The organism is Candidatus Agathobaculum pullicola, assembly GCF_052117205.1.
GTDB lineage: Bacteria > Bacillota > Clostridia > Oscillospirales > Butyricicoccaceae > Agathobaculum > Agathobaculum pullicola.
The window spans coordinates 1-98,871 of record NZ_JBQKJP010000006.1 but is presented as its reverse complement, the minus strand read 5'-3'; the positions used below and the strand labels follow the sequence as shown (position 1 = coordinate 98,871).

At 56.3% G+C, this 98,871-nt stretch carries 100 protein-coding genes and 1 pseudogene; 39 read left to right on the top strand and 62 right to left on the bottom strand.

The annotated features are described in order from the left end of the window. Positions 1–122: 122 nt before the first annotated feature. Genes prmA through ACTQ3V_RS04170 form a run of 7 tightly spaced genes read right to left on the bottom strand, consistent with a single transcriptional unit; the run spans position 123 to position 7,794 of the window. On the bottom strand, positions 123–1,085 hold the full coding sequence (gene prmA / locus ACTQ3V_RS04200; RefSeq protein ID WP_441466411.1) for a 50S ribosomal protein L11 methyltransferase: 963 nt from the start codon (positions 1,083–1,085) through the stop codon (positions 123–125). A 55-nt stretch (positions 1,086–1,140) separates the two neighbouring features. Beyond that, the gene (locus tag ACTQ3V_RS04195) at positions 1,141–2,181 is read right to left on the bottom strand and encodes a hypothetical protein (RefSeq protein WP_441466410.1); all 1,041 of its coding nucleotides are present in this window, start codon (positions 2,179–2,181) and stop codon (positions 1,141–1,143) included. A gap of 33 nt (positions 2,182–2,214) precedes the next feature. Beyond that, positions 2,215–3,699, bottom strand: a complete 1,485-nt coding sequence (locus ACTQ3V_RS04190) for a S41 family peptidase (protein ID WP_441466409.1) — start codon at positions 3,697–3,699, stop codon at positions 2,215–2,217. Positions 3,700–3,748: 49 nt separating this feature from the next. Continuing rightward, positions 3,749–5,446: an arginine--tRNA ligase gene (gene argS, locus ACTQ3V_RS04185; protein WP_441466408.1), complete on the bottom strand. Its 1,698-nt coding sequence runs from the start codon at positions 5,444–5,446 to the stop codon at positions 3,749–3,751. Positions 5,447–5,470: 24 nt separating this feature from the next. Next, the gene (locus ACTQ3V_RS04180; RefSeq protein ID WP_441466407.1) at positions 5,471–5,908 is read right to left on the bottom strand and encodes a YwiB family protein; all 438 of its coding nucleotides are present in this window, start codon (positions 5,906–5,908) and stop codon (positions 5,471–5,473) included. Between the two features lie 25 nt (positions 5,909–5,933). Then, positions 5,934–6,731, bottom strand: a complete 798-nt coding sequence (murI, locus tag ACTQ3V_RS04175; protein WP_441466406.1) for a glutamate racemase — start codon at positions 6,729–6,731, stop codon at positions 5,934–5,936. Next, positions 6,724–7,794: a D-alanine--D-alanine ligase family protein gene (locus ACTQ3V_RS04170; protein ID WP_441466405.1), complete on the bottom strand. Its 1,071-nt coding sequence runs from the start codon at positions 7,792–7,794 to the stop codon at positions 6,724–6,726. Before ACTQ3V_RS04170 ends, murI begins: the two co-directional genes overlap by 8 nt. A 216-nt stretch (positions 7,795–8,010) precedes the next feature. Between ACTQ3V_RS04170 and ACTQ3V_RS04165 the strand changes: the two genes are divergently transcribed. The 7 genes from ACTQ3V_RS04165 (at position 8,011) to ACTQ3V_RS04135 (ending at position 11,431) form a co-directional block, all read left to right on the top strand. Beyond that, complete coding sequence (locus ACTQ3V_RS04165; RefSeq protein ID WP_441466404.1) at positions 8,011–8,328, top strand: PadR family transcriptional regulator; 318 nt, start codon at positions 8,011–8,013, stop codon at positions 8,326–8,328. After that, complete coding sequence (locus ACTQ3V_RS04160; RefSeq protein ID WP_441466403.1) at positions 8,325–8,984, top strand: DUF1700 domain-containing protein; 660 nt, start codon at positions 8,325–8,327, stop codon at positions 8,982–8,984. The genes ACTQ3V_RS04165 and ACTQ3V_RS04160 overlap by 4 nt, the downstream gene beginning before the upstream one ends. Beyond that, complete coding sequence (locus ACTQ3V_RS04155) at positions 8,981–9,289, top strand: hypothetical protein (RefSeq protein ID WP_441466402.1); 309 nt, start codon at positions 8,981–8,983, stop codon at positions 9,287–9,289. The genes ACTQ3V_RS04160 and ACTQ3V_RS04155 overlap by 4 nt, the downstream gene beginning before the upstream one ends. Before the next feature lie 143 nt (positions 9,290–9,432). Further along, positions 9,433–9,630, top strand: coding sequence for a PspC domain-containing protein (locus ACTQ3V_RS04150; protein WP_441466401.1), 198 nt, complete (start codon positions 9,433–9,435; stop codon positions 9,628–9,630). A 32-nt stretch (positions 9,631–9,662) separates the two neighbouring features. Further along, positions 9,663–10,073 carry a DUF2273 domain-containing protein gene (locus tag ACTQ3V_RS04145; protein ID WP_441466400.1) on the top strand — a complete coding sequence of 137 codons (411 nt, stop codon included), beginning with the start codon at positions 9,663–9,665 and terminating at the stop codon, positions 10,071–10,073. A 102-nt stretch (positions 10,074–10,175) separates the two neighbouring features. Next, positions 10,176–10,592, top strand: a complete 417-nt coding sequence (locus ACTQ3V_RS04140; RefSeq protein ID WP_441466399.1) for a flavodoxin family protein — start codon at positions 10,176–10,178, stop codon at positions 10,590–10,592. Beyond that, positions 10,589–11,431: a GIY-YIG nuclease family protein gene (locus tag ACTQ3V_RS04135; protein ID WP_441466398.1), complete on the top strand. Its 843-nt coding sequence runs from the start codon at positions 10,589–10,591 to the stop codon at positions 11,429–11,431. The genes ACTQ3V_RS04140 and ACTQ3V_RS04135 overlap by 4 nt, the downstream gene beginning before the upstream one ends. A 54-nt stretch (positions 11,432–11,485) precedes the next feature. On the opposite strand, the gene ACTQ3V_RS04130 is transcribed toward ACTQ3V_RS04135, so the two are convergent. The 9 genes from ACTQ3V_RS04130 to ACTQ3V_RS04090 form a co-directional block, all read right to left on the bottom strand. Then, positions 11,486–11,953 carry a DUF3021 domain-containing protein gene (locus tag ACTQ3V_RS04130; RefSeq protein ID WP_441466397.1) on the bottom strand — a complete coding sequence of 156 codons (468 nt, stop codon included), beginning with the start codon at positions 11,951–11,953 and terminating at the stop codon, positions 11,486–11,488. A 10-nt stretch (positions 11,954–11,963) separates the two neighbouring features. Continuing rightward, positions 11,964–12,404 carry a LytTR family DNA-binding domain-containing protein gene (locus ACTQ3V_RS04125; RefSeq protein WP_441466396.1) on the bottom strand — a complete coding sequence of 147 codons (441 nt, stop codon included), beginning with the start codon at positions 12,402–12,404 and terminating at the stop codon, positions 11,964–11,966. 320 nt (positions 12,405–12,724) lie between these two features. Next, positions 12,725–13,282: an ECF transporter S component gene (locus ACTQ3V_RS04120; RefSeq protein WP_441466395.1), complete on the bottom strand. Its 558-nt coding sequence runs from the start codon at positions 13,280–13,282 to the stop codon at positions 12,725–12,727. A gap of 119 nt (positions 13,283–13,401) precedes the next feature. Beyond that, positions 13,402–14,478 (bottom strand): uridine kinase family protein, encoded by a 1,077-nt coding sequence (locus ACTQ3V_RS04115; RefSeq protein WP_441466394.1) that lies wholly within the window; start codon positions 14,476–14,478, stop codon positions 13,402–13,404. Continuing rightward, complete coding sequence (locus tag ACTQ3V_RS04110) at positions 14,475–14,909, bottom strand: DUF3842 family protein (protein ID WP_441466393.1); 435 nt, start codon at positions 14,907–14,909, stop codon at positions 14,475–14,477. Before ACTQ3V_RS04110 ends, ACTQ3V_RS04115 begins: the two co-directional genes overlap by 4 nt. A 206-nt stretch (positions 14,910–15,115) precedes the next feature. Beyond that, the gene (locus ACTQ3V_RS04105) at positions 15,116–15,340 is read right to left on the bottom strand and encodes a hypothetical protein (RefSeq protein WP_441466392.1); all 225 of its coding nucleotides are present in this window, start codon (positions 15,338–15,340) and stop codon (positions 15,116–15,118) included. 1 nt (position 15,341) lies between these two features. Beyond that, entirely contained in the window at positions 15,342–15,578 is a 237-nt protein-coding gene (secG, locus tag ACTQ3V_RS04100; protein WP_441466391.1) for a preprotein translocase subunit SecG, read from the bottom strand. Positions 15,579–15,677: 99 nt separating this feature from the next. After that, the gene (locus ACTQ3V_RS04095) at positions 15,678–16,199 is read right to left on the bottom strand and encodes a DUF8052 family protein (RefSeq protein ID WP_441466390.1); all 522 of its coding nucleotides are present in this window, start codon (positions 16,197–16,199) and stop codon (positions 15,678–15,680) included. A gap of 14 nt (positions 16,200–16,213) precedes the next feature. Further along, the gene (locus ACTQ3V_RS04090) at positions 16,214–17,188 is read right to left on the bottom strand and encodes a sugar phosphate nucleotidyltransferase (protein WP_441466389.1); all 975 of its coding nucleotides are present in this window, start codon (positions 17,186–17,188) and stop codon (positions 16,214–16,216) included. A gap of 252 nt (positions 17,189–17,440) precedes the next feature. Between ACTQ3V_RS04090 and pyk the strand changes: the two genes are divergently transcribed. The 3 genes from pyk to ACTQ3V_RS04075 all read left to right on the top strand — a co-directional run bounded on the left by pyk (position 17,441) and on the right by ACTQ3V_RS04075 (position 21,443). Further along, positions 17,441–18,904, top strand: coding sequence for a pyruvate kinase (pyk, locus tag ACTQ3V_RS04085; protein ID WP_441466388.1), 1,464 nt, complete (start codon positions 17,441–17,443; stop codon positions 18,902–18,904). A 4-nt stretch (positions 18,905–18,908) separates the two neighbouring features. Beyond that, positions 18,909–20,111: an LCP family protein gene (locus ACTQ3V_RS04080; RefSeq protein WP_441466387.1), complete on the top strand. Its 1,203-nt coding sequence runs from the start codon at positions 18,909–18,911 to the stop codon at positions 20,109–20,111. A gap of 84 nt (positions 20,112–20,195) precedes the next feature. Then, positions 20,196–21,443, top strand: a complete 1,248-nt coding sequence (locus ACTQ3V_RS04075; RefSeq protein ID WP_441466386.1) for a M16 family metallopeptidase — start codon at positions 20,196–20,198, stop codon at positions 21,441–21,443. A gap of 60 nt (positions 21,444–21,503) precedes the next feature. Here the strand turns inward: ACTQ3V_RS04075 and ACTQ3V_RS04070 are convergent, their stop codons facing one another. Together ACTQ3V_RS04070 and ACTQ3V_RS04065 are read right to left on the bottom strand one after the other, a co-directional pair. Beyond that, positions 21,504–23,453, bottom strand: coding sequence for an LTA synthase family protein (locus ACTQ3V_RS04070; RefSeq protein ID WP_441466385.1), 1,950 nt, complete (start codon positions 23,451–23,453; stop codon positions 21,504–21,506). A 58-nt stretch (positions 23,454–23,511) separates the two neighbouring features. Continuing rightward, positions 23,512–24,897 (bottom strand): alanine/glycine:cation symporter family protein, encoded by a 1,386-nt coding sequence (locus tag ACTQ3V_RS04065; RefSeq protein WP_441466384.1) that lies wholly within the window; start codon positions 24,895–24,897, stop codon positions 23,512–23,514. Positions 24,898–25,245: 348 nt separating this feature from the next. On the opposite strand from ACTQ3V_RS04065, the gene ACTQ3V_RS04060 reads away from it, so the two are divergent. After that, positions 25,246–25,977, top strand: coding sequence for a hypothetical protein (locus ACTQ3V_RS04060; RefSeq protein ID WP_441466383.1), 732 nt, complete (start codon positions 25,246–25,248; stop codon positions 25,975–25,977). Between the two features lie 72 nt (positions 25,978–26,049). Here ACTQ3V_RS04060 and ACTQ3V_RS04055 read toward each other — a convergent pair whose 3' ends face one another. The 3 genes from ACTQ3V_RS04055 to ACTQ3V_RS04045 all read right to left on the bottom strand — a co-directional run bounded on the left by ACTQ3V_RS04055 (position 26,050) and on the right by ACTQ3V_RS04045 (position 32,789). Next, on the bottom strand, positions 26,050–28,692 hold the full coding sequence (locus ACTQ3V_RS04055; RefSeq protein WP_441466382.1) for an S-layer homology domain-containing protein: 2,643 nt from the start codon (positions 28,690–28,692) through the stop codon (positions 26,050–26,052). A 136-nt stretch (positions 28,693–28,828) separates the two neighbouring features. Then, a complete protein-coding gene (locus ACTQ3V_RS04050; protein WP_441466381.1) occupies positions 28,829–31,588 on the bottom strand; it encodes an O-antigen ligase family protein in 2,760 nt (919 codons plus the stop codon). Between the two features lie 76 nt (positions 31,589–31,664). Further along, a complete protein-coding gene (locus ACTQ3V_RS04045) occupies positions 31,665–32,789 on the bottom strand; it encodes a glycosyltransferase (protein WP_441466380.1) in 1,125 nt (374 codons plus the stop codon). A 179-nt stretch (positions 32,790–32,968) separates the two neighbouring features. Between ACTQ3V_RS04045 and ACTQ3V_RS04040 the strand changes: the two genes are divergently transcribed. Both ACTQ3V_RS04040 and ACTQ3V_RS04035 read left to right on the top strand, forming a co-directional pair. After that, positions 32,969–34,348, top strand: a complete 1,380-nt coding sequence (locus ACTQ3V_RS04040) for an undecaprenyl-phosphate glucose phosphotransferase (protein ID WP_441466379.1) — start codon at positions 32,969–32,971, stop codon at positions 34,346–34,348. A 237-nt stretch (positions 34,349–34,585) separates the two neighbouring features. Next, complete coding sequence (locus ACTQ3V_RS04035) at positions 34,586–35,848, top strand: HlyC/CorC family transporter (protein WP_441466378.1); 1,263 nt, start codon at positions 34,586–34,588, stop codon at positions 35,846–35,848. Positions 35,849–35,927: 79 nt separating this feature from the next. On the opposite strand, the gene ACTQ3V_RS04030 is transcribed toward ACTQ3V_RS04035, so the two are convergent. Beyond that, positions 35,928–36,794, bottom strand: coding sequence for a DNA/RNA non-specific endonuclease (locus ACTQ3V_RS04030; RefSeq protein WP_441466377.1), 867 nt, complete (start codon positions 36,792–36,794; stop codon positions 35,928–35,930). Then, the gene (locus ACTQ3V_RS04025) at positions 36,782–37,195 is read right to left on the bottom strand and encodes a ribonuclease Z (RefSeq protein WP_441466415.1); all 414 of its coding nucleotides are present in this window, start codon (positions 37,193–37,195) and stop codon (positions 36,782–36,784) included. Before ACTQ3V_RS04025 ends, ACTQ3V_RS04030 begins: the two co-directional genes overlap by 13 nt. A gap of 481 nt (positions 37,196–37,676) precedes the next feature. Between ACTQ3V_RS04025 and ACTQ3V_RS04020 the strand changes: the two genes are divergently transcribed. From ACTQ3V_RS04020 to ACTQ3V_RS04000, 5 genes are all read left to right on the top strand, one after another. Continuing rightward, positions 37,677–39,122: an NAD(P)/FAD-dependent oxidoreductase gene (locus ACTQ3V_RS04020; RefSeq protein ID WP_441466376.1), complete on the top strand. Its 1,446-nt coding sequence runs from the start codon at positions 37,677–37,679 to the stop codon at positions 39,120–39,122. Next, complete coding sequence (locus ACTQ3V_RS04015; RefSeq protein WP_441466375.1) at positions 39,119–40,381, top strand: NAD(P)/FAD-dependent oxidoreductase; 1,263 nt, start codon at positions 39,119–39,121, stop codon at positions 40,379–40,381. The genes ACTQ3V_RS04020 and ACTQ3V_RS04015 overlap by 4 nt, the downstream gene beginning before the upstream one ends. Then, positions 40,378–40,722, top strand: coding sequence for a DUF1667 domain-containing protein (locus tag ACTQ3V_RS04010; RefSeq protein ID WP_441466374.1), 345 nt, complete (start codon positions 40,378–40,380; stop codon positions 40,720–40,722). Before ACTQ3V_RS04015 ends, ACTQ3V_RS04010 begins: the two co-directional genes overlap by 4 nt. An 84-nt stretch (positions 40,723–40,806) precedes the next feature. Then, a complete protein-coding gene (locus ACTQ3V_RS04005; protein ID WP_441466373.1) occupies positions 40,807–41,511 on the top strand; it encodes an MgtC/SapB family protein in 705 nt (234 codons plus the stop codon). A 12-nt stretch (positions 41,512–41,523) separates the two neighbouring features. Continuing rightward, positions 41,524–42,216 carry an MgtC/SapB family protein gene (locus ACTQ3V_RS04000; RefSeq protein WP_441466372.1) on the top strand — a complete coding sequence of 231 codons (693 nt, stop codon included), beginning with the start codon at positions 41,524–41,526 and terminating at the stop codon, positions 42,214–42,216. Between the two features lie 200 nt (positions 42,217–42,416). On the opposite strand, the gene ACTQ3V_RS03995 is transcribed toward ACTQ3V_RS04000, so the two are convergent. The 14 genes from ACTQ3V_RS03995 to ACTQ3V_RS03930 form a co-directional block, all read right to left on the bottom strand. Next, positions 42,417–44,072 carry a sensor histidine kinase gene (locus ACTQ3V_RS03995; RefSeq protein ID WP_441466371.1) on the bottom strand — a complete coding sequence of 552 codons (1,656 nt, stop codon included), beginning with the start codon at positions 44,070–44,072 and terminating at the stop codon, positions 42,417–42,419. After that, the gene (locus ACTQ3V_RS03990) at positions 44,069–44,755 is read right to left on the bottom strand and encodes a winged helix-turn-helix domain-containing protein (protein WP_441466370.1); all 687 of its coding nucleotides are present in this window, start codon (positions 44,753–44,755) and stop codon (positions 44,069–44,071) included. Before ACTQ3V_RS03990 ends, ACTQ3V_RS03995 begins: the two co-directional genes overlap by 4 nt. 67 nt (positions 44,756–44,822) lie before the next feature. Further along, on the bottom strand, positions 44,823–45,470 hold the full coding sequence (gene phoU / locus ACTQ3V_RS03985; protein WP_441466369.1) for a phosphate signaling complex protein PhoU: 648 nt from the start codon (positions 45,468–45,470) through the stop codon (positions 44,823–44,825). Beyond that, complete coding sequence (gene pstB / locus ACTQ3V_RS03980) at positions 45,470–46,225, bottom strand: phosphate ABC transporter ATP-binding protein PstB (RefSeq protein ID WP_441466368.1); 756 nt, start codon at positions 46,223–46,225, stop codon at positions 45,470–45,472. The genes phoU and pstB overlap by 1 nt, the downstream gene beginning before the upstream one ends. Before the next feature lie 12 nt (positions 46,226–46,237). Further along, complete coding sequence (gene pstA / locus ACTQ3V_RS03975; RefSeq protein WP_441466367.1) at positions 46,238–47,122, bottom strand: phosphate ABC transporter permease PstA; 885 nt, start codon at positions 47,120–47,122, stop codon at positions 46,238–46,240. Beyond that, a complete protein-coding gene (gene pstC, locus ACTQ3V_RS03970; RefSeq protein ID WP_441466414.1) occupies positions 47,119–47,988 on the bottom strand; it encodes a phosphate ABC transporter permease subunit PstC in 870 nt (289 codons plus the stop codon). The genes pstA and pstC overlap by 4 nt, the downstream gene beginning before the upstream one ends. A gap of 101 nt (positions 47,989–48,089) precedes the next feature. After that, entirely contained in the window at positions 48,090–48,983 is an 894-nt protein-coding gene (locus ACTQ3V_RS03965) for a substrate-binding domain-containing protein (RefSeq protein WP_441466366.1), read from the bottom strand. Between the two features lie 200 nt (positions 48,984–49,183). Next, positions 49,184–50,803, bottom strand: coding sequence for an O-antigen ligase family protein (locus ACTQ3V_RS03960; RefSeq protein ID WP_441466365.1), 1,620 nt, complete (start codon positions 50,801–50,803; stop codon positions 49,184–49,186). Between the two features lie 4 nt (positions 50,804–50,807). Beyond that, complete coding sequence (locus ACTQ3V_RS03955) at positions 50,808–51,320, bottom strand: DUF4330 domain-containing protein (RefSeq protein WP_441466364.1); 513 nt, start codon at positions 51,318–51,320, stop codon at positions 50,808–50,810. A 99-nt stretch (positions 51,321–51,419) separates the two neighbouring features. Next, a complete protein-coding gene (locus ACTQ3V_RS03950) occupies positions 51,420–51,632 on the bottom strand; it encodes a hypothetical protein (protein ID WP_441466363.1) in 213 nt (70 codons plus the stop codon). A 55-nt stretch (positions 51,633–51,687) separates the two neighbouring features. Next, positions 51,688–52,587, bottom strand: coding sequence for a 4-(cytidine 5'-diphospho)-2-C-methyl-D-erythritol kinase (gene ispE, locus ACTQ3V_RS03945; RefSeq protein WP_441466362.1), 900 nt, complete (start codon positions 52,585–52,587; stop codon positions 51,688–51,690). Between the two features lie 13 nt (positions 52,588–52,600). Further along, positions 52,601–53,401 (bottom strand): histidinol-phosphatase HisJ family protein, encoded by an 801-nt coding sequence (locus ACTQ3V_RS03940; protein ID WP_441466361.1) that lies wholly within the window; start codon positions 53,399–53,401, stop codon positions 52,601–52,603. 17 nt (positions 53,402–53,418) lie between these two features. Then, positions 53,419–54,312, bottom strand: a complete 894-nt coding sequence (locus ACTQ3V_RS03935; RefSeq protein ID WP_441466360.1) for a CPBP family glutamic-type intramembrane protease — start codon at positions 54,310–54,312, stop codon at positions 53,419–53,421. Between the two features lie 69 nt (positions 54,313–54,381). Then, positions 54,382–55,587, bottom strand: coding sequence for an acetate/propionate family kinase (locus ACTQ3V_RS03930; RefSeq protein WP_441466359.1), 1,206 nt, complete (start codon positions 55,585–55,587; stop codon positions 54,382–54,384). A gap of 156 nt (positions 55,588–55,743) precedes the next feature. Between ACTQ3V_RS03930 and ACTQ3V_RS03925 the strand changes: the two genes are divergently transcribed. The 5 genes from ACTQ3V_RS03925 (at position 55,744) to ACTQ3V_RS03905 (ending at position 59,216) form a co-directional block, all read left to right on the top strand. Beyond that, positions 55,744–56,949, top strand: a complete 1,206-nt coding sequence (locus tag ACTQ3V_RS03925) for a tRNA(Met) cytidine acetate ligase (RefSeq protein WP_441466358.1) — start codon at positions 55,744–55,746, stop codon at positions 56,947–56,949. 41 nt (positions 56,950–56,990) lie between these two features. Beyond that, positions 56,991–57,212 carry a PF20097 family protein gene (locus ACTQ3V_RS03920; protein WP_441466357.1) on the top strand — a complete coding sequence of 74 codons (222 nt, stop codon included), beginning with the start codon at positions 56,991–56,993 and terminating at the stop codon, positions 57,210–57,212. 127 nt (positions 57,213–57,339) lie between these two features. Further along, entirely contained in the window at positions 57,340–57,687 is a 348-nt protein-coding gene (locus tag ACTQ3V_RS03915) for a PadR family transcriptional regulator (protein WP_441466356.1), read from the top strand. Then, positions 57,671–58,384, top strand: coding sequence for a permease prefix domain 1-containing protein (locus ACTQ3V_RS03910; RefSeq protein WP_441466355.1), 714 nt, complete (start codon positions 57,671–57,673; stop codon positions 58,382–58,384). The genes ACTQ3V_RS03915 and ACTQ3V_RS03910 overlap by 17 nt, the downstream gene beginning before the upstream one ends. An 85-nt stretch (positions 58,385–58,469) precedes the next feature. Further along, positions 58,470–59,216, top strand: a complete 747-nt coding sequence (locus tag ACTQ3V_RS03905; protein ID WP_441466354.1) for a DUF554 domain-containing protein — start codon at positions 58,470–58,472, stop codon at positions 59,214–59,216. 34 nt (positions 59,217–59,250) lie between these two features. Here the strand turns inward: ACTQ3V_RS03905 and ACTQ3V_RS03900 are convergent, their stop codons facing one another. Both ACTQ3V_RS03900 and ACTQ3V_RS03895 read right to left on the bottom strand, forming a co-directional pair. Further along, a complete protein-coding gene (locus tag ACTQ3V_RS03900) occupies positions 59,251–60,339 on the bottom strand; it encodes a PTS sugar transporter subunit IIC (protein WP_441466353.1) in 1,089 nt (362 codons plus the stop codon). 257 nt (positions 60,340–60,596) lie between these two features. Further along, positions 60,597–61,958: an MATE family efflux transporter gene (locus ACTQ3V_RS03895; protein ID WP_441466352.1), complete on the bottom strand. Its 1,362-nt coding sequence runs from the start codon at positions 61,956–61,958 to the stop codon at positions 60,597–60,599. Between the two features lie 189 nt (positions 61,959–62,147). Here ACTQ3V_RS03895 and ACTQ3V_RS03890 point away from each other — a divergent pair, with 189 nt between their 5' ends. The 8 genes from ACTQ3V_RS03890 to ACTQ3V_RS03855 all read left to right on the top strand — a co-directional run bounded on the left by ACTQ3V_RS03890 (position 62,148) and on the right by ACTQ3V_RS03855 (position 70,536). After that, complete coding sequence (locus ACTQ3V_RS03890; protein WP_441466351.1) at positions 62,148–62,846, top strand: response regulator transcription factor; 699 nt, start codon at positions 62,148–62,150, stop codon at positions 62,844–62,846. After that, positions 62,833–64,428 carry a sensor histidine kinase gene (locus tag ACTQ3V_RS03885; RefSeq protein ID WP_441466350.1) on the top strand — a complete coding sequence of 532 codons (1,596 nt, stop codon included), beginning with the start codon at positions 62,833–62,835 and terminating at the stop codon, positions 64,426–64,428. Before ACTQ3V_RS03890 ends, ACTQ3V_RS03885 begins: the two co-directional genes overlap by 14 nt. 165 nt (positions 64,429–64,593) lie before the next feature. Beyond that, positions 64,594–64,989: a hypothetical protein gene (locus ACTQ3V_RS03880; protein ID WP_441466349.1), complete on the top strand. Its 396-nt coding sequence runs from the start codon at positions 64,594–64,596 to the stop codon at positions 64,987–64,989. A 42-nt stretch (positions 64,990–65,031) separates the two neighbouring features. Continuing rightward, on the top strand, positions 65,032–66,549 hold the full coding sequence (locus ACTQ3V_RS03875; RefSeq protein ID WP_441466348.1) for an amino acid adenylation domain-containing protein: 1,518 nt from the start codon (positions 65,032–65,034) through the stop codon (positions 66,547–66,549). Continuing rightward, on the top strand, positions 66,546–67,871 hold the full coding sequence (locus tag ACTQ3V_RS03870) for a diaminopimelate decarboxylase family protein (RefSeq protein WP_441466347.1): 1,326 nt from the start codon (positions 66,546–66,548) through the stop codon (positions 67,869–67,871). Before ACTQ3V_RS03875 ends, ACTQ3V_RS03870 begins: the two co-directional genes overlap by 4 nt. Then, positions 67,801–67,965, top strand: coding sequence for a phosphopantetheine-binding protein (locus ACTQ3V_RS03865; RefSeq protein WP_441466413.1), 165 nt, complete (start codon positions 67,801–67,803; stop codon positions 67,963–67,965). Before ACTQ3V_RS03870 ends, ACTQ3V_RS03865 begins: the two co-directional genes overlap by 71 nt. A 3-nt stretch (positions 67,966–67,968) precedes the next feature. Further along, positions 67,969–69,561 carry an MBOAT family O-acyltransferase gene (locus tag ACTQ3V_RS03860; protein ID WP_441466346.1) on the top strand — a complete coding sequence of 531 codons (1,593 nt, stop codon included), beginning with the start codon at positions 67,969–67,971 and terminating at the stop codon, positions 69,559–69,561. 15 nt (positions 69,562–69,576) lie between these two features. After that, positions 69,577–70,536: an SGNH/GDSL hydrolase family protein gene (locus ACTQ3V_RS03855; protein WP_441466345.1), complete on the top strand. Its 960-nt coding sequence runs from the start codon at positions 69,577–69,579 to the stop codon at positions 70,534–70,536. Between the two features lie 59 nt (positions 70,537–70,595). Here the strand turns inward: ACTQ3V_RS03855 and ACTQ3V_RS03850 are convergent, their stop codons facing one another. Continuing rightward, positions 70,596–71,357, bottom strand: a complete 762-nt coding sequence (locus tag ACTQ3V_RS03850) for a 4Fe-4S binding protein (RefSeq protein ID WP_441466344.1) — start codon at positions 71,355–71,357, stop codon at positions 70,596–70,598. Positions 71,358–71,513: 156 nt separating this feature from the next. Here ACTQ3V_RS03850 and ACTQ3V_RS03845 point away from each other — a divergent pair, with 156 nt between their 5' ends. Then, complete coding sequence (locus tag ACTQ3V_RS03845; RefSeq protein WP_441466343.1) at positions 71,514–72,548, top strand: alcohol dehydrogenase; 1,035 nt, start codon at positions 71,514–71,516, stop codon at positions 72,546–72,548. Positions 72,549–72,632: 84 nt separating this feature from the next. On the opposite strand, the gene ACTQ3V_RS03840 is transcribed toward ACTQ3V_RS03845, so the two are convergent. From ACTQ3V_RS03840 to yfmF, 11 genes are all read right to left on the bottom strand, one after another. Continuing rightward, positions 72,633–74,156 carry a 4Fe-4S dicluster domain-containing protein gene (locus tag ACTQ3V_RS03840; protein WP_441466412.1) on the bottom strand — a complete coding sequence of 508 codons (1,524 nt, stop codon included), beginning with the start codon at positions 74,154–74,156 and terminating at the stop codon, positions 72,633–72,635. Positions 74,157–74,350: 194 nt separating this feature from the next. Beyond that, a complete protein-coding gene (gene obgE / locus ACTQ3V_RS03835; protein WP_441466342.1) occupies positions 74,351–75,625 on the bottom strand; it encodes a GTPase ObgE in 1,275 nt (424 codons plus the stop codon). A 77-nt stretch (positions 75,626–75,702) separates the two neighbouring features. Further along, complete coding sequence (gene rpmA / locus ACTQ3V_RS03830) at positions 75,703–75,981, bottom strand: 50S ribosomal protein L27 (protein ID WP_031476960.1); 279 nt, start codon at positions 75,979–75,981, stop codon at positions 75,703–75,705. Continuing rightward, positions 75,968–76,306 (bottom strand): ribosomal-processing cysteine protease Prp, encoded by a 339-nt coding sequence (locus ACTQ3V_RS03825; protein ID WP_441466341.1) that lies wholly within the window; start codon positions 76,304–76,306, stop codon positions 75,968–75,970. The genes rpmA and ACTQ3V_RS03825 overlap by 14 nt, the downstream gene beginning before the upstream one ends. 4 nt (positions 76,307–76,310) lie before the next feature. Further along, the gene (gene rplU / locus ACTQ3V_RS03820) at positions 76,311–76,622 is read right to left on the bottom strand and encodes a 50S ribosomal protein L21 (RefSeq protein WP_125115425.1); all 312 of its coding nucleotides are present in this window, start codon (positions 76,620–76,622) and stop codon (positions 76,311–76,313) included. Positions 76,623–76,777: 155 nt separating this feature from the next. Continuing rightward, positions 76,778–77,380, bottom strand: coding sequence for a hypothetical protein (locus ACTQ3V_RS03815; RefSeq protein WP_441466340.1), 603 nt, complete (start codon positions 77,378–77,380; stop codon positions 76,778–76,780). A gap of 56 nt (positions 77,381–77,436) precedes the next feature. Continuing rightward, complete coding sequence (gene rpiA, locus ACTQ3V_RS03810) at positions 77,437–78,114, bottom strand: ribose-5-phosphate isomerase RpiA (protein WP_441466339.1); 678 nt, start codon at positions 78,112–78,114, stop codon at positions 77,437–77,439. 108 nt (positions 78,115–78,222) lie between these two features. After that, complete coding sequence (gene folD / locus ACTQ3V_RS03805; protein WP_441466338.1) at positions 78,223–79,074, bottom strand: bifunctional methylenetetrahydrofolate dehydrogenase/methenyltetrahydrofolate cyclohydrolase FolD; 852 nt, start codon at positions 79,072–79,074, stop codon at positions 78,223–78,225. Further along, positions 79,049–80,002: a prolipoprotein diacylglyceryl transferase gene (gene lgt / locus ACTQ3V_RS03800; RefSeq protein WP_441466337.1), complete on the bottom strand. Its 954-nt coding sequence runs from the start codon at positions 80,000–80,002 to the stop codon at positions 79,049–79,051. The genes folD and lgt overlap by 26 nt, the downstream gene beginning before the upstream one ends. Positions 80,003–80,033: 31 nt before the next feature. Next, positions 80,034–81,296 (bottom strand): EF-P 5-aminopentanol modification-associated protein YfmH, encoded by a 1,263-nt coding sequence (gene yfmH, locus ACTQ3V_RS03795; protein ID WP_441466336.1) that lies wholly within the window; start codon positions 81,294–81,296, stop codon positions 80,034–80,036. Next, entirely contained in the window at positions 81,293–82,576 is a 1,284-nt protein-coding gene (gene yfmF / locus ACTQ3V_RS03790; protein WP_441466335.1) for an EF-P 5-aminopentanol modification-associated protein YfmF, read from the bottom strand. Before yfmF ends, yfmH begins: the two co-directional genes overlap by 4 nt. Positions 82,577–82,772: 196 nt before the next feature. Here yfmF and ylxM point away from each other — a divergent pair, with 196 nt between their 5' ends. The 6 genes from ylxM to trmD all read left to right on the top strand — a co-directional run bounded on the left by ylxM (position 82,773) and on the right by trmD (position 86,419). Further along, entirely contained in the window at positions 82,773–83,144 is a 372-nt protein-coding gene (gene ylxM, locus ACTQ3V_RS03785) for a YlxM family DNA-binding protein (RefSeq protein ID WP_441466334.1), read from the top strand. Between the two features lies 1 nt (position 83,145). Continuing rightward, on the top strand, positions 83,146–84,507 hold the full coding sequence (gene ffh / locus ACTQ3V_RS03780) for a signal recognition particle protein (RefSeq protein WP_441466333.1): 1,362 nt from the start codon (positions 83,146–83,148) through the stop codon (positions 84,505–84,507). 65 nt (positions 84,508–84,572) lie between these two features. Then, positions 84,573–84,815, top strand: a complete 243-nt coding sequence (rpsP, locus tag ACTQ3V_RS03775; RefSeq protein ID WP_054327417.1) for a 30S ribosomal protein S16 — start codon at positions 84,573–84,575, stop codon at positions 84,813–84,815. 14 nt (positions 84,816–84,829) lie between these two features. Further along, positions 84,830–85,060 (top strand): KH domain-containing protein, encoded by a 231-nt coding sequence (locus ACTQ3V_RS03770; RefSeq protein WP_031476974.1) that lies wholly within the window; start codon positions 84,830–84,832, stop codon positions 85,058–85,060. Positions 85,061–85,181: 121 nt separating this feature from the next. Further along, positions 85,182–85,688, top strand: coding sequence for a ribosome maturation factor RimM (gene rimM, locus ACTQ3V_RS03765; RefSeq protein ID WP_441466332.1), 507 nt, complete (start codon positions 85,182–85,184; stop codon positions 85,686–85,688). After that, complete coding sequence (gene trmD, locus ACTQ3V_RS03760) at positions 85,685–86,419, top strand: tRNA (guanosine(37)-N1)-methyltransferase TrmD (RefSeq protein WP_441466331.1); 735 nt, start codon at positions 85,685–85,687, stop codon at positions 86,417–86,419. Before rimM ends, trmD begins: the two co-directional genes overlap by 4 nt. 22 nt (positions 86,420–86,441) lie before the next feature. On the opposite strand, the gene ACTQ3V_RS03755 is transcribed toward trmD, so the two are convergent. The 11 genes from ACTQ3V_RS03755 to ACTQ3V_RS03705 all read right to left on the bottom strand — a co-directional run bounded on the left by ACTQ3V_RS03755 (position 86,442) and on the right by ACTQ3V_RS03705 (position 98,272). Continuing rightward, positions 86,442–87,383 carry a 1-phosphofructokinase family hexose kinase gene (locus ACTQ3V_RS03755; RefSeq protein WP_441466330.1) on the bottom strand — a complete coding sequence of 314 codons (942 nt, stop codon included), beginning with the start codon at positions 87,381–87,383 and terminating at the stop codon, positions 86,442–86,444. 111 nt (positions 87,384–87,494) lie between these two features. Beyond that, positions 87,495–88,283 (bottom strand): esterase/lipase family protein, encoded by a 789-nt coding sequence (locus ACTQ3V_RS03750; RefSeq protein WP_441466329.1) that lies wholly within the window; start codon positions 88,281–88,283, stop codon positions 87,495–87,497. Then, entirely contained in the window at positions 88,280–88,762 is a 483-nt protein-coding gene (gene rlmH, locus ACTQ3V_RS03745; protein WP_441466328.1) for a 23S rRNA (pseudouridine(1915)-N(3))-methyltransferase RlmH, read from the bottom strand. The genes ACTQ3V_RS03750 and rlmH overlap by 4 nt, the downstream gene beginning before the upstream one ends. Beyond that, positions 88,744–89,553 carry an MBL fold metallo-hydrolase gene (locus ACTQ3V_RS03740; RefSeq protein WP_441466327.1) on the bottom strand — a complete coding sequence of 270 codons (810 nt, stop codon included), beginning with the start codon at positions 89,551–89,553 and terminating at the stop codon, positions 88,744–88,746. Before ACTQ3V_RS03740 ends, rlmH begins: the two co-directional genes overlap by 19 nt. Before the next feature lie 66 nt (positions 89,554–89,619). Then, on the bottom strand, positions 89,620–90,915 hold the full coding sequence (gene murA, locus ACTQ3V_RS03735; RefSeq protein ID WP_441466326.1) for a UDP-N-acetylglucosamine 1-carboxyvinyltransferase: 1,296 nt from the start codon (positions 90,913–90,915) through the stop codon (positions 89,620–89,622). 150 nt (positions 90,916–91,065) lie between these two features. After that, the gene (locus tag ACTQ3V_RS03730) at positions 91,066–91,890 is read right to left on the bottom strand and encodes a two-component system regulatory protein YycI (RefSeq protein WP_441466325.1); all 825 of its coding nucleotides are present in this window, start codon (positions 91,888–91,890) and stop codon (positions 91,066–91,068) included. A gap of 16 nt (positions 91,891–91,906) precedes the next feature. Beyond that, a complete protein-coding gene (locus tag ACTQ3V_RS03725) occupies positions 91,907–93,223 on the bottom strand; it encodes a hypothetical protein (protein WP_441466324.1) in 1,317 nt (438 codons plus the stop codon). Continuing rightward, on the bottom strand, positions 93,220–94,998 hold the full coding sequence (locus ACTQ3V_RS03720) for an ATP-binding protein (RefSeq protein WP_441466323.1): 1,779 nt from the start codon (positions 94,996–94,998) through the stop codon (positions 93,220–93,222). The genes ACTQ3V_RS03725 and ACTQ3V_RS03720 overlap by 4 nt, the downstream gene beginning before the upstream one ends. 75 nt (positions 94,999–95,073) lie before the next feature. Next, positions 95,074–95,766: a response regulator gene (locus ACTQ3V_RS03715; protein ID WP_441466322.1), complete on the bottom strand. Its 693-nt coding sequence runs from the start codon at positions 95,764–95,766 to the stop codon at positions 95,074–95,076. 41 nt (positions 95,767–95,807) lie between these two features. Next, entirely contained in the window at positions 95,808–96,350 is a 543-nt protein-coding gene (locus ACTQ3V_RS03710; RefSeq protein ID WP_441466321.1) for an NUDIX hydrolase, read from the bottom strand. Between the two features lie 17 nt (positions 96,351–96,367). Beyond that, positions 96,368–98,272 carry a glycoside hydrolase family 13 protein gene (locus ACTQ3V_RS03705; protein WP_441466320.1) on the bottom strand — a complete coding sequence of 635 codons (1,905 nt, stop codon included), beginning with the start codon at positions 98,270–98,272 and terminating at the stop codon, positions 96,368–96,370. 199 nt (positions 98,273–98,471) lie between these two features. Between ACTQ3V_RS03705 and ACTQ3V_RS03700 the strand changes: the two are divergent. Further along, positions 98,472–98,871 (top strand): annotated as a pseudogene (locus ACTQ3V_RS03700) (IS481 family transposase); the annotation flags it as partial.

Sequence of the window (98,871 nt, the reverse complement as noted above, 5' to 3'; positions counted from 1 at the left end):
CGCCAAGCAGCTCGCTATCCATAATCGCCACTCCAACAACTTTCCCATGAGGCCTCTAGGTTGGTTTTCTCCCTTAGAGTTCTCTGTCCAATATGTTTGACAAACCTACAACATTCCGTGAATTACTTTTTTGCGGTAAAAGCGCTCCAATCCTCGCTCTGTGCATGCGACAAAACCGAAAAACCGTTTTGCTCCAGTGCCGTGCGCACCTCATCGGCGCGCTCGTTGAGAATACCCGAGCAAATCAGATGTCCGCCCGGCGCCAGCTTGTCCGCAAACATCGGCGCCATGCCGATGATGACGTCAGCCACGATATTGGCCACGATAATATTGTAGCCCGCACCGATTTCCTGCGCAAGCTGCGGGCTGCGCAGCGCATCGCCGCATAAGCCGATGCCAATGGAAACATGATTTTTCTCCGCGTTTTCCTGTGCGGTTTTCAAACAGTTCTCATCAATATCCACCACGGTTTTAACGTCCGCGCCCAGCATCGCCGCCGCAATTGCCAGAATCCCCGACCCGGTTCCCATATCGAGCAGCGTATCGCCCGGTCGGACAAGCTTTTCCAGCGCCGCCATACACAGCTGCGTGGTATCGTGGCTACCCGTACCGAAGGAGGAGGCAGGGTCAATTTCCAGAATTTTTCTCCCCTGCGCATCGTCTACCGTCTCCCACGAAGGCTTGATCATAAAGGTTTCGCCTACCGGGAACGGCTTGAAATACTGCTTCCAGCCCCATTCCCAGTCCTCCTGACGGGTGAGGGCGGTTTCGGTACACAAACGGCCCCATGCGTGCTCCTCGTCGCGCGCTTTTAGATTTTCCAGCGCCGCACAAATGGCGGCATATTGCTTTGCGCCGTCCTCGTCATCCGACAGATAAATTTTCAGACAGGTTTCCTGCGCGCGTTTTTCGCGCACCAAATCTTCATCCACGTAATCCCAGTAGATTTCGGTATCCTTCAAAAATTCTTCAAAATCAGCGGCGTCCTCGAGCACATAGCCCTCTACGCCGTTATCCTCCAGAAGCGCCTCGACCGGGCCGATTCCGGCTGTGGTCGTGTAAATCGTGACTTCCTTCCAGTCCATTGCATTCCTCCACATATATTCAGCGCCGCCGCGCTCTTTTCCTTCAGCCCAAATCTTATAAACGAATCAAACCATATTTTTGTTCCAGATAGTGCACAACCTCTTCCGGCTGCTCCCATGTCCCATCATACAGCGCCAGCCCCGGGTATACCCGCAGCCCCTGCTCGAGCAACTCAGCCGACTCTGCGCACAGGCACAGCGGTCGGGAAATCATATACCAGTATTCCTCCAGCGCGATCACATCATCCTCGGTTTCGAGCACCAGCTTGAGCGCACCAGCATCATCCTCCGCCGCAATCAGCGCCTCCTCCAACCGCGGCCCGCACTCGATCTCATCCGATATATCGATCGTCGGGTCAATGAAATGCGCGTTTTTGCCGTCCGGCGCCAGGATGAAATCATCATGGTCGCGCTCGACCACCGCGCCGCCCGTATGGGAGTCGATTGCCGCCAGCAGCCGTGCGGTATCGTCATGCTCCGCCGGCAGAAAAATTTCCGTATTATACAGCGTGGTCTGCGCGCGCAGCCATGCGGAATGTACGCATACACCAAGCGACAAACGGGCATACGGCGCCGTCATATCCAGCGCTTCGGTAATCGACTGCGGATCATGCGCGGTCAAAATGACCGTTGTCACACCGATGCGCTGCAATACGCCCACCGCCGCGCGCACATCCGTACCGTCGGACAGGCGGCCTTCGTCATCGTCTATCAGCAGCTCCGCAATCACCGTACGGCCGCACAGATCCCCCAGCGCCAGCACTGCCGCGCGCAGCGCCGCAAAGGTTTGCGCCCCGCGCAGGTAGTAAAACGCTGCATCATCATGCAGCAGCGGACGAAACGCCTGCTTGCACTGCTTCATGTACGCCATCGTGACCGGCCGTCCGCATTCTTCCGCGTCCGGAACGGGCGGACAATCCAGTGTCAGGCCGACCGGCAAAGGCGCAAGGCTTTGCGCCCAGACCGCACAGGTTTCTCCATTTGGCGCAATCGCGCCCGCAAAACGCTCAGGCTGCTGCCGGCAGAGCGGCAAGGCCGCCGGATCGGTCAACAGAATCTGCGGTTGATGTTCCATCGGGCATAAAGGAATATCCAATGTTATTTTCCTCCCAAGAAGAATCCCGTCCAATTAGTTTTTCTTCCAGCTGCCATCCGGCAGCGCGGTATATTGCTGCGGCTCCGCTGCTGCCAGCTTGCACAGTTCCAGCGCGGTAAGCAGCTGCTCATCCAGTTCATAGGTCTGTCCGTCCAGCGTCTGCATCGCCTCGTCCAGCGCTTGCAGCATTTCGGCCGAGGCATACAGGCCAGGCTCCATATCGTAGCTTGCAAGGAAGGACTGCACCGCACCTGTCACCTTACCGTCAAATGTATTGGTGGCCTCGTCCAGCAACCCCAGCAGCACCAGCCGCTCGGTCATAGCGTAGACGTTGTCCGACTGCATACCAAAGCGCAGGGGTTCCGTCGTATCGAGCGGCGTCAATCGCGCGGCATTGACTGTCACCGTGCGATTCTCCAGCATCACATCCGGCGTCAGGCCGACGCCCTCCCAGCAGCCCTGTTTGGGCAATTCCAACTCAAGCGTGGTGATAACCAGCTTGTCGCCGTTGAGCAGTTCCAGATGGTACTGGCCCTGCCCCTTACCGTAGGTCGTTTCACCGACCAGCGTGGCCACGCCGTTATCCTGCAGGCTGCCCGCCAGCAGCTCGGCTGCCGAAGCCGTGCCACCATCCACAAGCACGACAATTTTATTCAGCGGCAGGCCGCCTCCGGTGGAATAATGCTCCTGCAAACCGCCCATATCCTCGCGCCAGTGCACACCGGCCAGATACACATTTGCATCTTGCGTCATGGCATCCGCCATTTGCAGCGCAATATCGATCACGCCGCCGCCGTTACCGCGCAAATCCAAAATGACCGCACGCGTATTCTTTTCGTCCAGCCCTTCCCAAGTCTCCGAAAAGGCCTCCCAATCGTTCTGCGAGCCCATTGCGCTGACCTTAATATACTCCACGCCGTCCGCCATGGTCTGGCTGGATACATAGACCTGATTGACCTGCCGCCGCACGCAGGTAATGGTCAGCTCGCGGCCTTGCCGCCGCACCGTGACGGCTACGCTGGTGCCTTCTTTTCCGCGCAGCAGCTCGGCCACTTCCGGGTGTGTCATCTGTGTGGTATCCTTGCCGTCCACCGCGATGATAAGGTCCCCGATTTGCAGGCCTGCCTCCTCCGCTGCGGAGTAGCGCATCACCTCGCTGACCAGCACACCGCCCGAGCCTTGCTGGATTCCCACGCCAATGCCGACAAAGCCCTCGAGCGTGGCAAAGCCCTCCGAATATTCCTCGCTCGACAGATACATGGAATGGGTATCGAGCAGCGACAGAATATCGTTAATGACGTTATACATTTCCTCCGGATGGTCCTGCAAGTACTTATTGATATAGTTTTGCAGGATATACGGGTTATCTTCCGCTTTCAACCCAAAGCTGTCAATCAGCGACCAAACGCCGTCAAACCAGGTTTCGCTTTGTCCGTCCGGTGTGACCGCTCCTGCGGATACGGTCAGCGTCGCCGCTGCAAGCGTCAGGGCAACCAACTTTTTTGCAATCTTTTTCATTGATTCTCTCCCTTGTTCAGAGGGCAAAACACCGTTTCATATCTTTATCTTACATGCTCTCCGGTGCGTCCACACCAATCAGTCCCAGTGCGTTGGCAATGGTCTGACGGGCGGCAAGGCACAACGTCAAGCGTGCTGCGCACAGCTTTTCATCATCGCACTTGATGCGGCAGGCGTTATAGAAATGATGGAACTGCTGCGCCAGCGCCACAGCATACTTATTCAGCCGCGACGGATCTCGGCTGACCGCCGCCTGCACAATTTCCTCGGGGAATTGTGCAATCGTCTTGACCAGCTGACGCTCATCCGCGCCGGTCAGCACAGAGAGGTCGACGCTTGCCGTGTCAGGCATGGCCATGCCGTCCTCGGTGCAGTTCTTGATGACCGAGCAGATGCGCGCATGCGCATACTGCACATAATACAGCGGATTATCCGAATCCTGCTTGACCGCAAGGTCGAGGTCAAACTCCATCTGCGTCTCCGCCGCGCGGGAATTAAAGAAGAAACGCGCCGCGTCGACCGGGATTTCGTCCAGCAGATCGGTTAAGGTCAGACTTTTGCCCGTGCGCTTGGACATACGGACAACCTCGCCGCCCTGCATCATGCGCACCAGCTGCATGAGCACGATTTCCAGACGGTGCGAACCGTCCAAACCCAGCGCGTCGAGCGCGCACTGCAAACGCTTGACGTGGCCGTGATGGTCCGCGCCCCAGATATTGATGACACGGTCAAAGCCGCGCTTTTCAAACTTATTGCGGTGATAAGCGATATCCGCCGCAAAATAGGTATAAAAACCATTGGCGCGGCGCAGCACATCATCCTTATCGCAGCCGAAATCCGTCGAACGCAGCCAGAGCGCACCGTCCTCGGTTTCATAGGTCGCGCCCTTTTCGGTTAAGAGATCCATGGTTTCCTTGACGTAGCCGCTCTCATGCAGCTCGCTCTCGCGGAACCAGACATCATAATTGATCTTATAGCGCTTCAGATCGCGCTCCATGCGCGCAATGTTGGTCGGCAGACCGTAGCCCTCGATGATGGCAAAACGCTCTTCCGGCGTTTTGTCCATCAGGCTGTCGCCGTACTGCTCGACAAGGTCATGCGCCAGCGCCTTGATATCGTCGCCCTGATACCACGACGGGTCGAACTCGATGGCATCCTCGCCACGGATTTCCTGAATATAGCGGCCCTCGACCGAATGGGCAAACTTATCAACCTGATTGCCCGCGTCGTTGATATAAAACTCGCGCGTGACATCGTTGCCCGACCAGTCCAGCACGGATGCGAGACAGTCGCCCAGCACGCCGCCGCGCGCGTTACCCATGTGCATCGGGCCTGTGGGATTGGCGGACACAAACTCGATCATGACCTTTTCCGGGGTTTTGGTCTGGCTGCGGCCGTACTTATCGCCCATTTCAAACACGCCCTTGACGGCCTTTTCATACCAGCTCTGGCCCAGCGTAAAATTCATAAATCCGGGCCCCGCGATGTCCACCGTGTCAAAGCAGCTGCCCGACAAATCAAGGTTGTCTACAATCGCCTCGGCAATTTTGCGGGGCGCCATGCGCAAGGGCTTGGCGCACTGCATGGCGAAGGTGGATGCCCAGTCGCCGTTGGAAGCATCCTTCGGGGTCTCGACCGCAACGGGCGGAATATCGCCCTCGGGCAGCACACCCGCCGCCACCGCTTTATGATAAGCCGCCTCAACCACACGGGTTGCCTCGGCACGCGCAAATTCATATGCGTTCATCTGTTCACTCTCCGTTTATTTTTATCAAACCTGTATCGGCTGCGTGGATACCACCATTTCAAAATGGTGCTCGCCCATCAGCGAATGATCCACTTCCACCGTATAATCAATCACCAGCTCGCCGCCGTTTTCCCCCACGGTATTGCGCACACGCGAGGTGTGGGTGGAAACCGTCATCTCCGCGCCAACCGGTGTCTGATACAATCCAACATGCCGCTCATCCTCGGCAAACAGCATGTGCGAAGGGTATGCGCCTGTGCGGATCAGCGCGACCGTCTTACCGTCCAGCTTGACCGTGGTCTTGGTGCCTTCCAGCCCGGTCAGCTCGCTCTCCTCATAGGCGATATAATATTTGCCGCCGCGCTCGTACAGTGTTGCGGCGGTTACCAAGTTGATTCGCTCCTCATCGCAGTCGGCAAACTGCTGTTTGGAGTAAATCGACAGCCAAACGTCCTTTTTCATTGCTTGTTCTCCGTCCATGCCGTTTTCAGTAGCTTGAAATATCAACCAATCCCGCGCCCGCGTCGATCTGCTCCTGCAAAAACAGGCCCGCAAGCTGGTCAAACCCATCCGGATCATCCGAGACGAAATATCGGGTCTCGCCCGGTCCTCCGGCGGGGTCAAACCGGGTCGAGGCGAGGTTTGCCGCCTCCGCGCCCGAGTCGATGAGCGTCACATCCGGGCCCATAAAGTCCCCGATTACGTCCTCGAGCAGCGGATAGTGCGTGCAGCCCAAAATCAATGTATCCACGCCCGCGTCTTTGAGCGGCGCGAGATACTCTGCCACGACCGTTTCGATCACCACATCCCCGCGCTGCACCCGACCATTCTCGACCAGCGGCACAAACAGCGGACAGGGCTGGGTATACAGCGTCAGGCTGCCGTCCGCGTGGTGCAGGTAGCGCTCATACGCACCCGACCGCACGGTCGCCGCCGTACCAATCACACCGACCCTGCCGTTTTGCGTCATCGTCATCGCGCGGCGGCACGCGGGTTCGACCGTACCGATAATCGGAATGTCATTTTCCCGGTCGAGCAGGTCGAGCGCGACCGACGACACCGTGTTGCACGCGATGATAATGGCTTTCAGGTCAAACTGCCGCAGAAACGCAACGTCCTGCCGCGCATATTTAATGATGGTATCCCGTCCGCGCGTACCATACGGCACGCGGCCGGTATCGCCGAAATAGATGATATTCTCCCGCGGCATCAGCGCGTGCAGCCGCCGCACCGCGGTCAAACCGCCCAGACCGGAATCAAACACGCCAATCGCGCGATTATCCATGATGTTCCTCCAGCGCCAGTTCGATCAGACGGTCCAGCAGGGCAGGATAGTGCAGACCCTCGTAATCAAACAGCTTGGGATACATACTGATAGAGGTAAAGCCCGGAATGGAGTTCAGCTCATTGAACACGACCTCGCCGTCCGCATGGGTGACAAAAAAGTCCACGCGGGACAGACCACGGCAGCCGAGCGCGGCATACACGCGCAGCGCGTTATGCCGAACGGTTTCCATCTGTGTCTCGGTGATATGGGCCGGGATGTACAGTTTGGAGCTTTCATCCTTATACTTGGCGTCAAAAGTATAGAACGCCTGTGTGGGCGCAATCTCGCCCACGGTAGAGGCCACCGGATGCTGGTTGCCCAGCACCGCGCACTCGACTTCATGGCCGTCGATAAACTCCTCGACCAGCACCTTGCTGTCCAGCTTGAACGCCTCGGTCAAACCTGCGGCAAGCTCCAGCATGTCGCCCGCCTTGGCAACGCCGACTGACGAGCCTTGCGAGCAGGGCTTGACAAACACCGGGAACGCGCCGAGCGCCTCAGCTGCCGCACGGACCACGCCTTCCGCGTCGCGCTCAAAATCCTGCCGCAGCGCGAGGAAATATCCTGCCTGCCGTACGCCGGTTGTCTCCACAATCGCCTTGGTGATGGATTTATCCATCGAATTGGCGCTTGCCGCTACGCCGCAGCCCACATATGGGATGCCCGCCAGCTCCAGCAGGCCCTGCATCGTGCCGTCCTCGCCCCCGACGCCGTGCAGCACCGGGAACACGCAGTCCAGATGTACCATCTCTGTCTTGCCCTCATGCAGCAGCATCAGGCCATGTACGCCGCGGTCCGGCGAGATCACCGCCGGCACTTTATCTGTCATGCGCTCCCATGAACCGTTTTCAACGCGGTCGGGATCGCAGGTCGGGCAGTAAAACCATTTGCCCTCCTGCGTGATGCCGACCGCGTAAATCTCATATTTGTTTTTGTCCAAATTGCGCAGAATGGACGCAGCGGACAGACACGAAATATCGTGCTCGCTTGAAATGCCGCCAAATAATACAGCCAGTTTCATTTTTTCCTGTTTCGCCCCTTCTCGTTGTTGCCTTCTACTCATTCAGATAACATTATACGTCATTTGATGCGCAAATACAATGCGGAACCACGCTTTTCCGCGCATCATTTCTACAAAATTTACAATTCCTTCACACTATTTTTTGAAATATCAGTTGACGACCTATATTATATATCATATAATATTATTGCAAACACAAAAGAGAGGTGGTATCCCATGTCATACCCGATCGCCTCCTCCCTGCTCGACGGAATCGTGCTTGCAGTGGTCGAGCGGGAGAGCACTTATGGCTACCGCATCACACAGGATGTGCAAAAAGTGCTGGAAATTTCCGAATCAACCCTGTATCCGGTACTGCGTCGCCTGCAAAAGGACGGCTATCTGTCAACCTACGACGAGGCCTTTGCCGGACGCAACCGACGCTATTACAAAATTACCGAACACGGACGCGTCCAGCTCCGCCAGCACCGTATCGACTGGCAAAATTACCGAAATGGAATCGACGCGATCTTTTTTGGAGGAAATCACCAATGAACAGAACTGAGTATATGGCGGCGCTGCGGCGTGCGCTTTCCGTCCTGCCCGAGGAAGAACGCGCCAGCGCCCTGCGCTATTATGAGGAATATTTTGACGACGCAGGCCCGGAAAATGAAGAGAAAGTGATTGCCGATCTGGGCGCGCCGGAAAAAGTAGCCGGGCAGATCCTTGCGGATTATCGGGAAGTCACGCCCGTGCCGCCCGCATCGGACAATGCCGCGCCGCAGCAAAAAAAGCGCCGCTGGAACGGCATCAATCCGTGGCTGCTGGTTGTGCTGGTGCTGCTGGCCATTCCAATCGGCATCCCGCTCGCCGGCGTGCTCATCGGCCTGATTGTCACCGTGTTCGGCGTTGTTCTGTCCATTGTGCTAATGGTATTGGCATTCGCCGTGGTCGTTCCGCTCTGCCTGCTGGCGGCGGGCGTCATCCTATGCGGCATGTCCTTTGTCCTATGGAGCATGCCGGCCAGTGCGGTTATGACCCTCGGCTGCGGTCTTGCGCTGTTCGCGCTGGGTGTTCTGCTTTCACTTTTGATCATCAAGCTGTGTATTCTGTTCGTGCCTCCCCTGTTTCGCGCTTTTGTGGCCCTACTTCGATGGCCCATCGACAAATGGCGTGGCCGCACCCATAAAAACGGAGGTGACACAAAATGAAGAAACTCGCTCTTGCCTGCTGCGCTGTACTGGTGGTTGGCGGCTGCATGATGCTGGGCGGCTGGGCCGCCGGCGGACGGTTGTACGGCTCCTATTATAATGGTGTGCTGCATCCCGTTACCGAAAGCCTGCGCGACCTTACGTATGGCATACAAAGCCGGTGGCATTATTACACATGGAAAAATGAACACGGCTGGCATTCCGGTTGGTTTGAGGATCATCCGGGTGACTGGATAGGCGATACGGTTGACGATGTTGTCGATGATGCTCTGGATGTCTTTGACCCCGACTGGTGGTTCGACTGACCGGACGCACATCATGCTCCATCCGCTTTTGGAGGATGCCAACCCGATGCCCATAGAGATTTTGAGCAATTGGCGCCTTTATTCGTCGCCCCCTTGACGAACCCTCCAAAACAACGTATGATAGAAGAAAAGGAGTTTTTACTATGAATGGCAAGAAACTGTACCGCAGCGAATCCGACCGCATGCTGTGCGGCGTATGCGCGGGCATTGCTGAATATTTCGGTCTCGACTCAACGCTGATTCGCCTTGCCTGGGCTTTTCTCTGCTGTTTCGGCGGAACCGGTATTTTAGCCTATATCCTTGCTGCCATTATCATCCCGACGCAGAGCAACGTCCAGTAAAACCCCTCCCCAACGAGAGGATGTGCCCCCTTATGAGTGAAAACCACAAGCCGCTGACCGCAGAACAGACCGAATCCATGCAAACCGTTGCACAACCGTCGGAAACCGATCAAGTCGCCCTGTCCGCAGCAACTGACAGCGAGGCAATGATCGAAAGGCCAGATGATGTCACCGAGGAAGAGCCAGCCGAAGAGGCGGATAGCGATCCCGCCGATGTACGGATTTTTGGCATGCCGCGCGTGGGCTTCCACTGTACCGCACTGGGTGTGGCAGGGGGATATCTGATTTCCGGACTGGTCGGCATAGCAGGCTTTCATCCGCCGGATGCCAATATATGCGCCATCGTATGCGCTTCAATTGGCTATTTCATCGGCAACCGCCTGTACAAAAATCGGAAAACCGGGCGCGACGCTGCGGGACAAAGGCCGGAAAGCACAGAATAACAGACAAAAAAGCAGCGGATTATACGTCCGCTGCTTTCTTTTTTGTGGTATACTAAGAATAGTTCCTATGATCACCTGATAGCAACAAGGAGAGTGCATCGCATGAAAACCGCCGTTGTTTATTTCTCTCAGGGCGGCGCAACGCGGTCCTTTGCCCGCGCGGAAGCCAACGCGCGCGGCGCGGACCTGCTGGAAGCCGTACCCGTAAAAAAATACAATCCGCTGACCGCCGTCACACGCGGCTGCCCTGCCGCCATCCGGCAGAAAAGCGTGCCGCTGCAACGGGCGCTCGACCTGTCCGGCTACGAAAGGATTGTCCTGATGGCGCCGGTCTGGGCCGGTTTCCCCGCCCCGCCGTTTAACACCATGGTCAATCTTCTGCCTTCCGGCAAAGAGGTAGAGGTGCTGCTTGTCTCGGCCAGCGGCAGCAGCGAAAAAAGTCACGACAAGGTGCGCGCCCTGATTTGCAGCAAGGGCTGCAAGGTCGTCGCCCAGCGGGATATCCGCTCGCATCAATGAGCAATTACACCTATATTCTACGCTGTGCGGATGACACACTGTATTGCGGCTGGACCAATGATCTGACCGCTCGTTTAGCCGCGCACAACAGCGGCAAGGGCGCTAAATATACCCGCGGCCGTGGTCCGGTCACACTGGTGTATAGTGAGATTTTCCCCACGCAAAGCGAGGCGATGCGGCGTGAAGCGGAAATCAAGCGTCTCCCCCGCGCGCAGAAGCAGACGCTGATCCAAGCGCAAAGCGGAGGCGAGCTGCTGACCGTCTACGATGCAGACGGACGCGCCTGCGGCGAGCGGCCGCGCGCGGTCGTGCACGCACAAGGGCTGTATCACCATGTCTGTCACCTTTGGACCATCGGTATGCGGGACGGCATCCCCGGTCTGTGGCTGCAGCAGCGCCAGTTTGACCGCCCGCTTTATCCCGGTGGTTTCGATTTGTCCGCCACCGGACATATCGACCCGGGCGAAACGCCGGAAACCGCCATACTGCGCGAAGCACGGGAGGAAATCGGGCTTATGCTAAGTCCGGAGGATATCCTTCCGGCAGGCAGCTATCGCCAACAGTATGCACGGGGCGAGGACGGCGGCTTTGATGACGAGCTTGCCTTCGCTTTTCTCACCCGTATGGACGGTATTCCGCCTTTTTCCCCCGGCTGCGAGGTCGCGGATATGGTTTTCGTCGCGCTTTGCGATTTCGCCGCCGCGCATGACACTCCACATGACTTGCCCGCTTGCCGTGTAGATGGCAGTGCGCAGACCGTTCCATACGAAAGTCTGTGCTGCCTGCATCAGAGCGAGTGGGAGGGTGTACGGCCTTTACTGGAGCAAAAACTTCCATAAGAGCAAATATTGCCTTTGACTGAATCGTGTGAATTTTCTGCTCGTTTGGTTTGCTTACTTCTCCACACAATTGTTCTGCGCAACTTTTCTATTTATCTGCTGCAAACGCTTTTTGATAGACAGATATTGAGAAATCCATATCAGGAAATAAATTGCAAAGAAAATGGAAAAATAAATCAAAACACCTCCAATGCTATGTTCCATCCAACGCATAAAGTATGCCATCGGAAAGGTTGCAAGGGAACATATTATCAGGTGCGCAGCCGTTTGATGGAGAATACTCCAATCATCTATCTCCCAAATCACAGAGGCGCCAGCCCACGCCGCACCATACAATACAGAGCAAACAGATTGTAACAAAACCGCATTGATTTCCGTTCCACAGCTTGCAATCAATTCCGGAACAACCGGATAAAAGCGTCCATCGCCTATGACCAATGAAATGGCGATTGCGATAGCGGTGCTAATTGCTAAACCAATCGGCGCTCCAAGCAGACATCTGATAGCTATTTTTTTCTTCATATCATGCACCTCATATCCCTAACACTTGCTTAATTTTTGAAACATATCGCCTTGAAACATAAGTAACCGTACCATTCGTCAAGAAAACACAAATCGTTCCAGTGTAATTTAAATCAAATTTCTTGACCTTTTTAAGATTAATAATTTCAGAATTGGATATGCGAACGAAACTTATTCTATCAAGCCGCTCTTCAAGCTCATATAATCGCAACCGCAGCTGATATTCTCCACAATCCGTCACTGCAAATACCTTGCCGTTTGCTGTATAAATACGCAAAATTTCTTGCTGGTCCAAAATTTTCAATGTATCTCCTTGAAACCCTGCAAGAAATTGCGTGGTATCCTCGGCGAGTTTTTTTACAAGTGCGTTTATTTCATCGGTTATCTTATCAGTAACTACAATCACTTTGGTTTCCTTGCAGCTATCATCAATCTTGATTTCAATTTGCATTTTCCCACCTCTTGTCTCAAATATAGTATAAGAAAAACCAACAGGGATTTCCACTCTTTGTTGATAGATGGTCATTTTTACAGCATAAGTGGTTCGATGCTACCTTGCGAAATATCAGGCTGCTGTCTATCATTTTTCTGTGCGCGACTTTACCGCACATGCGCAATTGATCGCAGGCGGCAAAACCGTTACATATTACTGGCGTGGGGCAAATGTCTCCATTCTGCTGCAAACTTGCGTGTAATAGTGAAAAAGCGGCGCTTTCTTCATGAAAGCGCCGCTTTTCTTTGCTGTTTCATCAATTTTATTCCATCAAACCATCATACTGCATCCGCCGCGGCTTTTTTAGAAAAACGAACCAAGCCGGTGCGATCCAATGCAATCATCAATGCCGGAATGAGTACCAGCTGCAGAACGATACCGGGAATCGCAGTCAACAGCGCACCACTCAGGAACAACTGCCATGTGAATGCCTGACCACCCAAGCCTTGCAGCACAACCTCCGTCACACCCCATATGATGCGACCCACCACCATCGCAACAAGCAGCGACCGGTAAAGCGCAAAGATACACTTCCAGCGGGAATGTGCATACAGCGCACCAACCACCAAACCGTAGGTCGCCAGTTCAAACGACATCGCAATGCCGGTCGGGAAAATCGGCGGCATGCCAAAGAGCACATAGCGCAGCAGCGGCAAAATAAAGCCGATGATCGCGCCATACTGCCAGCCGCAGATGAGACCGCAGATGAGTACCGGAATGTGCATTGGCAGCAGCATGCTTCCAATCTGCGGAATCTGTCCGGTAAAAAACGGAAGAATCAGTCCCAATGCCAGAAACAATGCAGCCAAAACCAGATTATGAATGGATTTTTGCATGATAAAAACACTCCTTCAAAAGTCTTTCCAAGCCGCTTCTTCTGAAACAGCACAGCCTTCATGGCTTTTTTCAGGAGGTGCCGGGGAACATAAACCGCCTTCTTGGCAGCAAAATCAATTTATATAGACAGAGAATCGAATGATTCTCCAAAAAACGAACTGGTGTCTATCACCATCGGATGATACGAAAGCGGATCGCACTTGGCATGGTACCGCTTCTCCATCGGTATCCAAACACGTTCGAACATCTCATAATGAGTTCCTTCCCGCGCTTGCAGCCGTGTTTTCTGCTCTTTCTCCGCACAGGTCAGGAAAATACGCATGTCATAGGCATCGGCCAGCTGCGGATGCAGGGAATAACTCCCCTCCACTACGGTGAGCGGAGACGGTGCCACAGCCTGCGGCTGCGCCAGATGCTGTGCTGCGCAGTTGAATATACGCTGGTATACCGTTGCACCCCTCTGCGCCGGCTGTATGACTTCTGTCCACAACCGTTCCAAATCCATATTGCCGGCAGGTTTTTCCTGCCAGTCCGCCGCACGTCTTAGCATCGGAAGATAGTAATGGTCGGTATGAAACACCCGACACGGGAACAATTTCTGCAAAAGCGCGGCCAGCTGTGTTTTGCCGCTGCCGCAGCAACCGTCAATGGCGATGATAAGCGGACGCTTTTTCTGCATTTCCTGCACAATTGACAGCAAAAGCGGAAAATATCCGGCATATTCCTGCCGCAGCAGCCGATAATGCGGCTGATACGCCGCCCGAAACCGCGCGCTATGCCGAACCGGAGAAGCGTAGTCCCGTGCCGTTTCCGCCAGCCATCGGCGCAAATCTGGCTGCACGGCGCTGAGCCGCTCCAGCCGCTGCCGCAAACGCTCGGGCTTTCCTCCGCAATGCAGCGCGGTTTGCTGTATCAATCCGGCAAGCAGCCGCGCCGCCTCCTGACGAAACGCGCCGGGCCGCAGCGGAAACCGACACAATCCGCCGCCAATTCTTTCCGGTTTGAGCGGCAACGCGGTTTCCGGCACCGCTTTCCATTCCTCTGCGATGCCATCGGTCAACATTTCTATGGTTTCACCCAAATGTGTTGGGCCAAACTCGCTTTGATAGAGCAGCTTTACGCAGTCCTGCGCCTCCATCAGCGGATACCGCGCGCGATGTGCCAGCAGCAGCGCCTGATCATTCTCTGCACTCATTCCGCGATGACCTGCATCACAACCTGCACCGCACGGCGCAGATATTCCTCCAGACGGCAATCCTCGGTCCCCGCGACATAAATTCCGCAGGTGGAGGATGGAATCAGTATTTTCTTTACCTCCGCACCCGAAATGGCCGTTGCCATACGGGGAGAAACCTCGCCCAGAATACCGTTGGCCACCACGACACCGATCGGGCCGAGAATCACATCCGCACGCGCGGCATTGAACACAACAGCATTTTCTCCTGTTGCACCGTGGTCCGCACCCGCCTTCAGCATCGCATTGGTCGCCAAAGTATTGGTGCCCACACCGATCAGTTCACAATTTTCCGGCAGGCAGCTCCGCAGCAGCTTTACCAGCTGACCTCCGATGCCGCCGCCCTGTCCGTCAACCACCAGAATGCGGCAGACATTTGACTGCTTCCTCATTTCACAAAAACCTCTCAATAAGCTGTTAAAAAACAGCAGATATGTTGACACAATTATACCATATGCCAACAAAAAAAGAAAGCAATATTGGACTTTTCCTCTCCAAAGCCGCTTTCTCTTACAAAAATAGGCATCAAAAAAGTGGTGCGCTCTTATCAACGCACCACTTTCATCAATCCATTGTCTGTCACAGTCCGGGACAATGTTTACCGGCTCAAAGCGCCAATTGCAATATTGACAGCCAGACACACCGCCGCCCCGACCGCGCACAATACCGCGCGCCGTCGGCATGCTTTCGCCTTGGGATCTGCCTGCTTGTCGCCCGTTCCTTCAACGCGGCCGCAAATCATGCCATACCGCATCTGCTGGAAAACCGTCAGCGCTGCCAGCACCGCAAACGCGAGCAGCAGCACGCGCTGCACCGTTTGCATATCAGTGAATCAGATTGAGCACAAGCGCAGCGATGACAAACACAATGCCCACCACCGAAGTCAGACGAGCAAAAACTTTATCTGCTGCCGTCGCCTTGCCTGCGCCGAAAAAGGTTTCCGCGCCGCCGGAAATCGCGCCCAGACCCTGCTGTGCGCCGCTCTGCAGCAGGACCACAACAATAAGGAACAGGCTGGCAACGATCATTACAATCGAAAGTGCAATTTGTGCGGTAGTCATAATTACGATTCCTCCACTGTTTTTTCTTTCCGTTATCGCGCCAAAATATGGCACGCTATATTTGCGTACATGATACTATAGCACAATAAGTGCGAAATTTCAAGTGTTTTTTCTCAAAATCGGCTGTAAAATATTCTTCAGCGGCGCGCCCATACGATTTGTGTATATCTTGCGCGCCTCCAAATCGATAACCGCAAAATGTATGGATGACCAGCCATGCTTGCCGCTCTCAAACTGCCGCTCTGCGCTCAACCGGCGCACTTTCTTCTGCATATCGCGCTCTACATGCTGCGTTGCCAGAATGACGGACACGATAGAGTAATCGTGCATGGCATCGGGCCGCACCAGCGCCTGCTCCGCCCGCTTGGCATAGTCCCACCAATCCGCCAGTGCCGCTGTATTACATTCAGGCGCAGCAAACAACAGTCGATACTCATGGGCATGACTGGATGTTCCCGTCGACATCATCCCCAGCAATTTTTTCTCGCTGGTCACGTCAAACCGGCTCAGCAGCGCCGCGATACGCCCGGCAACCTCGGTGTTTTGCTCGGACACAAACGCAGGATGTAATCCCTGCAGCAACCGATTGCGCAAATCGATAAATTCGGCCGAAAAATCCATTATATTCCTCCCACTTACAGATCTGCCGGATATTCGCCCTGCCGGGTCATCTCTGCAATGGCGGCGCATACGGTTGGCTTATCCTCCCGATAGGTAACGCCAAACCAGCGCGCTGTGGTAGTCAGCACCTGAGCGGTCGCACGGCCCGCCTGAATCAGTTCGTCCACGGCAAACGGCAGATAATACTCCCCCTTCATCGGGTTCTGCGGCAGCCTTTCCGCGAAAAAGCGGCGCAGGCCCTCCTCCAGCGTGGGCAGGAACGACGGCGTAAAGCCCCACAGATTGAGCGAGACCGGTGTGCCCGCCGGGATTTCCCCTGCCGGCGCATCGCCGTCCGCTGCGTAGACAATCCGCCCGTCCGGTGTGCGCGAAATCGCGGTGCGCTCGACAATGCCGGTCAGCAGACCGTTTTCATCCTCTGTACACACGCCGCGCGATACCGTGCCGTTTTCAGTCAGCGTGTTTTCAACCTGATAACCAACCATACAGTACCGGTATTTATCATCGTCCTGCGCGACAGACAGAAAATCATACATTTTCCGAAACGCATCCGCACCGTAAAAATCATCCGCATTGATGACCGCAATCGGCGCGCCCGCCGTCAGCTCACTTGCACACCAGACCGCATGTGCCGTGCCGAGCGGCTTTTCACGTCCCTCGGGCGCACGCAAACCTTCCGGCAGCTTGTCCAGCGTCTGATAGGCGTAATCGACCTGCATAAAACGGCGTGCCTTACGGCCGATGGCCTTCTCGAACGCCTCATGCAGCTCAGGCCGGATAATGAACACAACCCGCTCAAAACCCGCGCGATGGGCGTCATAAATCGAATAATCCAGAATGATCTGCCCGTTCGGGCCGACGGGGTCAATCTGCTTCAGTCCGCCGTAACGCGAGCCCATACCCGCGGCCATAATCACCAAAACCGGCTTTGCCATTGCGCACTTCTCCTTTTTTACAGCGGCCGCGCCGCCGCATACTTTTTTCGCCAATCTTTTCTCCACCAAAACGGGCTTTTTTCCATGTTTAATCTCCCAGCCCGTCTGGAATACTTCATTATTATACAAGACCATATCATAAAACACAAGATGTTTGCAACGCACGCCTTCTTTTTTGTCGAAAAGCATGAAAATGCAATCACAGTGCGCCCAGCGATTGCAAAATGACTGGAAAACTGCTAAAATAGTGCTGTTAAAAAAATGTCAGACTAACACACGCGATGATACAGAGAGGAATATGTTTCGATGCGTAAAACCAAAATTATTTGTACTCTTGGCCCTGCGACCGACGCGGTTCTTCCCGAAATGATCAAGGCAGGCATGAACGTCGCCCGCATGAATTTCAGCCATGGCTCCCATGAGGAGCACAAGGCCCGTATGGATGCTGTCAAGGCAGCGCGCGAAGCACTGGGTATGCCGGTCGGCATCATGCTCGACACCAAGGGCCCGGAAATCCGCACCAAGACGTATAAGGACGGCAAGATTGAAATTGTCGAGGGCCAGGAGTTTACCCTGACCACCCGCGACATCGAAGGCGACAACACCATCGTCTCCATCACCTACGAAGGCTTGCCGACCGATGTACAGCCCGGCACGCGCATCCTGATCGACGACGGTTTGGTTGCTTTCGAAGTCATCGAAGTCAAGGACGGCACGGACATCGTCTGCCGCGCGCTCAACGGCGGCCCGCTTTCCAACCGCAAGTCCATCAATGTTCCCGGCATCAAGCTGAATATGCAGTTCGTGTCCGACAAGGATCGCGAGGACATCGAGTTCGGTCTGGAGCAGGGCATTGATTTCATCGCCGCCTCCTTCACCCGCTCCGCACAGGACGTGCGCGACATCAAGGCGATCCTCAAAGCACACGGCAAGGAAGACGTTGAAATCATCTGCAAGATCGAAAACATGGAAGGCGTCAACAACATTCAGGAGATTCTCGACGAGGCCAACGGCGTCATGGTTGCCCGCGGCGACCTCGGTGTAGAGGTTCCGTTTGAAGTGCTGCCGGAAATCCAGAAGAATATCATCAAGACCTGTATCTCCCGCGGCAAGCGTGTTGTGACCGCAACCCAGATGCTTGAAAGCATGGCCAAGAACCCGCGTCCGACCCGTGCGGAGGTTTCCGACGTTGCAAACGCTGTTTACGACGGCACCAGCGCCATTATGCTTTCCGGCGAGACCTCGGTCGGCAAGTATCCGGTTGAGACTGTCCGCACCATGAGCATGATCGCAGAGAATGCCGAAAAGACCATCCACTATGACCGCCGTCGTGCGACCCGTCTGGAGTTCCAGAACATGAATGTTGCGGGCGACCTCAAGACGCTGGCCATTTCGCACGCAACCTGCTCCACCACCGCCGATCTGGGCGCAAAGTGCATTGTTGCGTTTACCGAGTCCGGCTCGACCGCACGCGCGGTATCCACCTATCGTCCGGGCGCACCGATCATTGCGGCAACGCCGAGCGGCAAGACCTTCCATCGTCTGAGCATGTCTTGGGGCGTTACCCCCGTGCTCGTTCCCAAGCGTCCCACCTCCGGTACCGAGCTGTATGATCTGTCCGAGCAGGCGGCTATTTCCGCTGTGGATCTGCGCGTGGGCGATATCATCACCATCACCGCCGGTATGCCGGTCGGCCACGTCAACTATACCAACACGCTGCGTGTGCATCAGCTGACCGAACGGTCGTTTGCACAGTTTGTACAGGATTGATTCTATGTCTCTCAAACGCTTCCAGCGCAAACTTGTCCGTGTGCTGACTGTTCTGGTCATTTTATCCATCCTTTTCTGCCTTGGCCTGTACGCTTATCGTTCCTTTTTCGGCTTCACCTATGATTCCTCCCTGTTCGGAAAGAATCTGGCGGCAGGTGTCAAGGCGGATGAAAACATCACCAACATTGCGCTGTTTGGTCTGGACACCCGTGAGGGTGATACCCAAAGCCATTCAGACTGTATGATGATTGTCACCGTGGATAATACGCGCGGCAAGATTAAGCTCATCAGCCTGATGCGTGATTCTCTCGTCAATATTAGCGAGCATGGCGAGGACAAGCTCAATGCCGCCTATTTCCTCGGCGGGCCAAGCCTTGCTATCCGCACCATCAACGAGAATTTCGGGACGGACATCACCGAATATATCGCGGTGAATTTTGAGCAGCTTGTCGAAATCATCGACGCACTGGGCGGCGTAGAGATCAATGTGGAAACCACCGCGGAACTCCTTGAACTAAACCGTGTCATCCGGGATTACGGCATCGAGCAGGGCAAGGAATTTTCCGGCGTGGAAGAAACCGGCCTGCAAACGCTTGACGGCGTACAGGCGCTGTGCTATGGCCGTATCCGCAAGGGCGGCACCGGCGACGACTGGGCGCGTGTGGAACGTCAGAGCATTGTGTTGCAAGCCATGTTTACCAAGGTGCAGTCCATGGGGGCGAGCGAGTTAATCGGCTTGATGCAGAAAATTGTCCCCTATGTGACAACCTCGCTCAACCCAACTGAAATCGCTCCGTTAATCGTTGGCGCTGTCAAGAATGGTGTTCCAACGCTGGAGCATGCCCGCGTCCCGCTGGATAGCGAGTGGAATTATTACGGCGCCTCCAGTGAATACATCCTTTACGATTTGGACGTAGCCGCCGACCATATCCATGAATACATCTATAACGATGTATACCCCGGCGAGACTGCTTCTGATTCCGGCACAGACACAGATACCTCTAATGGGCCTCTGGGCGGCGTTGATTACGATGAACCGCCGACCGCACCTCCCACCACAGATGATACCTCTTCTTCGGGCAGCACTGTCGATCCCGCTTCCCTTGCGGAAGAAGGCGGACGGTATGATCCGGCAACGGGGGATTATTATGACTCTGATGGCGACCGTTATTATCTGGACGAATCCGGCAGTCGGGTGTATTATTAAATCAATATGATCCGTACAGGGGGTATGATACCACGATCATACCCCCTTATTTATAACTGATACAGAAAGAGGAAAGCAACCAGTATGTATGTTAAACGTGTTCTTCCCAACGGGGTGCGCCTGATTTCGGAAAAGCTGGATACCGTGCGGACAGCTTCCGTTGGCATCTGGGTCGGCAATGGCAGTCGGTATGAACCGGCCGCGCTGAACGGTATTTCGCATTTTATTGAGCATATGATCTTCAAAGGTACCGAAAAACGTTCCGCCCAACATATTGCTATCGCCATCGATGCCTTGGGCGGGCAAGCCAACGCCTTTACCGACAAGGAATGTACCTGCTATTACATGAAAGTGCTGGACAAGCGTCTCAAAACCGGCGTCTCCATTTTGGCGGATATGTTTATGAATTCGCGTTTTGCGCAGGAGGATATTGATTTGGAGCGCGGCGTTGTACTGGAGGAAATCGACATGTACGAGGATTCTCCGGAGGATGTCGCCATCGACAAGCTGTTTGAGAAATGCTATGACAGCTCGGCACTGGGCCGTCCCATTCTCGGCACGGCGGAAACCCTGCAAACCATCAACTCCGAAGCGATGCACGACTATATGCACCGTTATTACCGTCCTGCGGATACCGTTGTCGCCGTTTCCGGCCACTTTACCGAAGACGATCTGGATTATATTGCCGAGTTGTTTTCACACATGGAAGGCGATGGACGTAACCAGATCACTCCCGCGGTCTATCAGCCCAGCCTGATGCTGCGTGAAAAGGATATCGAACAGAACCACCTGTGTCTGTCGTTCCCCGGTGTGTCGCTGCTGTCCGAGGAGCGCTTTGCAATGAACCTGCTCAGCTCCATCCTTGGCGGCGGCATGTCCTCGCGCCTGTTTCAGGGAGTACGCGAACAGAACGGCCTTTGCTATTCAATCTACACCTTCACCACACCACATCTGGATACTGGTCTGCTGTCCATTTACACCGGTCTCGGCGCGGAAACCGAGCACAAGGCACTCGAACTGATTGTGCGCGAGCTGCATCGATTCTGCGAGAACGGGCCCACCCCTGACGAGCTTTCCCGCTGCCGTGAACAGGTCAAAACAACGCTGCTCATGGGGCTGGAGAGCACGGGCACACGCATGATGACCATTGGACGCAGCGAACTGTTACGCGGACAGGTTGCCGCGGTCGAGCAGGTGCTTGCCTCTTATGACAAGGTCACCGCAGATGACTTGCTCCAGTTGGCGCGCCGTGTATTTGATTTTGAACAGGTTTCTCTCGCCGTGGTTGGCCAGCCCGACCGCGCGGAAACCTATCGCACGCTGCTGCAATAAGCTATTCCATGATAGCGCTACCTCAAAAAAAGAGCCGACGGCTGTGCCGTCGGCTCTTTTTCACTCTATGGTTTCATACTTCATGCGGTAATAGGTTCGATCCTGATACTCCTTGACAGCCTCTTCAGCCGTGTTATCCAGTACAGGCAGATAGTTTCCTTGCGCGTCCACCGCCGTGCCGCGCTGCACCACCGGCCATTCTTGCCGCAGCTCGTTTACAAAGGCGAACAGCTCGTCACTCTGCCCGCAACCCACCGCGTCCAGCACGGCCGCACCCAGAAAGCTCGCGCTCAGCATCCCGTTTTGCGGAATACCAAGACGCTCCGCCAAGGTATCGAACTCCAGTGCGTCCGCGCCCGCCTGATTGGCCCACATCACAAAGGGCGGCGCATACGCGTCCAGCCAGTCCTGTGTGCTGCGGTCCGCCGTCATATCCATGCCAAGCGCGCGATAGCACAAATAATTATCGCCTAAGCTGGGCAGATGGTCGCCATACCAGATCAGCAGAACCGGTTCTTTCTGCCGCTCAAAATAGCTCACCAAATCACCCAGCATTGCGTCCGCGTCCCGCAGGCCATGCGCATAAACCGTCAGCATAGTCTTGGCATCCTCCGGTAGTTCTTCCGCCAGTTGCAGCTGATACAGGTCGCGCGCTTTACCGTATTTGGATTCGGTATAGGCCATATGGTTCTGTATCGTAGTCACATAGGTAAACTGCGGCTGACCGACCGCCTGCCGATTTTCAAAATCCGCAATCAGATATTCGGTCAGCGATTCATCCGAAACATACCCGCCCTTATACGTAGCGTCGGCAAATACATCCTCGAACACAATTTCCTGTGCGCCCAGCCATTTGTAGATGTTCTGCCGATTGTAGAACCACGCTTTTCCGGGATGGATAAACGCCGTCTGCCAACCGTTTTCATCAGCAACCCGGAAAATGGAATTCATATTTTTGTGCAGCACACGAAACGATGACACGCTTGCGTCCGACAGCATAGCGGTCTGCATGCCGGTCAACACATCAAACTCGGTATTCGCCGTACCGCCTCCATAATTGGGTACAATCAGCCGTCCGGTAATCGCATGCTCCGACTGCTGCACCGCATGATAGTTTTTAAGCGGATCGGTGTCTGCCGTCCATGCGAATGCGTCCGCATCGGTAATATCGCAAAACGCTTCGCTCATCACAAAAATCACATTCACCGGCTTTGGCTCTGCTGCCGTCGTTTGTGTTTGCGCAATGCGCTCCTCGATCTCCGCTTTGGAGAACCCTTCCGGCTTTTGCAGATTGTTCTGTGTCATGCTGCGTAAAAACGTGTAATGAAAGCCTGTCTCCTGACAAACCGTCGTCATATTAAAACGATTGGTGCAAGGGAAGGCGTTGAACAGATCCGCAGAGGCATATACCGTAAGGGTCAAACCTGCCAAAATGGCCAGGCAGAGCAAGCAGCCCGCAGCACGGGCGCATCGCACCAGCACTCTGCTGCGACCGCTTTTTCGTGTTCGCACCAGTACCGCCGTCGCAATCAAAACGACGCCCACCGCGACAAAAGCCGCTACGAGCGGCAAATCAATGCGCAGATCATAGCCGCCTGCCGCGGTCAATGCCTCCCGCAGCATGGTCAAATCCTGCGGCACAACCGGGTCGTCACGCGCTTCGATTTTAAGCTGATTGGCGACATTCAACACGCCGAATACAACCATTGTCACCGCCGACGCTCCAAATACGTTGCCAAGCGCAAACGTGAGCGCGACCAACACCAAAAATACAGGCAGCCAGTTGAGAAATCCCAACAGCGGCGTGGTGAAAAAAGTATAAGGAATAACCGGCATGGTTTTTAAACACATAAACCAGATGGCGAACGCCAGCAAAACCGCCAATGGAATATTCCAGCCCGCCGCAAGCCGCCATGGTATTCTGCCTGCTTGCAAACCCTCTGTGTGTTTGCCGGGACGGCGTCTCCGCGCCTCATGCGCACCCGGTCTCGCCTTCTGAAAATGTATCATCGATTTGCTTCATCCTTTTGCAGATGGCCCTGTAGCCGCCTGTCTCTCTAACTTGCTTTTATTTATCGATCACAGGAATTTCCGTGGTATCCTTTTCATCTAAATGATTGAGATAGTGCCGTGTTTCCCGTGCAATGACGCCGGATAGCAGCAGTACCGCAATCAGGTTTGGCACTGCCATCAGGGCGTTTAGGATATTGGCAATCGTCCATACCAAATCGAGAGACAATACCGGCCCTATCACAATGACGAGAATGAACAACAGCTTATAGGGCAGCATGCCTTTGCGTCCGAACAGGTATTCACAGCAGCGCTCTCCGTAATAGGACCATCCCAAAATCGTGGAATACGCAAATGTAATGATACCGACAACCAGAATCAGCGGTCCCAGCACCGGAATCTGCGAAAATGCAGCGGTTGTCATCTGACTGCCGTCCTCAATCATATCCATATTGATGTTAGGGTTTTTCATGATGGTGGTGACCAACACCAAACCGGTCATCAGGCAGACAACAACCGTGTCCCAGAATGTACCGGTTGCGGATACCAATGCCTGTCGCACCGGATTTCGTGTCTGCGCAGCACTTGCAACCAGCGGCGCAGAACCCAAACCAGACTCGTTAGAAAACAGTCCGCGCGCCACACCATATTGCATTGCCAGCCGCAGGCCGCCGCCTACCAATCCGCCTGCCACTGCGCCCGGCTTAAATGCCAGCACCAGAATTGTCTGCAAGGCCGGCAGTATAAAATCCCAGTTAATACACAAAATCGCCAGACAGCCGAATACATAAAACGCTGCCATAAACGGCACCAGCTTTTCACAAACAATTGCGATGGACTGGATACCACCGATGATAACCACGGCCGTAATCGCCGCAAATACGACACCGATAACCAATGGCGGAATATAAATCGGACTGTTGCCTTGAATAATTTCCGAAATTGCATTGATCTGCGTGCCACAGCCGATACCGAACGAGGCCAGCATCGCCAGCGCTGCAAACGCCACTCCCAGCCATTTCAAGCGCAACCCGCGCTCCAGCGCATACATTGCGCCGCCCTGCATACGTCCGTCCTTGGTCTGCACGCGGTATTTCACCGCAATCAGGCTTTCCGCATATTTGGTTGCGATGCCAAACACACCGGTCAGCCAGCACCAAAGCACCGCTCCCGGCCCGCCAAGGAACACCGCTGTACCAACGCCGACAATGTTGCCCGTACCAATGGTAGAGGCCAGTGCGGTTGTCAATGCCTGAAACTGGCTGACATCCCCCGGAGAATCCGGATCCTTGGTCAGGGACAGGCGAATGCCGGTAAATGTCTTGCGTTGGATGAAGCCGGTGCGCAGCGTCATAAAAATATGCGTACCAAGCAGTAAAACAATCATTGGCAAGCCCCAAATCCAATTGTCAATCGCCGATACAATGCGGGAGAACGTCTCCATATGATTACCCCTTCCCCTCTGTTATGAAACAGGAAAAGGAGCGAAGCACAGGCTTCGCTCCCCCTTTTGCACGGGCCGTTTCTACCCATTTTATGCAGACCTGTTTGCGGGAGCCGCAGCACATTGATGCCTCTTTGCACCTCTGCCGCATGATATTATCATTATACAATATTCGCGCTAAAATGCAAGAAAAACCGATAGTGTAATCTTTGCTCTTGCTTTTTCTGCATTTTCTTCTATTCTATGGGTATGCTTGTCTCCCGCACTTGAAAGAATTTGGATTTGGCTCCGCGCGTGGGTATAGTAACACGATACACGCGCGGACCCATACCATGCAAGGAGGTTTCCATGAGTTTTTCACAAAACAAGCTATTGAATTTCACCAAAAAAATCTCTTCCCTACCCGACCAGCCCAATATGCAGCCGAACGATCTCAAAGCCTATTTTGACAGCAGTCCGGAGGAGCTTCGTCAGACACATAACACGTTATGTGATTCCCTCACCGCCACTACCGCTGCTGCTGGGTTAGGCTTTCAGCGCACCGCGGGTGTGCCTGCCGACACCGTGCAGAGCGCGGTCGAAAATGTGCAGTCCCAGATTTCGGATGCAGTGCTTGGCAACATTCCTTCTGGCAGCGTGACCAACGACAAGCTGGCACAGGATGTGCGCGATCATTTCACACAAATTGAGCAATCGGTGGTGGCAGAGACAGATGGACGTCAGGCCGCTTTCGATAATTTACAAATGCAGATCCATTCGCAAACCACCAAAATTGCGGAAAAATGCGAGGTTATTTATGGCAGATATGTTGGCGATAATACTCAAAACCGTGTTATCTATATCGGCAAAACACCAAAAGCCGTTTTGCTCATGACAAATTACGGTGTCATGGATTCACCAAACGAAATCGCCTGTTTCGGTGGACTTGCGGTTGACACTTCCAATGCTTATTATTATGGTGAGGTCGGCCCTGTTCTTTCTATTTGCGAAAATGGTTTTATAGTGACCGTTGGCGGCTCAAATAACTGCCTGGCATCCAACCGCTCCAACGTCGTTTATAATTATATTGCTCTTGTTTGATACAAAAAACCCCCGAGCTTTCGCTCGGGGGTTTCCTGCTTAGAGACTATAACGTAATATCTAAATCAGAGATTAGACACCAGCCGGAGTCTCCGGATCCATCTTGTTGTTCTCAGCGTCGATTACGATAACAGCAATCTTGCCGTCGCCATCGAGCAGGTAAGAGATGTTGACCAGACGCTTCGTGCCAGCAGTGTTGTAGCCTGCCTCAACGATGCTGTCGAGGCCTGCGCCAGCCATGCCTGCGGTCTTGGCATCGTCAACAGTCAGGACGACGCAATCCTTAGCCAGCGTGTAGGTCTTGTCAGTAGCAACGCCAGCATCCTGAATCTTGATCTCGCCCTCAGCCTTGCCGTCGAAGCCAAGTACTGCAGCTTCGGAAGTCGCAACAGTAACGCCCTCGATGTAGCTGCCGTTCACTCTGTAGGAGAACAGCTTGCCAGCAGAGATCGTGGTGCCGAAGGACAGGCCATCAGCGTACAGAGTAACGGTCTCAGTGCCGTTCCAAGCCTCAACAGCGATCTTCTTCTCGCCGTTCGGCGTGCTGGTGGTGGTGTACTGATCGGTTACTGCGTAAGCGTAAGAGGTGTCCGCAGCGCCCGGAACAGAGATGTTAGAGCCAGTAACCAGAGTAGCAGCCTTGATGTAGTCAATGCCATTGCTCTCATCGGTCAGATAAGAAGTGTTGAAGGCAACTACAGCATTGCTAGCGTCCTTGATTTCCTTATCCCAGCTCTTAACCTGAGCACCGGTCAGAACCTTGGTCTCAGCCTTGGCACCGCCCGTCTTAACGAAGATCACAGCATCGTCCGCGATGGAGAAGCCGCTGATCTTGGAGTCGTAGTACGTGCTGGTAGCGCCAGAAGCAATGGAGCCATTGGCAACAAAGGTCTTGCAGCCAGCCAGGTTGGAAGCGCTCAGCTTCTCAACATCGTAAGTGTTGTCAGACAGCTTGGTGTAGGTAACCATGGTGTTGTCAGCAAAGGTTACGTCGCCAGTCAGCTTAGTGCCAGCTTCCTTGGAGATGGTAACCGTAGCATCGGTGCCGTCTGCAAAGTACATACGAGCCTTAACAGTCTTGTTGTTGGTGCCCAGAACAGTTGCCGGAGCCTCAGTAGCGCTTACAAATGCAACATTTGCGATGCTGCCTTCGGTCTCGTCAGCGTACAGAACGGTGTTGCCAACGATAACCAGGTTGTAGGTCGTGCCGGTGGTAGCGGTTACGTAGCTTGCGCCGTCGTAAGCCAGCTTGTACCAGGTGCCGTCAACCTTAACCTCGTTAGAGCCAGAGCGCTCGCCCTCAACCTTAGCGTTCACAACGTCGAGCTTTTCAACGTGGTTGCCGCCCTGGGTGGTGTTATCGGAAGCGATAACGCGGACATAGTCGCCCTTCGCGATGCCATCATAGATGGTATCGTCAGCGAACTTGACAGTGCCAACACCGTTGTCGATGGTGACAGAGGTCTTGGTAACAGCCGTAACCTTGCCAACCTTAACCGGAGTGAATACTACGGTGTCAACCTTGCCGTTGCCGGTGTTGTCAACCAGCTTGATCTCGCCAGCAGCAGCATTGCGGGTGCGGCCGTCTACATTGGGAGTCTTGCTAGCATCATTGATAACCTTAGAGGACAGGGTAGCTACTGCAACGGTATTTACGTCGCGGTTCAGCTCGTAAACCATGTTGGTAGCATTGTTGCCATCCAGGTTGTACTCAGTGCCAGCCAGCTTAATCTTAGAATTGCTGGAGCCAGCCGCGAGCTGACCAACATAGCCAGTAGCTACAACCTTGGAGTCCTCGTTTGCGTAAACGCCATAAACCTTGGTGGTGTCGTTATCCTTGTACATAACGTTGACGTTCTGGCCAACCAGGTTGGTGTAATCGTTTACAACGCGGGTATAGCTTGCCTTGTTGCTGCCGCTCATGTACAGAGCGTAGGTGTCACGAGCGTCTTCCTTCCCAACCTTGGTCAGGAGAACACCCTTCGTGGTAACCAGATCCATGCACTTCTTGCCCATGGTCTCGTTTACAACGGTGGTCTGGAAGGTGAAGGTGCCGTCGCTGTTCGGAGTGCCGAGCATAACGGTGGTGGTAACCTTCTCGTACGCATTGGCATCGGTGCTCCACTTAACAGTGTCAGCGCCCAGAGCGTTGTACATGATCTGAGCAGCGAACTGACGCGGCATAGCCTCGCCAACAGCTGCGGTCACATCGTCATACAGGCCATTCTGGGAAGCCAGAGCGTTGGTGCGCTGGGTGTAGCCAGTGCCGGTCAGGCCAGACTTGTCAGCCTGATAGCCCATGCAGATGAGGAGCATCTTAGCCAGCTCGGTGCCGGTAACCTTGTCGTCCGGAGCGAACTTGCTGTTGCCCTTACCGTTGATGATGCCATTGGTGTAGCAGAAGTTGATGTAGCCTTCTGCCCAGTGGCCGGAGTAAACGTCGGTGAAAACAGACTTGCCTGCGAAAGCAGACGCGTTGTCATTGCCGCCGTTCCAGATGGTGTAGATCATCTTCGCAGCTTCCGCGCGAGAGATCGTGTCGTTGGGCTTGAAAGAGCCATCAGTGTAACCATTGATGACACCCAACGCAGAGAGCATTTCTACGGCTTCGGTCTGCTGAATGTCAGCCGCATCCGTGAATGCCGCACCAGCGAACATGGTGAACGCGCAAGCGAACGCCAGCACCAGTGCGAGAACCTTTTTAAGATTCTTCATGGGATTTTTCCTCCTTAAATTTTTTGAGCTTTGTGCTCTTTTCGGAAATTATAATACCACAGGTTTTTTTGAGGGTCAAGCAAAGCGGCACGAATGTAACACGGGTGTAATATTGCAACAGCCGCAATATTCGCTTTTATCCGCGGTTATAGGTCACTCTGTCGACCGTTGTACCCGCTTTCACGCGCACGGACACATTACCCTCAAAGGCGCCGCCCAAATCCTGTATCGGCGCACTCTCCCCGGTGGCCGCGTCAATTGCTACGGCATTGCCACCCATATAACCTTCCACCGCGCCGGTCTTATCGCTGCTCTGTATCGTCAAGCGATATAATCCTTCATTTATTGTCACAGTGCTGAACAAAACCAAGCTGTCCGTTTGCGCCGTAAACGAGCCGTCTTCGTTCCAGACAACCTCGCCTTCCTGCACCGTCGCGCAGTCCGGCACTCCATCACCATTGACGTCCGGCGCCGTTGCCGTATCCAAGCCTAAATTAGAGAATATGCTAAGCGCATCGCTCTGATTGTATGGCTCCAGCGCGGCCACTGCCAGCAGTTTATTCAAAAACGCATTGTTCTTCGCCGTCAGCAACACCTCATCCAGTTGCTCGGCATTGACCTGCCGCAGCTTTTCATACCCTGCCACCATGCGCTGTATATAACTGTCATCCGCGAAGAGCTGCACTGCGTTGAACTGCCCAACGGGATCAATGATGGATTCATACACATCAAACATCTGCTGCCACGCGGCTTTATCTGCGCGCATGTATTCCGTTCCCTGATCCAGCGTATCCAACGCCTTGGTATACTGTCCGGTTCCTGCATAATATTGTGCCAACGGGATGGTGATGGAGTTGGATTCCGTCGCCGCCAGATCAGCGGCATACCGATCCGCCACCCCCTCCTCATTGCCGCCGGAGAGCAAGTAGGTCAGCTTATAATCATTTTTCTCAAACAAGTCAATTTTGGCACAGGTTTTCAGTTTGTCCAGCGTCAGGCCATTCCCGTAAAAGATACTCTGTGCCATCAGATTCAGACCAATCAGCACAATGAATACAGCCGATACCGCGGCAACCGGCCAGCGCACCGCGCCGCCCTTACTGCCTTCCGGCACTTTAATGCGCAGACAGTCGCCGCAATACAGCGTAATCAGCGCCAGCACTGCCAAGAACATCGGCAAGCACCCGCCGACCGACCAAGTGACGTCACTGATCGCCTGACCAAACATCTGCACCACGCAGGCCCCGAGCAGCATCACCATGAGCGGCTTTTGCTTGCGGCTCTTGACCAGCGCCCAAACAGCGGTGCCCAGCACGGCGAGGAATGCCACCAATCCCAGCACGCCAAGGTCGCACAACGCTTCGACATAATGGTTATGGGCGTATTTGGTTTCATAGTAGTAATCCTGCACGGACACGACGCCGTTCTCAAAACCGCCAAGTCCACGGCCAAAGACCGGTGCGGTCTGCCAGAGCTTGATGGCATCCTGCCAATACACGCGGCGCTGCACGACGTTGCCGTTAGCCGACAAGTCCTGAATACGGTCGGCAATGAAAGCAGGCAGCAGCTTATAGCCCAGCTTGATGCTGCCGCTTTCCGTTCCATCATACGCGGCGCTGCTGACCGTTGTGCCCGGCTGGCTACTGGAAAAATAGAAGAATACCAATTCGCTGTCCTCCGGCACCGAGAAGGTGATCGGCGCATCGGAGGTTCCTCTTGCCACATCGGTTTCATTGTTCTGGATGAGGTTATTGGTATTTTTGTAGGCAACACGCACGCCTACCGGTGCGCTTGCTTCAATCGTCAAGGTGTAGTCTCCCGCACCGAGATCCGCCGTGCGTCGGAAGTCACCCTCTGTACCGAAAGTATAAGCACCGGTGACCGAAAGCGCGGCAATCAGATAGACCACAACCACCACTACAATACCCGCAATGGCGGCAAGCAGTATCTTTCCCTTGCCGGACAGCACTGCCGATGCCTTATCACGCACGCATACCTCCAGCGCGCAGGCCGCAGCGCAGCCCAGCACCAGCATCAGGATCGGAAGCGGCGAACCCGTCACGGTATCGCCAAACCCCTTGACCGATACCGCACCCACAACCAACGCAACCGCAGCAGTCTGCACCAGCAGCAGGAGAAAGCCGGTTCTCTGTTCTTTGGGGCTCAGCGCAAGCATGAGCAGACAAGCCACCACAAACACACCAAGCGAACCCATGGAAAACGCCAGCAGATAGGATACCGCATTGATCATCAGCAGAATGGTGCACAGAATTTTCTGTTTTCTGCTTTCCGCCGTCAGCACCAGCCACAACGAGAGCAGGCACGCAATCGACATCAGTCCGGCATATGTGTTCGGATTGCCGAAAATGGTATGCAGGCGCGAATAGAAATACGAACCGGTATCGCCGTAGCCCGCTCCAATCGCTTCCATGAGCACCCGAAACGGACGCATCAGAATATTGCTGGACGCAGCGTCAATCGACAGCACACCCACAGGCGCTGCGGCGCATGCCAAAACAGCTGCTGTACGTCGGAATGCGGTTTTGCTGTCCTGTGCATACAGCACAATGACCATAAATACGGCAAACGCTGCCAGCAGACAAGCAAATTCAGCAATCGCAAATTTACCGGAACGTGCGTAAAGCGTCGAAATGCCCGCCAGAAGCATATACGCAAACACCGCAAATGCCGGCGGCGTCAGCAGCCGTTTGACACGCTGTTTGTCCGCAAAAAGCAGGCCGCATAGCACGGCCACCGCCCCCAGCAGTCCGACTACCTTCTGCGTATAATAAGAACCGTTATTTTCAAAGCTCAGTATGAAAAATACCGTGATAGCTGCAATGATATACAGCCACCATCGCTCTGTTTTAACCGGTTGAACCGTTTTTCCCTTCATGATTAGTGCCCTCCTTCACGCTGCCGCATGTGCAGCGCTTTTTTCATTGATACCTTATTATATAATACAATCCTTTTCAGCGAAAGTCTTTTGCCGCCTTTTCATACAAGGATGTCAATTCCGGGAAAACCTCCGTGATACCGAACTGCTGCACGAATCGCCTTGCAGCTTCCCCCATGCGTTTCCGCATATTTGCATCCTGCATGCGCTGCACCGCATTTACAAATGCCTGCGCGTCTCCAAACGGGTATAACAAACCATTTTCTTCATCACACACCAAATCCTGATGCCCTTTGATATCGCTGGCAACAACCGGCAGACCGCAAGCCATTGCCTCCATTACGTTGAAGGGCAGTCCCTCAATCCGGCTGGATGACACGCAGATATCCGATGCACGGTACCAGTTCTCCATGTCCCGCACAAATCCCGGAAACCGTATGCGATCGGTCAGCCCGGCTTTTCCCGCCTGCATTCGACATGCCTCCCGCGTTTTTCCCTGTCCCGGCAGCAGCAGCACGACATGCTCGGGCAGGCTTTGCATCGCCTCTATCAGCATACTCTGGTTTTTTCTCTCGGAAAACTCTGCCGCATAAACCAGAACCAGATCGGACGGCTTAAGTCCCAACTGCAATCGCAGCTCCCCCCGCTGATTCTGTTTGGGCGGCGTAAACCGTGTGAAATCCACGCCCATGCCTTTTGTCAGCATATGCTTTTTCCCCAGACGATACCTGCATGCGATTTCCGCATCCTGCCGATTCATGGTCAGCAGCCAATCCGTGACCGGTGCCGTCATCCGCTCCGCGCCCAGCAGCAGCATACGCTTGGCCCACGGCGTATTCCCATCAAACAAATAGCCATGCACTGTATTGAGCACACATGGCCGTTGTTTCCCTAATGGAACAACCGCCAGCCGCGCAAAAAACGCCGCCAGAGCGGTATGCAGACTTATCATTTTATACCGCTCCGCCCGCATCAGTCGATATAACGCCCACACAGCGGCCAGATTTTTCGGAGAAAACATGCTTTTTTCAAACGGCAATGAGATGCAGCGGCTCACTCCATCCAAATTGCATACCATTCCGCCCGCAGCCGCATGCACTTCATATCCCTGAAGCGTAAACCACTGCAAATATGGCTGATGAAAGGACGCGAGATGTCCAAATGTCGAGGCAATATACAGCACTTTCCCCTTTGCTCGCATAATGACACGCCTCCAAAAGAAAACGCAGGCGATTTTTCCCACCCGCGTCCTGTTCTTTATTCGCTTAAAATATTACCGCATACCGCACTTTTTGTCAAGTTAAGAGTGGTTCTCCTGTAGAATATTGCGGTCGGATATGGTAAAATAAAAACAATCCATTTGTTTGGGAGGATCGACCGGTGATCAAAGAAAACCAAAAAACGCTCAACCAGATCAATGGGCTGACCGATGTGCTGCTTTTATTTCCCTGCATGCTGCTGGCCTATTTTATCCGCTTTGTGCTTTTTCAGGGCGAACCCGGCCATATTGCGCTTTCTTATTACCTGTATGCTACCGTTTGCATCATCCCTCTTCTGTGGTTCCTGTACAGTTTGATGGGACTCTATGATTCATTCCGTGCCAAAAACTTTTTAACCGAATTCAGTCTGCTGCTCCGCTGCAATGCCATCCTGTTCGGACTGATGCTGGCATTTTTCTTTGTTTTCAAGGAGTTTCACCTTTCCCGCTGGACGCTGCTTATCTTTTTTGCTTTGGCCACGCTGTTTATCACCGCCAAGCGCTGGTTTTTGCGGCGCATCCTGCGCACCCTCCGCGAAAAAGGCTACAATCTCAAGCATGTGCTGCTCATCGGATGCGGCGAACAGGCACGCACCTACTATCAGGCAATCCGTCAGGACCGCACATTGGGCTTCTCCATCGATCACTACCTTGCCCCGCGTGACTGTTTGCCCGGCATCTCCTATCTGGGCAACTACAACGCCCTTTCCAAGGTGCTCGACCGGATTAATCCGGATGAAGTAGTCATCGCTTTGGAGGCCGATGAATATCCCTATTTACAGGGTATCATTTCAAACAGTGAAAAGCACGGCATCAAGGTCTCCCTGATTCCTTTTTACAGTCGTTTTATGCCTGCGCATCCGGTGTACGACGAGGTCGGGGGTATCGCGCTGGTCAATATCCGACACATCCCGCTGGATAATATCGGAAACGCTTTTGTCAAGCGCGGCATGGACATCATCGGTTCCCTGCTGCTCATTCTGGTCACTTCACCGCTCATGCTGTTTGCGGTTGTCGGCGTCAAGCTATCCTCTCCCGGCCCTATTTTATTTAAGCAGGAACGGGTTGGACTGAACAAAAAGACGTTTTATATGTACAAATTCCGCTCCATGCGGGTCAATGACAAGCAAACCACCGGCTGGAGCACCAACATCGATCCCCGAAAGACCAAATTCGGCTCTTTCATCCGCAAATTCTCCATCGACGAGCTGCCGCAATTTTTTAATGTGCTCAAAGGGGATATGAGTCTGGTCGGCCCACGGCCCGAACTTCCCTATTTTGTCAATCAATTTAAAGAGGAAATCCCACTTTACATGGTCAAGCACCAAGTCCGTCCCGGCATTACCGGCTGGGCGCAGGTCAACGGTTTCCGCGGCGATACCTCGATTCAGGGGCGCATTGAGCACGACCTGTATTACATTGAAAACTGGACGTTTCTGCTGGACATCAAAATCCTGTTCATGACCGTTTTCCGCTTTGCCAACAGCGAAAAGCTGAAATAAAAACACGCTTGCGCCCGCTTGTCGCCGGCAAACCAGGCACGGCCATCTTGACGAAATACATCAAACTCTGTATAATATACAGCATTAACTTGTCATGATTTACAAAGAAAGGTGGTATCCTGTTTCTATGTCTGACCCTGATCCTGCGGGCCGATTACCGTTTCGTCCGATCGAAGTTTTTTTGGAATAGCGCTGATAACAACTGCACTTTAAAAAACACTTCGAAAGGAACATAACATGAACACATCAGTAGGTATTATCATTATTATCGCCTGCCTTATTATGTCCGCGTTTTTCTCCTCTACGGAGACCGCTTTTTCCTCTCTTAACCGCATCCGCATCAAAAGCCTTGCCGAAAAGGGCGACAAGCGGGCAGCATTGGTGCTGCGGCTCGCCGACCAGTACGATAAATTGCTGTCCACTATCCTCATCGGCAACAATATCGTCAATATTGCGTCCGCATCGGTTGCAACGGTATTGTTTATCCGTTGGGCGGGCGAGGAAACCGGACCATCCCTCTCCACCATTGTCACCACCGTTGTCGTGCTGATTTTCGGTGAGATTTCCCCAAAAACCCTGGCAAAGGAATCGCCGGAACTGTTTGCCCGCTTATCCGCGCCGATCATTCAGGTTCTCATCTATATTCTCACGCCAATCAACTTTCTGTTTGTCCAGTGGAAAAAGCTGCTCTCCTTGGTTTTCAAAACCGCGGAGGATACCTCAATCTCGGAAGAGGAACTGCTGACCATGGTTGATGAAGCCGAAAGCGAAGGCGGTATCGACGAGCAGGAAGGCGATCTTATCCGCAGCGCAATTGAATTTAGCGACGTGGAGGTTGTGGAAATCTTTACCCCGCGCGTTAATATCGTCGGCATCTCGGAGAATACGGATAATCAAACCATTGCCAAGCTGTTTAAGGAAACCGGCTTTTCCCGCTTGCCGGTTTATCGGGATTCTATCGACAATATCGTCGGCATCATTCATGAGAAGGACTTCTATAACGAAGTCGCCCCCTCCAACCGCTCGATTGACGTGATTGTCAAGCCCCCGATTTTCGTTGCCAAAACCATGAAAATCGGTGAGCTGCTCAAAATGCTGCAAAAAAACAAATCGCATATCGCCGTGGTGGCGGATGAATACGGCGGCACACTGGGCATTGTAACGCTGGAGGATGTGCTGGAGGAACTGGTCGGGGAAATCTGGGACGAGCACGACCGTGTTGTCGAGCAATGCTGGAAAACCGGAAACCATGAATATCTGGCGCGCGGCGCCGCCGATTTCGAGGATGTGCTGACCAACTTCGGCTATGAGAATGACGAGGCAGCGGATACCTATACTACGGTCAACGGCTGGATGATCGATCAGCTCGAGCATATCCCCAAGCAGGGAGAAACGCTTACCTATAAAAATCTGGATTTTGTCGTACAGGATGCCGACGACCGGCATGTCCTGCTTATCAAAATCATTGAGCACGAAAACTGTGAGACACCGACTGCCTGACCAATACATATACCAAACCACAAAAGCCGTTTCTCTGCCTTTGACGCAGAGAAACGGCTTTTTCCGTCTGACTCCTTTGCTATTTCCCCAAGCAGTTGCCGCAAAGGGAATATCCCTGCTCCAGCAAATCCTCATAGCTTCCGGTATAATATTGTTTATTCTTTTCTCCGATGCTTGCGACACTGGAACAATCCTGCAGGTGGACTTTCTTGGAACTGGTGTTCAGCACATATTCCTGTGTCTCTTGCGCCCCATCCGTCTGCGCGGCGTCTGCCTCGCGGCTCTCTCCGGTTGCATAGTCAATCTGCACACCGGGCTGCACATTATAGCAATATACGTTATAGCAAATGCCATCCCCCTCGTCCTCCACCGAAAGGGCCTCCATCTGCACGCCGGAGGCAACGAGGTTATCTCCCTCAAAGATGGGTGTGACACGGTACAATACATGGTTTCCGGTCTCTTTGATGTAATCCGCCACCAGATTTTCAAACGGGAGCATGCCCTCTACATTTAAATATCGCGTGCCGGTGATCAAATTCTCCTCATTCGCATTTTCCGCCGTCAGCTGATATCCAATCAAATGGCAGCGGTTATACAGATACTTTCCGTCCACAAAATCATATTTCACCGTCTGCCAGCCGGATGGCTTGACCTGTCCAATCGAGCCGCGCTCCTCGGTCGGCATCAGATCAGTGGAAATGCAGGCATAGGCCGTGCCGCACCGCCCCAAAAAGTCCAGCGGAGCGTAGCTTTCAAACGATTGCGGCGCCTTGTCCTCCTCCGGAAAATCCGGCACGTTGCCGTCTATCTCCACATACGGCTCGCCGCTGTATGCCGGAACATCCTCCAGCGAAACGGCCTGCTGCGGTCGCAGCATTGCGCAGCCGGAGAGCAAGAACTGCATACACAGCAGCACCGGCAACACTTTTTTCATCATTTTTTGCATTTTTCGTAAACTTCCTTTGTGATTTTTGCGTGCGAGTAACCGACAAATTCGTCCGTTTCCCGCAAAGTCCAGCCCTGACGAAGTACCGTCCGGTCAAAATACCGGTCCGCCGGGTAGGCACGGTTCCAGCCGAAAAGAATGATATTCTCTATCTTGTCCAAAAACGGCTCTATCCGCTGATCTTCGACAAAACAATAGTCTCCCGCCCCAGCCAGCGCGAGAAATCGATCATCAACCCGCAGACGGGCGTGCTCCTCCTGCGTAAACTGTCCGGCAGAATACGCATTGAGCCATAATCCCCGCGCGCCGCATAGGGACAGAATATGGCTGCGCAGAATACGGTCCTGACTCTGCCGCCGATGATTGAACAGTATCCCGTCCTTGTTATCCAGACAGAGCATTACATGCACACCGTATCACCTCCATGCCGTGTAAGTCAACGGATGCACCTCTCCAAGGCCCTATTATCATACCACAGGATTGCCGGGCTTGTCGATTGCGCTGTATGTTTTTTCCGATATCCGGCCCGTTTCCGTTTTATCCTTTATTAGCACACCAACGGAATACGGCAACCGGCTCAATCCCAAAAACTTCCGCCCTCTACCGCATGATAAAATCACTTTTCCCCATTGAAAAATGCAAGCGAATATAATAAAGTGGAGGTGATAAACAGATTTGTCGATTCATGGCGCATATAAGCGCTGCGAGCGCAATCTTTTTCTTGCAATCAAAAAAACGCTGTGTTATAGTAGACTCATCCATCAAAAGTGGTTTCGTTTTCTTGGAGAGATGAGTCAAAGCAAGCTCCTGTGCACGAATTGTTGTACGGCGGTTTGTTTTGACTTTTTTATTTCTGCAACCCATAACGGAGGGGATGAAAGTATGTATGATGTAACGATTATCGGCTGCGGTGTGATCGGCGCGTCTCTGGCTTACACGCTTTCACAATATCGGTTGCGTGTACTGGTTTTGGAACGGGAAAACGACGTTGCCATGGGAACCACCAAGGCCAACAGCGCGGTGGTCCATGCGGGATACGATCCGGCATACGGCACGCTGATGGCAACGCTCAATGTGCGCGGCTCTGCCATCATGGAGCAGCTTTGCCGGTCGCTTTCGGTCAAATACAAACGCACCGGCTCATTGGTTGTCGCCTTCAGCGCGGAAGAGCGCGTGCGTCTGGAGCATTTATACGAAAACGGCAAGCGCAACGGTGTCCCCGACCTACAGATACTGGACGGTGATGCGGCGCGCGAACTGGAGCCGAATTTATCAGAAAACGTGCGTGCCGCGCTGTATGCACCCTCCGCTGCCATTATCGACCCGTGGGGTCTGTGCATCGCACAAGCGGAGGTCGCCGTGCGCAACGGTGTGGAACTGCGTCTGCGCAGCGCAGTCACCGGTTTGGAGGAGCGCGGCGACTCCATCCTGATACATACCACCTCCGGCGACTGCGAAAGCCGCTTTGTAGTCAACTGCGCGGGCGGATGGGGCCATGAAATCAGCGCAATGGCATCGGGCGCTGCCGAATGGGAAGCGCGCCCCTCGCGCGGTGAATACTATCTGCTGGACAAATCGAGCGGGGACATGGTCAGCCGTGTCATCTTCCAGTGCCCGACCGCAGCGGGCAAGGGCGTGCTGGTTGCGCCGACGGTGCACGGCAACCTGATTGTCGGCCCAAACGCACAGGAGGTCGAAGGTCCGCTCAGCCGTGAAAACACGCACTCCGGCATGGATTCGGTTGTCCAAACCAGTCGCAAAAGTGTGCCGGGCGTGGATTTCCGTCAGTCCATTCGCAATTTCGCCGGTGTGCGTGCCAATACCAGCGAAGCGGATTTCATTATTCGTCCCGCGAAGGGCATGCCGCATCTGCTGCATCTGGCAGGCATCAAATCCCCCGGCCTGTCGGCCGCGCCCGCCATCGGCGAGTATGCCGCTGCACTACTGGAAAAGAGCGGCCTTTCTTTAGAGAAAAAGGTCAATTGGAACGGCCAACGCGAGCAAATCCGCTTTAAGGACCTGTCCGACGCAGAAAAAGCCGCCGTTATCGCCAGGGACGCGCGTTACGGCCGCATCATCTGCCGCTGCGAAACGATCACCGAGGGCGAGATTGTCGCGGCGATTCACTCCCCTATCCCGCCCTGTTCCATCGACGGCATCAAGCGCCGCGCCGGAGCGGGCATGGGACGCTGTCAGGGCGGCTTCTGCGGTCCACGCGTGCTGGACATTCTCGCCCGCGAGCTGGGCCGCAATCCGCTGGACATTTGCCAGGACGGCGAGGGCACCTATATTCTCACCGGCGTGACCAAGGGAGGGGAGCAGGCATGAATTACGATCTTGTCATCATTGGCGGCGGCCCTGCCGGCCTGAGCGCGGCACAAGCCGCGTGGGAGGACGGCTGCCGCTCGGTTTGTATTGTCGAACGCGACCGCGAACTGGGCGGCATCCTCAACCAGTGCATCCACAGCGGCTTCGGCCTGCACTACTTCAATGAGGAGCTGACCGGCCCGGAATATGCCGGCCGCTTTATCGATATGGTCGGCCAGACCGGTGTAGACGTGCGGCTGGACGCGATGGTGCTCGACATCACGCCCGACAAGCAGATTCATCTCGTCTCCGCAGCAGGCGGCTATGAAGTGTTGCAGGCACAGGCCGTCGTGCTGGCCATGGGCTGCCGCGAACGCACGCGCGGCGCTATCGCCATTCCGGGCACCCGTCCGGCAGGCGTATTCACCGCAGGCACCGCACAGCGGTATCTGAATATCGAGGGCTATATGGTCGGCAAGCGGGTGCTTATTCTGGGCTCGGGTGACATCGGCCTGATTATGGCGCGCCGGATGACGCTCGAGGGTGCCAAGGTGCTCGCCTGTGTCGAGGTAATGCCCTATTCGGGCGGTCTGATGCGTAATATCGTGCAGTGTCTGCACGACTTTGACATCCCGCTTTATCTGTCCCACACGATTACCGACATTCAGGGCCGCGACCGTGTCGAGCGGGTCATCGTCTCCAAGGTCGGCCCCGACCGCCGACCCATCCCCGGCACCGAAATGACCTTCGACTGCGACACCGTGCTGCTGTCGGTCGGCCTGATTCCCGAAAACGAGCTGTCGCGCGGCGCGAATATCCAGATGGACGCACGCACCAACGGCCCGGTCGTCTTTGAAAATATGCAAACCTCTCTGCCCGGGGTATTTGCCTGCGGCAACGTACTGCACGTACATGATTTGGTCGATTTCGTCACTGCGGAGGCCGCCCGTGCGGGCCGCGCCGCCGCCGCATACTGCCGCGGCCAGCGCGCGGCGGCGGATGATGCGATCGAGCTGAAAAACGGCAATCTGGTCGGGTACACCGTGCCGCAGCGTATTCACAAGAGCACGGATTACAAGACGGTTGACATATTCTTCCGTGTGCGCGCCATCTGCGGCAGCAGCCGCATCGTTGTCACCGATGAGACCGGCGCGCAGATCGCCGCTTTCCCGCATGAGCACATGGCGCCGGGCGAAATGGAAAACATCAAGCTACCGTGCGCTCTGCTGGCCAAGGCCAAGGGCACGGTTACGATTGCGATTGAGGAGGCACAGGCATGACCAACCTAATCTGTATCACCTGCCCCAAGGGCTGTCACCTCACAGTGGACGAGGATAACGACTTTGCTGTAACCGGCAACGCCTGTCCGCGCGGCGCGGCATATGCCCGCAACGAGCTGCTGCACCCCGTTCGCATCATTACTTCAACCGTGCGCGTGCAGGGCGCCGCAATCCCCCGCCTTCCGGTCAAGACCGACAAGCCGCTGCCCAAGGAGAAAATGTTTGACTGTATGCGACTGATCAACACACTGGACGTACAGGCGCCGGTCAAGGTCGGTCAGGTGCTGGCCGCTCATATTTTGGATACGGATGTCAACATCGTCGCCACCAAAACACTTTAACCCGGCATGCTCTCCCCCGCTGGAGTACTGCCCCATCAATGCAGAAAGGTAAGGTTACCCGAATTGTATGAACTCTTGTCGTATATGCGCGAACTTAACGCGGTCTCCCTATTCTTTCGGCTGGCCCTTGCCATGATCAGCGGCGGCCTGCTCGGTCTGGAGCGCGGACGCAAGCGCCGTCCCGCCGGATTCCGCACCTATATGCTGGTCTGTCTGGGCGCCGCGCTGACCATGCTGCTCGGCCAGTATGAAAGCATCGCACTGGATTTGCACTGGCCCTCGCTGGCGGAGTCCATCGGGCAGCGCACCGATGTTTCGCGCTTCGGCGCACAAGTCATCAACGGTATTGGTTTTCTGGGCGCGGGCACCATTCTGGTCACGGGCCGCCAAGCGATCAAGGGCCTGACAACCGCCGCCGGTCTGTGGGCGTCCGCCTGCATGGGGCTGGCCATCGGCGCAGGCTTTTACGAATGTGTCATCCTGTGCGTGCTGCTGATGTTCCTAAGCATGCGCTTTCTGCCCATCATCGAAAACATGCTGATTGAGCGCGCCCGCTTCATCAACATCTATGTGGAATTTCACTCCCTTGACAACATCGGCACGATCATCAACCGCATCAAGGAGCAGGGCGCGCAGATCTGCGATGTGGATATCAACCGCAGCGGCGCGGAAGGCTCCAAAAACCCGAGCGCGGTTTTTTCCATTCATCTGAAGCAAAAGCAGCCGCACACCCGTATTCTGACCGCCATCGCCGAGCTTGACAGCGTTTACACCATTGACGAATTTTAAGGAGGATCGTTCATGCTACCCATTTTTGACGGCCTGCGCGACATTACGCTGGCTTCGATTACGCTTCGCATGCTGCTTTCGGTGCTGTGCGGCGGACTGATCGGCATTGAGCGTGCCTATAAACGCCGTCCGGCGGGCTTCCGGACGCATATCCTGATTTGTCTGGGCGCATCCATAACCACGATGACCAGTCAGTTTCTCTATCTCAACCTGCATTACTATACCGATATGTCCCGCATGGGCGCACAGGTTGTGGCAGGCATCGGCTTTATCGGCGCGGGCACCATCATTGTCACGCGGCGGCAACGCGTCAAAGGCCTGACAACCGCTGCCGGGCTGTGGACGGCCGCCATCATCGGCCTTGCGCTGGGCGCCGGCTTCTACGAGGGCGGTATCTGCGCCACGGTGCTGGTGCTGGTAGCGGAGATCATCTTTTCACGCATCGAATACCGTATTCTCGATCATGTTCCGGAAGTCAATCTCTACATGGAATACGCTGACAAAACCTGTCTGGAGCGTGTGCTACAGCTTTTCCGGCAACACAATCTGACCATTATGGACATTGAGATCACACGCGCCTCGGGCAGCGAAAGCCACAATGCCTGCGCGATTTTTTCTCTGCGGCTGCATCGAAAATGCCCGATCAGCACACTGATCAACTGGATTAGTGCAACCGAGGGCGTTATTACAGTTGCCGAGCTTTGATACATGCGTGCTCCTTCTCATTTTTTCAGCCGTCCTGCCGCATACTTGTTGAATTTATCTTTTACCTTCCGCACACAATTTTCTGTTTTGCCGTACGCAATCCCCTTTGTTTGGACATAACAATGCTCCTTTTATGATTGACAGCGTTTTAGCTCGCCGTCTTTCATAAAAGGAGCATTATCAAATCGCGCGGTATAGCCTTAGTCTGCTTTAGGAAAGCGCAGCGTAATTTCGGTTCCCTGACCCAGTGTGCTGTGCAGATCGATCTGCGCGTGGTGCAGCGCCGCGCCGTGCTTGACAATCGACAGGCCAAGACCGGTGCCGCCGGTCTGCTTGCTGTGGCTCTTATCCACACGGTAAAACCGCTCGAACACGCGCGGCTGGTCGGCGGGCGCGATACCGATACCGGTATCCGACACGCGCACAAACGGCACACCGTTTTCCTCGTCCGTTTGGATTGTTACCGTTCCATGCGGCTTATTATACGCGATAGCATTGTCCGCCAGATTAAAAACCATCTGCTCAAGCGTGCGCCGCTCGCCTGACACCATAACCGGCTTGCCCGTCAGATTCAGGGTTATCTTGTGCTCGGCCGCCTTGTGTGCGAGCCGGTCGCGCACCGTGCCGCACAGCGCAGACAGTTCAACGGGCTCAAACGGTACGGATAAGCCTTCGTCCAGCTGGGACAGCCGAATGATGTCCTCGATGAGCGTCAGCAGACGCAGGGCTTCCCCCCGGATTTTGCCCGCAAACCGGCCGATATCCTCCGCACGAACGATACCGTTCTGGATGATTTCCGCAAAACCCATGATGCTGGTCAGCGGGGTTTTCAGTTCGTGCGAAACATTCGCCGTAAACTCCTGTCTCTGGCGCTCCGCCTGCTCGCGCTCGGTGACATCCACCACAAACAGCACCGCCGCATGGCTCTGCCCCGCGCCGGCAACCGAGCTTGCCGTCAGCGCGTACACACGCCCGTCCTTTTCCATTCGTCCGTGCGCGCTTTCGCCGCTGAGCGCCCTTTCCACCACGCGGATATACTCCGCATCGCGGCACAACGTCATGTAACCGCCGGCCGCGCTGTCATTGGGAAACAGAACACGCACCGCACGGTTGGCAAACAGAATATCGCCCTCGGCGGAAAACAGCACCAGCCCCTCGTCCATACGGGCGGTGATATCATCAAATTCCGCCTGCCGCCGTTTCAGTTCACGCAGCTGTGACTCTATCTTACGGTTCTGCTTATCCATCCGGTGCAGCAGCGGCGACAACTCATCATACGCATCATTTTTGAGCGGCTCATGCAGATCAAGCGCCACAATCGGCTCGAGAAACACATGGGTCAGCCAGCTTGCCAGCAACGCCGCTACCAGCAGCGCCAGCAGCACAATCAGCACAATCCACGGCGACGCGGACGATAACGCGCCGAACGCGCTGTCCGCCGTCGAGGAGACGCGCAGCACTGTGCCGTCCGCCAGCCGGATCGCATAGTAAGCGGTCTGCTCAGCCAATGTATCGGACAGGCGACTGGACTCGCCCACGCCTTTCTCCAGGGCCTCGGCAATTTCCGGACGCGAAGCATGGTTTTCCATCTGCGCCGTGTCGCTCTTGTTGTCATACAGCACTGTGCCGTCTGTATCGACCAGCGTAATCCGGTCGGCATATACGCTGCCGATATGCTGCAGTTCCTGTTGCTCTCCGGACACCGCTGCCTCGGCGATATAGTTACACTCCTCGCTCAGACGCTCCCGCAAATCCTGCGACAGCCCGGAATGCACCGCCATCAGCAGCAGGGATACGGTTACGGCCAGCGTGACCAGCGCGGTGAGGAAAATACTGCTGAAAACGCGCTTTCTCATGCGTGCTCTCCCATGCGGTAGCCCACGCCGCGCACGGTTTCAATCATCGAACCCGCCGCGCCCAGCTTTTGCCGCAGGGTACGGATATGCACATCGACCGTACGGGTTTCGCTCTCGTTTCCATAGCCCCAGATATTCTCCAGCAGCACATCGCGCGTGAGCACCGCGCCGCGGTTTTTCATCAGCAGACACAGCAGCTGGTACTCCTTGAGCGTCAGCTGCACCTCTTGCTCCCCGACAAATACGCTGTGCGCGCGCTCGTCCACGCAAATATTCCCAGCGGCCAGCAGCCGGGCTTCCTCTTCGCCGCCCGGCCCGGTCTGCGTGCGGCGCAGCACCGCGCGGATACGCGCCACCAACTCCATCATGCCGAAGGGCTTGGCGACATAATCGTCCGCGCCGCTGTCCAGCCCGACCACCTTGTCATATTCCGTGTTTTTCGCCGTCAGCAGAATGACCGGAATATCGGCCGTCTCCTGTGTTTCGCGCAGCCGACGCAGGATGCTGATGCCATCCTCCCCCGGCAGCATGATATCCAACAGAATCAGCTGCGGCTTTTTCTCACGCAGCGCCGCAAACAGCGCGCCGCCGTCCTCCAACCCACGGGCTTCCATGCCCGTGTTTTGCAGTGTGTAGACGACCAGTTCCCGAATACCTGCATCGTCCTCCACGCAATAAATCACTGCGTTTCCTCCTCAAAGCTGCTTAGAACAGCTGCATTTCCAAACCTTTTTATCGCTTATGCGCACCTCAGTCAGCCGACGCCTTGTGCGTGCCGGTGATGGAAAACTCCACCCATTCGGCGATGTTGGTCGCGTGATCCCCGATGCGCTCCAGATACTTGGCAATCATCAGAATATCCAGCACACGTTCACCGTCGTCCGCGTTCTGTGCAATTTCCGCAATCAAATCCTTCTTGCACTCGGCAAACAGATGATCGACCACATCATCGTACTCAATGACACTCCACGCAAGCGTCAGGTCGCGGCGCACAAAAGCATCCAAACTGTCGGTCACCATTTTGATGGTCGCCTGCGCCATTTCCTCGATATGCCGGTTGTGGCCGCATGCGCCGGACAAGTAGGTGACAATTTCTGCAATATCGCTCGCCTGATCGCCAATGCGTTCAATATCCGTAATCATCTTCAGAACAGACGAAATCAGGCGCAAGTCGCTTGCCACCGGCTGCTGCTGCAGCAGCAGCTTGAGGCACATGGACTCAATCTCGCGCTCCTTGCGGTCGATCTCCTGATCGATGCGAATAGCGGACGCGGCCAGCTGGGTATCGCCGCCAAGCATCGCCTTGACCGAGCTTGCAATCGCGTTTTCGCACAGCGCACCCATGGCTATCAACTCGTTATTCAGCTCCAGAAGCTGAGACTCAAAACGGTTTCTCATCAGCCAAACCTCCCCGTAATATAATCCTCGGTGCGCTTATCCGCCGGCATGGAGAACAGCTTTTCGGTGTCTCCCACCTCAATCATGTCTCCAAGCAGGAAAAACGCGGTGGTATCGGATACACGGGTGGCCTGCTGCATGTTGTGCGTGACCATAACGATAGTATAATCTTTTTTCAGCTCGAGTACAAGGTCTTCAATCTTCGCGGTGGAAATTGGGTCGAGCGCGGAGGTCGGCTCGTCCATCAGCAGCACTTCCGGATCCGCTGCAAGCGCGCGGGCGATGCAGATACGCTGCTGCTGGCCGCCCGACATGGACAGCGCAGACTTTTTCAGGCAGTCCTTGGTTTCGTCCCAGATGGCGGCATGACGCAGCGAAGTCTCGACGATCTCGTCGAGCTTGACGCGGCTCTTGATGCCGTGTGTGCGCGGGCCGTAAGCGATGTTGTCGTAAATGGACATCGGGAACGGATTGGGCTTCTGGAACACCATGCCCACGCGACGGCGCAAGATGTTCACGTCACAGTCGTGATAGATGTCCTCCCCATCTAGACGGATATCACCCGTAATCTTGCAGCCCTCCACCAGATCGTTCATGCGGTTGAGTGAGCGCAAAAGCGTTGACTTGCCGCAGCCGGACGGCCCGATGAATGCCGTAATCTCATTGGCCTTGATATCCAAGTCAATGTCATGCAGGGCATGAAAGTCCCCGTAATAGAGGTTCATGTCCCGAATCTCAATTTTATTCTGCTCCATAGCTTCCTCCGATTACTTTTTGGTCAGCTTTTTGGCAACAATCGCCGAAATCGTGTTCATCAGCAGCACGACTACCAGCAGGACCACCGCGGTAGCATAGGCTTCGTTCATATTCAGGCCCTCGCCGGACAACACATACATATGGATGGCCAGTGTGCGGCCGGACTGAAACAAACCGGGGATCTGCGCCATCGTACCGGCCGTAAAAATCAGCGCCGCGGTTTCGCCCACGATGCGGCCAATCGACAGAATGATACCGGACAGGATGCCCGGCATCGCGCTGGGCAGCACGATGCGGAATACCGTGCGCAAACGCCCTGCCCCCAAACCGAACGAGCCTTCGCGGTAGGTATCCGGTACCGAGATGAGCGCTTCTTCCGCCGTGCGCATGATAAGCGGCAGAATCATGATGGCCAGCGTCATTGCGCCCGCGAGCAGCGAGTATCCCCAGTGCAGCTGCGTGACAAAAAACAGCATGCCGAACAGGCCATAGACGATCGACGGAATACCGGACAGCGTCTCGGTGGTGATGCGGATGATACCCACCAGCTTGTTGCCGCGGGAAGCATATTCATTCAGGTACACCGCAGTGAACAGACCGAACGGCACCGCCAGCAGCAGTGCAAGCAGCGTCATCTCCACGGTTGTGATGATGGCCGGCATCATGGATACGTTATCCGAGTTATACTTCCACTCAAACAACGATAGTTTGAGATGCGGCACGCCATTTATCAGGATGTACGCAATCAGAAACAGCAGCACGGCAAAGGTGAGGATTGCCGCGCCGTACACCAACCCTTTTTGCAGGCATGCTTTGCCGCGACCGTACACCCGCGGTCGTTTTTCCGCCGTTTGGACTGCGGTTTTCTTGACGGCAGTCGTCGCTTCGCTTGTCATGCGTCCTTCCTCCTTTTGAGCACCGAGAAGGTGAGGTTAATCAGCAGAATGAACACGAACAAAACCACACCCGTGGCAATCAGCGCCTCGCGGTGCAGGCCGGTTGCGTAGCCCATTTCAATGACGATATTCGCCGTCATCGTGCGGATGCCCTTGAGCAGGCTGCCCGTCAGTCGCGGCTGGTTGCCCGCGACCATGATGACTGCCATCGTCTCACCGATAGCGCGGCCGATGCCCAGCACAATACCGGCCAGCACGCCGGACTTCGCAGCCGGCAGCATGACCGAGAAAATCGCGCGCTCATGGGTGGCGCCCATGGCGACCGCACCCTCATAATAAGCGTTCGGCACTGCGCGCAGCGCCGCTTCGGATACACCGATGATGGTCGGCAGGATCATGATGCCAAGCAGGATGGACGCGGACAGGATGGTCGAACCGGAGGATATCTTTGAGCCGCAGAATTTGGCCACATCGAGCACCACCGGCACAATAACCACCATGCCAAAAAAGCCGTACACGATGGACGGTATGCCCGCCAGCAGTTCGGTGCAAGGCTTAAGCACGCCGTAAATGCGCTTGGGACAATAAAATGCCATAAAAATTGCGGTCAGCAGGCCAATCGGCACGCCGATGACAATGGCGCCGGCTGTAATGTAAATGCTGCCGACAATCATCGGCAGAATACCGTAAACATCGTTGCCCGGCTTCCAGGTTGTGCCGGTCAGGAAGTCCAGTAAACCAATTTCGCGAATGGCAGGGATGCCGTTGACAAACAGGAAAACGCAGATCAGGGCTACCGCAAGAATAGACGCGAGCGCGCAGACAAAAAACACGCCGTGCATCACCTTTTCCAGTAGGTTTCTCATGCCGCCCTTCTGCCGGGTTGCGGATTTGTTCATGTTTTCACCCCTTAGGCATTGGGAAAGGGCGAAACGGATTTCGCCCTGCTTCCCGTGTTCGGTTATTCTTACGCGGCTACGTCGGCCCAGTCCGTGGTTTCGCCGGTGTAGATGCTGCGAATCTGGTCCATCGTCAGGCCATCAATGCTGCTGGCCGGGTTGACTACCACCGCGATGCCGTCCAGCGCGATAGCGGTACCGGTCAGTTCCGCCTTCTCCTCGTCCTTCAGTTCACGGGAAGCCATGCCGATGGCAAAGGTGCCGTCCATCGCGCCGGTCATACCGGAGGTGGAATCCGAGGTCTGTAACTCAATCTTCGCCTTGGGGTTAACCGCCTGATAAGCCTCAATCAGCTTTTCCATCACCGGAGAAACCGAGGAAGAGCCGCCAACCGCAATCTGGCCTTCCGAACCGTCGGTGGTGAAGGCTTCCGCTGCATCGTTGACCTTGATGTAACCCTCTTCCTCCACGATTGCCTGACCGTCAGCGCTCAGAATGAAGTTAATGAAGTCCCCCGCAACGCCGGTCGGTTCGCCCTTGGTGGCAATGTTGAACGGGCGGGACAGCGTGTAGTCGCCGCTCTTGACGTTCTCGACCGTAGCGTCCACACCGTCTACCTGAATTGCCTTGACAGTATCATTCAGCGAGCCGAGCGACACATAGCCGATGGCGCTCTCGTTGCCGGCCACGCTGGTCAGCACCACATCGGTCTTGTTGGCGATTTCCGCATCAACCGTAGTATTGTCTCCGTTATCATCTTCCACGCCGGTCAACTCAACAAATGCGCTGCGCGTGCCCGAACCGTCCTCACGGGAGATCACTGTAATCGTGCCGGACATGCCGGCAGAGGTGCTGTCAGCCGCGCCGCCTTCGCCTGCACCGTAGGAATCATTGCCGCCACAGCCGGCCAGCGCGCCGCACAACATCAGGCCCGCCAGAAGCAGGGATACACTCTTTTTCATTGCTCAAATTTCTCCTTTTTCATTCAGAACTTGTTTTCGTTACAAGCCTATATTACGGGGACAATGTAAAATCCAAAAGTCCGTGTTTGTAAAATCCACGTTAAGCAAAAAGGATTGTGTAAAGTGCGCAAAAAAGGACGGCAAAACCGCAGTTTTGTCGTCCTTTTTATGAATTATACTGTTTTCTTTGCGAAAAACGTTCAGTGCTTTCCTATTGGGCTGCTCTTGCGCTTGCGGAAATATCCCAGATACAGCACTGCCGCCGCCATACTCCAGAAGTAGGCCATCATATACGGTACCTCGAAGATATTCTCGAAATAGCAGTGCACCAGCACGCCGCACATGCCCGCGAACATGGACACTGCAAGCGCACGGGTACGGTCGGTCTGATTAAAATTCGTCCGACCGATTGCGCGCAGACACCAGAGCACCATACCAATGAGCAGAATGATGAAGAAAATCAAGCCGACATAGCCCATCTCCACCAGCGTTTTCAGATAATAGTTATCCATATAGAAATACTCGAAGTTGTCCGTCTCTTCGATGATTTTGTTCTGCATGGCAACCGCGCCGCCGAAGCGGCCCAGTCCAAAGCCCAGCCACGGATTGGACTCATGCAGCAGGTTCAGTCCGGTCTCCCAGCGCACCATACGGCCCGCCCGTTGGCTGGCCTCCATATAGTCCGCCGTGAACATATAAGTGATACGGCTGGCAATCGAGGGGATGGCCAGCAGCGCGCCCGCACCGGCCACAGACATCAACGCAATCAGGCGGCGGTCCAGGAAAATGGCGAACACAATTACCGCGACCGCCAAGCCGCCCCACGCGCCCTTTGAGAAGGTGAATATGCAGCACAGGCACATCATACCGGTCACGCCGATGGCCAGCACCTTGACCCACATTTTTTTGCAATAATATGCAAGCCCCGCCGCCATGGGCGCGAACAGCACCAGCAGGCTGCCCATGATATTCGGGCTGCCGGTGAGCGAGTAAACGCGTGTGCGCACGCTTTCCTCGGTCTGGGACACCCAGCCTGCCGGGATGGGCGCGGCGACAATATACTGATAAATGCCGTGCAGCGTGATGGGGATTGCCATGGCGAGCAGCGCGCCGTAAAAAATCGCAAAGTCGCGGTCATCCTCAATCAGCCGTGTGACAAGGAAGAACCAGAACAGGTACTGCACCACCGCACGCAAGCCCGCCACCGCAATGGACGGATAGGGCGACACCGCGCACATCAGGAAAAAGCCCACGCCGATGAACAGCAGCAAATACGCATCCACAGGCGTTGCACGCGACTGAAGCGGCGCGCGGCGCATCGCAGTGTGCCACAGGATATAGGCAACCGCTGCGAGCATCAGACATTCATCCCATACCGAACCAATAAAGCCGGGCAAATATCCCTTGGTTGTGGATAGCCACCGAATGAGCACATCCAGCGGCAGATACATGGCCAGACACACGAGCAGCAGACCGCGCACACCGAAAAACCGGCACACCCGGCCGATGACACCGCCGCCGAGGAAGGTCGAAACCGGCTTCCAGATGGCAAGGCAGACTCGGTAAATCAGACTTTGCGCCGCCGCGTCTCCCACCCGTTCGACAAAACGCCGCAGCGCGGCGATAAAGCGCGCATAGCGGCTGTTGGCTGCCGTACAGATGGGCGCGGTGCAAAAGCCGTCCCACATCCGGCGAAACCGGGAATCCGGATATGCGTCCGCGACCTTCCGGAAAAATCCCGCGATTGCGCCCTTGTGATACCATTCACGCAAACGCATCGCCGCCCGCACCAGCAGGCTGTTTTGAAATATCGCTTTCATAGGCTTATTCCGCTGAATCCGCGATATCGACCATGTCGATGTTGCCGGTCGTCTCAAAATCGTTGGTCTTTACAATAAACGTGCGGCCCGCGCGCACCTCCTGCGTGCCGATGGCAGGCGCCGCTGTCCCTTCCGGCACAGTGGTTTCAATCGTGAATACCAGATCCTTCTTGCTCGGGTCGAGCGCATTAGCAATTCTGCCATCCGCCGTGGTCACCTGCTGCACATAGTCCTCAATCTGCATGTCCGTGATGACCGCATCGGTGTACGAGCTGCCGCTGACGATTTTCTTGCCGACCTGACTGTTGCGCTGCACCTCCTGCACCAAGAAGGGCGTTGCGCCGCGCACACGGATGGTGACGGTCATGGGTACTTGTTTTGCGGCTGCATTGGCAATCTGCGGCGCAAACAATTTATAGCCTACGCCCGCAATAACGGCAATAGCCGCCACCAGCACAAGCAGGTCGACGATATTGATAATGCCGAACAGCTTGCCCTTTTCATTGATAATCTTCATGTTTTTCCTCCGTTGGTAGGTTTACGGCCGGTTTTCCGGTATGAAACAGGAATGCCGCTTTGCGGCTATTATACCACAGAGGGACGGGCGCGGCAAGTTTTATCCCGTGATCTCGTACCACCAATCAACTAATTTGCACCGAAATGTAACCGAGCTTCCATTTTCCGACGGCGCGGCCGTCTCATTACAGGTCACGGAAAACGCCGTGCACCACCATGCGGCTCTGGGCTGCTGCGGCGCGAACGCCCCTGCCAGCAACACGCTGCATGCGGTCACGACCGCGATAACCGTCCGTTTTGTCTGTTGTGTCATAAAAATACCGCCTTCCGTTATCTGGTGTCCCCAGTATGTCCGGAAGGCGGAAGAATTATACCGTTTCGGTCAAAAAGGTGTCTGCAAAGCGACGGGACAGCATTTTTGATGCGGTCGTGGCGCGGCCCTCGTCCGAGAACAGGCCGTATACGGTCGGGCCTGAGCCGCTCATCAGCGTGCCGTCCGCACCGTTTTCCTCAAGACACGCCTTGATCTCTCCGATCTGGCGGCGTTTGGTTGCGGTAACCCGCTCCATCACGTTGCTAAGGCGTTTACAAACGCCCGCAAAGTCACTGTTTTCCAGTGCGCGGATCATGCCTGCCGTATCCGGCCGGTCTTTCAGCTCCACCGCGTCAATCTCGGCATAGACCTCCTTGGTAGAAACACCAAACGGCGGCTTGCATAACACGACCCAGCAATGCGGCATGGGCGGCAGCGCGGTCAGCTCCTCCCCAATGCCCTCGGCCAGCATTGTGCCGCCACGCAAACAGTACGGCACATCCGCGCCGAGCTTCAGCCCCATCTCGCACAGCTCGTCGTCGGTCAGCCCGGTCTCGTGCAGCGCATTGAGCGCGCGCAGCACCGCCGCCGCGTCTGTCGAGCCGCCGGCCAGTCCCGCAGCCACTGGAATCCGCTTTTCGATATAAATTTCGCATGTTTCCAGCAGCGCACCCGTCTTTTGATAGAACAGTTCCGCCGCGCGGTAAGCCAGATTGCGCTCATCCCGCGGCAAATAGGGTAGGTTACAGCTGAGCACAATGCCGCGCGGCTTTTTTTCGCCGCGGGTGACCACCACTCGGATATCATCATGCAGCGCAACCGACTGCATCACCATTTTGACCGTATGATAGCCGTCGTCCCGGCGACCGGTCACATCCAGCGTCAGATTGATCTTTGCGCGCCCCTGCACTGTGGTTTCGGCGTGCGTAATTTCGGTTTTATTATGAAATAACATGACTTCTCCCTGCTTATTTGATGAGTGACACCTGTTCCGGCTTGCGTCCGCGGAACACCGTGACTGTCGTAAAGCCCGCATCCAGCGCGTTCGCCGTGCAATCCGCCACGCCGCGGCCGACTGTGTCCAGCGTGTGTGAATCCGAGCCAATCGAAATGCGCTCCCCGCCCATGCGGCGGTATTCATATAGGATATTCTGCGGCGGACCGACTTTTTTCTGCCATCCGGCCACCCCCGCGGCATTGAGTTCGAGCGCATAGCCGCGATCGATGCACGCGCGCAGCACCTGCTGCACACGATCCATATATTGGTCGAACGAAGGCACATAGTCGCCGTGCTTCATCACACGCAGCGGATAGTCGATGTGCGCCAGCACGTCAAAGCCGCCGTGTGCCTCCATTTCAAGCACCTGATCGAAATATTCTTGCAAAAACGCATCGCAATCCAGATGCTCGTAGTCGTGGAAATAAATATCCAGATCGTTGGGCATCGCATGCAGCGAGCCAATTACCATGTCCAGCTGATGCCCGCGCACAAAGTCATCCGCCGCAGGATCGGCATGGATCTGCCCGATTTCAATTCCGACCAATACTTCGATGCCTTCCGCTGTTTCCTTGGCCGCCCGCACGTCGCGCAGGCAGGCTTCCGCATCCCGGTTTTCCGCCGGGCCATGGGTACGGTAAAAATCCAGATGGTCGGTGATGCCGATGATGTCCAGCCCTGCCGCGCGGCAGGCGCGCACTTTATCCGCCACGGTCTGTGGGAACGCCGCATCCGCCGAATATCCTGTGTGCATATGCAAATCCACTCGCATTGCCTATTTCCGCCTTTCTAATAAACATACATGGTTGCCGCCTGCACAAAGCAGAGGATGATAGCCAGAGCCATGCCGACGCTGCCAAACACAATTCGCATGGACGGCGCGCACGGTCCGTGCGCCCACAGTTGCCGCTTTCTGCCGCGCACCAGCAGCACCGCACTCACAACGGTCAGCACCGGCCAGCTCAGCGCGTACAGCACGGGCCACACTCCTTCCTCGGGCAGCAGATAGATCACAAACGACCCGTATAAGTTGAACAGCATGTGCAACACTACCGCTGTTTTGAGTTTTCCGGTGTAGAAATACGCATAGGCCAGCAGCAATCCGAGCAAAAACGCATAGAAAAACTGCGACAGATTCGCGTGGTACAGTCCAAACAGCAGCGCGGATACCAACGCAGCCGGCTTTTGGCCATATCGTGCCAACCGTCCGGCCAGCAGGCCGCGGAACAACAGTTCCTCGCACAGCGGGCCAAGCACGCACGCGCCCAGCAGAATGACCGCCAGCGGCATTTCGTTAAAGGCTTCGGTCACCAGATCGACTGTCTCCAGATTCGCTATCTGATAGACCAGATCATTGAGCCACGCTCCGATCAGCGACCCCACCCACATCAGTCCGATGCCGATGACAAACCAGCGCACCAGCAGCCCCACGGTCAACGGACGCTGCGCGCGCTCCGGCACGGGTATCTTGCGGCACAGCCAATAAGACAGGGGCAGCGCGGGCAGGTAATAGCCCACAAGTGCCAGCAGCATATAGGTGCTCTCGCCGCCAGCCAGCCGTCCGGCCAGCGACAAAACCATCAGTCCCACCTGCCACACCAGCATGATCACGATTGTCAGCACCAGTGCCCAGCCCAGCCGCGCGCAGTATTTCCGTTCCTGTCGAAGTGCGTTTTCCTGCATATTGTCCTCCCTGACGGCAGAAAAACAGGGCAAAGCCTTGTTGCCCCGCCCCGTTTTCCGTTCTTTTTGTTACTTTGCTTCGTTTACCAGACGCTCGGTATCCTTGGCGATCATCAGTTCCTCGTTGGTGGGGATGACCAGCACACGCACGCGCGCCCAGTCGATGGAAATATCCATCTGCTTGCCGCGGTACTTGTTCTTCTCCGGGTCGATCTTGATGCCGAGATACTCCATGTGCTCGCACACGTCCCAACGAACCGAACGGTCGTTTTCGCCGACGCCCGCGGTAAAGATGATAGCGTCTACGCCGCCCATCTCCGCAATGTACGAGCCGATGATCTTCTTAACCGACAGGTTGAACATTTCCTTTGCCAGCGCCGCACGTGCATTGCCGTCGGCAATGGCAGTGTCCAGATCGCGGAAGTCGGACGAAACGCCAGAAATGCCCAGCATACCGGACTTCTTGTTGAGGATATTGATAACGTCCGCCGCAGAGATGTTCTCATGCTCCGCCAGGAATTCAATGATAGCCGGGTCCAGATTACCCGCACGGGTACCCATCGGCAGACCGTCGAGCGGCGTAAAGCCCATCGAGGTGTCATAGCTCTTGCCGCGGTTGATCGCGCAGATGGAAGAACCGTTGCCCAGATGGCAGGTAATCAGGCGCAGTTCCTCAATCGGACGGCCGAGCATGTCGGCTGCCTGCTGGGAAACATACTTGTGGCTGGTACCGTGGAAGCCGTAGCGGCGGATCTTGTACTTCTCATAGTACTCATATGGAATCGCATACATGTAATGCGATTGCGGCATGGTCTGATGGAAGGCGGTGTCGAATACCGCAACCATCGGCACATCCGGGCCCATAACGTCGCGGCAGGCCTGTATACCGATGAGGTTGGGCGGATTGTGCAGCGGTGCCAGCGGTACGCAGTCCTCAATCGCCTTGATGACCTTTTCGGTGATGATGACGCTGTCCGAGAAGAACTCGCCGCCGTGTACCACACGATGACCGACCGCGTCGATCTCCCTCATCGAAGAAATAACGCCCTTTTCCGGATCCAGCAGTACGTCGATAACCGACTGGATTGCTTCCTTATGCGTCGGCATTGCGATATCAAACTTAAATTTCTCATCCGACTTGTTGCCGGTGTGCGTCAATACGCCGTCGATGCCGATGCGCTCACACAGACCCTTAGCCATAACCTCGCCGGACTCCGTATCAAGCAGCTGATACTTTAACGAAGAGCTGCCTGCATTAATAACAAGAACTTTCATTTGCAAAACTCCCTTTTGCCGTATTTGGCGGCTTGCACAAAGCCGCGGAAGCCGATATAATAAAGCTATATTCATATATTACACGATTTGGCGTAAATGTACAAGCCAAAATTTATACCGTGTCCCTATATATTTGCGATTTAAAGGAGCCTGTTTATGACCGTCTGCGGCATCGTTGCCGAATATAATCCGTTCCACGCGGGACACGCGCACCATCTTACCCAAACCCGCCGTGCGCTGGGCGCGGACACGGCCATTGTGTGCGCGATGAGCGGCAATTTTGTCCAGCGCGGCGACCTTGCGGTCATGGAAAAGTACCGCCGTGCGGAAGCTGCCGTGCGGTGCGGCGCGGATCTGGTGCTGGAAACACCACTGTCCGCCTGCCTGTGGTCGGCGTCCGGTTTTGCGTTCGGCGCAGTCGCGCTGCTGGATGCGCTGGGCTGTGTGACACATCTCTCTTTCGGCGCGGAACGCGCCGATCTTGCCCTGCTGCGCCGCGCGGCCAATCTGTCGCGCGCAGAAGGAGAACACACAGACGCGCTGCGGCAGGCCCTTGCGGCCGGGCTGCCCTATGCCGCCGCCATACAGCAGGCGGTCAGCGCAGCCGACCCGGAAGCCGGCGCGCTGCTGACCAGCCCCAACAACACCCTTGCAATAGAGTATCTGTGTGCGCTGGACACGCTCGAGAGCACGGTGCAGCCGCTTGCCGTTTTACGCGAAGGCGGTGCGCATGACAGCGATATCCCGACGGACGGTCTGCCCTCAGCGTCCTATCTGCGTAAGCGGATTGCACAGGGAGATGCGGATGCCTGCCGTCCGCTGATGCCGGAGGCGTCGTTTGCTATGCTTACACAAGCGATAGAGCAAGGCGCAGCGCCGGTAACGCGCAACGCGGTCGACCAAGTCATCCTCGCACACCTGCGGCGGCTGACGCCTGATGCGCTCGCCCGCTATTGCGGCGGCGACGGACTGGAACACCGCCTGTGTGCCGCCATCCGCGACCATACGAGTTTAGCGGCGGTCTGCGCTGCTGCTCAAACCCGCCGCTATCCGCTCGCGCGGGTGCGCCGCGCGCTCATGCGGGCGTGGCTTGATCTGTCGACCGGCGTCCCGCCGACCGCGGACTATGTTCGCGTGCTGGCCGTCGGTGCGCGCGGCCGGGACATCCTGCGACGCATGAAAGACACCTGCAAGCTGCCTGTCATCGTCAAACCGGTCACCGAGCGCACGCTGCCGGACGCACTGCAATCCGCTCTGGCGCACGATGCGCTCGCGGATGACCTGTACGCCCTCGCCTATCCCGACCCGATGCTGCGCGTCGGCGGCGACCACTTCCGCAAATCCCCATTCTGCCTGTCATGACCTGTTCCACCCACCGACATCTTTTAAGGGAGGTATGACCGATGATGCAATGCCCCTACTGCGGAAAAGAAATGCTCGACGGCAAGCTGTTGGGCGACCACAAAGCGCTGCGCTGGCAGCCGCAGGACAAGAAAATGTTGTTCGGACTATGGGCCTGCGGTGGGCTGACGATCGGCTCCCATACGCCCACACAGCGCGCCGAAGCGCGCGCATGGCACTGTTCCTACTGTAAAAAACTGATTATTGACTTGGAAAACTGCTGAAACCGCGTAAAGAGCGGCCCAAATGGGCCGCTTTCTTTTTTTATTGAAATCCCGCGCAAACTACTTGACCTGTCGTAGTAGTTATGTTATGATTACTGCATCAGATAGAGTAGTAAGGAGGCACGCCATGCTGGGCAGCGATGTGATGCGCGGTTATAACGATATGCTGATTCTGTGCCTGCTGTGCGAGGGGGATTCATACGGCTATGCGATTTCCCGCGAAATCGAGCGGCGCAGCGGCAGTGAGTACCCGATCAAGGAAACGACGCTGTATTCCGCGTTCGGACGGCTGGAAAAACAGGGCTGCATTGTGCCCTATCAGGGCAGTGAGACACAGGGCAGGCCGCGCACCTATTACACCGTCACAGAGAAGGGACGCCGCGCCTATGCCGCAAAATGTGCGGAATGGCGCGTGCTCAAAACTGTAGTCGACCGTTTTGCAAAGGAGGATATGAAGCATGGAAGCGATACGTAACTATGTAGAAGCATTGTTCGCTACACTGCCGCAGAACGCGGACACACAACGCATCAAAGCCGATATGCTGTCGAATTTGGAAGAAAAGTATCATACCCTGTTGGAAGAGGGCAAAAACGAAGCTGAGGCGACCGGCATTGTCATTGCATCCATTGGTTCAGCTGATGAACTGCGCGAGACATTCGGCTTTGCCTCTGCGCCCGCGTCCGCAGAGGCGGACGCTGTACCGCACGCGAAAACCGCACAGCCCGACCCTGCCGTTGTACAGGAGTACGGTCGCTACCAAACGCGCAAGCACATTATGATTGCAACCGCGGTCGCGCTGTTCATCCTGTCGCCGTTCACCCGCTCTTTTTTTGATGATACACTGCACCTCAAAACACTCGGCACCTTTGTGATGTTCGCTATAATCGCGACAGGCGTGGCTTTGTGCATCCTGTCCGGTCGAAAAGATGCCTATTATCGCGAGCTTCACGGCCTTGGCTACGACGAAGATGATATCCCCGATAGGGAGGATGAGAAGCAGCACCCTATCAGCAATCTGTTTGCTTCCATTGCTTTTCCGGTCGCAGCAGCAGTTTATGTGTGCATCGGTGTGTTCTATAATCTGTGGCATCCGGGCTGGGTGATCTTCCTGTTCTGCTCCGCAGTCACCGCTGTGATTGCAGCCTATGAAGAATACCGCCGCCGCACTTGAGCATAGGAAAAACATTTGACTTTACCCTGCATTTGCCGTACAATTCATTTTAGTATAGTAAAGCAAAAGAGGGGTAATACACAACATGATCGGACTGGGCACCATAGTCAACTGCGCTACCATCGCCGCAGGCACCACACTCGGCGTTTTTCTCAAGGGCGGACTGCCGCGGCGTTTTGAAACCACCATCATGCAGGCGCTCGGCCTGTGCACGTTTTTCATTGGCATCGGCGGTGCAGCGAGCGGTCTGCTGACCATCGAGGACGGCGCACTTTCCACACAGCACACCATGCTGCTGGTGCTCAGTCTGGTGCTGGGCGCAGTTGTCGGTGAAGCGCTGGATATCGAAACACGGCTCAACGATTTCGGCTCGTGGTGCCAGACCCGCTTTTCCGGCAGCAGTGAGGACGGAAAGTTCGTGCAGGGCTTTGTGGCCGCGTCTCTGCTGTTCTGCGTGGGCGCTATGGCGATTGTGGGCGCGCTCGAGGATGGACTGAACGGCAACCCCTCCATTTTGATTGCCAAAGCGGTGCTCGACGGCGTATCCTCCGTGATTTTCGCAGCGTCACTGGGCAAGGGGGTTTACCTGTCCATCCTGCCGCTTTTCCTCTATCAGGGCGGCATCACACTGCTGGCGCGATTCATCCGCCCGTGGCTGACCGACACGCTCATCAGCCAGATATCCTGCATCGGCTCGGTGCTGATTTTCGCCATTGGCTTTAACCTGATGTTTGACAAAAAGGTCAAGGTCGGCAACCTGTTGCCTGCCGTACTCTTTCCCATCATTTTCTTCTTCCTCGCGCGTTTTTTCCCTGCGCTGGGCACACTGTGAGCATAAAAAGAGGAGGCCGCACGGCCTCCTCTTTTTATAATGTCATATCGCCGTCTTTCACCCAGCCGATGCGGCGCAGCGCCAGATTGATGAGCGGACACAGCACTGCGGGCAGTATGAACGAAATCAGCAGCAGGCCGACCCAATCCTGCGCGGTTACCGCCGTCTTGACCCCGGCAGCCACATCATCCAGCCAGCCGGTATACACGCCAATCTGACCTACCAGACCGCAGGTGCCCATGCCGGAGGATACCGGCGGGCCGTTCATCTCCAGTCGGAACAGGCAGGTTGCAATCGGACCGGTGATGGCCGAAGTCAGAATAGGTGCAATCCAGATGCGCGGATTCTTCACAATGTTGCCCATTTGCAGCATGGAGGTGCCGATACCCTGCGATACCAGACCGCCCCAGCGGTTTTCCGGAAAGGACATAACCGCAAAGCCGACCATCTGCGCACAGCAGCCCGCAACCGCCGCACCGCCGGCCAAGCCGGTCAAGCCAAGCGCCGCGCAGATAGCGGCCGAGGAAATCGGCAGCGTCAGCGCCACGCCGACCAGCACGGACACCAGAATGCCCATCAGGAACGGCTGCAAGTTGGTCGCCCACATGATGAGACTGCCCACCTGCATCGCCGCGGTACCCAGCGCAGGCGCCCACCATGCGGAAAGTGCTACGCCCACGCCAATCGTCACCAGAGGTGTTACCAGAATATCAATGCGCGTTTCGCCCGCGACTGCCTTACCAAGCTCTGCCGCGAAAATTGCCACAAACAGCACGGCGAGCGGTCCGCCCGCACCGCCCAGCGCATTGGACGCAAAACCCACGCTGATAAGCGAAAACAGCACCAGCGGCGGACAGCGCAGCGCATAGCCAATGGCAACCGCCATCGCCGGACCGCTCATGGCCGAAGCCAGCGAGCCGACCGTATACGCCGTGTCGTTTACCGTCGCGACCGTCATCGTCAGAAACGGGATGCCGAGCTGCTTGCCCACCGTGTCGATGATGGTACCAATCAACAGAGAGCAGAACAGGCCCTGCGCCATCGCACCGAGCGCATCAATACCGTATCGTTTAACCGAAATCACGATATCCTTTCGTTTGAGAAATTCTTTTACCTTGTCCATGTTACCCCTTCTTTTCCGCGTCGTGCGGCAATATGTCAATTTTACTGTCAAGACATCTTGCCGACCCATTATATCACATATGCCGACAGATGCCCAGCTTTTTTTCATCGGCCGGTCAAATTTTTATCCGCCGCTTGCGCGCCCCCGCGTAATGCTATGCTGAGGATATCAGAAAGGCCATTTCACCGCATGGGCTGCGTCCCACCGCTAAAAAACAAACGAGCGTGCAAACCATTTTCTGGTTTGCACGCTCGTTTTCATGCGGTCTGCCCCTCAGCCTTTGGAAAGACCCGCCGCCGTACCACGAAATAACACGCCACATGCGCACAGATGGTCAGTATCCACGAAATCGGATAGGATACATACAGGCTAAACAGCGTGTGCTGCCACCGGAACACGGTGAAAATCCAAATAATACGAAACACACACGCGCCCGCCAGCGACACCAGCATCGGCAGGATAGAATACCCAAGGCCGCGCACGCTGCCCGCGACCACATCCATCATACCACACAGGCAATAGGTGACGCTTACCACACCCAGACGCATCATGCCGTAGGTGATAACCTCCGGATCTGTGGAATAAATGCCCAGCAGGCTTTGTCCCAGCAAATGTGCGCCGTTGCCCAGCACCACGCCGATCAAAATCACCATCACCAGACAGCGCACCAGTACCTGATCGATGCGATGGTACTGCTTTGCGCCGAGATTCTGGCTGGTAAAGCTGAGCGAGGTTTGATACAACGCATTCATCGAGGTATAGACAAAGCCTTCGATGTTACTTGCCGCGGTGTTGCCCGCGACCGCAATCGCGCCGAACGAGTTGATAGACGACTGAATCAGCACGTTTGAGATATTGAAAATCACACTTTGCAGACCTGCCGGCAGTCCAACCTGCATGATGCGGGCGAATTTGTCCCGATGAAACCGCAGCCGCTTGAGGTTGACGTTACACATGCCGTCCACCCGCATCAGACACAGTACAATCAGCACCGCAGAAATCACCTGTGCAATCACGGTTGCCGTGGCAACGCCCGCCACACCCATATGCAGCACGATAACGAAAAACAGGTTGCACACCACATTCACCGCGCCGCTCAGCAGCAGAAAATACAGCGGACGCCGGGTATCACCCACCGCGCGCAAAATCGCCGCACCGAAGTTATACAGCATGGTCGCGGGCATGCCGATAAAGTAAATACGCATGTACAGTACCGCCTGATCCAGCACCTCCGCCGGCGTCGCCATCCACACCAGCATGGGCCGCGCCAGACAGATGCCTGCCACAATCAGGATTACACCGCCTGCCACCGCAGTAATCAAAGCGGTCTGCACGGTTTCCTGCGCATCGTCAAAGTCGTTGGCGCCGCAAAAGCGCGCCACCAGCACGTTTGCGCCGACCGAAATGCCGATAAAAAAATTGACCAGCAGGTTGATCAGCGAGCTGGTGGAGCCGACCGCGGCCATCGCGTGGCTGCCCGCAAACCGACCGACAACCACGATATCCGCCGCGTTGAACAACAACTGCAGCACGCCCGAACAGATCAGCGGCAACGCAAACAGCAGAAGCCGACTCAGCAGCGGCCCGCGCGTCATGTCGATTTCGTAAGACTTCCTCATTTCCATACATCCTTTCTTTCCCTGCATAATCTTAAGCCCTGCTAAAAGACTCTGTCAATCCTTTTCCCTCGGTCACCCTTGCTATTGGTGGAAGATTATAGTAGTATTAAGAAAAGCACATTAGGTGTCTGTCAATAAAAGGATTTCCGGCGGATTTGTCTGCCGGACAGCGGAAACGGAGAGAGAATCTTGAAATATACCATTCTGATTGCCGAGGATGACCGCGACATCATCGAACTGCTGACGCTGTATCTGAGCAGCGAGTTTTCCGTGCAGTCCGTCATGGACGGCGCCGAGGCGCTTGAGCGCATCCGGGCGGGCGGGATCTCGCTGGCGCTGGTGGATATTATGATGCCCGGCCTGAACGGGTATAAGCTGATCCAGCGCGTGCGCGAATTCAGTAACCTGCCCATTATCATTCTATCGGCCAAAAGCATGGACACAGACAAGGTGCTCGGACTGAACATCGGCGCGGACGCCTATATCACCAAGCCCTTCAACGCGCTTGAGGTCGTTGCCTATGTCAAATCCGCGCTGCGCCGGTATTATCAACTCGGTTCGGATAGCGTGCCTACTGCTGCGCCGCGTGTACTTTCTGTCGGTGAGCTGGAACTGGACACCGATAAATTCGTGCTGCGGAAAAACGGCCTGACCGTGCCACTGACGTCCACTGAGCTGAAAATCATTGCGGAAATGATGCGTTGCCCCGGCCGAGTATTCACCCGCGCGCAGCTGTATGAATGTGTGGGCGGTACCTTTTACGAGAGCGATGACAGCACCATGATGGTGCATATCTCCAACCTGCGCGCCAAGATAGAGCACGATCCGGCCAATCCGCAGTATATCAAAACAGTCAGGGGGTTGGGTTACAAAATTGAAGACCAATAAACTGCTGCTGGGCAAAAGTTTTCTTCGCACCTGTATTTCCTACTTTCTCCTCTGTTCTCTGCTGGTGCTCGTCAGCAACACCGCGCTCAACGCACTGATTTCCATGCGTCTGGATAACGCCTTTCCTTCTCTCGGCACGATGCTGCAATACCTCGACGCGCTGGAACAGGATGATTTTGCCTCCATTCCCATGCGCCGCTTTAACGGCTGCGCTTTTATGGTGTTTGACGCAGACAGCAGTATTCTTTATGTCTCAGACAACGAGTTTAAAGAGCATTTTCACGCAGATGACCTCTGGATGATTAACGAGTATGATTCCGACCTGTACTACACCGTGCAGGAAATGGCCGATATGCCGAAAGAAGGCTATTACTATATTGCGCTGCACCGCTATGACAGAGAAAACGGCGAGGCGGATTTTTTGGATTACTGCATTGTCGACGAAAATTACCGGATTGTCGAAGGCGATTTATTTCCTTGGCTGGAGCAATTATCCGAGCGGGAATTTGAGCTGCTGCAAGGCATTTATCAGGGTCAGTGGGAAATTACCAAGGCGGTTTATAGTACTGCCACCGGTGAAGAGCGCACACTGGTCTTTGTTTGTCCGCGCTTTACCGAAACCGCCTATCTCAAAGCACTGGAGAGCGCCAATCGGCTGTCGCTGCTCTCGCTCCCCATCATTCTGCTGATCATCCTTCTGCTTGCCATTCTGTTCAGCCGTAAGATCCGCCGCTCCATCCTGCCGCTGCACAAAGCAATTGTCGCTTACGGCACAGGCCGTCGGGTGGAGGTGAACATCGAAACCCTTCCCATCGAATTTCGGCAGGTGACCGACAGTTTCACCCATCTGCTCGACCGACTGGAGCAGGTCAGTGCAGAAAAGCAGGCGGCCAATGAGGATAAACAACGCATGCTCGCCGACCTTTCCCACGATTTAAAAACGCCGCTGACCGTCATCCAAGGCTATGCGCAGGCGCTGGTCGACGGCGTGGTTCCGTCCGATAAACAACAGCAGTATCTGGAAACCATCTGCCGCAAGGCCTCAGACAGCACCGTTTTGATGAACTCCCTGTTTGATTACGTCCGCCTTGACCATCCGGACTATGTTTTGCAGGCCGAAACCGCTGATCTATGCGAATTTTGCAAAAGCTATCTGGCGGAAAAGTACCCCGAAATCGAGTCGCGCGGCTTTTCCCTATCACTCGGTCTGCCGGACGAGTCGGTCACGGCCTTTTTTGACCCACGTCTGCTGCGGCGGCTGCTGGAGAACCTGACCAGCAACGCCCTGCAATACAATCCCGCCGGAACGACGCTCTTTTTCGGGCTGACCGATGCCTCCGACGCCGTTCGGCTGACGGTGGCGGACAGCGGCGTCGGTATTCCTCCCGAGCTGGCGGATACGCTGTTTGAGCCGTTCGTCACCGGAAACCGGGCCAGAACCTCGGGCAGCGGCACGGGCCTTGGTATGGCGATCGTCAAAAAGGTAGCGGAGCTGCACGGCGGCTCCATCCGGCTGGTGCATCCACCGCACGACGGCTGGCACACCGAATTTGAGCTGACGCTGCCTAAACCGCCGCAGTAAAACCGAATATTGTCCCATAGGGCAGACTGCTTTGGCAGTCTGTCTTATTTTTTTCTTTCTTTAGATTTTTTAAGGTTTGCTGAAGGGTCTATAAATACTGCCGTAGTATCTTAACATCATTAAGAGCAAGCGCTCTTCACCAAACACCAAAGGAGATTTGAACCCATGAAATTAATCAATCATAAAAACGCCAAAGGTGTTGCCGCTATTTCTCTAGCCATGATGATGGCACTGCCTGCGCTGACCGGCTGTTCTTCGCTTGTCAAATCCGACCAGAACGCTGAGCCCGAGCAGGAGGCGACCTCTCAGACGCAGACGACCACCACCGACACCGCTAAGGACCAGTCGGATACTGCCGCGGACAAGTCCGGCACGGAAAACAAGAACACATCTGACACCGCCACGGATGCCAAGAGCAAGTCCAACTCCACCACGCAGAAGAAGGCAGCGGTCAAGCAGGTCGGCGGCACCAAATCCTCTCAGAAGAGCACGAACAAGTCCTCCGGCAAGACCGCTTCCACCCAGAAGGCCGCCTCCACACCGGCTGCCAGCAAGAAGTAAGCATTCCGCCCAAAACCGGCATGAAGCAAAAATGAGGTAATTATGAACAACATCCTGGAACTTTTAGAGCATACCGCCGCCGCGCGACCGGATAAAACCGCTGTCATTGACGAAAACGGCGCAGACCGTTTTGACGCGCTGCTTGACCGCAGCCGCCGCTGCGGCACCGCGCTTGCCGCGCGCCTCTCCCCCACCGCACCGGTTCCGGTGCTGCTGGACAAGAGCCGTGAAGCGATCTATGCCTTTTTCGGCGCGGCGTACGCAGGCTGCTTTTATGTTCCGCTCTCTCCCGCGCTGCCGCAGCCGCGGCTGGCGCAGATTCTCTCGGTCCTGCAAGCCCCCTGCATCGTGACCGATCGAGAACACGCTGCACTGGCCGCGCAGCTGCCCGGCGCGGGACATATTCTGCTGGTCGAAGATCTGCTGCAAACGCAGCCCGACCATGCCCTGCTGACGCGGATTCGCCTTGGCGCTATCGACGGCGACCCGCTGTACTGCAATTTTACCTCCGGCTCGACCGGCACGCCCAAGGGCGTGGTTGTCAGCCACCGCTCCGTGCTGGATTTCATTTTGCCCTTCACCGAACTGTTCCGGATTGGTCCGGACGATGTCATCGGCAATCAAGCGCCGCTCGACTTCGATGTTTCGGTCAAGGATATATATTCCGCTCTGTACACCGGCGCCACGCTTGTGCTGCTGCCGCGGCGGTTGTTTTCCCAACCGTCCGCGTTGATGGATGCGCTCTGCGCGCACCGGGTTACCACGCTCATCTGGGCTGTCTCCGCGCTGTGTCTGGTATCCTCCTTTCACGGTCTGGACTACCGCACGCCGGAAACGGTAAACAAGGTGTTGTTCAGCGGCGAAGTCATGCCGCCCAAGCATCTGAAAAGCTGGATGGAGCATTTGCCGCATGCGGATTTCGTCAACCTGTACGGCCCCACCGAGATCACGTGCAATTGCACGTACCATAGGATAGAGAGTGATAGAGATTATACAGCGGGGATCCCGCTCGGGACAGCGTTCCCGAACGAGCGGGTATTCCTGCTGGACGAGGCGGGACAGGAAATACATACGCCGGATCAGGCGGGCGAAATCTGTGTCAGCGGCGCGGCGCTTGCGCTTGGGTACTATAACAATCCCGCGCAGACGCAAACCGTATTTTTACAACACCCCGGCCACAGCCGCTATGTACAGCCGATCTACCGCACGGGCGACCTCGGGCGATGGAGCGCCGAAGGCGAGCTGTACTTCCTCGGCCGGAAGGATTTTCAAATCAAACACATGGGCCACCGCATCGAGTTGGAGGAAATCGAACGCGCGGTGCAGGAGGTCGACGGCGTCAGCCGGTGCTGCTGTGTATACGACGCGCAGAAAGAACGGCTGCACGGCTTTTACACCGGCGCGGCCGATAAGGCTGCGGTGCGCGCCGCACTGGCGCAGCGGCTGCCCGTTTTCATGCTGCCGCGCACGCTCGAGCCGTTGGACAGCCTACCGCTGACCGAAAACGGCAAAACCGACCGCAAGCGATTGCTTGCCATGGCAAGAAAGGAGATCGTATGACCGAACATCAAATCGAAAACCTCACCGCACAATATGGCTCCCCGCTGTATGTGTTCGATGTGCAGGCCCTGCACCAGCGCGTGGCACTGCTGCGGCGCAGCCTGCCGACCGGCGTCGGCCTGTGCTATGCGATCAAGGCCAATCCCTTTCTGCTGCGCGAGCTGTGCGGCCAGGTAGAGCGCTTTGAAGTCTGCTCCCCCGGCGAAGCCGCAATCTGCCGCCGCCTGCATATCCCTGCCGAAGCGCAGGTCATCTCAGGCGTATACAAAACCCCGGCGGATATCGAACGGATGATTGCGCACCAAAACGGCCCGCATCTGTTTACCGTCGAGTCGGCCCGCCAGTTTACGCTGCTCAGCCAGTTATCTGCGCGCTATCGCGTCACCATTCATGTGCTGCTGCGTCTGACCAGTGGCAGCCAGTTCGGTCTGGAGGAGGAGGAGATCATTCGGATCATCCGCAACCGCGCCGACCATCCCTTTATTCTCATCCGCGGCCTGCAATACTTCTCCGGCACGCAGAAGGCCTCGCTCAAGCGCCTGCAGCGCGAGCTGGACATGCTCGATAACTTTGCCTGCTCGCTTATGGAAAAGCTGGGCTTTATCGTGCACGAGCTGGAATTCGGCCCGGGCTTTCCGGTGCAGTATTTCTCGTCCGAGAGTTTTGACGAAGCCGCGTTTCTGTCCGGTTTCTCCGCCATGCTGACGGGTCTGCGCTGCAAAGCGCATGTTACACTGGAACTTGGCCGCAGCATTGCCGCCAGCTGCGGCACGTATCTGACCCGCGTAGTAGACGTCAAGCGCAACAAGGGCCAGAATTACGCCATTCTGGACGGCGGCATCCATCATCTGGTCTATTACGGCCAGCGCATGGCCATGCAGATCCCCCCTTATCGGCTGTATCCGCCGCGTCTGGGCGAGGCGGAGCCGTGGAATTTGTGCGGCTCACTGTGCACCGTTAACGATATTCTGGTCAAGCAGCTGCCGGTGCCCGACCTCAAGTGCGGCGATCTGTTCGCTTTTTCCAGCACCGGCGCCTACTGCATGACCGAAGGCATTTCCCTTTTCCTCAGCCGTGCGCTGCCGCGCATTGTACTGCTGATGCCGGACGGCCGTTCGCTTCTTGTGCGCGACGCGCTGCCCACCGATGAAATCAACTCACCCGCTTATGAAAGGACGGATTATCATGGAACAACTGCTTTCCATTCTGGAGGAACTTCAGCCCGGCGTGGATTACACCACATGCCGTACGCTGATCGATTCGCACTGTCTGGATTCGCTGACTATCCTTGCGCTGGTCGCCGAGCTGGAGGAGGCGTTTGACATCACCATCCCAACCGTTGAGATCATTCCCGCCAACTTCAATTCCGCCGAGGATATGTGGGCTATGATCGTTCGTCTACAGGAGGAAGGCTAAGCTATGACATCCTACTGCTCGCTGCTGTATCTGGCCGTTTTTCTGCCGGCAGCGGTGCTCGTTTACCGTATCCTGCCGCAGCGTCTGCGCTGGATCGCACTTCTTGCGGCAAGTTATGCGTTTTTCTGGTCGGTCAGCGGCAAGCTGTTGGTGTTTCTGCTGTTTTCCACCGTATCCATTCACCATTTCGGCCTCTGGCTGACCGCCGAGCAGCAGGACCGCGACCGCTGTCTTGCCGCTGCCGCCCCTGCTGAACGCAAAGCCATTCGGCAGCGTTTTACACGGCGGCAGCGGCGGATTCTTCTGTTAGCGACGCTGCTGCATGTCGGCATGCTCGTCACGCTCAAATACGCGGCCTTTTTCAGCACCAATCTCAACACACTGCTGCACGCGCTGCGCCTTCCGGTTTCGCTGCCCGTGCCCGCGTTTTTACTGCCCATCGGCATCTCATTTTATACGCTGCAGGCCCTTTCCTATCTGCTCGATGTCTACCGCGGCACGATCCGCGCCGACCGCAATCTGGCGCGCCTCGCACTCTTCCTCGGCTTTTTCCCGCAGATCATGGAAGGGCCAATCTGTCGCTATGGACAGACCGCGCACCAGCTCTGGGAAGGCCGTCCGGTCACTTGGCAGGGCCTGACCTTCGGCATGCAGCGGATTCTGTTCGGTCTGATTAAAAAAATCGTTATCGCCGACCGACTCAATCTGCTCATCAAAACCGTTTTCAACGATTACGCCGTATACAACGGCGGTATCATTGCGCTGGCGATGGTGTGCTACACCTGTCAGCTTTACATGGACTTCTCCGGCACGATGGATGTGGTCATCGGCAGCGCCGAGATTTTCGGTGTGCACCTGCCCGAAAACTTCCGTCAGCCGTTTTTCTCCCGCAGCATCTCCGAGTTCTGGATGCGCTGGCATATCACACTGGGCACATGGTTTAAGGATTATGTTTTCTATCCGCTGTCCATGTCCGGCCCGCTGAAAAAGCTCACGGGTGCGGCGCGCCGTCGTCTGGGCAACCACTACGGCCCGCTGCTCTCCGGCTCCCTCGCGCTGGGCGTAGTCTGGCTGTGCAACGGTCTGTGGCACGGTGCGGGCTGGCACTACATCTTTTTCGGCCTGTATCACTTCGCGCTTATCCTGACGGGCAGCCTGTTTGACCCCATTGCGCAGCGTGTGACCGGTTTGCTGCACATCGACCGCAACTGCATGCCCTACCGCATCTTTCAAATCGTGCGCACTGCACTGCTGGTCTGCGTGGGCGAGCTGTTCTTCCGCGCCAACGGTCTGCGCGCCGGGCTTGCGATGTTCCGCTCCATGGTCACGGATTTCTCCCTTGACTCTTTTGTCGACCGCAGCTTCCTGACGCTCGGCATGGACAAGATGGATTTCGGTATCATTATCGTTGCCGTCGGTCTGGTACTGCTGGTTGGTATCCTGCGCGAGCGCGGTGTCCCCCTGCGCGAATCCATCGCGCGCCGTCCGCTCGTACTACGCTGGTCGGTTTATTACGCCGCATTTTTTTTTCTGGTCATTTTCGGCGCATACGGTATCGGCTATGTGCCGGTTGACCCGATTTATGCCGCATTTTAAGGAGGTGTGTTCCACTTGAAAAAACATATTGCGCTCTTTGCCAAAGGCGCCTGTTTTCTGACGCTGCTATGCGCACTTATGCTGGCCGCCTCCTATCTGTTCATGCCCAAGAACAACCACAAGGCCTTCGGCGTAAATGACGCCGAAATGCTGGCCAGTGGCATATTGGGCGAAAAAGAAAACTCTATCGACGTGCTGGTCGTGGGCGACAGCGAGGCATACAGCTCGATTTCTCCCATGCAGATATGGTCAGAGCGCGGTTTTCGCTCCTATCTGTGCAGCACCCCTGCCCAGCCGCTTTATGACTCCTACCGCTTTTTGCGGCAGGCGCTCGAGCGGCAAAGCCCCTCGGTCGTTGTGCTGGAGACCAACGCCATTTTCCGCCCGTACAAGCTCAACGATTATCTGCTTTCCCGTGCGAAAAACCTGTTTTCCGTGCTGCGCTACCATGACCGCTGGAAAGCACTCAAGGTCAACGACTTCGGCCGTCCGGTGGAGTACACCTGGACAGACGATCTCAAAGGCTTTCGCTACAATTCCGCCGTCGCGGCTGCGAGCACCACAAATTACATGGTGCCATCCGACGCGACCGCTCCGATTCCCGCGCTCAACGAATCCTGTTTGCAGGATATGATTGCGCTGTGCGAGGAAAACAATGCCGAACTGATTCTGGTCAGTACACCGAGCACCATCAACTGGAACCACGCGCGGCATAACAGCATTGCCGCTTTCGCGCAGGAAAACAATTTGACCTATCTCGACCTCAACACCATGCCCAAAGAGGTGCCGATTGACTGGTCGCGCGATACGCGCGACCGCGGCGACCATCTCAACTATGCGGGTGCAGTTAAGGTTTCGGCTTTCCTTGGAAAATACCTACAGGAAACCTATTCGCTGCCCGATCATCGTGACACTGCGCACGACAGCAGCTGGAACGATGCACTCGGCCGCTACCGCAACATTGTGCGCGGTTAATCTCTCCCCCTTACAGCAAACGAGGCTGCACCCGATACGGGTCAGCCTCGTTTGCCCTTTTACAGATAGAGTTCATTTTCCGGCCGCCGCTCCATGAACGGCGCAAGCTTTTGCGCCAGCATGTCCCGCACCTGCACAGGCAGCGCACGCGCCTTCACCGGACAGACCGCCACACACCGCATGCAGGTGATGCACCGCTCCTTGTCCGTTTGTGACGGATTCTCGAGTGGAATGGCCTGCGCAGGGCAGACTTTGGCACATTCGCCACACTCCACGCAGATATCGCTCGCCATGGGGGCGACCGGCATACCGGCCCACTCCCGATACGGACGATTGCCCGGCACCTGCGGCACGTCTGTCTCTCCCTTTTCGAGCTTTTGCGCGATGCGCCCGCCAAATCCGGCCAACTGTGCCGCGTCCTGTGCATCCGGCCGTCCGACTGCCAGCGTATGTGCAATTGAGTGCTCGGCCAGCAGCGCCGTCCCTGCTATCACGCAAAAGCCCTGCGCTTCCAGCAGGTCATCCAGTTCGACCAGCGCGTCCTCATAGGCGCGGCCGCCGTAAACCGCTGCGGACACCGTACGCGCACCACCACCGGTATAGTACCGCAGACGCTCGACCATCAGCCCGGGCAGCCGCCCACCGTAAACCGGTCCGGCCACCAGCACCACGTCCTGCGGTGTGAAGGCCTTTTTCTGAGGCTGCGCCAGCATCAGGTCGATTTCCTCCACCTGTGATGCAATCTGTCCCGCAAGCAGCAGCGCGGCGCGCCGCGTTCCGCCTGTGGGGCTGAAGTGAAGCACGGTTATCTTATCCCGCATATCCATCCTTCCTTTTCCGTTTGATTGCACTATTATACCATGAAAGCCGTATCCTGTCAGCCGCCTGCCATTTCCCTTTGCTAAAAACCGCCTGCATTTGACTTTATTCGCGCTGTGCTCTATAATAAATGCAATCGGAAAGGGGCGGAGAAAAGCATGCTTGCATACACCTATGTAGAACCGGGGCGCTTTGCCCTGCTCGACAAACCCAAACCGGTTCTGCGCGATGTACGCGACGCCATCGTTCGTGTCACCCTCTCCAGCATCTGCACCAGCGACCTGCACATCAAGCACGGCTCGGTTCCGCGCGCCGTCCCTGGCGTAACGGTTGGGCATGAAATGGTCGGCGTGGTTGAGCAGGTCGGCGAGGCCGTGCAGACCGTAAAGCCCGGCGACCGGGTAACGGTCAATGTCGAAACCTTTTGCGGACACTGCTTTTTCTGTCAGAATGGCTTTGTCAACAACTGTGAGGACCCGGACGGCGGCTGGGCGCTCGGCTGCCGCATTGACGGCGGACAGGCGGAATACGTCCGGGTACCCTATGCCGACCAGGGGCTCAACCGCATTCCCGACGGTGTTTCCGATCGGCAGGCGCTGTTCACAGGCGATATCCTCGCCACCGGCTTCTGGGCGGCCCGTATTTCGGAAATTCGTCCCAGTGATACGGTGTTTATCATCGGCGCCGGTCCGACCGGCATCTGTACACTGCTTTGCACCTTGCTGCGCCGCCCGCGCCGCATCATCATGTGCGAAAGCGACCCCGTGCGGCGACGCTTTGTGCAGGAGCACTATCCCGATGTGCTGACCGTCTCGCCCGCACATGCACTCGAGTTTGTGCGGCACAACAGCGGCCACGGCGGTGCGGACGTAGTACTTGAGGTAGCGGGTACCGAGGACAGTTTCCGACTGGCATGGGAATGTGCGCGTCCCAACGCAATTGTCACCATTGTTGCGCTGTATGACCGCCCGCAGATACTGCCGCTGCCTGATATGTACGGCAAAAACCTGACCTTCAAGACCGGCGGCGTGGACGGCTGCGACTGTGCTGAAATCCTGCGTCTGATTGCAGCAGACGAGCTGGACACGACCCCGCTTATCACACATATTTTCCCGCTTTCTGAAATTGACGCCGCCTATGCGTTGTTTGAAGCACGGCGCGATGAGGTCTGCAAAGTCGCTATCACAACCTGAATCGTCTCATAAAACAAAAAGAACCGCCTCTGGCGGTTCTTTTTTTGCGCTGATGGAAAGGGCGGCGCACCTTTTTATCGAATATTAGTCGACGAGTTTGTCCAGCTCCTTGACATACTCGGTACCGGTTGCAGTCCTATGCTCCGCCTGCTTGGCGTACAGCCCGACCACAGCCGCCGACTTCTTGATTGCCTGCATGGTGCCCGCACCGGCCACACAGCCGCCCGGACAGGCCATACCTTCCAGCAGATAGCCGTCGTACTTACCAGCCTTGGCCGCCTGCAGCATCTTGCGACATTCGCGCAAGCCCTCCGCGTTGACCACTTTGATCTCACGCTCCGGATATTTCTCCTTGATGACGTTGACAACCGCCTGCGCCACACCGCCCGAAACGGCAAAATTACGGCCGTCGGTGGAGGCGTCGTTAACACCGTGCGGGTCTTCCGGCAGGGACTCCAGATCAACATGACGCGCGTCGAAAATACCGGTCATTTCCTCGAAGGTCAGCACGAAATCGACCTCGCTGCGCACATCCTTGCGCATAGCTTCCAGCTTTTTCGCTGCGCACGGACCGATAAACGCAACCTTGGCGTCCGGATGATGGTGCTTGATCAGGCGCGCGGTCAGCGTCATGGGTGTCAGTGCCATGGAGATGCACTCCGCCTGATCGGGGAACATCTTCTTTGCCATTACCGACCATGCCGGGCAGCAGGATGTGCCCATGTACGGCAGCTTTTCCGGCACTTCCTTGACGAAGTCCTCCGCCTCCTGCGCTGCGCACAGGTCCGCACCGATGGCTACCTCCAGAATATCGGCAAAGCCGAGCTGCTTCATTGCAGCACGCAGCTTGCCCGGCGTCACCTTGGGGCCAAACTGACCGACAAAAGCCGGCGCAACGGCTGCATATACGCGCTCACCCGCCTGAATGGCACGAATCATCTGGAAAATCTGAGATTTATCCGCAATGGCGCCGAACGGGCAGTTGACCAGACACATGCCGCAGGAAACGCACTTGCTATAGTCGATATTCGCTTTGCCGTTCTTATCGCTGCCGATAGCGTCCACTCCACAGGCTGCAGCACACGGACGCTTCTGATGGATAATGGCATGATACGAGCAAACTTCCACGCAACGGCCGCACTTGATGCACTTTTCCTGATCGATATGGGAACGGCCGTTATAGCGATCGAGCGTAATGGCGTCCTTGGGGCAAACCTCGACGCACGGATGCGCCAGACAGCCCTGACAGCCGTCGGTCACCATGACCTCATTTTCCTTGCAGGCATTGCAGGCAAACTTGATGATATTCACCAGCGGCGGCGTGTAGTAGGTTTCCTCACGCATTGCCGCTTCAATGTTTTCCGATACCGGCGAATGCTCTGCTGCGCTGCGGCAGGGCAGGCCCATTGCCAGACGCAGGCGTTCACCGACAATGGCGCGCTCGAGGAAAATATCGTTGCGGAAATTGCCGACCTCGCCCGGAATAATTTCATACGGGAGCGCTTCGATTCGCTTGTCCGTCGGCCACTCCGTATGGTAAGCCATGCGGGCCACCTCGCGGAAAATACGACGGCGGATCTCCTGAATGCGGGTCTCTACGCCTCTCATAATTTTCATATCCCCCTTGTATTCACGTCGATTATTGGATGCAGGGCGGTATACTGCCCCTTGATAGGGCTATCCATACCTATACTCAGGATACCGCAAAGCGGGAATCTTGTAAAGATATAAATTGTAGAAAATTTAACAATTTTCCATGTCCACTTTTTACGATTCCGTTTTACCGAAAATCCACAAGGTCATCAATAAATATACTCGAATTCCAAGTCGCCGATAACAACAAAATCGCCCTCCTGCACACCCATCTGCTCGAGTTTGTCATATACGCCCGCGCTCTTGAGCATGCGGTCCATATACTGGCGGGATTCGTAGTCATCAATATTGACCGAGCCCATGATTTTGTCCACCCATGCGCCCGAGACAACATAATAATCGTCTACCTTTTCGACCGTCCAGTCGCGCTCGCCCGTTGTGTCCTCAGGGGTATCGACAAACTCCGGCTCGTATACGAATACGGGCGGCAACTCCTTCAATTCGTTCCACGTCAGGCGCATCAACTCCGCCACGCCCTGATTGGTGGCGGCGGACAGCTCCGCGAACAGAAAGCCGTGCTCCTCGGCGTATTTTTTGAGCTTTTCGACCGGCGCGCGGTCATCGCCCAGCAGGTCGACCTTATTGGCCACGATAATCTGCGGACGCGCGGCGAGAAATTCGCTGTAACCGGCCAGCTCCGCATTGATTTTTTCGATATCGTCGAGCGGATCGCGGCCCTCGCTGCCCGCCGCATCCACCAGATGCAGCAGCAGGCGGCAGCGGTCAATATGGCGCAAAAAGTCATGTCCCAGACCCGCGCCCTCGGCCGCGCCCTCAATGATGCCGGGAATATCAGCCATGACGAAGCTCTGTTCTTCACCAACCGATACCACACCCAGATTGGGCACCAGCGTGGTGAAATGGTAGTTTGCGATCTTGGGACGCGCGGCGGAAACCATGCTCAAAAGCGTCGACTTACCGACATTCGGGAAGCCGACCAGACCCACGTCCGCGAGCAGCTTGAGCTCCAAAATGATGTCGCGCTCCACACCCGGCTGTCCGGGCTTGGCAAAGCGCGGCGCCTGACGGGTTGGGGTAGCAAAATGCGTGTTGCCCCAGCCGCCGTTGCCGCCCTTGGCCGCGATGAACGGCTCGTCATCCGACAGATCCTTGATCACCTGTCCGGTTTTCTGGTCGCGAATGAGCGTACCGCGCGGCACGCGGATGATCAAATCCGCGCCATCCTTGCCCTTGCAGCGCTTGCTGCCACCGTTTTCGCCCGCGCCGGCAACATATTTCTTTTTATAGCGAAAATCCAGCAGCGTGGACAGGTTATCGTCCACCTTGAAGATGACCGAGCCACCGCGGCCGCCGTCGCCGCCGTCCGGTCCGCCGGACGCAACATACTTCTCACGGTGAAAGCCGACCTTGCCGTCGCCGCCTTTGCCGGACACAATTTTGATCTTGGCAATATCAATAAACACAGGGAAGTCCTCCTTTCATGTGGTTGTTAAAACAAAATCCCAGACAACCGTCTGGGATTTTGTCAATACTCAATTGTTTACTGCGGGTAAACGGAAACCTGCTTGCGGTCCTTGCCCAGGCGCTCGAAACGAACAACGCCCTCGACCTTTGCAAACAGCGTGTCGTCCTTGCCGCGGCCCACGTTCAGACCCGGATGGATCTTCGTGCCGCGCTGACGGACGAGAATGTTGCCCGCCGGAACGGTCTGGCCGTCCGCGCGCTTAACGCCAAGGCGCTTTGCCTCGGAGTCACGGCCGTTCTTGGTCGAACCTACGCCCTTTTTATGAGCGAAAAACTGTAAGCTAATCTTCAGCATCTGTGTGCACCTCCATTACGCTCAAAAATTCCGAATAGTTCTGTTCCAGCTCGGTAAAATGCAGCCGGAGCGCCTCAAGCGCGTCCTGTCCGCGTTCCACCCCCGCGCCTTCGGGCAGGGTGATGCGGATGTGTGCGCCGTCATCCTCGATCAACGTATCGACCGGGATGCGCTGTACGTCAAACAGCAAAGCATGGGTCAGCATGACCGCGCTGGAAATCGCCGCGCAAACGATGTCCTCCCCCTCGTCCGCGTATCCCGCGTGACCGAGGATATCCACCGAAAGGAGTTTGTCCCCCCGCGACGAAAATGTGACCTTCGTCACAGCCTTACGCCTTGATGGACGCGATGGTCACCTTGGTGTACGGCTGGCGATGGCCCTGACGCTTGCGGTAACCCTTCTTGGGCTTCATCTTGAAGATGTTGATTTTCTTGCCCTTGCCGGTCTTTTCCACCGTGCCGGTTACAGCGGCGCCGGAAACGTAAGGAGCGCCGACGGTCAGTGCGTCGCCCTCGCCTACGGCCAGAACCTCGTCAAACGTAACGGTCGCGCCGTCCTCTACGCCGAGCTTCTCCACGTAGATCACGTCGCCCTCAGATACCTTGTACTGCTTGCCGCCAGTTTTCAAAATGGCATACATATTGGTTTTCCCTCTCTTTCGTTGTAGAGTCACGCTTGGCACGGCGGCGACCGGGTTCGGACGCACTTAACGAAAGCCAATGCACAATGCGGCTTTTAGTAGCATAACACAAGCGGCAGGACCATGTCAAGTCCTGCCGCGCGTTTTTTGCATTTTTACGCAAAGAAGCTCGCCACAAAGGCGTACATACCGCTCGGTACGGTGGTTGCGCTGCCTGTGGCGGCGCGGTCCATGCTGACAAAGCCTTTATCCCCCTCCGCCAGACCAACCACGCGGTCAGGAAACAGCACCCAGCAGGTGCAGGCAGGCGCATCGCCTTCCACAACGGTATATCCTTCCACATTATCACGATAAGCAGTCAGCTTATCCTGTAAATATCCGGTGGGCACACTCAGATACTGGTATTGCGTACCCGTGCTGTGCACCACATACACGCCCTCGGTCAACTGCGGGATGAGGGCGGTGAGATCATCAGTCTGCGCTGTAGTCGGGTCAGGCAAAGCAGCCGTCAGCCCGGCAAGCATGGTCTGGTTGTCCTGCGTCAGGGCATTGACCTGCTCGGACAGAGCGGCTTTTTCTCCGTTGAGCGTTTCCACCTGCTTATTCAGTTCGCCTATCTTGCCGCCGCGCGACAAAAATAGAATAAAAAACAGCAGTGCCAACAGGAAAAACGCCAAAACCGCAATGCACAGCAGCATACGGTAGTTGAGCTTCATCGGCTTTGCAGATGAGCGACGGCGTGCCGGCGTTCGCTCCATGGGAGTCCCTCCAATTCGGTCTCCAATCCGGTGTCCGGATGTACGTCTATCCCCCATCATATGGCAGAATTCTCGATGACCTTGACCTCGCCCGAAGCGCAGCCAACAATCATCCGTTTGCACATGTTGAGGAACAGGCCGTGCTCCAGCACGCCCACAATACCACTGATCTTTTCGCGGACATCCTGAATATCAAAGCCCGCGCCAAGGTGAAGGTCGGCAATAAAATTGCCGTTATCGGTTACAAAGGTCTTGCCATCGCGCACACGCAGCACCGGGTGAAACCCGTATTCCTCCATCTTGGCCATCGCCTGCTTGGAGCCGTACTGCGCAATCTCAACCGGCAGGTGGAATGCGCCGATCTTGTCGACCAGCTTGCTTTCGTCCATAATCCAAATGACTTCCTTGGCAAGGGTTGCCACAACCTTCTCGCGGTACAGCGCGCCGCCGCCGCCCTTAATGGCGTTAAACTGCGGGTCGATCTCATCCACGCCGTCAATGGCCAGATCAATATACTCGACCTCATCAATCGTCAGCAGCGGGATGCCGAGTTCGCGTGCCTGCGCTTCTGTGGCCTTGGAGGTCGGAATGGCCTGAATCTTGAGACCGTTTTTTACCATCTCACCCACCGCGTTGACCATATGATGCGCGGTGGAGCCGGTACCCAAACCGACGACCATACCGTCCTTTACATATTCTGCGGCTTTTTCACCCGCCAGTTTTTTCATATCCATTGTTTTCCTCCCTGCCGTCCGCGCCGATTATACCCGGCCACCTTATTACCTTTATTATAAAGTGGTTGGTAAAAAAGGTCAATGATTTCCGCGCAAAAGCAGGGCGGTTTATGTGCGATTTTGCAGCTTGGCTGCTTTGAGCGTGTTTTTCATCAGCATGGTGATGGTCATGGGGCCTGCGCCGCCCGGCACCGGCGTCATGTACGACGCCTTTTCCGCCACGGCGGGGTCCACGTCGCCGCAGACCTTTCCTTCGGCATTGCGGTTGATACCCACGTCGATGACCACCGCGCCTTCTTTCACCATATCGGGCGTGATAAATCCGGCCTTGCCGATTGCCGCGACCAGAATATCCGCGCGGCGGCAGACCTCGTCGAGGTGCTGCGTGCGGCTGTGGCATATGGTCACCGTACCGTGACGGTGCAGCAGCAGCATGCTCATCGGCTTGCCGACAATATTCGAGCGGCCGACCACGACACATTCCTTGCCCTTTGGGTCAATGCCGTATTCGTCGAGCAGCTCCATGACGCCCGCGGGCGTACAGGGCACAAAGTCGAAATTTCCGGTCATAATCTTGCCCACGTTGACCGGATGGAACGCATCGACATCCTTTTTCGGGTCGATGGCGTCGATGACCGCCTGCTCGGAGATGTGCCCCGGCACCGGCATCTGGCACAGGATGCCCGAAATCTGCGGGCTTTCATTGAGCTGTGCAATCAGGCCGAGCAGTTCCTCCTGCGTGGTTTCCTCAGGCAGCGCATATTTTTCGCTGTAAATACCGCACTCGGCGCACGCGCGCTCCTTATTGCGCACATAGATTTCGCTCGCCGGGTCGTTGCCCACAATGATAACCGCAAGACCGGGCGTGATCCCTTGCTTTTTTAGTTCTTCCGTCTCGGCCAGAATACTGCCGCGCACCTTGGCCGACAGCGCCTTACCGTCCATTCTTACTGCGCTCATACTGCGTTCCCCCTTCGTTTTCTGTCTGTTTTTCCGATTCGGTCGTCGCCGGTTGTGCATTATCCGCACTTTTTTCTTTTATTTCCGCCGATTTTTCCTCTGATACAGTCTGTTCCGATTCTGCCGCAGGCGGCGCGTAAAACGCTTTGGCGACCTTCAGGCGGCGATACCCACGCGCCAGCAGCGCGACAGCTACGATGCAGCTAACCGCCGCAAGTCCCTGTGAGACACGCACCGTGCCGATATACAGGCTGTCCGTGCGCAGACCTTCAATCCACGCGCGGCCCAGACCGTACCACGCGACATACAGCAGCGCCATCTCGCCCGGGAATCTGCGTTTTTTTGAGTAAAAATGCAGCGCGATAAAACCCACCAAGTTCCAGAGTGATTCGTACAAAAAGGTCGGATGCACGGCCGCTGCGCCGTCAATCGACATCCCCCAGGGCAGGTCAGTCGGGCCGCCGTGCGCCTCGCCATTGACGAAATTGCCCCAGCGCCCGATGCACTGGCCGATGAGCAAGCCGAAGGCCGCTAAATCGCACAGGCTGGCAAACGGAATTTTTTTGACGCGGCTGTATCCATACAGCGCGATTACCACGCCGATCACCGCGCCGTAAATCGCAATGCCGCCATTCCAAACCGCGATGATCTCATTCGGATGCTGGCTGTAGTACTCCCATTCAAAGGCCACATAATAGATGCGCGCGCAGATAATACCAACCGGCACACAGATAATCAGACAATCCATCAGATTGTCCGACGTACAGCCAAATTCCTTGACCCGCGCGTTCACATACAGCGCCGCCAGCACAAAGCCGATGCAGATGATGATGCCGTACCAGTAGATATCCTTACCAAATACGTTCACGGCGACACGGTTTATCTGAAAATCCAGTCCAAGCGCCGGGAAAGAAATTGCATGTTCCATGATGTTTGCTTCCTTTGCTGTCAGAAATGAGTTACCCGGGCAAAACGACCGACAAACTTGACCGGTCGCGCTGCGCCCAGCGGGCAAATACCGCCTGCACGTCCTCAGGAGCGATGGTGTCGAACAGCGCGGCAAAATCCGCGTAGTGTTCGCCCGCGAACAAGGCCGCAGCCTCCTGCCGCGCATAAGCCTCCGGCACGTCCAGCACGCGCAGACGCAGACCGTAAAGCGCCTTTTTCATGCGGTCAAACAGCGGCCTTTCCACGCCTTCGCGCGCCAGACGCGCGACTTCTCCCTCGATTGCCGCACGCACGGCTTCCGGGTCGCGGCCCTCGCCGCCCAGCAGCGCCATCGCGCCTTCCGGAATGAGTGTATAATCCGTGTCGAAATCGCGGCCAATGAGCCTCTTTTCGTATAGCTCCGCATACAGCGGCGCGGTGTCGCCGCACAGGATGCGCACTGCCAGCTCACCCAGCAGCGAACGGCGCAGACGGCTTTCGCCCGCCTCCAGCGGCATATCCTTAAAGCCTAGCATGAACTGCGGCCGCGACACCGGCATGCGCCGCGTAACGGTCAGCTCACTGACCGCCTGACGACGCTCACCGTAATGCCGCTGCCCGATTTCCGGCGCGTCAGCGGGCGAATACTGCGCCGCCATGCGGCAGACCTCGTCAAAATCCGCCGTGCCGCAGACGATCAGCGCCATGTTTTTCGGGCTGTAAAATGCACGGTGGCAGGTATAGAGCACCTCGGGCGTGATACGCGCGATACTCTCCACGCTGCCCGCAATCGGCACGCGCACCGGATGGTTGCGGTACAGCCCTTTGAGCACGCCGCAAAACAGCTGCCAACCGGGCGTATCGTCCATCATGCCGATTTCCTGCCCGATGATGCCGTGCTCCTTGGCGACGTTTTCCTCAGTGAAATATGGCGTAAACACAAATTTCAGCAGGATTTCGAGATTTTCCTCAAACCGCTCGGTACAGGAAAAATGATAGGCCGTCATCGTGTGGCTGGTAAACGCATTGGGGCTTGCCCCCGTGCGCGCAAACTTTTGCAGCGCATTGCCGTCCTCGTCCTCGAACATTTTGTGCTCAAGAAAATGCGCGACCCCCGCAGGCGTATCATAACGCGTCCCCTCAAATGTGAAAGACGCATCGACCGAACCGAAGTTGGTTGCGAGTATCGCAAATGTTTTGCCAAAGCCCTCCTTAGGCAGATAGCACACACGCAGCCCGTTGTCCAGCGTGCGCTCCTCCGCGCGCTCGCGCAGGGCGGTCCAAACCTTGCTCATTGCGCCGCCCCCTTCATAAAGTATACCGTGTCGAGTGCGGTCGCTTGTGCCGCCGCGACAATACGCGCGCGGTCGACCGCCTGTACCTGTGCGATACGCTCCTCTGCCGATACCATCGTACCCGCGGCGGCCTGTCCGAGCCAGTACCGCTCGAGCGTCAGCGGATCGTCCAGCATGGCGCCCCAGTTGGTGGTCAGCGTGCGACGCGCGCCGTCAATCTCCGCATCCGAGATGTCTCCTTCTCGGCAGGCATCCAGCTGACGCAGGATTTCATCCCGTGCGACTGTGAATTTATCGTTTTCAATGCCGGAGTTCACCATCATAATGCCCTTGGGCGCGATAAACTGCGCGCTTGCATAATAGCAGAGCGATTGCTTTTCGCGCACATTGAGAAACAGCTTGGAGCTGGTCGAACCGCCGTACAGCGTTTGAAACATCCAGTAAGCGGCTGCATCTCCACCGGTCAGACTCGCCCCGCCCGTGCGAAAGCCGAGCGACAGCTTGCCCTGCGTGACCGCTTCTTCCTCGATGATTTCGCGCGCCGCACCCTCCGGCTGCGCCAGCACTTGGGTCTGCGGCAGCGTACCCGCATCGGTACGCGCCTGCGCCAGCGGCGTTTGCGCAAACATAGCTTCCACCGCTTCCGGCGCAAGCGGCCCGCAGTAAAACAGTTCAAGCTGCGCTTCGCTCAGCGCGCGGCGGTAGGCCGCGTACAGCTTTTTCTCGGTGATTTTCTCAGCCTGCTCTTTGGTTCCGTACACCGGCTGGCCATATGCCTCGTCCGCGCACATCAGCTTCATCAGGCGAAGCGGCGCCCACGCGCGCGGATCATTTTTCTGCGCCGCAATGCGGTCTATCAGGTTTTCGCGTTCGCCCGCTGTGTAGTCCGGGCAGAACACGCTGTCCTGCGTGTACGGATCGCACAGCAGTTCAGCCAGCAGATCGATCACGCCCGCCGTCAGGCCGTCCGCGCCCGGCACGCAGCTTTCATCAATACAGTCGGACAAAAAGCCCACCGCCAAATGTTCGCCTTCCTTGCGCACAACCGCCTCAATGCGCGCGCCGTACAGTTCGTCGAGCGCCGTGCCGATCGCCCGCAGGTCGGGCAGCCGTTTTGTGCCGCGCCGCAGCACATGCGGCAGACAGGCGCGCAGCGCCGCGTCCGGTCCGCCCAGCGGCAGCAGCAGCACCGCCCGCAAAACCGCACGCTTGAATTTCGGCGTGGTCACACAGGTAAGATTGACCCCTGCGGCCAGCTTTTTCCGCGTTACTTGTTGCATGATTTCCCTCATTTCCGGAAAAATTTTTCCATGGGCATTATTATAGCATCATTGGAGGTGTGAAGCAAACAAAGATTATATGAACAAAATTCGTGTTCTCCCCTATTTTTCCCTTGACACCGCGCCAAATATACGGTAGAATAATCACGTTCGATGTAAAGGCAAAACACTTTACACTATTTAGGGAGGCCCGCCGATGAAAGGCAAACCGCTCGAAATGAGCCTGCTGTTCGACTTTTACGGCGAGACGCTCACAGAAAAGCAGCGCGAGCTGTTCGACCTGTATTATAATGAAGACCTTTCGCTGGCCGAAATTGCCGAGCACGCGGGCATCACCCGTCAGGGGGTACGCGACAGCATCAAGCGCGCGGAACATGCGCTGCGCGAGATGGAGGAAAAGCTCGGTCTGGTCGCGCGCTACGGCGGCACCGAACGGTGCGCGGAGGAGCTTTCCCGTCAGGTCGCATTGCTTTTCGCGCTCAACGCCGACAAACTGCACAGCCGCGAAGCGGAGGACATTCTCTCCCGCATGGCGGCGCTGCTCGACCAGCTCAGGCAGGAGGCTTAACATGGCATTTGAAGGCCTTACCGAAAAAATTTCATCCGCATTCAAGCACCTGCGCAGCAAAGGACGGCTGACCGAGTCCGATATCAAGGAAGCAATGCGCGAAATCCGCATGGCGCTTCTGGAAGCCGACGTCAACTTCAAGGTTGCCAAGGACTTCATCAAGGCGGTCACCGAAAAGGCGACCGACGCGGAAATCCTCGAAAGCCTGTCCCCGACCCAGCAGGTCATCAAAATTGTAAACGAAGAGCTGATCGCGCTACTCGGCGGTCAGACCACTCGTTTGACCATCTCGCCCAACCCGCCCACCATTGTCATGATGGCAGGACTGCAGGGCGCGGGCAAGACCACCAACTGCGCCAAGCTCGCAGCGCTCTTGCGCAAGCAGCAGCAGCGGCGTCCGCTGCTCGTCGCCTGCGACGTATATCGCCCCGCGGCGATCGACCAGTTAAAGGTGGTCGGTAAGCAGCTGGATATTCCGGTGTTCGACGAAGGGCAGGGCGACCCGGTCGAGATCGCCAAGCACGGCGTGGACTATGCCCGCCGCAACGGCTTCGATCTGGTGTTTCTTGACACCGCAGGCCGTCTGCATATCGATGAAAAGCTGATGGACGAGTTGAAAACCATCAAGGCTGAGGTAAAACCAACTGAAATCATTCTGGTTGTCGACGCGATGACCGGTCAGGACGCGGTCACCGTTGCGCAAACCTTTGACGAAGCGCTCGGCATCGACGGCGTGCTGATGAGCAAGATGGACGGCGACGCCCGCGGCGGCGCGGCCCTCTCGGTCAAGGCGGTGACTGGTAAGCCGATTAAATTCATCGGCACGGGCGAAAAGCTCGACAATATCGAGCCGTTCCACCCCGACCGTATGGCTTCCCGTATCCTCGGCATGGGCGACGTGCTGACGCTGATTGAAAAAGCGCAGGAGTCCTTCGACCAGAAGCAGGCCGCCGAAACCGCAAAGAAAATGATGGCCGGAAAGCTGACGCTGACCGACTTTTACGAACAACTGCAGCAGATGAAAAACATGGGCTCCATGGAGGAAATGCTCGGCATGCTGCCGGGTATCGACGCAAAAGCCCTCGCCGGTGCCAAAATCGACGAAAAGCAGATGGCGCACACCGAAGCCATCATCCAATCCATGACCCCCAAGGAGCGGGATAACCCCTCCATCATCAATTTCTCGCGTAAAAAACGCATCGCGGCGGGCTGCGGCCTGTCGGTCGAGCAGGTCAACAAGCTGCTCAAGCAGTTCGAGGCCATGCAGAAAATGACCAAGCAGCTTTCCGGCCTTGCCCGCGGCGGCAAAGGCAAAAAGCGCCGCGGTTTCCCCGGTCTCGGCGGTCTCAAGCTGCCGTTCTGACCCCCATTTGTTTGTAAAGAAATTTACAATAGATCAATTTCTATTTTAGAGGAGGTGAATCATCCATGGTAAAGATCAGACTGCGCCGTCTGGGCGCGAAGAAGGCTCCGTTCTACCGTATCGTTGTCGCTGATTCCCGTTACCCGCGTGACGGACGTTTCATCGAGGAGATCGGCACCTATAACCCGCTGACCGACCCGGCTACCGTCAATGTTGACGCTGACCGTGCTCAGGAGTGGATCAAGAAGGGCGCCCAGCCGACCGATACGGTCCGCGGCATCCTGAAGAAGGCCGGTGTGCTGAATTGAGTGAGGCGAACAAAATGAAAGAGTTATTGACCTATATTGTCAAAAATCTGGTTTCCGAGCCGGATGCGATTGCCATCACCGAGGAGATCGACGGCGATAATGTCACCTTTTCCCTGCGCGTAGCGCCTGGGGACATGGGCCGCGTCATCGGTCGTCACGGCCGCATCGCAAAGGAAATCCGCACACTCATGAAAGCGGCAGGCAATCGCGAAAACAAGCGTGTAACAGTCGATATTCTCGACTGAATCGACGGAAATCCGATTTCCGACGAGTAACGCCGTATAAAAATCGCCGCAGCGCGGCGATTTTTTGTTATCCGCGCGCGTTTCCGCGCGCCATTCCCCCAACGAAAGCGGAGGAGGCAACATGCCCAAACAATTTTTAGAGGCCGGAAAAATTGTCGGCACGCACGGCGTGCGCGGCGACCTGAAGGTGCAGAGCTGGTGCGACAGCCCCGAGGTGCTCTGCGACTTCGACACCCTGTATCTGGACGAGCAAACCCCAGTGGCTGTGGAAAAGGCGCAGGTGCATAAGAACGTCGTACTGATGCACCTGAAAGGCATTGACACGGTCGAAGCCGCCGAGGCCCTGCGCGGCCGCGTGCTGCATCTTGACCGGGAGGACGTGGAGTTGCCGGACGATTTGGTGTTCATTCAGGACATTCTCGGCTTTACCGTACACGACCGCCGCACGAACAGCGAGGTCGGCAAACTGCACGATGTGCTGACCACCAATCCGGCACACGATATGTATGAAATCAAGACTGCCGCGGGCCGTCTGGTCTATGTACCGGCCGCCAAGCCCTTTTTACAGGAGATCGACATGCAGGCAAGCGTGATCTATATTCAAAGCATCGAGGGATTGCTGGAATGAAAATCGATATCATGACGCTGTTTCCCGAGATGATCGACGCGGTCATGCGGGAGAGCATCATCGGCCGCGCGCAGGAAAAGGGGCTGGTCGAGGTGCGCGCCACCAACATCCGCGACTATGCGCTCGACAAGCACCACAAGGCGGACGACGCGCCCTACGGCGGTGGCCGCGGACAGGTCATGCTGGCCGAGCCGCTCTATCTGTGCCATGAGGCCCTGTGTGCAGGCAGCCATGTGCACACGGTGTTCCTGTCCGCGCAAGGGAAGCCGTTCGATCAGGCCAAGGCGCGCGAATTACTGGCGCACGAGCATATCATTCTGGTCTGCGGACATTACGAAGGCATCGACCAGCGATTTATTGACGCCTGCGTGGATGAGGAAATTTCCATTGGCGACTTCGTGTTGACCGGCGGCGAAATCCCCGCGATGGCGGTCGCGGATGCGGTGTGCCGCATGGTGCCGGGCGTGCTGCCCGACGAAGAGGCGTTCACCGCCGAAAGCCACTGGGACGGGCTGCTTGAGCATCCGCAGTACACCCGACCGGAAAATTGGCGCGGCCGCGCCGTGCCAGAGGTGCTGCTCTCCGGCCATCATGCCAACATCGAGGCGTGGCGACGGGAAATGAGCCTGCGCCGCACCAAGGCCGACCGCCCCGACCTATACGCGCATTTTGTCCCGCGCGACAAGCAGGACAAAAAAATCCTCGACAAAATCGAAAAGCCGGACGGCTGAACCGTCCGGCTTTTTCTTTGCCTTACAGTATGTAGACCTGCGTGGTCTCGTACACCTCGTATACCTTTTTGAGCGTCGCCATCTCGGTACCCGCAAGGCGACTGCACGCACGCGCGGTCGCCACCGCATAGCGCGCCATCTCATCAAACTTGAGCTTGTTGTTCATCGAGTTTGCAATCGCGCCGACCATGGCGTCGCCCGTGCCGACCGAGCCTTCGTCGTAAATCTTCGGGTTGGTGTTGACGTACAGCGCCTCAGATTCGTCCTTGGAAACCAGCACCGCCCCCTCCTGGCTCATCGAAACGCACACCGCGCGTGCGCCCATCTCGAGCATCTTGCGCGCGGAAACCACGACCACCTCAGGGTCGGCGGAGGGCTTGTCACCCACGGCCTCAGCCAGCTCGAAAATGTTGGGTTTGACAAAGTCCGGCTCACATTTGAGCGCTTCGAGCAAAAGCTCGCCCTGCGCGTCGATAACCAGCTTACAGCCGCGCTTTTTGATGAGCTTGCACAGTTTGCGATAGTTCTTCAGCGGGAATTCCGGCGGAGTGGAGCCGGTCAAAACGAAAATGTTTCCCTCATGCAGGTACATTTCCATGCGGTCGAGCAGACGCAGAAAGTCCGCATCCTCAATTTTGCTGCCGGGTTCATTGACCTCGGTGTGCCCGCCCTGTGCGTCAATAATCTGGGTGTTGACACGCATCTGACCCGAAATATCAACAAAATCATGATGAATATCGCCGGATGTCAGCATATCCTTGACGATACGGCCGTTTGTGCCGCCGCAGAAGCCCAGCGCAACGCTGTTGCCGCCGAGCGCCTTGATTGCGCGCGATACATTGATGCCCTTTCCGCCGGGTTCCAGATAACTGGATACCGCACGATTGAGCTTGCCGACTGCCAGCGGATTCTCAATCCGCAAAGTGCGGTCCAACGCGGCGTTAAGCGTTATCGTGATAATCATGGGGCGCCCCTCCTGTTGTATCTTTTCCTCTTGCTTTTTATTTTACCGAATCGCGCGCGTAATGTAAATGCTTTTTGTAAAGTTTCATGCAAAAGCTCTGCGCGCGCCCTCTCAAAATCCCTGCTGTACCAATTCCTGCACAAGCCGCACATAAAAGCCGCGTACATCAAAGCCACAATCCACGCCTTGCGCGTCCACCAGCTGCTGATGGCTGACACCCACAAGCGTGCCGCGGTACCGTCCCCAGCGGGCAGACCGCGGTGTTACCAGCCCGTCGCTGTCGCCATGCGTGGGATAAAACAAGGCATGCGTCAGACGCATCGCGGCATCCGTATTGTTTTTGCCCAGCCGCGCGCCCCAGCTTTGGTAGTAAACGCAGTTCGCATCCGGATGCGTGCGGTTAAACGTGTCCAGATAGGCAGGCGTAAGCTGCTGACCCGCGCGCAGCGTATCCGGTTTTTTATCGCCGCCGCGCCGCCACCATGCGTCGTTGCCGCGTGCCCAGACCGCAATGCCCGGCCGTGCATACAGCAGCAGCTCAGCCACACGCGAACCGTGGTTAGGGGTGGACAGCATTGTCAGCGACGCGACATATTTGCCGTACCCCATCGCTGAAATCAGATGACGAGCTTCCAGCCCGCCCTTGGAGTGCGCGATGATGTTAATACGTCCACAGCCGTACAAGCGCAGCATATTGCGTACCGTTTCGGCCAGCTGTGCCGCACCGGTTTCGATGCTGCCCCAAGCGTCCTGTCCGCCGAAGCAGACCTGCGCGCCATGTGCGCGCAGCACATCGGGCACACGCCCCCACGGCACGTACAGCCCGCCGTGCTCGGTGACACCCAAGCCATGCGCGAGCAGGATGGGGTAACGGGTTTTGCAGTCCGGTTTCCGGCTCATTTGTGGTATTTGCCCCCCGCGGCAATGTTCAGCGCGCGGTACAGCTGCTCGAGCACCATCACGCGCGCAAGATGGTGCGGGAAGGTCATAGGCGACATGGACAGCCGCAGTCCGGCCCGCGCTTTGATCCGGTCGGACAGTCCGCACGACCCGCCGATTACCAGACACAGGCGGCTTGTACCGCTCACGGTCAGGCGGCCGAGGTAGTCCGCCAGCTGCTCGGAGGACATTTCTTTCCCCTCCACGCATAGCGCAATCACCGCCGCGCCCTGCGGGATTTTATCCGCAATGAGCGCCGCCTCCTTGTCCAGTGCCTGCCGGGTTTCCCCCTCCGATGGCGTCTGCGGCAGACGCTGCTCGGGCAGTTCTACCATTTCCAATTTACAATATGCGCCGAGGCGCTTGACATATTCCTGTACGGCCTGCGCCCAGAATTTTTCTCCGAGCTTACCCACGCAAATCAGCCGGACAGCGAGCATATCGTTTCCTCCCCAAACAAAACCGGCGTTTCCATGTGCTCGCGCGGCGCAACCTGCACCGCGCAGTCCGGCAGGCCGTGCAGCGCGCTCACCGTCTGCTGCAGGGCGAGCGCCGGCATGTTGTTCTTTTCGCTCAGGTGCGCCAATACCAGATTGCGCGTGCCATGCCGCACCAAATCGGCCGCGAACACCGCGCAGTCCGGATTGGAGAGGTGTCCCGCCGGGCCTGCCACGCGCATCTTGAGCGGATACGGATACGGGCCTGCCTGCAGCATGTGCGGGTCATGGTTGCTCTCCAGCACGACCGTCTCACATCCGCGCAGCAGGTCTGCCGCCTCCCGGGGCACAAAGCCCAGATCAGTGGCAAACCCGAAACGATGGCTGCCGTGTTCCAATATGTAACCGACGCTGTCCGCCGCGTCATGCGGCGTAGCAAAGGTTGCAATGTCCACATTGCGCACCCAGAAGCCCTCTCCACTGTCAAACTCATTCAAGCGGTCGGCACAGGACGGGTCTTTTTCCGCCAGCGCCTCGGCCGTGCCGCGCGAAGCGAACACGGGTGCTTTCGCCTTTTTTAGAAACATCGGCAAGCCCTTGACATGGTCGATATGCTCATGTGTGAGCAGCACGGCGGAAACATCGTCCAAGCCGAGACCGATTCCGGCCAGTGCTGTGGTGATCTTGCGCAGAGACACGCCCAAATCAATCAGAATTGCTGTCCCGTCCGCCATGTACAGGCCGCAATTACCCGACGACCCACTTGCAATGCTGTAATAATACCGCTTTGCCAATGCTGAAACTCCTTTGCTTTCCAAAACAGCGGAGAGGTTGCCCCCTCCGCTGTATATGTTCCTTTTTTACGCGCGCTCAGCCGCACCCATGGAATCCGGAATCTCGGAGCGGTACATATCCGCACCCAGCGCCACGAATTTCTCCACCAGCGTCTCATAGCCGCGCTCGATATTCTGCACCTGCTCAACCTCGGTCACGCCCTTGGCCGCAAGGCCCGCGATAACCATGGCTGCGCCCGCACGTAGGTCATGTGCGCGCACCGGTGCGCCTTTGAATTCCTCCACGCCCTCAATCACCGCAATCTTGCCGTCGACATGGATGTTCGCACCCATGCGCGCCAACTCCTCGGTATAGCGGTAACGGCTATCCCACACGCCTTCGGTGATGATGCTCGTGCCTTCCGCAAGGCACAGCGCGGTCGTCATCTGCGGCTGCATATCGGTCGGAAAGCCCGGATAAGGCATGGTTTTGATGTTGGTTTTGGTCAGCTTGCCCTCGCGGCGCACCAGCACCGCATCGTCAAACTCGGTCACCTCAACGCTCATCTCCTTGAGCTTTGCCGTAATGCACTCGAGGTGCTTCGGGATAACGTTCTTCACCAGCACCGAACCGCCGCAGGCCGCGACCGCCGCCATAAACGTACCGGCTTCGATCTGGTCGGGAATGATGGAATAGGTACCGCCGTGCAGACGCTCGACGCCGCGAATCTTAATGACGTCCGTACCTGCGCCCTTGACATTTGCACCCATCGCATTGAGGAAATTCGCCAAATCGACGATATGCGGCTCCTTGGCACAGTTTTCCATGACGGTCTGGCCCTTGGCCAGTACTGCCGCGAGCATGATGTTCATGGTCGCGCCGACAGACACCACGTCAAAATAGATATGTGCGCCGTGCAGGCCCTCTTCAGGGGCCTCGGCGCGGATATATCCGCCCTTGGGCAATGTGACTCTGGCGCCCAGCGCTTCAAAGCCCTTGATATGCTGGTCAATCGGACGCACACCGCCAAAATTGCAGCCGCCCGGCATAGCGACCTCGGCATAGCCGTATTTACCCAGCAGCACGCCGAGCAAATAGTAGGAGGCGCGCAGCTTGCGCTCCAGCTCATGCGGCTTGAGGCTGGGATGCTGTGTATTCTGGATTTCCACCGTTGTTGCGTTGAGCAGCCGGATCTGCGTACCCAATTCACGCATGATCTCCAGCTGCAGCGTCACATCAATAATCTTGGGCACATTCTCAATGCGAACCGGGCCGTCCGCCAGCAGCGCTGCCGGGACGATCGCAACCGCCGCGTTCTTTGCGCCGGAGATCATGACCTCTCCATTGAGCGTTTTACCGCCGTTGATTACATATTTGGTCAAACCTACCTACTCCTCACTATTGCAATACGCGTAACCGCCGCGTGAACTGTCTTGCTACTGTATTCTATGACCGGACGCACACATGCGTGCACCCGCAAATTTTCTCACCAATCTATTGTACCACAATTTTTGATAAAGGAAAGATTTTTTTCAATTTTCCTGGTCTACAATCGTTTTTTTGGCACAATCCACCAAATATTCGCCCGAATCCGTCGTAATCTTCCAAGTTGGCGTAAGCTGTAGACGGCGATTGCTGTCCATCTCCATACGATAGCCGGCTGTCATTGCGTCAATCCTCCCGACCTCCTGCGCCCGCGCGGCAAATTCAAGCAGCGCATCCGCCGCATTGCAGGATACGCCGCTGCCCCGCACGGTGGTATACGGCGTGCCAAAGCTCCATAAGCCGGTTACGGCAACACCGCCGTTCTCATCGAATCGCAGGGTCAACTGGCGGTTATGCACCGGCTGCCCCGCGACCGTGCCGGTCAGGGTTACCATTCGGCCATCTGCGCAAAATGATTCATCCTCCGCCTGCAAGCCCCAGTCGGAGAGCAGCCGACGCGTCAGGCGCAGCGCCGCAGATGCCTCGTCGGGCACATCTGCACCGGTCAAACATTCCGCCCGCACCGTACCGTCCGCGTGCCACTCGACCTTGCCGCTCTCGTTTTGGAACAGCACTGTGCCGTCCTCCTGCTCGGTGCGCTCGAGCTCCTCACCCAGCATCGCCTGCGCCACCGCTTCCTCATCCGCGCGGCTTCGGTCAATCGACAGTATGGGCAGCACCTTATCCTTGGGCAGGCGGAAACTGTCATCCAGCTGCCTGCCGTATTCCTGCGTCAGCGTGCGCAGATCGGTTTCCAATTCTTCGCTTCTTTGATAATTCTGCCATATCTTCGCGCCAAAATTGCCGACAAGAAACAGGTTGACCACCAGCAAAATCACAATCAGCACATTTTTTACTTTATCCCATTGCAAGCGGCCTCACCTCCTGTCAGTCGTTGCCTTTCCAATAAAAGCGTGCAGGGACATAGCCTTTGTCGCCCTGTGCGCGATACGCGACCATCAGGCCGCTCGCCTCTCCCATCGCGCCCGCGGCCGCCTGCCTTGCAGGCAGGACGATGCGGTTTGTATCCTGCGAGGCAAAACGCTGCAGGCGAACCGTTGCGGAAACCAGCGCGCCGCCCTCAAACGTGAAGGTGGCGAAGTCATTTTCGCCCAGCACCGGCACACCGCCGTACATCTGTAAAAAGACCAGTGTTGTCTGCCCGTTTTGCTGTCCGGCCGCATACAGGGACGCATGTGCATTGGTCTCGCCCACGCGCAGCGCCGCATCCAGAATCAGCCGGGCGCAGTCCATTTGCGCGTCAAGCGCGGACTGTCCGCCAACCTCGCCCTCCTCATACGCGTGCACCGCGGTATTTTCCGCGGAAGCAGCATATTGCAGCAAACCCGCAGCGCTCACGCGCAGCGTGCTGACATTATCCACAAACACACGCACCTGATCGTTCTGCTCGGTATAAAAATCCGCGTATGCTGTAAATCCGAACGCTTGCAGCAATGCCTCCAAGCCGGTACCGTTCTGTGTAGAAAACAGGTCGATTGGCTCGTTGCTCAGCAGCGGCAAGGACAGGACTTCGCTGTCAAACAGCAGCGTTTCCGGATACACCGCATACGCCTCGCCTGAAAACTTACAGGACATGCCGCGGAAAGCATCCTGCGCGCTTTCCAGCACGTTTTTATCCGCTTTTGCCGCTGCCGCATACAGTGCGCCATCCGAAGTGCGCACAAACAGGCGCTCCACGCCCGCCGCGTAGACCAGTGTCTCCACATATATGTCGCTGCCATCCTTCCATGTGCCGCCCATCCAGCCCGCGACCGCGCCCAGCGGAATCGCGCCGTGATAGCGCAATTCGGCACAGTCGCCCGCGCGCAGCGCCGCGTTCAGTTCATCCGCTCCGGCAGAAACCAGTTCATCGCCCGTCAGCACCTGCGCCCATAGGTCGCGCACAGCGACGACCGCCGCATCCATATCCGTCACGTTATACTGCACGCCGTACAGCTGCCCGTCCACCGTCAGCGCAAGCTGTACCGGTTCTGCTGCGGCTACGCCCGACGAGCGCAGCTCATAGCCCACCGCGCCGCCGAACAGATGGTCGTGCGCACGCCGCATCAGGCTGTCCGCCGGCATCTGCGCCACATTCAGCCCAGTCAGCCAGTTGGCCGCGCACAGCGTCAGCAGCAGCACCACCAGCACGATGAGCGACACATTTTTCGCCGTGTTTTTAACCGAACGCTGCGCGCCTCTCATACCGGCCCCTCCTCCCTGTTCGGGGTCAGGTTGGTCGGGAGGGTGATGGTCACGGTCGTGCCCTTGCCATACTCACTGGCCAGCGCAATCTTGCCCTCATGCTGCTCGACAATCTCCTTGGCGATTGCCAGACCGAGGCCCGTGCCGCCGGCCGCGCGGCTGCGCGCCTTATCCACACGATAAAAACGCTCAAACAGGCGCGGCACGTCGGCCGCCGGAATGCCCACGCCGTCATCCTGTACTGTAATGCGCACGCGGTTTTCCGCCGGCACGCAGGCCGACAGACGGATATGTCCCCCTGACGGCGTATACTTGACCGCGTTGGACAGGATGTTGACGACCACCTGCTCGATACGCTCGCGGTCGCCCACAATGGACGGCAGCGTATCCGGTGCGTCTACAACCATCTCGTGACCGTTGTCCTGCACGGTCAATTTCATCGCGTTTGCCACCTTTTGGAGCAGTTCAGACAGCGAAAAGCGCGTCATACGCAGCTCCATCCGGCCATAATCCAGCTTAGACAGCGTCAACAGGTCGGTCACGATGCGCGCCATGCGCTCAGACTCGCTCGAAATAACGCCCAGGAACTGCTTTTCCGTGTCAATCGGAATATCTCCCGCAGCATCCAGCAGCGTTTCGGTATAGGAACGGATGTTGGTCAGCGGTGTGCGCAGCTCGTGCGACACGTTGGCGACAAATTCGCGCCGCGCATCGTCCAGACGGCGCTGCTCGGTGATGTCATGGATGACCGCGATGACGCCGCCCTCTCCGTCAAGCGCGCCGTATGGCGCGAGCGTGACCGACAGCACGCGGTCGCGCCGCGTGATCTCGCTGGTCAGGAAACTGCGCATAGCCGTCTCGTCCGATCCCAGCATATCTAAATCGGCAAACATTTCATCGAAGGTCAGATGATCCTCCATGCGCACGCCCAGCAGGTTTTCGGTTGCCGGGTTCATATGGATGAGGCGCCCCTCGGTCGTAAAGGCGGCGACACCGTCTGTCATATGCAGGAACAGCGTGCTCAGCTTATCGCGTTCGCCCTGTACCTCGCCTACCGTACTTTTGAGCCGCCGTGCCATGTAGTTGAATGAGCGCGTCAGCTCGCCAATCTCGTCGGATGACTGCACGCCCAAATCCTGATCGAAATTTCCCTCCGCAATCGACCGCGCGCCTTCGGTGATGCGCTCAATCGGGGTGGTGATGGTTTTACTGAGCAAAAAGGACAGCAGAATCGCTGCGAGCAGGCCGAACATCATCGCCTGCATGACAATCTGGAAAAAGCGCCATGACAGATCGGAAATCTCGCTTTTATCGTCCGTGATGTATACGATATAGTCCACGCCGCCATCCCCTTCCTTGTCGATGGGCACGGCAATATCCATGGTGCTGTCGGACACGGACGAGCGCGCGCCAAGCTCACCGGCCATTGCGGCAACGATGTTGCTTGTCCGGGTCAGCGTAATGTTCGGGTTGGAGCCTTCCAGATACCGTCCCTCAGCATCCAGAATATAATAATTGCGATAATCGTCGATCCCCAGCGCGCTTTCCCGCGCTTCAATCACGGTCTGCAAGCCGGGCGCACCCTGCTCGGCCGCCGCATCCTTGAGGGAATCCATTGTGCTCGACTGGTTGAACACGTTTTGCATCTGCTCATAGAAGCTGTCCAGATAAAACGTGTTGACGCTGTTGATGAGGAACGTGCCCACCACTGCCATGACCGATATGATCATCAGCACCAGAATCAGCACCAGCTTCATGTGTAAGGAACGAAACAAACAAACACCTCCGGCGTGCTCAGCGCAGCCGCGCCGTTTTTTCTGTATTCCGTGCACAGGACACGGCTTCACTGGTCATTCGTCGCTGAAATAATAACCCATGCCGCGCTTGGTCATGATGTAGCGCGGACTGGCGGGCTGATCTTCGACCTTTTCACGCAGGCGGCGAATCGCCACGTCGACCGCGCGCAGGTCGCCGTAATAATCATAGCCCCAGACCTGCTCCATCAGCTCCTCGCGCGAAAACACGCGGCCGGGCGCGGCGGACAGAAAGCACAGAATATCAAATTCGCGCGCGGACAGCTCGAGCGCCCGCCCATTTTTGTACACCATGCCGTTATCGCGCGAAATGCGCAGTCCGCCGCCCGACGGCACGGCAGGCTTTTCCCGCTCCTCTCCGGACAGCGTGCGCCGCATGTTCGCCTTGACGCGCGCCATCAGCTCGCGCATGGAAAACGGCTTGGTGATGTAGTCGTCTGCGCCCAGCTCCAAGCCGAGCACTTTGTCGGTCTCCTCCTCGCGGGCGGTCAGCATGATAATCGGGGTATCCTGCTTGTCGCGAATATGCCCAAGCACTTCAAAACCGTCCATCGAGGGCAGCATTACATCCAGTAAAATCAAATCGGGTGTCTGCTCCAGTGCGGCCCGCAGACCGTCTGCACCGTCATAGGCGACCAGCGTATCATATCCTTCTCGCTGGAGGTTAAACACCAGAATGTCCGCGATTGCCTTTTCGTCCTCAACGACCAGAATTTTTTTCTTCTCCATAATTGCCTCCTTCCCAAGCGAGGAACAGGTGCTGTTTTCAGTCAATACAGCCCCTTGAGTTTGGCACGGTACAGTGCGACCACGGTTTTGGCGTCTCGAATCTCGTCGCGCTCGACCATGGCCTCCACCTCGGCCAGCGGCAGCCGCACCAGTTCGACAAATTCATCCTCATCCGGCTGCATTTCGCCTTCCGTCAGGTCGAGCGCGGCAAACAGGTGCACGACCTCGGTCAGAAAACCGGGCGACGGGTAGACACACCCGAGCGGCACCAGACGCGCCGCCGTGCAGCCGGTTTCCTCCTTCAGCTCGCGCGCACCGCAGTCTGCGATGCTCTCCCCTTCGCCATGGTCCAGCTTGCCTGCCGGAATTTCCAGCAGCTCCGTATCATACGGATAGCGGAACTGCCGCACCAGAATCACATTGCCATCCCGGTCAATCGGCAGCACGCCCACGCCGCCGACATGCTCACACACCTCGCGCAGTGCGGTCTTTCCGTTGGGGAGCAGCGCCTCGTCCAGCCGTGCCTTCATGATTTTTCCTTCAAAAAAATATCGATGGGAAAGCTGTTTTTCCCGCATATCCATTGTATTATTCCTCTTTTCTACGGCGTGCCGAAGCAGCGCAGCACATAGGCGGTCTCGGGCGGCACCGAAATATGCACGCCATGGCTGTCCGCATCCTCAAATCCTTCTCCGGTCATCACATCCACCGCGTAAACCGCCTGCACGCAGGTGCGAATATGATGATGGCCGCGGTTGATGACCACCATCAGGCGGGAGGTGTCGCTCACACGCTCATATTGCAGCAGCGCGCCGTGACAGCGCACGAAATGCAGCTCGCCATCCGCCAGCGTATTGCTGTCCGCACGCAGCGTGCACAGACGGCGATAAAACGCGAGCAGCTCCCGGTCCTCCTGTCCCCACGGATACGTCCGGCGGTTAAACGGGTCCTCAAACCCCTGTCGGCCCGCCTCGTCGCCATAATAAATGGTGGGAGACCCCGGTATAGTGAACTGGATGACCGCCGCCAGACGCAGCTTGCGCAGCGCGGTGGCCAGCCGGTCGGGCGGCAGCTGATAGTGCGCGCGCCCGTCACGGTCCATCTTCCACTCCTCGTCGGTCACACCCAGCAGCGTCAGCGCGCGCGCCGTATCATGCGTTCCGATGATGTTCATCAGATTATAAAATACATCTCGGGGATAATTTTCACGGATACATTCTATGCTTTCGGCAAAATGCTCCGCTGTGCCGCCGTTTAAAAACGATAAAATCGCGTCGCGCAGCGGATAGTTCATCACGCTGTCCAGCTCACCGCCCTGAAAATACCTGCGACGCTCGGAATAGGCGATTTTGTTGGAAGCATCCTCCCAAACCTCACCGATGACCAGTGCATCCGGCTTTTCCCGCTTGGCTGCGGCATTGAGTTTCTCAATAAACGCATCAGGCAGCTCGTCGGCCACGTCCAGCCGCCAGCCGGACGCGCCCAGCCGCAGCCAGCGACGCACGACGCTGTCCTCGCTTTCGATGATATAGTCAAGATAGCTTTCGTCCATCTCGCGCACCTGCGGCAGCGTGTAGATCCCCCACCACGAGCCATATTTGTCCGGCCATTCCTGAAAATCGTACCAGCGATAATAGGGTGAATCCTTGGATTGGTGTGCCCCGACACTGTTATACCGGCCGCGCGCGTTGAAATAGCGGCTGTCATAACCGGTATGATTGAACACGCCGTCCAGCACCACGCGCATGCCGCGCGCCGCGGCCTGCTCACACAGCGTACGGAAATCCTCCTCGCTGCCGAACAGTGGGTCGATACGCTTATAATCGCCCGTGTCATACCGGTGATTGGAATACGCCTGAAATATCGGATTGAAATAAATGGTGGTCACATGCAGGCTTTCCAGATAGTCCAGCTTGCTGATGATCCCGCGCAGCGTACCGCCAAAGAAGTCATTATTGAGAATTTCACCGTTCTCATTGGGCTGATAAACCGGAATATCGTCCCAGTTTTCGTGCAGCACGCGCGGCGCAACCCCTTCCCCTTCGGGCTGGACGGGCATTTTCTCCCGGCAGAAGCGGTCGGGGAAGATGTTATAGGTGATGCCCCGTCCAAACCAGCGCGGCGTCTGATAGTTCGGGTCATATACGGTCAACTGATATTTGTCCCCCAGGGTATCGATAATCTCCGCCCGTCCGGCATAGCCGCGTGCGCAGTATCGTGGGCCGTCCGCAGTATCCATGGTAAAATAGTACCAATACAGGCCCGGATGCGGCGGCGTAAAGCTGGTTGTATAGTGATCCCGCGCACCGGCAAGGCCGTACCAACGCATTGGGAATGCCTCCGGCTCCTTGCCGTCCTCCTCCACCCACAGGGTGATATGTTCGGTACCGTGTTCGCGCTTAGGATAGGTGGAAAACGCAACCGTCTGCCCGGCGGGCACCGCGCCATACGGCGCTTTGCAGGCCAGACTGCGGGAGTGAAACACACAATCGGGAATGGTATTCAAATAATTTCCCCCAAACATAAAAACTCTTTATACAGTATAGCACGAACTGTCCGCAAGGTAAACAAAAAACGGCTTTTCCGAACCGTTGTTGGAGTACAATACATCCTGGACAGTTGAATAAAAAAGGATGAAGGATAGGGCCTCATCGGTTAAAGTTGAGTTGCGACACTTAACTTGACGAGAGGGGGCCATATCCTTCATGAGCAAGAGTATAACACAGGACATGGCATACAGGCAATCCTTGATGAAATACGCAGAGAAATACGGTGTGAGCCGTGCCAGCCGGAAGTACAACAAGAGTCGGTCGTACATCTACTTCTGGAAGGCTCGATGGGATGGCACGGTGAAATCCCTGGCCTGTCAGTCCAGACGTCCCCATAGCCATCCAAATCAGCATACGGAGACAGAACTGAAACTGATTCGGGATATGCGCCGCCGCAATCCAGATCTGGGCATGGTGGAGCTGTGGCATCGGCTGCGGCTACGGGGTTATACCCGACGTCCGGAGAGCTTGTTCCGAGTCATGCGCAAACTAGGGCTATTTCCTGCTGTTTCAAAGAAAAAAGTGTATAAACCAAAGCCTTACGAGCAGATGACCT

Coding starts and splice junctions, on each gene's coding strand:
- prmA (WP_441466411.1), bottom strand. CDS start 1,085: ATGGACTGGAAGGAAGTCACGATTTACACGACCACAGCCGGAATCGGC.
- ACTQ3V_RS04190 (WP_441466409.1), bottom strand. CDS start 3,699: ATGAAAAAGATTGCAAAAAAGTTGGTTGCCCTGACGCTTGCAGCGGCG.
- argS (WP_441466408.1), bottom strand. CDS start 5,446: ATGAACGCATATGAATTTGCGCGTGCCGAGGCAACCCGTGTGGTTGAG.
- ACTQ3V_RS04180 (WP_441466407.1), bottom strand. CDS start 5,908: ATGAAAAAGGACGTTTGGCTGTCGATTTACTCCAAACAGCAGTTTGCC.
- murI (WP_441466406.1), bottom strand. CDS start 6,731: ATGGATAATCGCGCGATTGGCGTGTTTGATTCCGGTCTGGGCGGTTTG.
- ACTQ3V_RS04170 (WP_441466405.1), bottom strand. CDS start 7,794: ATGAAACTGGCTGTATTATTTGGCGGCATTTCAAGCGAGCACGATATT.
- ACTQ3V_RS04165 (WP_441466404.1), top strand. CDS start 8,011: ATGTCATACCCGATCGCCTCCTCCCTGCTCGACGGAATCGTGCTTGCA.
- ACTQ3V_RS04160 (WP_441466403.1), top strand. CDS start 8,325: ATGAACAGAACTGAGTATATGGCGGCGCTGCGGCGTGCGCTTTCCGTC.
- ACTQ3V_RS04155 (WP_441466402.1), top strand. CDS start 8,981: ATGAAGAAACTCGCTCTTGCCTGCTGCGCTGTACTGGTGGTTGGCGGC.
- ACTQ3V_RS04150 (WP_441466401.1), top strand. CDS start 9,433: ATGAATGGCAAGAAACTGTACCGCAGCGAATCCGACCGCATGCTGTGC.
- ACTQ3V_RS04145 (WP_441466400.1), top strand. CDS start 9,663: ATGAGTGAAAACCACAAGCCGCTGACCGCAGAACAGACCGAATCCATG.
- ACTQ3V_RS04140 (WP_441466399.1), top strand. CDS start 10,176: ATGAAAACCGCCGTTGTTTATTTCTCTCAGGGCGGCGCAACGCGGTCC.
- ACTQ3V_RS04135 (WP_441466398.1), top strand. CDS start 10,589: ATGAGCAATTACACCTATATTCTACGCTGTGCGGATGACACACTGTAT.
- ACTQ3V_RS04130 (WP_441466397.1), bottom strand. CDS start 11,953: ATGAAGAAAAAAATAGCTATCAGATGTCTGCTTGGAGCGCCGATTGGT.
- ACTQ3V_RS04125 (WP_441466396.1), bottom strand. CDS start 12,404: ATGCAAATTGAAATCAAGATTGATGATAGCTGCAAGGAAACCAAAGTG.
- ACTQ3V_RS04120 (WP_441466395.1), bottom strand. CDS start 13,282: ATGCAAAAATCCATTCATAATCTGGTTTTGGCTGCATTGTTTCTGGCA.
- ACTQ3V_RS04115 (WP_441466394.1), bottom strand. CDS start 14,478: ATGAGTGCAGAGAATGATCAGGCGCTGCTGCTGGCACATCGCGCGCGG.
- ACTQ3V_RS04110 (WP_441466393.1), bottom strand. CDS start 14,909: ATGAGGAAGCAGTCAAATGTCTGCCGCATTCTGGTGGTTGACGGACAG.
- ACTQ3V_RS04105 (WP_441466392.1), bottom strand. CDS start 15,340: ATGCAAACGGTGCAGCGCGTGCTGCTGCTCGCGTTTGCGGTGCTGGCA.
- secG (WP_441466391.1), bottom strand. CDS start 15,578: ATGACTACCGCACAAATTGCACTTTCGATTGTAATGATCGTTGCCAGC.
- ACTQ3V_RS04095 (WP_441466390.1), bottom strand. CDS start 16,199: ATGGATTTTTCGGCCGAATTTATCGATTTGCGCAATCGGTTGCTGCAG.
- pyk (WP_441466388.1), top strand. CDS start 17,441: ATGCGTAAAACCAAAATTATTTGTACTCTTGGCCCTGCGACCGACGCG.
- ACTQ3V_RS04080 (WP_441466387.1), top strand. CDS start 18,909: ATGTCTCTCAAACGCTTCCAGCGCAAACTTGTCCGTGTGCTGACTGTT.
- ACTQ3V_RS04075 (WP_441466386.1), top strand. CDS start 20,196: ATGTATGTTAAACGTGTTCTTCCCAACGGGGTGCGCCTGATTTCGGAA.
- ACTQ3V_RS04070 (WP_441466385.1), bottom strand. CDS start 23,453: ATGATACATTTTCAGAAGGCGAGACCGGGTGCGCATGAGGCGCGGAGA.
- ACTQ3V_RS04065 (WP_441466384.1), bottom strand. CDS start 24,897: ATGGAGACGTTCTCCCGCATTGTATCGGCGATTGACAATTGGATTTGG.
- ACTQ3V_RS04060 (WP_441466383.1), top strand. CDS start 25,246: ATGAGTTTTTCACAAAACAAGCTATTGAATTTCACCAAAAAAATCTCT.
- ACTQ3V_RS04055 (WP_441466382.1), bottom strand. CDS start 28,692: ATGAAGAATCTTAAAAAGGTTCTCGCACTGGTGCTGGCGTTCGCTTGC.
- ACTQ3V_RS04050 (WP_441466381.1), bottom strand. CDS start 31,588: ATGAAGGGAAAAACGGTTCAACCGGTTAAAACAGAGCGATGGTGGCTG.
- ACTQ3V_RS04045 (WP_441466380.1), bottom strand. CDS start 32,789: ATGCGAGCAAAGGGGAAAGTGCTGTATATTGCCTCGACATTTGGACAT.
- ACTQ3V_RS04035 (WP_441466378.1), top strand. CDS start 34,586: ATGAACACATCAGTAGGTATTATCATTATTATCGCCTGCCTTATTATG.
- ACTQ3V_RS04030 (WP_441466377.1), bottom strand. CDS start 36,794: ATGCAAAAAATGATGAAAAAAGTGTTGCCGGTGCTGCTGTGTATGCAG.
- ACTQ3V_RS04025 (WP_441466415.1), bottom strand. CDS start 37,195: ATGCTCTGTCTGGATAACAAGGACGGGATACTGTTCAATCATCGGCGG.
- ACTQ3V_RS04020 (WP_441466376.1), top strand. CDS start 37,677: ATGTATGATGTAACGATTATCGGCTGCGGTGTGATCGGCGCGTCTCTG.
- ACTQ3V_RS04015 (WP_441466375.1), top strand. CDS start 39,119: ATGAATTACGATCTTGTCATCATTGGCGGCGGCCCTGCCGGCCTGAGC.
- ACTQ3V_RS04010 (WP_441466374.1), top strand. CDS start 40,378: ATGACCAACCTAATCTGTATCACCTGCCCCAAGGGCTGTCACCTCACA.
- ACTQ3V_RS04005 (WP_441466373.1), top strand. CDS start 40,807: ATGCGCGAACTTAACGCGGTCTCCCTATTCTTTCGGCTGGCCCTTGCC.
- ACTQ3V_RS04000 (WP_441466372.1), top strand. CDS start 41,524: ATGCTACCCATTTTTGACGGCCTGCGCGACATTACGCTGGCTTCGATT.
- ACTQ3V_RS03995 (WP_441466371.1), bottom strand. CDS start 44,072: ATGAGAAAGCGCGTTTTCAGCAGTATTTTCCTCACCGCGCTGGTCACG.
- phoU (WP_441466369.1), bottom strand. CDS start 45,470: ATGAGAAACCGTTTTGAGTCTCAGCTTCTGGAGCTGAATAACGAGTTG.
- pstB (WP_441466368.1), bottom strand. CDS start 46,225: ATGGAGCAGAATAAAATTGAGATTCGGGACATGAACCTCTATTACGGG.
- pstA (WP_441466367.1), bottom strand. CDS start 47,122: ATGACAAGCGAAGCGACGACTGCCGTCAAGAAAACCGCAGTCCAAACG.
- pstC (WP_441466414.1), bottom strand. CDS start 47,988: ATGAGAAACCTACTGGAAAAGGTGATGCACGGCGTGTTTTTTGTCTGC.
- ACTQ3V_RS03965 (WP_441466366.1), bottom strand. CDS start 48,983: ATGAAAAAGAGTGTATCCCTGCTTCTGGCGGGCCTGATGTTGTGCGGC.
- ACTQ3V_RS03960 (WP_441466365.1), bottom strand. CDS start 50,803: ATGAAAGCGATATTTCAAAACAGCCTGCTGGTGCGGGCGGCGATGCGT.
- ACTQ3V_RS03955 (WP_441466364.1), bottom strand. CDS start 51,320: ATGAAGATTATCAATGAAAAGGGCAAGCTGTTCGGCATTATCAATATC.
- ACTQ3V_RS03950 (WP_441466363.1), bottom strand. CDS start 51,632: ATGACACAACAGACAAAACGGACGGTTATCGCGGTCGTGACCGCATGC.
- ispE (WP_441466362.1), bottom strand. CDS start 52,587: ATGTTATTTCATAATAAAACCGAAATTACGCACGCCGAAACCACAGTG.
- ACTQ3V_RS03940 (WP_441466361.1), bottom strand. CDS start 53,401: ATGCGAGTGGATTTGCATATGCACACAGGATATTCGGCGGATGCGGCG.
- ACTQ3V_RS03935 (WP_441466360.1), bottom strand. CDS start 54,312: ATGCAGGAAAACGCACTTCGACAGGAACGGAAATACTGCGCGCGGCTG.
- ACTQ3V_RS03930 (WP_441466359.1), bottom strand. CDS start 55,587: ATGAAAGTTCTTGTTATTAATGCAGGCAGCTCTTCGTTAAAGTATCAG.
- ACTQ3V_RS03925 (WP_441466358.1), top strand. CDS start 55,744: ATGACCGTCTGCGGCATCGTTGCCGAATATAATCCGTTCCACGCGGGA.
- ACTQ3V_RS03920 (WP_441466357.1), top strand. CDS start 56,991: ATGATGCAATGCCCCTACTGCGGAAAAGAAATGCTCGACGGCAAGCTG.
- ACTQ3V_RS03915 (WP_441466356.1), top strand. CDS start 57,340: ATGCTGGGCAGCGATGTGATGCGCGGTTATAACGATATGCTGATTCTG.
- ACTQ3V_RS03910 (WP_441466355.1), top strand. CDS start 57,671: ATGGAAGCGATACGTAACTATGTAGAAGCATTGTTCGCTACACTGCCG.
- ACTQ3V_RS03905 (WP_441466354.1), top strand. CDS start 58,470: ATGATCGGACTGGGCACCATAGTCAACTGCGCTACCATCGCCGCAGGC.
- ACTQ3V_RS03900 (WP_441466353.1), bottom strand. CDS start 60,339: ATGGACAAGGTAAAAGAATTTCTCAAACGAAAGGATATCGTGATTTCG.
- ACTQ3V_RS03895 (WP_441466352.1), bottom strand. CDS start 61,958: ATGAGGAAGTCTTACGAAATCGACATGACGCGCGGGCCGCTGCTGAGT.
- ACTQ3V_RS03880 (WP_441466349.1), top strand. CDS start 64,594: ATGAAATTAATCAATCATAAAAACGCCAAAGGTGTTGCCGCTATTTCT.
- ACTQ3V_RS03875 (WP_441466348.1), top strand. CDS start 65,032: ATGAACAACATCCTGGAACTTTTAGAGCATACCGCCGCCGCGCGACCG.
- ACTQ3V_RS03870 (WP_441466347.1), top strand. CDS start 66,546: ATGACCGAACATCAAATCGAAAACCTCACCGCACAATATGGCTCCCCG.
- ACTQ3V_RS03860 (WP_441466346.1), top strand. CDS start 67,969: ATGACATCCTACTGCTCGCTGCTGTATCTGGCCGTTTTTCTGCCGGCA.
- ACTQ3V_RS03850 (WP_441466344.1), bottom strand. CDS start 71,357: ATGCGGGATAAGATAACCGTGCTTCACTTCAGCCCCACAGGCGGAACG.
- ACTQ3V_RS03845 (WP_441466343.1), top strand. CDS start 71,514: ATGCTTGCATACACCTATGTAGAACCGGGGCGCTTTGCCCTGCTCGAC.
- ACTQ3V_RS03840 (WP_441466412.1), bottom strand. CDS start 74,156: ATGAGAGGCGTAGAGACCCGCATTCAGGAGATCCGCCGTCGTATTTTC.
- rpmA (WP_031476960.1), bottom strand. CDS start 75,981: ATGCTGAAGATTAGCTTACAGTTTTTCGCTCATAAAAAGGGCGTAGGT.
- rplU (WP_125115425.1), bottom strand. CDS start 76,622: ATGTATGCCATTTTGAAAACTGGCGGCAAGCAGTACAAGGTATCTGAG.
- ACTQ3V_RS03815 (WP_441466340.1), bottom strand. CDS start 77,380: ATGGAGCGAACGCCGGCACGCCGTCGCTCATCTGCAAAGCCGATGAAG.
- rpiA (WP_441466339.1), bottom strand. CDS start 78,114: ATGGATATGAAAAAACTGGCGGGTGAAAAAGCCGCAGAATATGTAAAG.
- folD (WP_441466338.1), bottom strand. CDS start 79,074: ATGAGCGCAGTAAGAATGGACGGTAAGGCGCTGTCGGCCAAGGTGCGC.
- lgt (WP_441466337.1), bottom strand. CDS start 80,002: ATGGAACATGCAATTTCTTTCCCGGCGCTTGGACTGGATTTTCAGATA.
- yfmH (WP_441466336.1), bottom strand. CDS start 81,296: ATGAGCAAGGTTTGGACCGCCCTGCGCGAGCGCGCGGAGGAGCGCACG.
- yfmF (WP_441466335.1), bottom strand. CDS start 82,576: ATGCAACAAGTAACGCGGAAAAAGCTGGCCGCAGGGGTCAATCTTACC.
- ylxM (WP_441466334.1), top strand. CDS start 82,773: ATGAAAGGCAAACCGCTCGAAATGAGCCTGCTGTTCGACTTTTACGGC.
- ffh (WP_441466333.1), top strand. CDS start 83,146: ATGGCATTTGAAGGCCTTACCGAAAAAATTTCATCCGCATTCAAGCAC.
- rpsP (WP_054327417.1), top strand. CDS start 84,573: ATGGTAAAGATCAGACTGCGCCGTCTGGGCGCGAAGAAGGCTCCGTTC.
- ACTQ3V_RS03770 (WP_031476974.1), top strand. CDS start 84,830: ATGAAAGAGTTATTGACCTATATTGTCAAAAATCTGGTTTCCGAGCCG.
- rimM (WP_441466332.1), top strand. CDS start 85,182: ATGCCCAAACAATTTTTAGAGGCCGGAAAAATTGTCGGCACGCACGGC.
- trmD (WP_441466331.1), top strand. CDS start 85,685: ATGAAAATCGATATCATGACGCTGTTTCCCGAGATGATCGACGCGGTC.
- ACTQ3V_RS03755 (WP_441466330.1), bottom strand. CDS start 87,383: ATGATTATCACGATAACGCTTAACGCCGCGTTGGACCGCACTTTGCGG.
- ACTQ3V_RS03750 (WP_441466329.1), bottom strand. CDS start 88,283: ATGAGCCGGAAACCGGACTGCAAAACCCGTTACCCCATCCTGCTCGCG.
- rlmH (WP_441466328.1), bottom strand. CDS start 88,762: ATGCTCGCTGTCCGGCTGATTTGCGTGGGTAAGCTCGGAGAAAAATTC.
- ACTQ3V_RS03725 (WP_441466324.1), bottom strand. CDS start 93,223: ATGAGAGGCGCGCAGCGTTCGGTTAAAAACACGGCGAAAAATGTGTCG.
- ACTQ3V_RS03715 (WP_441466322.1), bottom strand. CDS start 95,766: ATGGAGAAGAAAAAAATTCTGGTCGTTGAGGACGAAAAGGCAATCGCG.
- ACTQ3V_RS03710 (WP_441466321.1), bottom strand. CDS start 96,350: ATGGATATGCGGGAAAAACAGCTTTCCCATCGATATTTTTTTGAAGGA.